This is a genomic window from Nocardioides sp. S-1144, from assembly GCF_005954645.2.
GTDB classification, from domain to species: Bacteria; Actinomycetota; Actinomycetes; order Propionibacteriales; family Nocardioidaceae; genus Nocardioides; species Nocardioides dongxiaopingii.
Map to the genome: position 1 here is coordinate 1,595,267 of NZ_CP040695.2, position 113,106 is coordinate 1,708,372.

Genomic DNA, 113,106 nt, shown 5'->3' on the forward strand with positions numbered 1-113,106 from the left:
GCTGGGCTGCGAGCGGGCCGAGGACGCCGGCATCGACGCCGACCGGATCGTCAACACGTGGCCGAGGCAGCGCCTGCTGGAGTGGGCGCGCAAGTAGATTCGCCCCCATGGGAGCCGGCGAGGTCGAGGTGCGCCGCTCCCCGCGCCGGTTGCGCACCGTGTCGGCCTACCGCGAGGACGACCGGATCGTGGTGCTGATCCCCGCGTCGTTCTCGGCCGCCGACGAGGCCGAGTGGGTCGAGACGATGGTCGCCCGCATCCTGCGCTCGGAGCAGCGGGTCCCGCTGAGCGACGACGAGCTGCGGGTGCGTGCGCTGCGGCTCAGCGACCGGCACCTCGGCGGGCTGGCCGTGCCGGAGTCGGTGCGGTGGGTGTCGAACCAGCACACCCGCTGGGGGTCCTGCTCGCTCGGCGAGCGGGCGATCCGGCTGTCCGAGCGGCTCCAGGCGATGCCGTCGTGGGTGCTCGACTACGTCATCGTGCACGAGCTGGCCCACCTGATCGAGCCCGGGCACGACGAGCGGTTCTGGGCCTGGGTCGACCGCTACCCGCGCGCGGAGAAGGCGAAGGGCTACCTGCTGGGCTGGTCGGAGGCGGCGAAGGTCTCGCTGCCCTCCGAGTTCGACAGCCACGTCGACTGAAGGCGCCGGACCCGGGGGAGCAGCTCCTCGTTCGGGAGCTCCTCGAGCGGCCACCAGCGCACGTCGAGCGACTCCTCGCTGACGGCGTGCACCGCGCCGGGTCGCGCCACCGCGACGTACATGACGTCGAGGTGGGTCACGCCCTCGCCCGACCCGCAGAACGGGACCGCGTGGGCGTCGAGCCACGCCGGGCGGGGGTCGAGCTCGAGGTCGGACGGCGCCAGACCGGACTCCTCGACGGCCTCCCGCAGCGCGGCGTCGGCGAGGGTGGCATCACCCGGCTCGGCGTGACCGCCGAGCTGGAACCAGCGGCCGGCCTTGGCGTGCAGCGTGAGGAGCGCGTGGGTGCGCCCGACGTCGAGGACGAGGGTGCTGGCGGTGAGGTGGTCGGGCCGCGAGGCCCGGGTCATCGCGTCGGGGTGGGACTCCAGGTAGGCGACGTAGCGCTCGCGCAGCGCCGCCTGACCTTCGGCCTCCGGTGGCACCCAGGCCCGCAGGACGCCGAGCGCGTCCGCGTGGAGCGAGCTCACTCCCCGGTCGGCCCGTCGGTCGGCCCATCGGTCGGCCCGTCGGTCGGGCCGTCGGTCGGCTCCTCGCCGTCGAGCAGCTTGCGCAGCTCGGCGTCGAAGTCGCCCTCGGTGAGCTTCTCGGGCGCAGCGGCCTCCTCGCGGAAGCCGAGCGGGTCGTCGAGGTCGGCCGACGTGGGCAGCAGGTGCGGGTGCAGCCAGACGCCGTCGCGGGCCTCGGTGCCCTGGCGGGTGCGCAGCGAGCCCCACAGGGTGGAGGCGTCGCGCAGCCGGCGCGGGCGCAGCTCGAGCCCCACGAGCGAGGCGAAGGTCTGCTCGGCCGGCCCACCCGCGGCGCGGCGACGGCGGACCGCCTCCTGCAGCTTGGCCGCGGCCGGCATCCGCTTCTCGGTGGCCTGGCCGACGACCTCGTCGACCCAGCCCTCGACGAGGGCGAGCGCGATCTCGAGCCGCTCGAGCGCGGCCGCCTGGGCGGGGGACTGCGGCAGCTCGAACAGCCCACCCTCGAGGAGCTGCTGCATCGACTCGGGGTTCATCGGGTCGATCCCGCTCATCTGGTCCTGGATGCGGCGCTGCAGGCTCTCGGCGTTGACCTCGACGCCGCGCGCGAAGTCGGTGACGGCGCCGATGAGGTGGTCGCGCAGCCACGGCACGTGGGCGAAGAGCCGCTGGTGGGCGGCCTCGCGCAGCGCGAGGTAGAGGATCACGTCGTCCTCGGAGACGTCGAGCCCGGCGGCGAACGCCGTGACGTTGGCCGGCACGAGCGCGGCCTTGCCGGCCGGGCCGAGCGGGAGACCGATGTCGGAGGCGGTGAGCACCTCGCCGGCGAGCTCGCCGAACCCGGAGCCGACCTGGGTCGAGAGCATCGCGCCGACGGCCTTGCCGATGATGCCGAGGATCGGCCCGGCCTGCGCCGCGGCCTCGGGCGGCAGGGCGCTGCTGAGCCCCTGCACCGACTGCTCGGCGACGGGCTCAACGAGCACCTTCCACACGTCGAGGGTGTTCACGATCCACTCGGCGCGGCTCCAGGCCGCGGTGGAGGTGATGCCGGAGGGGAACTCGGTGGCCTCGTCGAGCCAGTGGTCGGCGAGCCGCAGCGCGTCGGAGACGGCGTCGGACTGCTTCGCGGTCGGCGTCGGGTCGGGCGTCCTGGCCACGGCCTTGCGGGCGACGTCGACGGCGGCGTCCCAGTTGAGGGCGCCGTCGTAGGGCTGCATCATCGACTGGAGCTGCCCGAACAACTGGCCGAGGTCGGGCATGGAACCGAAGTCCATGCCGCCGAGGTTCATGCCACCGAAGTTCAGCTGGCCGCCCGAGAAGAGGTGCTCGAAGGGCGTGCCCTTGAACGGGTTCGGCTGGTCGTCGCCGGACGGCTTGTCGTCAGGGGTGTCGGGCATGCGACCACGGTACGCCGTCGCCCCAGCCGGCGGCATAGTCTGCGCAGGTGCCCCGAGAGCCCCGTGACGTCGTGCGCCTGGTCGAGATCCGCGACACCCCGCTGCTGGTCGACGACGTCCTCGACCGCCTCGACGAGGCCGTCGACGGCGGGGTCACCCTGTTCGTCGGCAAGGTGCGCGACCACGACGGGGGCCGGGCGGTCAGCGGTCTCGACTACTCCGCCCACCCCTCGGCGCTGGAGCGGCTCCGCGAGGTGTGCCAGGAGGTCGCGGCGCGCCACGACGTCCACGGCGTCGCCGCGCTGCACCGGGTGGGCCGGCTGGCCATCGGGGACCTCGCCGTCGTCGTCGGGACGGCGGCCGCGCACCGCGGGACGGCCTTCGACGCCTCCCGCGACCTGATCGACACCCTCAAGGAGCGGGTCCCGATCTGGAAGCACCAGGTCTTCGCCGACGGCAGCGACGAGTGGGTCGGCACGCCGTAGCGCCTCCCGGGGATCGCCCCGGGCCCGACCTACCCTCGGGAGCATGGTCCTGCTCTGGCTCCTCCCGCCCGTCGTGGTCACGCTGGCCGCGATGGTCTGGGTGGCGTGGCTGGGGCGCGAGGGCCGTGGTGAGGTCGACCGCGACGTCGCCCTGGCCCGGATGGGTGCCGTGCTCGAGGGACGCCGGCGCGGCCTGCTGCGCCGCCGCCCGAGCGTCCCGACCTACGCCGCCCCCGAGGCCCCGCACGACCGGAGCACGGGCGTCGCCGTCCGGCCCTCGCGTCCGGTGCCGCCGCGCGCGGTGCCCTCGGTCGCGACCCGCACCGCGTCGCCCGCACCGACCGCCGCACCGTCGCCCGCACCGTCGCCCGGTCGCGCGGAGGACCGCCCGGCCGAGCGCCGTGCGGGCGAGCAGCGCCGCGCCTCCTGAGCCAGCAGCCCCGGCGCCGGCCCGTCGGCTGCCCAACGGGTGCCGGGCGCATTTGTCGCGGATGAGAGGCTGTGGGCCATGAGCCAGCGCCTGATCGCCGCCTGCATCGCCGTGCCGGCGGTGCTCGGGCTGCTGCTGTTCGCCTCGGTCGTGCGGCTGCCGTACGCGACCTACCAGCCGGGCAGCACCGTCGACGTCCTCGGTGAGGACGACAGCGACGTCGACATCGTCCAGGTCGACGGGCACGAGGTGTTCCGCGACGACGGCGAGCTGCGGATGACCACGGTCCGGGTCTCCCCGGCGCAGGACCCCGACGAGCGCGGCATCGGCCTGACCGCCCTGATGAGCACCTGGTTCGACGGCGACAACGCCGTCTACCCCTACGACGCGGTCCACCAGTCCGACGAGACCGCCGAGAGCAACCGCCAGCAGGGTCAGCTGCAGATGGCCACCTCCCAGGACGTCGCGGTCGACGTCGCCCTCGAGGAGATGGGCATCGAGGTCCCGCAGGTCCTCACCATCACTCAACTCACCCCGGGCCTCCCGGCCGAGGACGTCCTCGAGGTGGGCGACGTGGTGCGCACCATCGGCGGTACCGACGTCACCGACGCCGCCCAGCTGGTGTCCCTCGTCGACGACAGCACGCCCGGCGAGCCGCTCACCGTGGGCGTCACCCGCGACGGCAAGCCGCTCGAGCTCGACGTGACGCCCGTCGACGTCGACGGCAGCACCAAGATCGGCATCCTGCCCGAGGTCTCCGACTACGAGTTCCCGTTCGAGGTGAAGATCAACATCTCCCCGCAGATCGGCGGCCCGAGCGCGGGGCTGATCTTCTCCCTGGCGATCTTCGACACCCTCACCGAGGGCTCGCTCACCGGCGGCCGCACGGTGGCCGGCACCGGCGAGATCTTCCCCGACGGCAGCGTCGGGGCGATCGGTGGCATCCAGCAGAAGATCGCCGGCGCCCGCGACGAGGGCGCCGAGCTCTTCCTGGTCCCGATCGAGAACTGCGACGACGCGCTGGGGGCCGACCCCGGCGACATGAGGCTGATGATGGCGCAGAGCATGCACGACGTCCGCGAGGGCCTGGAGGCGTTCGCCGCCGACCCCGACGCCACCCTGCCGTCGTGCGACGACGCCGACGAGATCCTCTCCGGGGCGGCGTCGTGACCGACGAGCCGGACGACGTCCTCACCGGCGACCCGCGCTGGGGCGACCTCGACGCGGACCCGGCGCTCGCGAGCGCCGTCCTCGAGATCGAGGGCCTGCTGGCCGCCGACGGCTGGGACCAGCCGGCGCGGCTCTACGCGCTCGTCGACACCGCCCAGCTCGTCGTCCAGGAGCCGGCGCTGGCCTCGCTGATGGGCCTCGACGCGGACGCCGAGCGCGGGTCGTTGACCGCGGTCGAGCAGGACGCGCTCGACCCCGCCGTCCCACTCGAGCAGGTGCTGGAGTCGATCCTGTGGCCGCCCGGGGTGGCCGGGGTCGCCGCGATGGTCGAGCGGCTCGTGCTGCCCCCGGGCTCCGACGACGAGCTGCCCGACGACCCGGTCCAGGCCCAGGAGTTCGCCCGCGACCACCCCGACCGCCAGGAGGTCCGGATCGTGGCGGGAGCTACCCGCGCCGGATCCACCTACTGCGCGCTGCGGCTCAAGGCCCACGACGACGACACCTCGGTGGTCGGCGGCGTCGACCTGGTGCCGGGCCTGCTCGCGCTGCTGCAAGCCACGCTGGACGACGCCGAGCCGGATGGCGACGAAGACGAGACGGCCGACCGGCCGGTGGAGGAGAACCCGTGAGCGACCTGTTCGACGACGACCCGAGGGCGGCCCCCGCCCGGAACCGAGCAGGACGTTCGCGGGCGTTGCTGATCACCGCCATCGCCGTGGTGGTCGCCCTGTTCGGCCTGACCGGCTTCGCGTCCATCTACACCGACCGGATCTGGTACAACAACGCCGGCTACGGCCAGGTCTTCAGCACCATGCTGTGGACCCGCATCCTGCTGTTCCTCGCCTTCGGCGCGGTGCTCGGGGGAGCGGTGGCGCTGAACGTCTTCCTCGCCTACCGGTTCCGTCCGCTGTTCCGCCCGACCTCGCGCGAGCAGTCGAACCTCGACCGCTACCGCGACGTCGTCACGCCGATCCGCACCTGGCTGGTCGTCGGCATCGCCGTCGTCGTCGGCGCCTTCGCCGGCGCCTCGGGGATGAGCCACTGGCGCACCTACCTGCTGTGGCGCAACGGCTCCTCGGTCGGCACCGACGACCCGTACTTCCAGAAGGACGTCGGGTTCTACCTCTTCGACCTGCCGTGGTGGCACTTCGTCGTCGACTTCACCATGGCCACGATGGTGCTGGCGATCATCGCCGCCCTCGTCACCCACTACCTCTACGGCGGCGTCCGCCTGCAGGCCACCCAGGACAAGCTCTCCGGCGCGGCCCAGGCCCAGCTCTCGGTGCTCCTCGGGCTGTTCGTGCTGGCCAAGGGCGTCGACTACTACCTCGACCGCTTCGACCTGGTCACGCAGAAGAACAACCTCTTCACCGGCATGAACTACACCGGGGAGAACGCCGTCCTGCCGGCCAAGAACATCCTGATGGCCGTCGCGGTCATCTGCGCGATCCTGTTCTTCCTCAACGTGTGGCGCCGCACCTGGCAGCTGCCCTCGATCGGCCTCGCGCTCCTCGCGCTGTCGGCGGTGCTGATCGGGATGATCTTCCCGGCCGCCGTCCAGCAGTTCCAGGTCAAGCCCTCCGAGGCCGACAAGGAGGAGCCGTACATCCAGAAGAACATCGAGGCCACCCGGATGGCCTACGACCTCGAGGGGGTCGAGAGCGAGCCCTACTCGCCCGACAACGCCCAGCCCGACGGTGGCGTCGCCGAGCTGATCTCGGGCACGAGCTCGGTGCCCTCGGTCGACCCGAAGCTCCTGTCGCCGGCCTTCGAGAACCTGCAGCAGCAGTTCGGCTACTACTCGGTGCCCTCGATCCTGGACGTCGACCGCTACGAGGTCGACGGCAAGCAGCGGGCCCTGGTGCTCGGCGTCCGCGAGCTCGACCAGAGCGGCCTGAACGACGACGCCCGCAACTGGTCGAACCTGCACACCGTCTACACCCACGGCAACGGCATCATCGCCGCCTACGCCAACCAGCGCGACCGTGACGACGCCACCAACGACCCGGAGTCGGCCGACAGCGTCGCCTCCGGGGGGATCGAGTGGGCCCAGGGCCTCGGCATCCAGGACGACCTCACCGAGCAGCTCGGCGACTACGAGAGCCGCGTCTACTACGGCGAGAAGAGCCCGGACTACTCCGTGGTCGGCAAGGCCAAGGCCAGCGACAACGACAACGAGCTCAACCTCCCGGTCCCGGGCTCCGACCTCGGCGAGAACACGACGTACGAGGGCGACGGCGACGCGTCGGTCGGCAGCACGTTCAACCAGCTGATGTTCGCGATCAAGTTCGGCGAGCCGAACTTCCTCCTCTCGGGCCGCGTGAACGAGAACTCGCAGGTGCTCTACGTCCGCGAGCCGCAGGAGCGCGTCGAGAAGGTCGCGCCGTGGCTGACGGTCGACGCGGACGCCTACCCCGCGATCGTCGACGGCCGGATCCAGTGGATCGTCGACGCCTACACGACGACCGACCGGTTCCCGAACGCCCAGCGGGCCTCGTTCGAGACGATGACCCGTGACGCGCTCCAGGACGACACCGGCCTGCAGACGCTGCCGACCGACGAGATCAACTACATGCGCAACGCGGTCAAGGCGACCGTCGACGCCTACTCCGGCGAGGTCAGGCTGTACGCCTGGGACGACGCCGACCCGATGCTGAAGGCCTGGCGCGACGCGTTCCCCGGCACCGTCCTCGACAAGAGCGAGATGTCGGAGGAGCTGCTGGCCCACGTCCGCTACCCCGAGGACCTCTTCAAGGTGCAGCGCTACCAGTTCGCGCGCTACCACGTCACCGCGGCGAAGGACTGGTTCGAGAACAACGACCGCTGGGCCGTGCCCACCGATCCCGAGATCGACAACACCTACCAGGCGCCGTACCGGCTCTTCGTGGGCGGGACGGAGCCCGACAACTTCGCCCTGACCTCGGTCTACGTGCCGTTCAACCGCAACAACCTGGCCTCCTTCGTGTCGGTCAACTCCGACGGGACGAGCGAGGACTACGGGAAGATGACGGTGCTTGAGCTGAGCAACGCCGACAGCGACGAGAGCGACCAGACCTCCGGTCCGAGCCAGGTCGCCAACGAGTTCGCCAACAGCACCGCCATCAACAACGCGCTCACCGACCTGCGGATCAACGCCAAGGTCACCCTCGGCAACATGCTGACCTTCCCGGTGGCCGACTCGATGATGTTCGTCCAGCCGGTCTACGCCCAGAACCAGCAGACCGAGGCCAGCTACCCCGAGCTGCGCTACGTGCTGGTCAAGTACGGCAACGACGACCGCTACATCGGGCTGGGGCAGACCCTGCCCGAGGCCCTGCGCAGCGTCTTCGGGGCCACCGACCCGGGCACCACCCCGGGCGACCCGGACCCGGACCCCGACCCGGGCGCGGGGGAGCAGACGCTCCAGCAGCTGCTCGACCGGGCCGTCGACAGCGCCATCACCGCGTTCGAGAACGCGAACGCTGCCCGCGAGGACGGCGACTTCCAGGGCTACCTCGACCAGGTCGAGGTCGCCGAGGCCGCCCTCGAGCGCGCCGCCGGCTACCGCGACCAGATCTCCGACGGCGCCGACCCCGACGCGCCGCCGCCGACGACGCCGACCGACGGGGCCTCCGACGGGGCCACCGGCGGGGCCACGGACACCCCGACCGAGGACCCCTCGGCCGCCGGGGGGAGCTGAACCGGACCCCCGATTTGGGCCCGCGCGACCCACCCGGTAATGTTCTGTTCACCGACGCGGGGTGGAGCAGCTCGGTAGCTCGCTGGGCTCATAACCCAGAGGTCGCAGGTTCAAATCCTGCCCCCGCTACAAGTACGGAACCGCCGCTGACCTGCACGACCGAGGTCAGCGGCGGTTTCTGTTTTCCGAGCCGGGCCACGAACGTGCCACGCACCTCTGGCGCCGGCGGCAGCTCGTCCGCCGGTGCCACGGGCTCGCCGTGGCCGGTGGTTCGACCACCGCTCCGGCCGCACCCGCTGATCGGGGCAGGGCTCGAGGCAACCCGGTCGGGCGTCCCGTCGTTGTAAGGGGTGTGAGCATGCGACGGTTGGGCGCCGACTTCGACGAGTTCGTGATCGGGCGCTCCTCGGCGTTGCTGCGCACAGCGACCCTCCTGACGGGCGACTCCCACGACGCCGAGGACCTCGTGCAGACGGCGTTGCTGCGCGTGGCGCGGCACTGGTCACGCGCGCTCGACAACCCTGAGGCCTACACGCGGCGAGTCCTGGTGAACCTGGCCCACGACCGCTCACGGCGTCGGAAGCGACGACCCGAGCACCTGGGACCACCGCCGGACAGGGTCGCCCCGGACGACTACGCCGAGGATCGCGACGACCTGCTGCGGCTGCTGCGGCAGCTGCCGGACCGGCAACGCGCGACGGTGGTCCTGCGCTACTGGGAGGACCTGTCGGTCGCCGAGACCGCGCAGCTCCTCGGTTGCACCGAAGGGACCGTGAAGTCCGCCACCAGCAAAGCCCTCACGCACCTGCGCGAGGCACTCAACCTGTCGTTGACTGATTCGATCGGAGCCAAGGATGCCCACTGACGAGATCCGGGACGCGTTTCACAGGTCCTTCGGGCCCCCCATGGAGGAGGTGACGGCCGACCCGACACTGCTCACCGTCGTCCGCCGTCGTCATGCACGCCAGCAACGTCTGTCGGCCCTCGGAGCCTCGCTCGGCGTTGCCGTGGTCACCGCCGGCGCCCTGGTCGGCGGATCGATGACCCTCCAGGGCGGGGACGTCGAGGGCGGCACCGCGGGAGCCACCGAGGGACTCGGCACCGCGGCAGCCACCGGCAGGGCCGGCGCCACGACCAGCGAGCCCACCACCGACCTCCAGACCGTCTCGCTGGTCGGGCACGAGCTGTCCCTCCCGGGCGACTGGCGACTCTCGGGCAACCGCGAGCTCGTCGACCTCGACACGCTCCAGCCGCGCGAGGAGATCGGGGGCAGGACCCAGTCGGTGACCGCCACCAGCCCCGACGGGCCGCAGCAGTTCGAGGCGACGGTCTTCTCGGGACCGATCGCCGCGATCTACCGCTCCTACAACTCCGCCGAGGACCTCCCGACCTTCGACCACGTGGTGGTCGACGGCCGCACGGCCTCGTTGCACATCAGTGGACCCCCCGAGAACTGCCGGTTCGTCGATGGTCAGGGGGACGGGGCGACACCCAGGAGCCTGGCTGGTGCTGAACCGATCGCGACGAACGGCCCGTGCCCCAGGAGCGTCTCCGAGCGCGCGCCGTACGGCGAGGTGCGCTACACGTTCGCGAACGGCGACTTCATGTCGGTCGACACCCGAGGCATGGACGCCGAGGCGCTGACGAGCTTCCTCACCACCGCCCTCTCCCACTAGTGCGGTCGGGGACCAGCCGCGAGCAAGCCCGCTCTCGCCCGTAGGGTGGCGACGCTCGCGGGTGCCGAGCGCGCCACGTCCGCTCGTCAGTGAGGGAAACGCATGTGCCGAGTGCTCGCCTACATCGGGCCCGAGACCCCGCTCAAGAGCCTGCTGCTCACGCCGTCGAACAGCCTGGTCAACCAGGCTCTCGACCCCGAGCACTACCCGGACCTCCAGCTGGCGGGCTGGGGGTTCGCTGCCTGGGGCGAGCACCTGCTGAAGCCGGAGGATCCCTTCCTCTACCGCAGGCCCATGCCTGCCTTCTACGACGACAACGCCAACCGCATCATCCCCAGTCTCCAGGCCAGCACGGTGCTCGCCCACGTGCGAGCCGCGCTCTACAACTCGACGACCGTCATGGTCGACGAGAACTGCCACCCCTTCTCCTTCGACGAGACGCCGTGGATCCTCGCCCAGAACGGCGACATGCCGAGCTGGATGCTCCTGCAGAGGGAGCTGCTCCAGCACTGCGAGGACAGGTACCTGAAGCAGATGCGCGGCTCGACGGACACGGAGTTCCTCTACGTGCTCCTGCTCTCCCTGCTCGAGGGTGACGGTGACGAGGACGTCCAGCGTGCGATCGAGACGATGGTCCACCTCATCTCGGCGGCGATGGAGGCCCTCGACCTCCCTGCCCTGACCAAGATGAAGATGGCCCTGGTGTCGCCGAACCGGATCATCGGAGTCAACGTCGGCCTCGGCCACCAGGGCGAGACCAACCCGGTCGGGGACTGGAAGAAGCTGCGGGAGTCCGGTCCGGGGACGGACGACTTCGCCCTCTCGATGCTCCTGGAGCCGATGTACCTGCTCCTGGGTCGCCACGTCCCGAGCGACAGCACGTCCTACGACTTCGAGGCGTGTGACGAGAACGAGGCGTCGGCCGCCGTGTTCGCCTCCGAGGCACTGACGGACGACGCCGAGGGCTGGTCGCACGTCGAGTTCGGCGAGATCGTGTTCCTCCGGAGGACGGGCGACCGCGTCACCAGGACGGTCACCACGCTGTCCGTCTAGGGGCACCCGCCCGCGACCTGCTCCCGTCCGGGCCCGGCGTCACCGGGTTCGGACGACCACGGCAGCGGGCTCGAAGCGCAGCTCGACCACCGTCCAGCAGTCGTCGCTCAGCGTTGCGACCTCGGCCCGGCAGGCGGAGCACAGGCGGTTGGGACCACTGCACCCGTCGTGGCCGCAGCAGCCCGCGCTGCGGATCCCGTCGGGGTGCGCGACCAGGCCGATCGCGTCACCCGGGTTCAGCACGAGACAACCGACAGCACCCACGGGCTCACCGCTCCCGGTGCGCGCGCGTGGCTCCGGGTCGACGAACCAGGTGCCCGGCGGCGCCGTGGGGAGGAGGCTGACTCGTTCGTGGTCGGCGTAGCGGCGCTCGGGAACCACCGGCGACCGCTCGAGGGGCCGACTCAGCTCAGCGGAGCAGGTGCCGCAGCAGATCGTGTCTTGGGGCACCTGGTCATCGTCCAGGAGGCCGAGGCGTCGGGCCACCGACTTCTGCGACGACCGAGGCGCTCCGGAGCGTCGCCGGCGGGCGACTCGTGGCAAACCCGGGCGAACCGCTAGACCAGTGCGACAGTTTTGCCGACATCCAGGCAAAAGTCGCGCGACAGCGGTGCGCGCGTCCCATAGTTCTGTGACCTCAGTCACGACCTTGGAAGGACGTCCGACGTGTCCTCATCTCCGAACCAGCACGCCTCACCCAGGAGCCGCCTCCGGCGGCTGCTGGCGGGCGGCCTGGTGCTCGCGCTCGGCTCCGGGGTCGTGGCGACCGCGGCTGCCCCCGCCCCTGCCGCCGCCGGCGTCGCCGCCTCGGCCCTCGCGGCCGGCGGCACCACCTACGAGGCGGAGGACCAGGTCCTCACCGGCCTGACGCAGCAGACCGAGCACGCCGGCTACACCGGCACGGGCTACGTCGGCGGCTTCGGCGTGACCGGCAACGCCCTGCGCGCCAGCATCACCTCCGAGACGGGCGGCCCGCACGACCTCGTCGTCCGCTACGCCGCGGGGTCCGGCGGACGCACGCTGACCCTGGACGTCAACGGCGCCACGCGCCAGGTGGCGCTGCCCGGGACCGGTGCCTGGTCGACCTACGCGCTCGTCTGGGTGCCGGTCGACCTGCAGGCGGGAGCCAACCTCGTCGAGCTGCGCCGGGGCGCCGCCGACAGCGGCCAGCTCAACGTCGACCACCTCAGGGTCGCCCCGCAGGTCGGCGTGCGCCACGAGGCCGAGGCCGCCGCCCTCTCGGACGGTGCGTCCACCTCGACCGAGCACAGCGGGTACACCGGCGCCGGCTACGTCGGCGGCTACTTCAACCAGGGCGCGACCACCACGTTCACCGTGCAGGCCGCCGAGACCGGCAACCACCCGGCCACCCTGCGCTACGGCGCCGGGCCCAACCCGTTCAACGGCCCGAAGAAGGTGACCCTGGTCGTCAACGGGGTCTCCCAGCCGGTCATCCTGCCCGGGTTCGGCTCGTGGAAGGACTGGGGTGACTTCGCCCTCGACCTGCCGCTGAACGCCGGCGCCAACGAGGTCGCCGTCCGCTACGCCCCCGGCGACGACGGCAACGTCAACCTCGACCACCTCGACGTCGGCCTGCCCGCGCCGGTCGAGTGCGAGCCGACGATCGAGCCCGACGACACCTTCGACGGCGACGAGCTCGACCGGTGCCGCTGGACGACGGTCCTCAACGAGGACCCGACGGGCTACCGCGTCACCGGCGGGGCGCTCGAGATCGACGCCCGCGCCGGCGACCTCAGCGGCGGGATCGCCAACGCCCGCAACGTCGTCCTGCAGCCCGCCAGGGTCGGCGTCACCTGGATGACGGAGACGACCGTCTCGATCGACGGCACCGACGACTACCTCCAGGGCGGCCTGGTCGTCTGGGGCAACAACGCCAACTTCGGCAAGATCATGGTGATGCGGACGCCGGCCGGCGAGTGGAAGGTCGAGCTCGGCCGCGTCACCGCCAACGACCTGCAGTACACCGGCTCGGCGGTCCTGCCCGCCGGCGCCCAGGGCGACGTGCGCCTGCGCCTGTGGGTCCTCGACGGCACCCTGCGCGGTTCCTACTCCCTCGACGACGGGGACACCTACACCGTCGTCGGGGACGGCTACGGCACCGCCGGGCTCGCCGACCCGCTGGTCGGCCTCGCGGCCTTCAACGGCACCGGCACCGAGACCGCCCGCTTCGACGGCTTCGCCGTCGGAGCTCCGGTGCGCGTCGACCCGACCGTCGCCGTGCAGACCGCCAGCGCGCCGGTGCTGGTGGGCGAGAGCTCGACCGTGACCGTCCAGGTCACGGCTCCGGGCGCCACGCCCACCGGCGAGGTCACCCTCACCGACGACGGCGAGGTCGTCGGCACCGCCACGCTGACCAACGGCAGCGCCACGTTCGAGGTCGGGCCCTACACCGGCACCGGTACCCGCAGCCTGGCCGCCGCGTACGCCGGCGACTCCGCCGTCACCGGCGGCACCGGCACCGGCTCGCTGACCGTCAGCGCGGCGCCGGAACCGGTCGCCTCGACCGTCGCGGTCACCGCCAGCCCGGCGTCGGTCCAGGTCGGGCAGACCTCCACGGTCACCGTGGCGGTCTCCGCCACCGGCACGACCCCGACCGGTGAGGTCACGCTCTCCGACGGCAGCCAGGTCGTCGGGACGGCCACCCTGGCCAACGGCTCGGCGTCGTTCACGGTCGGCCCGTTCACCGCCGCCGGCACCCGGTCGCTGACCGCGGCCTACGCCGGCAGCGCCACCGTCGCGGCGGGCACCGGCACCGGCTCGCTCACCGTCACCGCGGCACCGGACCCCGAGCCGGTCGCCTCGACGCTCACGGTGACCGCGAACCCGGGCTCGGTTCAGGTCGGCCAGACCTCGACCGTCACCGTGGTGGTCTCCGCCACCGGGGCGACCCCGGCTGGTCAGGTCACCCTGCGCGACGGCGGTCAGGTCGTCGGCACCGCGACCCTGGTGAACGGCTCGGCGTCGTTCACGGTCGGCCCGTTCACCGCCGCCGGCACCCGGTCGCTGACGGCGGCCTACGCCGGCAGCCCGACCGTCGCCGCGGGCACCGGCACCGGCTCGCTCACCGTCACCCCGGCACCGGACCCCGAGCCGGTCGCCTCGACGGTCACCGTGACCGCGAACCCGGGCTCGGTCCAGGTCGGGCAGACCTCGACCGTCACCGTGGCGGTCTCCGCGACCGGTGCGACCCCGGCCGGGCAGGTCACCCTGCGCGACGGCGGTCAGGTCGTCGGCACGGCCACCCTCGTGAACGGCTCGGCGTCGTTCACGGTCGGCCCGTTCACCGCCGCCGGCACCCGGTCGCTGACCGCGGCCTACGCCGGCAGCCCGACCGTCGCCGCGGGCACCGGCACCGGCTCGCTCACCGTCACCCCGGCACCGGACCCCGAGCCGGTCGCCTCGACGGTCACCGTGACCGCGAACCCGGGCTCGGTCCAGGTCGGGCAGACCTCGACCGTCACCGTGGCGGTCTCCGCGACCGGTGCGACCCCGGCCGGGCAGGTCACCCTGCGCGACGGCGGTCAGGTCGTCGGCACGGCCACCCTCGTGAACGGCTCGGCGTCGTTCACGGTCGGCCCGTTCACGGCCGCCGGCACCCGGTCGCTGACCGCGGCCTACGCCGGCAGCGCCGCCGTCGCCGCGGGCACCGGCACCGGCTCGCTCATCGTCACCGCGGTGCCGGACCCGGACCCGGTGGCGTCCACCGTCACCGTGACCGCGACCCCCGGCACGGTGCAGGTCGGCCAGACCTCGGTGGTCCGCGTCGCCGTGACCGCGGCGGGTGTCACGCCCACCGGCGCGGTCACGCTGAGCGACGGGGCCGGCCGGGAGTGGTCCGGCACGCTGCTCGACGGCGCCGTCACCTTCCGGGCGGGGCCGTGGACGGCGGCCGGCGAGCGCACGCTGACCGCGTCCTACGCCGGTGACGCCCGGGTCGCCGCGGGCGACGGCACCACGAGGGTCGTCGTCCGGGCCCTGCCGGCCGCGTCCGTGCGGGTCCCCAGGAAGGTCGTCGACGCCACGCGCAACCGCCGCCACGGCGTCGTCCCGATCACCTGCACCCCCGCGGGGGTGCGGTGCGTGGGCACCGTCGAGCTCCGGCTGGACGGGCGACTGCTCGCCGCGGGTCGGGTCTCGATGGCCGGTGGCCGGTCGGCCGACGTCCGGATCAGGCTGACGCCGCTGGCCCGGCGCCTGCTCGCCGATCGCCCGCGGGTGCGCGCCACCCTGGTCGTCGCGCTCGACGGCGGCTCGACGCGGAGGGTCGCGGTCCGGCTGACGCGCTGAGCCCGCACCGACCGGTCCGGGTCCCGGCGTGCGTCGTCACCGTCACGACGCACGCCGGGTACCGCCGGCGCACACGCGCCCCGAACCCGCGCCCCGCAACCGCGGCGCGGCGGTGGCGTCAGCGCGCGAGGTGGCGGCCGATCACGAGCCGCTGGATCTGGTTGGTGCCCTCGAAGATCTGCATGACCTTCGCCTCGCGCATGTAGCGCTCGACGGGGAAGTCGCGGGTGTAGCCCGCGCCGCCGAGCACCTGCACGGCGTCGGTGGTCACCCGCATCGCGTTGTCGGTGGCGACCAGCTTGGCGATCGAGGCCTGGCGCCCGTAGGGCCGACCGAGGTCCTTGAGGCGGGCCGCGGCGAGGTACGTCGCCCGCGCCGACTCGACGGCGGCGGCCATGTCGGCGAGCAGGAAGGCCAGTCCCTGGTGCTCGATGATCGCCCGGCCGAAGGTCTCGCGCTCCTTGGCGTAGGCGACCGCGGTGTCGAGGGCGGCCTGGGCCACACCGGTGGCGGCCGCGGCGATGCCGAGCCGGCCGGCGTCGAGCCCGGCCAGGGCGATCGACAGTCCCTGGCCCTCCTCGCCCAGCCGCCGCTCGACCGGCACACGGACGTCGTTCAGCAGGACCGTGGCCGTGGTCGACCCCATCAGCCCCATCTTCTGCTCGGGGTTGTCGGCGGTGAGTCCGGGGGTGTCGGCCGGGACCAGGAAGCAGGAGATCCCGCGACCGCCGTCGTCGGAGGTGCGGGCCATCACCTTGTAGAAGTCGGCCACCCCGCCGTGGGTCGTCCAGGCCTTGGCGCCGTTGAGGACGTACTCGTCGCCCTCGCGGACCGCGCGGGTGCGCATCGCCGCCGGGTCGGAGCCGGCGTGGGACTCGGACAGGCAGTAGGCGCCGAGCAGCTCGCCGCCCAGCATCTCCGGCAGCCAGCGCTCCTGCTGCTCCGGCGTGCCGACGTGGAACAGCCCGAAGCAGGACAGGGCATGCACGCTCGTGCCGACCCCGACGCTCGCCCACGCGCTCGCGATCTCCTCGATCACCTGGAGGTAGACCTCGTAGGGCTGCCCGCCGCCGCCGACGTCCTCGGGGTAGGGGAGGCCGAGCAGGCCGGTGCGGCCCAGGGTGCGGAACACCTCGCGGGGGAAGGTGCCGGTGCGCTCGGCCTCGTCGACGCGGGGCCGCAGCTCCTTCCCGGCGATGTCGCGGACCAGGTCGATCAGGTCGGCGGACTCGGTGGTCGGCATCAGGCGTTCAGCAGGCACGGCGCGCTCCTCGGGGTCGAGCACCGACTGTACCGAAACGAAGCCGCCAGTACACCCTCCGGTACGGCTAGGGTGACGGCGTGAGCAGACGGGACGTGGTGCTGGCCGAGCTCGTCGGCCTCTTCCTGGCCGAGGGGTTCACGCACTTCAGCCTGGAGGACCTCGCCACCCGGCTGCGCTGCTCGAAGTCGACGCTCTACGGGCTCGCGCCGAGCAAGGAGCAGCTCATCACCGCCGTCGTCCGCGAGTTCTTCCGCGGCGCGACCGAGCGGGTCGAGGCCCGCCTCGCGGGGTCGGAGGATCCCGTGGCCCGCCTCCAGGTCTACCTGCACGCCATCTCCACCGAGCTGGCCCCGGGCTCCCCGGCCTTCTTCGCCGACCTCGAGGCGTTCGCCCCGGCCCGTCAGGTCTACTCGACGAACACCGCGATCGCGGCCCGGCGGGTCGACACCCTCGTGCGCGAGGCCGGCGACGCGGCCGTGCCGCCGCCGTTCCTCGGCGCGGTGGCCGGGCTCGTCATGGAGGCGATCCACGGCGGCGTCCTGGCGAGGTCGGCGGGCCTCACCGACGCCGGCGCCTACGACGCGCTCGCGCGGCTCGTCGTCGCGGGGCTGCGCGCCCCCCGCTGACCGCGGCGCCGACCATCCGTGTGAGAAGTTGACCTCCGTGGGACGCGAACTGGGCGGGGCGGTGCTGCGGCGCCTGCGCGACGCCGGCCCGCAGACCAAGACCCAGCTCGCCGAGGCCCTGGGCGTCTCGCGGACGACGCTGACCTCCGCGGTGCGCGTCCTCCTCGACGAGGGCCACGTCGAGGACGGACCGCTCGCGGCGAGCTCGGGCGGGCGGCGGTCGACCAGCCTGCGCCTGGGTTCCGGCCGCGTCGTGGTGGCGCTGTCACTCGGCGAGCGCCGGGTGCGGGTCGCGGTCATCGACGGCCACCTCACCATCACCGCGGGGGTCAGCATCGACCTGCGCGACCGCGGCGCGGCGCCCGGGACCGTGCCCGAGGTCGTCCAGCAGGCCGTGCGCGAGCTGCTGGCCGACCGGCGTCCGACCGCGTTCGGCTGCGCGGTGGCGGTGCCCGGCTCGACGCTGTACGACGAGGTCCGGGACGGGCTGGCCGACCGGTACCCCGGTGTGGCCGTGGCCGCGCTCCCGGCGGTCCGGGCGATGGCCGTGGGGGAGCGGCACTCGGGTGCGGCGCGCGCCGTCGACGACCTCCTGGCGGTCCGGCTCGGCAACGGGGTGACGACCGCCAGCGTCGCCGGCGGGCAGCTGGCCGCCGGCGACCGCAGCCACGCCGGTCAGGTCGGGCACCTGCGGGTGGAGGAGTTCGGCCCGGCCTGCGCCTGCGGACGCACCGGGTGCCTGGACTCCTACGCCAGCGGGGTCGCCCTCGTGACGCAGGCCGGCGAGCTGGCCAGGCGCGGGCGCTCGGCGGGTCTCGCGGCGGCGCTCGCCGGGACCGGCGAGCTCGACCTCGCCGACGTGGTCGCGGCCGCCCAGGCCGGTGACCCGGCCGTCGTCCAGCTGGCCCGCGACGCCGGTCAGCGGCTGGGCCAGGTCGTCGCCGGGCTGGTCGCCCACACCGACCCGCGCTGCGTCGTCCTCGGAGGGCCGGTCGCGGCGCTGGGCGGGCACCTCCTGGGCGACGTGCGCTCCACGGTGTACCGGCTCGCGCCCGCCGCGCAGACCGAGAGCCTGCAGATCGTGCTGAGCGAGATGGGGGAGCGGGCGGTCCTCGTCGGGGCCGGCGCCGAGGCCTGGGACGCGTGGATCGACGGGCTCTCGACGCTTCCCGCCGCCCACTTCTGACGCAATCGGTCGGAAGGTCGTCCGGTTCGGGATGAAGTGTCGAACTGTCGGGGGTGATTGTTGCCGGGGTGGTTGCCTAGTCGCCAGATGGTCACTTAGTTTGGGCGTCGCCCCAACAAACGCGTGACAGCGGTCACAAGCGGTCGGGGCCCACTGTTCCGTGGCCGCTTCGGGTGCGCCACCACGACCCCGTGCTCGGGGCCCAGCCCCCATGACCACGCCACCCCTGGTTCGCAGTCGAACGTCGTCCGCGCGCCCGTGCACCGCCGGAAGGACCCGCGTGTCGACCTACAACCCGGCCCCGTCGGACCACAGCCTCGCCAACCCCGACGTCCGCCGGTCGAACCTCGGTCTGGCCCTGCGGTTCCTGCGTGACCACGGACCGCGCTCGCGGGCCGCGCTGGCCACCGACCTCGGGGTCACCAGGTCCACGGTGTCCACGCTGGTCGCCGAGCTGGCCGAGCGCGGCCTGGTGACCGACGGGCAGGTCGTGCAGCCCGCCGTCGGTCGGCCCAGCGTCGCCGTCGAGCTCGACGGGCGTGGCGTGTGCGGCATCGGGGCCGAGCTCAACGTCAACCACGTCTCGACGATGGCGCTCGACCTGCGCGGCGAGGTGGTCGCCGAGCGGAAGCTGGCCCTTGACGCCCGGTCGCTCGACGCCGAGCAGGTGCTCGGGCACCTGGTCGACCTGGTCCGCGAGACCGTCCAGCTCCTGGAGCAGCGCGACGCGCTCGTGGTGGGGCTCACGGTCGGGGTGGCCGGTCTCTACGACAGCACCAACGACGTCCTCACCCACGGACCCAACCTCGGCTGGTACGACGTCCCGGTCGGGTCGATCCTGCGTCGCTCCCTCGACGCCGACTACCCCGTCACGGTGGACAACGAGGGCAACCTGGCCGCCGCGGCCGAGGCGACCCCGGGCGACCCGCTCCGCCAGGACATCCTGGTGCTGCACGGCGAGGTCGGTGTCGGTGGCGGCATCGTCGCCGACGGCCGGCTGCTCCGCGGCAGCCACGGCTACGCCGGCGAGTTCGGCCACATGATCGTGGAGCCGCGCGGGCGGCGCTGCGGGTGCGGGCGCCAGGGCTGCTGGGAGACCGTCAGCGGTCTGCGCGCGCTGCTGGAGCGCGCGGCCGACCCCGACGACCCGATCCGCAACCCGGGCATGGCCATCGACGACCGGCTCTGCGAGCTCAACCGGCGCGCCGGCCTCGGCGACGCGCGCACCCTCGACGCCCTCGAGGAGGTCGGCGCGTGGGTCGGCTTCGGCGCCGCCATGCTGGCCAACGCCCTCAACCCGGCGACGATCGTCCTCACCGGCTACTACGCCGCCGTCGGCCACCACATGCAGGCCGCCATCGAGCGCGAGCTGGGCGCCGGCGTGCTCGCCCCCGACGCCGGCGGCACCCGGGTCGTGCTGTCGACCCTGGGATTCAGCGCCGCCGTGCGGGGCGGGGCCACCGCCGCGCTCGACGCCGTCTTCACCGACCCGGGCTGTGTGCCCCGCCGAACCACGACGTCTGGAGCAACAGCATGAGCAGCGAGACCACGGCGCCCGCCGCCGACCCGGCCACCCCCGACGTCGACGGTGATGTGCTGTTGCAGATGAGTGGCATCGTGAAGGTGTTTTCGTCGGTGCGGGCGTTGGGTGGTGTTGATCTGGATGTTCGTCGCGGTGAGGTGCACTGTTTGTTGGGTCAGAATGGTGCGGGTAAGTCGACGATGATCAAGATCTTGTCGGCGTCCTACATCCCTGATGAGGGGTCGATCACGTGGAAGGGTGTGCCGGCGAGGTTCGCGAATCCGCAGGCCGCGATTGATGCTGGTGTGGCCACGATCTACCAGGAGCTTGATCTGGTGGATGGGTTGACGGTGGCGGAGAACATCTTCTTGGGTCATGAGGTTTCCACCGGTGGGTTCTCTCGTCGGGGTGCGGCGAATGCGCGGGCCCGGGAGATCCTGGCTCGTCTGGGTCACAGTGAGATCAGTCCGTCGCGGTTGGTGGGTGATTTGTCCCCGGCTGGGCAGCAGGTGGTCTCGATGGCTCGTGCGTTGTCGCACGAGGTGGATTTGTTGATCTTGGATGAGCCGTCGGCGGTGTTGGACCACGGTGAGGTGGAGAACCTGTTCCGGGTGGTGAAGAGCCTGACCGCCCAGGGGGTGGCGGTGGTCTACATCTCGCACCGGTTGGAGGAGATCCGCCAGATCGGGGATCGGATCACGGTGTTGAAGGACGGGGTGACGGTCGCGACGGGTTTGCCGGCGAAGTCGACCCCGACGGCGGATCTGATCAAGTTGATGACCGGTCGTGCGATCGAGTACGTGTTCCCCGAGCGTGCCGCTGGTGTGGTGGCGGTGGCTGAGCGCGAGGTGGTGCTGCAGGTCGAGGACCTCTGCCTGGCTGGTCATTTCGCTGGGGTGGACCTGGCGGTGCGGGCCGGGGAGATCGTGGGTCTGGCGGGTCTGGTGGGTTCGGGGCGCACGGAGATCTTGGAGACGATCTACGGTGCGCGTCGGGCTTCCTCGGGCACGGTGAGTGTGGATGGCACGCGGTTGCGTCGTGGTGCGGTTGATGCTGCGGTGCGTGCGGGGGTGGGTCTGGCTCCGGAGGAGCGCAAGAGTCAGGGTCTGTTGTTGGACCAGCCGGTCTTTGCCAACATCAGCGTGTCCTCGATGAGGTTGTTCCACCGGTTCGGGTTCATCCAGCGGGCCAAGGAGAAGGCGAAGGCCCGTGAGCTGGTCGATTCCCTCGACGTGCGTCCGCGCAACATCGCCCGTCACGTGCGCACGATGTCGGGGGGCAACCAGCAGAAGGTGGTCCTGGCGCGGTGGCTGCTGCGGGGGTGTCGGGTGTTGTTGCTCGATGAGCCGACTCGTGGTGTCGATGTGGGCGCGCGTGCCGAGATCTACCGGTTGGTGCGTGACCTGGCTGACTCGGGGGTGGCGGTGGTCGTGGTCTCGAGCGAGGTCGAGGAGGTGCTCGGTCTGGCTGATCGGGTGCTGGTGGTGCGTGAAGGACGTGTGGTGCACGAAGCTGCTGCCGCTGAAATCGATGAGTCCCGGGTCCTGGACCTGGTGATGGAAGGAACCCCCGCATGAGCAACTCCACCGAGCGGCCCTCGGCCCTCGACAAGCACGACAAGCACAACACCGGTTCTGCCGGTTCTGGTGGTGCGCACGCTGGTGATCCGGTGGAGGCGTTGCCGGTGATCGAGTCGACTGAGTCCTCGCAGACGATGACGGCCTCGGGTCCCGGCGGTGGTGGTGCTGCGGGTGGTTCCACGATGGCGCGGTTGGCCGACATGGGGTTCTTCCGGATCATCGGTCTGGTCGTGGTGTTGTTGTTGATCGCGGTGGTGGGGACCATCACTGCCGGTGACCGGTTCCTGGCTGCGGACAACTTCCAGTCGATCCTGCGTCAGGGCACGGTGGTGGGGATCGTGGCGATCGGGATGACGTTCGTCATCACCGGTGGTGGCATCGACTTGTCGGTGGGTGCGGTGGTGGCGTTGTCCTCGGTGTGGGCCACGACGTTGGCCACCCAGGAGATGGCGGCTGACACGCACTGGTTGTTGTTGGTGCTGGCCGCGATCGCGGTGGGTGCGGGTGCGGGTCTGGTGAACGGGATCTTGATCGCCTACGGCAAGATCGTGGCGTTCATCGCGACGTTGGCGATGTTGGTCGCGGCGCGGGGGTTGGCTGAGATCATCTCCGAGAAGCGGACCCAGATCGTCAGCAGCAGTGACCTGCCGGGCTTCTACGACTTCTTCAACGCCAAGCCGCTGGGCATCGACATGCAGATCTGGTTGTTCGCGGTGGTCGCGGTGCTGGGGTGGGTGTTGTTGAACCGCACCACCTTCGGGCGGCGGACCTTCGCGGTCGGGGGCAACCCGGAGGCTGCTCGCCTGGCTGGGATCAACGTGCGTCGCCACACCGTGCTGCTCTACGTGCTGGTCGGGGTGTGCGCGGGTCTGGCGGCGTTGATCCTGATCGCCAAGACCACCACCGGGTCGGCCAACCACGCCGAGCTCCTCGAGCTCGACGCGATCGCGGCGGTGGTCATCGGGGGACCCTGCTGGCCGGTGGTCGCGGCACGATCACCGGGACCGTGCTGGGGGTGTTGATCTTCAACACCCTGACCAACGTGTTCACCCTCAACAACCGCCCGCCCTCTGAGCAGGACGTGCTCAAGGGCGCCATCATCGTCGCCGCCGTCCTGCTCCAGCAGTGGTTGGCGTCTCGGAAGAGCACCACCTAGCCCCACCATCCGGGCGCCTCGGGGCCCAACCATCAGATCCAACTCAGGTTTTCAATGCGACAAACCCAAAGGGAGCACGACATGTCTTTGAAGTTCCTCTCCGCCCCGCGCGCCGGTGCGTACAAGTCGGCGAAGTTCACCGCGACCCTCGCGGTGGTCGCTGTGCTGGGTCTCAGTGCCTGCACCAGCAACGACTCCTCCGAGGAGGAGGGCAACCCGAACCTGTCCGGTGGTAACTCCGGTGCCGAGGAGGGCTCCAACGACGAGGCCGGTGACAAGATCACCATCGGTTTCTCCGCCCCCGCAGCCGACCACGGCTGGATGGCCTCGATCACCGAGTCCACCCGTGCGGTGGCCGAGCAGTACGACGACGTCGAGCTGGTGGTCTCGGAGGGCACCAACGACCCCAACGTGCAGATCGAGCAGATCAAGACCTTCATCAGCGACGGGGTCGACGCGATCGTGCTGCTGCCCTTCGACGGTGCCGCGCTGACCCCGGTCGCGCTCGAGGCGATGGAGGCCGGGATCCCGGTGGTCAACGTCGACCGCGAGTTCAGCGACCCCAACGCCGCGCGGGTCACGGTGCTGGGTGACAACTACGGCATGGGTGTCTCGGCCGGGGAGTTCGTGTGTGAGGACGCCGCGGGCAACGAGGACGCCGTGATCGGTGAGATCCAGGGCATCGCCTCGCTGCCGCTGACCCAGGACCGCAGCCAGGGCTTCGCCGACGCGCTGGCCGAGTGTGGCCTGGAGGTCGAGAACCAGGTCGAGGCCGCGTTCTCTGCCGACACCGGCCAGGAGGCCGCTGAGGGTCTGCTGCAGGCGCTGCCGAAGATGGACTACCTGTGGAACCACGACGACGACCAGGGTGTCGGCGTCATCGCTGCGATCGAGGCCGCGGGCCGCGATGAGTTCACCATGATCGGTGGTGCCGGCTCCCAGCAGGCGATGGAGTCCATCAAGGCCGGCAACAGCGTCTTGAAGGCCACCGTCATCTACCCCTCCACCCAGGGCGCCGACGGCCTCAAGCTGGCCCGCCTGCTGGCCCAGGACAAGAACGTCTCCGACCTCGTCGAGGTCGAGGTCCCCCGCACCGTGCAGCTCTTCGCCCCCGTCGTGACCGCCGACAACGTCGACGAGTACCTCCCCACCGCGTTCAAGTCCTGACCCACTGAACACCCGCCCCACCAGGGCGGGTCCGCGACCGGCACGACTCCACCCACAACCCCCACGCCGTGCCACGACACTCCGGTGGCCCTCCAGGGCCACCGGGTGTCGAGGCGCGCCCTCACAAGCCCAGACCAACGCACCCGGCAGGAGCCACCGCATGACCACCGACCGCTACACGCCCGCCCCCGAGGACAAGTTCTCCTTCGGCCTCTGGACCGTGGGATGGGAGGGCGTCGACGTCTTCGGCCCCGCGAGCCGTGCCCCGATCGACCCGGTCGAGAGCGTCCACCGCCTCGCCGAGCTCGGCGCCGCCGCCGTGACCTTCCACGACGACGACCTGCTCCCCGACGAGGGCACCCGCGAGAAGACCCTCGAGCGCTTCGAGCAGGCGCTCTCCGACACCGGCGTGGTCTGCGAGATGGTCACGACCAACCTCTTCAGCCACCCGGTCTTCAAGGAGGGCGGGCTCACCGCCAACAACCGGCAGGTCCGCCGGTACGCCACCGCCAAGGTGCTGCGGAACATCGACCTGGCCGCCCACCTCGGCGCCAAGACGTTCGTCATGTGGGGCGGCCGTGAGGGCGCCGAGCACGGGGCGAGCAAGCACATCCCCGCCGCGCTCGACCGGATGAAGGACTCGCTCGACCTGGTCTGCGAGTACGTCATCGAGCAGGGCTACGACATGCGCTTCGCCCTGGAGCCCAAGCCCAACGAGCCGCGCGGCGACATCCTGCTGCCCACGATCGGTCACGCCCTGGCGCTGATCGGCGAGCTCGAGCACCCCGAGATGGTCGGCCTCAACCCCGAGGTCGGGCACGAGGAGATGGCCGGGCTCAACTTCGCCCACGGCATCGCCCAGGCCATGTGGCACGACAAGCTGTTCCACGTCGACCTCAACGGCCAGCACGGCCCGCGCTTCGACCAGGACCTGCGCTTCGGCGCGGGCAACCTGCGCGGTGCGTTCTGGACCGTCGACACGCTGCTGGGTGGCGGGGCCGGGCCGGCCTACGACGGCTACGTCCACTTCGACTTCAAGCCGCCGCGCGCCGAGGCCGCCGACGGCGTCTGGGAGTCCGCCCGCGGGTGCATGCGCAACTACCTGATCCTGCGCGAGCGCGTCCAGGCGTTCCGCAGCGACCCCGAGGTCCAGGCCGCGTGCGAGGCCTCCGGCGTCCTCGAGCTGCTGACCCCCACCCGTGAGGCGGGGGAGCCCCTCTCGGCGCTGCGCGAGGCCGACTACGACGTCGAGGGGCTCGCCGAGCGCAGCGTCGCCATGGAGGCGCTCGACCAGCTCGCCATGGACCACCTGCTCGCCGCGCGCTGACCACGTCGGCCGGGCCCCCGGGCCCGGCCGACCCCGCGCCGCACGCACACGTCCCACCGAAGACCAGCACCACGCACCGATCACCACGACGCACGACCAGCACCACGCAGCACCAAGCACGACCAGGGGCCGAACGCCCGGGGACCCGCCCCGGACACATGGAGCGCACACCGCTAGACAACGAAGGAGTTCGTGATGAAGCTCATCACGCGGCTACGGACAGGCTCGCGCACCGCGCTGCTCTCGTCCCTGGCCACGATCGTGCTGCTACCCCTGAGCGCCACAGCCGGCCTCGGTCTCACCGCATCCGCTGCCCAGGCAGCGGTTCCCTCCCAGGCCCCGGCTGCTGCCGCCGCCGAGCCCGCCGCCGAGGACGACGGCGCGGGCAAGGCCGGCAGGAAGGCCGCCCCGCCCAGCAACGCCGTGCCGTGGGTCGCCGACCCCGACGCCGACGTCGCGGGCGACGCCTTCAAGGCCCTGGTCTTCTCCAAGACCGCGGCCTTCCGGCACAGCAACATCGACGAGGCCACGACGGCGATCCAGAAGCTCGGCGTCGAGAACAACTTCACCGTCACCGCCACCGAGGACGGCGCGGCCTTCAACGACGAGAACCTCGCCACCTTCGACGTCGTCATCTTCCTCTCCACCACCGGTGACGTGCTGACCCCGAGCCAGCAGAGCGCCTTCGAGCGCTACATCCAGTCCGGCGGCGGCTACGCGGGCATCCACGCGGCCTCGGACACCGAGTACGACTGGCCCTGGTACGGCAACCTGGTCGGCACCTACTTCAACAACCACCCGGCGGGCACCCCCACCGCGACCGTCAAGGTCGAGGACCCCGCGCACCCCTCCACCGCCGGCATCGAGCCGCGCTGGCAGCGCACCGACGAGTGGTACAACTTCCGCACCAACCCGCGCGGCAAGGTGCACGTGCTGGCCTCGATGGACGAGACCTCGTACGCCCCCGGCGGCGGCGCGATGGGTGCCGAGCACCCGATCGCCTGGTGCCAGGACTACGACGGCGGCCGCAGCTGGTACACCGGCATGGGCCACACCGAGGCCTCCTTCCTCGACCCGAAGTTCCTGGGCCACATCCTGGGCGGCATCCAGACCGCCGCCGGCGTGGTGGACTCGGACTGCTCGGCCACGAAGGAGTCGAGCTTCGAGAAGGTCGCCCTCGACGAGAACACCTCCAACCCGATGGAGCTCGCCATCGCCGAGGACGGTCGCGTGTTCTACGTCGACCGCAACGGCGCCGTGCGGATCATCCTGCCCAACGGCACCGTGGTGACCGCGGGCACGATCCCGGTCTACACCGGCCAGGAGTTCGGTCTGCTGGGCATCGCCCTCGACCCCGACTTCGCCACGAACAACTGGGTCTACCTCTACTACGCGCCGACCGGCGCCACCCCCACCGACCGCATCGCGCGGTACACGATGTCGGGCAACACCCTGCAGCTGGGCACCGCGACGACGATCATCGACGTCCCGACCCAGCGCAACGAGTGCTGCCACGCCGGCGGGTCGATGGAGTTCGACAACGACGGCAACCTCTACCTCGCCACCGGTGACAACACGAACCCGTTCGACTCCGGCGGCTACTCGCCGATCGACGAGCGGCCCAACCGTGCCGCCTGGGACGCCCAGCGCACCTCGGCGAACACCAACAGCCTCAACGGCAAGGTCCTGCGCATCAAGCCCCTCGCCGCGGGCGGCTACTCGATCCCGGCCGGCAACCTCTTCGACGAGGCGACCGACACCGGCCAGAAGACCCGGCCCGAGATCTACGCCATGGGCTTCCGCAACCCGTTCCGGATCGGCCTCGACGAGCAGAACAACAACCTCCTCGTCGCCGACTACGGCCCGGACGCCGGCTCGGTGAGCGCCACCCGTGGTCCCAACGGCCGCGTCGAGTGGAACATCCTCGACGAGCCGGGCAACTACGGCTGGCCCTACTGCGTGGGCAACAACACGCCGTACAACGACTACAACTTCGCCAGCAGCACCGCCGGCGCCGCGTTCAACTGCGCCGCCCCGGTCAACGACTCGCCCAACAACACCGGGCTGACGAACCTGCCGCCCGCGAAGGCCGCCGTCATCTGGCAGAGCAACAACGGCACGATCACCAGCACCCCGGAGATCGGCGCCAGCGGCGCCCCGATGACCTCGGGCACCTACTCCTTCGACCCCGACCTGGACTCCGACCGCAAGTGGCCGGCGTACTTCGACAGCAAGGCGATCTGGGCCGACTGGAACAACAGCCGCCTGTTCACCGTGCAGATGAACCAGGACGGCACCAACTACACCGACATCAACCGGTTCCTGCCCAACCTGCAGATGGTGCGTCCGCACGCCCTGCAGTTCGGCCCGGACGGCGCCCTCTACATGATCGAGTGGGGCAGCGGCTTCAACGGCAACAACACCGACTCGGGCATCTACCGGATCGACTACGTGGAGGGCAACCGTGCCCCGGTGGCCCGTGCCACCGCCGACAAGACGTCGGGCCCGGCCCCGCTGACCGTCGCCTTCGACGGCACCGCCTCCTTCGACACCGACACCGGTGACGCCACCGGCCTCACCTACGCCTGGGACTTCAACGGCGACGGCACCACCGACGCCACGACCCCCACCGGCAGCTACACCTACACCGCGGCGGGCGACTACACCGCGCGGCTGACGGTGACCGACGACGGCGGCCGCACCGGCACGACCAACATCGACATCGTGTCCGGCAACACCGCGCCGACCATCAAGCTCGACCTGCCGCTCAACGGCGGGTTCTTCGAGTACGGCGACACCCTGCGCTACGAGGTCACCGTCACCGACCCCGAGGACGGCACCATCGACTGCCAGCGCGTCGTCGTGCAGCCCGGCCTGGGCCACGACGAGCACTCGCACGACTACGAGCAGTACCGGGGCTGCAGCGGCACCCTCGTGCTGCCCGGTGACGCCGGCCACGTGGGCGCGAACATCTTCGGCACCATCAAGGCCACCTACACCGACAGCGGATCCGGCGTCGCCGGCGCGCTGACGAGCGTCGACGGCATCGTCGTGCACACCAAGCGCAAGGAGGCCGAGTACTTCGACGAGACCGGTCGCACCGGCGGCTCGACGACCGGCACCGCCGGGGTCACCGTCCAGACGACCACCGACACCGGCGGCGGCCAGAACGTCACCGGCGTCGAGACCGGCGACTGGTTCCGCTGGGACGTCATGAACCTCACCGGGATCACCGGCATCACCATGCGGGCGGCCTCGACCACCGCGGGTGCGACGTTCGAGGTCCGGCAGGGCTCGGCGACCGGCACCACGATCGGCACCCTCACGGTGCCGAACACCGGTGGCGCGCAGACCTACCAGAACGTGACGACCACCCTCACCGGGGCGACGGCGACCAGCGGACCGCTGTACTTCGTCGCCACGACCGGCGGGGCGAACGTCAACTTCGTCGACTTCGTGGGTCGGGGCATCACCGACAACCAGCCGCCCACGGTCTCGATCAGCGCGAGCACCTCGAACGGCGAGGCGCCGCTGCCGGTGGAGTTCACCAGCACGGTGGCCGACCCCGACGGTGACGAGCCCGTCGCCTACGCCTGGGACTTCGGCGACGACACCACCTCGACCGACGCCAACCCGAGCCACACCTACACGGCGCCGGGCACCTACGTGGTCTCGCTGACCGCGACCGACGCGCGGGGGGCCAAGGCCACCCGCACGCTCGAGGTCATCGTCCGCCCGGCGGTCGACATCTGCTTCAGCGGTCGCTCCGACGACTTCGTCGGGGACACCCTCGACACCGACCGCTGGAACCGCAGCGTCCGGGTGGACCAGACGATGACGGTGGCCGACGGCTCGCTCAACGTGCCCGTCACGGCGACCGACATCTACCAGACCACCAACACCACGCCGAACATCGTCCTGCAGGACCTGCCGGCCGGTGCCTTCGAGGCCACGACCAGGGTGACCCTGCCCGCGACCCGCTCCTACCAGCAGGCCGGCCTCGTCATCTACGGCGACGACAACAACTACCTGAAGCTCGTCTACTCGGGTCGCTCCAGCACCCCGAACAAGGCGAACAACATCATCCAGGTCGCCAAGGAGGTCAACGCCACGGCGTCGGAGACCAACTCGGCCAACCTCGGTGCGAGCTTCCCGGACACCGTGTGGCTGCGGATGTCCAGCACCGACGGCAACGTCGTCAGCTTCTCCTACAGCGTCGACGGGGCCACCTGGACCCAGATGACCGGGACGCGCGACCTCAGCGGCATCACCGCTCCGAAGGTGGGTCTCCTCACCCTCGGCAGCCAGGCCGCGTCGGTCGGCATCACGGCCGAGTTCGACTACTTCACCCTCACCCCCGACGACACGGCCGTGCCGTGCGGCGGTGGCGGTGACACGGGTTGCCTCGAGCCCTTCGACGGCACCTCGCTGAGCGACACCTGGGACGTCGTGCGTCCGACGGGCAACATCGCCGTCGGTGGCGGGACCCTGACCATCCCGATGGCCGCGACCGACCTGTACCAGACCACCAACAACGCCGGTGACCTGGTCGTGCGCGACCTGCCGGCCGGTCCGTTCCAGGTGGTCACCAAGGTGACGGCGCCGATCAACCGGCAGTACCAGCAGGCCGGTCTGCTCATCTACGGCGACGACGACAACTACATCAAGCTCGTCGCCCAGGGGCGTTCCTCCTCCGCCGACGCCGCGAGCAACATCATCCAGCTCACCAAGGAGGTCGGTGCCACGGCCGACGAGGCCAACACCTCCGGTCTGGGTGCGACCTTCCCGTCGACCGTGTGGCTCCGGCTCACCAGCACCGACGGCGCCGCCGTCACCGGTGAGTACAGCGCCGACGGCACGACCTGGGTCGCGATGCCGCGAGGCTTCGACCTCACCGGCATCACCAACCCGCGGGTCGGGGTGACGGCGTTCGCGAACAACATCGAGGCCGCCCAGATCTCGGCTCAGTTCGACTCCTTCGAGCTGGTCTCCGACGGGTGCCAGACCGACCCGGGCTGCGTCGTCGACCAGTTCGACGGCAACGCGCTCAGCACGAGCTGGAGCACCGTCCGGCCCAGCGGGAACCTCACGGTCTCCGGTGGCTCGGTCTCGATCCCGCTCGAGAGCACCGACCTGTACCAGACCACCAACACCGCACGGGACCTGGTCCTCACCGACCTCCCCGACGGCCCGTTCGTGGCCACCACCAAGGTCAGCGCCCCGATCAACCGGTCCTACCAGTCGGCCGGGCTGCTGCTCTACGGCGACGACGACAACTACATCAAGCACGTCTTCCAGGGCCGTAGCGACCAGCCCGACGCCGGGTCCAACATCATCCAGACCGCGAAGGAGGTGGGCGCCACGGCGACCGAGACCAACTCCTCGGGGCTCGGCGCCGACTTCCCGACCACCGTCTGGCTGCGCCTGGCGAGCGAGAACGGCACCGACGTCATCGGGTCCTACAGCTCCGACGGCGAGACCTGGACCGAGATGGCGGCGGGCTACGACCTGACCGGCATCTCGAACCCCCGCATCGGTCTGCTGGCGGCGGCCAACACCACCGCCGGCGCCGGCATCACCGCCACGTTCGACTGGTTCACGCTCGGCTCCGACGCCGCGTGCGAGCCGGGTGGCGAGGAGCCGACCGACACCGCGGCGCCCACGACGACGCTCGACATCGCGGCAGCCACCGGCCAGGCCGGCTGGTACACCACGCGTCCGTCGTTCACCCTGGCCGCCACCGACGGCGCGGACGGGTCGGGCATCGCCTCGACCGAGTACCGCATCGCCGGCGGCGCCTGGACGCCGTACACCGCCGCGGTCTCCGTGACCGGTGAGGGCGAGCGCCTGGTCGAGTTCCGCTCGACCGACACCGCGGGCAACGTCGAGGACACCAAGTCCCAGACGATCAAGGTCGACACCGTCGTCCCGACGGTCACCGCCACCCAGGCGGGGACCGAGACGAAGACCGTGACGCTCGCGGCCACCGACGCCACCTCCGGCGTCGCGCGCATCGAGTACCAGGTCGGCGACGCCACGACGTGGACGGCCTACACCGCCGCCCTGTCCTACGACGAGCCCGGCACCTACGTCGTGCGCTACCGCGCCGTCGACGTGGCCGGCAACGTCTCGGCCACCGGCACCACCACCGTGGTGGTCGAGGGCGAGGACGGCGACGTCACCGCTCCCGAGGTCGGCGTCACCGTGCTCGGCTCCTACGCCGGCACGCTCGTCGACCAGGCCAGCAGCGGCATCGGCGGCGAGGCCACCCTGGTCTCCGACGTCGACGGCGCGGGCTACACCACGACCGTGGAGATGTCGCTCACCGGTCTCGACCCCACGCAGTCCTACGAGTCGCACCTGCACGTCGGTGAGACCTGTGGCGGGTTCGAGGGTCACTACCGTGACGACCCGGACGGCGCCGGCACCCCGCCCAACGAGCTGTGGCCGACCAACCCCGGTTGGGTCGCAGGCTCGGGCGAGCCGCGGATCAAGGCGGCGGCCGACGGCACGTCCTACGCGGAGGCCACCGTCGCGTGGGCACCGCGGGTCGAGGGCGGCCTGCTCGCCCTGCACCGCGAGGGCGCGATCATCGGTTGCATCGACCTCGACCTGACCGGTCCCGGAACCGTGGTGCTCGACGCCACCGACGACGTCGAGGTCACCTCGCTCACCTACACGGTGGACGACGGTGCCGAGACCGAGTACGACGGGCCGTTCGAGATCACCGAGGCCGGCACCCACGTGGTGACCTACACCGCCACCGACGCCGCGGGCAACGAGACGACCGACGAGCTCGTGGTCGTCGTCCCGGAGACCGAGGAGCCGGTGCTGCCCACCGTCACCACGACGACGTCGCCCGCGGCGCCGAACGGACGTGGCGGCTGGTACACCTCCCCGGTGACGGTCACCCTCGCGGGGGCCGGTGGTGACGGTGCGCTGAGCACCGAGTACCGCCTCGGCACCGGCGCCTGGACGACGTACTCGGCTCCGTTCCGCGTGACCGCGGACGGCACCACCCGGGTGCAGGCCAGGACGACCGACGCGGCCGGCACGGTCTCGGAGGTCGTGACCACGACGATCAAGCTCGACGCGACCGCGCCGACCCTGAGCGTCAAGGGCATCACCAACGGGCTCGTGATGAACGTGGCCGCCACCCGCACCGCCCGGACCACCACGTCCGACGCGACCTCGGGCATCGCCCAGCGGGTCATCCGTCTCGACGGCAAGGTCGTCGGGTCCCCGACCCGCATCGACGCCCTGTCGCTGCGGACCGGTACCCACCGACTGGTGGTCACGGTGACCGACAAGGCCGGCAACCAGCAGGCGCGGACGATCACCTTCCGGGTGGTCGCCACGTACGCCGGTGGCAAGCAGCTGGTCAACCGGCTCGACCGCGAGAACAAGGTCAGCGCGCAGCTCGGCAAGAAGCTCAAGAACGAGCTGACCGCCGCGCAGCGTGCCGACAAGCGCGGTGACGTGCGTGAGGCCCGCCAGGCCCTGACGCGCTTCCGGAGCCTCGCGACCGGGGTCGGCAACGCCCCGGCGAAGGCTGCCCTCACCGACCTCGCGCGCCAGCTGAGGAACCAGCTCTAGGCGCCGGGAGACACGAGGAGACGTTCGTCGTCGGGGACCCGGCCGCCCGGCACCGAGAGGTGCCGGAACCGACCGTCCGCAGGTTCGGCCCGGTGGGCCGGCCGGTGGTCGGGTCCCTGGCGGCGACGGGGGAGCGACGCCCTCTGGGGCGTCGCTTCCCGCGGCCCGGCGCCGGGACAGCACGCTCCGTCCCGGCCCGGGTCGCACCGGCCGGTGCACCATCCGGCCGATGCACCACACGAACACCCGACCTGTCCGTTCCAAGAGAGGAACTCTGATGCCCCGTCCGATCACGTTGTTCACCGGCCAGTGGGCCGATCTGCCGTTCGAGGAGGTGGCTCGGCTGGCGTCGGGGTGGGGGTATGAGGGCCTCGAGATCGCGTGTTGGGGTGATCACCTCGATCCGTGGCAGGCGGCTGAGGACGACGCCTACGTGCAGGGCAAGCTCGACCTGCTGGAGAAGTACGGGCTGAAGGTGCATGCGATCTCGAACCACCTGAAGGGTCAGGCGGTCTGTGATGACCCGATCGACGGGCGTCACGAGGCGATCTTGTCGAGCCGGGTGTGGGGTGACGGCGACCCCGAGGGGGTGCGCCAGCGCGCGGCGGAGGAGATGAAGCTGACCGCGCGTACCGCGCAGCGCCTGGGTGTGGACACGGTGGTGGGGTTCACGGGTTCGGCGATCTGGAAGTACGTGGCGATGTTCCCGCCGGCGACCGAGGAGATGGTGGCGGCTGGGTATCGCGACTTCGCGGATCGGTGGAACCCGATCCTGGATGTCTTCGACGAGTGCGGGGTGCGGTTTGCCCACGAGGTGCATCCCTCGGAGATTGCTTATGACTACTGGACGACGGTGGCGACGTTGGAGGCGATCGGTCATCGTCCGGCGTTCGGGTTGAACTGGGACCCGAGTCACTTCGTGTGGCAGGACCTGGATCCGGTGGGGTTCTTGTGGGACTTCCGGGATCGGATCTACCACGTGGACTGCAAGGACGCGAAGCGTCAGGTGGGCAATGGTCGTAATGGTCGGTTGGGGTCGCACCTGCCGTGGGCCGATCCGCGGCGGGGGTGGGACTTCGTCTCGACCGGGCACGGGGACGTGCCGTGGGAGGCGTGTTTCCGGATGTTGAACACGATCGGGTACCAGGGTCCGATCTCGGTGGAGTGGGAGGACGCGGGGATGGACCGGTTGGTGGGGGCTCCGGAGGCGTTGGAGTTCGTGCGTCGGTTGGCCTTCGACCCGCCCTCGGCCGCGTTCGACGCCGCCTTCTCCAGCACGTCCTGAGATGACCGGCCCGGCGGCGACGACCGACCTGCGGACCCGCCGCGCCGAGCTGCGTCTGTCGACGCGCCACGTCGCGCACGTGGTGGGGGTGCACCCCACGACCGTGCTGCGCTGGGAGCGGGGCGAACGCCTGCCGGGCCCGGCCGAGATCACCGGGCTGGCCCGCGTGCTCTCGACCGAGCCCGCGCTGGTGGCGGAGTTCTTCGACGCCCGGCGCCCGGCGCCGGCGCCGGCCGAGCGCACCCGCGCCACCGGGCTCCGGGAGCTGCGGCGCCGCGGCGACCTGGCGGCCAGCCGGGTGGCGAGCGAGCTCGACGTGCCGGTCTCGACGGTCTTCAACTGGGAGGCCGGGCGGGTCGGCATGCCGCTGACGCTGGTGCCGCGCCTGGCCCGGATCCCCGGGCTCGAGGACGTCCCGCGCTCGGCCCTGGTCGACCTGCTGGTCCGGACGCCGGCGACCGCGCCCCGGCCGCGCGGCCCGCTGCGGGCCGCGCGGCACCGGTGCGGCCTCTCCCAACGGCTGCTGGCCGAGTCGGTCGGCGTCTCGCGCCACCTCGTCGGCTGCTGGGAGGCCGGTCGGGCGCCGCGGTGGATCCACCAGCGGCGCCTGGCCGCCGTCCTCGGGGTCGACGTGGCGACCGTGGCCGGGTGGTACGCCGTCCCGGCGCCCGTGGGCCTGCGCCCCGACACCTGGGTCCCGGGCGAGCTGCCCCGCGTGCTGCGCGACCTCAGGGACTGGAGCGGCCTGCGCCAGGCCGACGTCGCCGCCGCCGCCGGGAGGTCGGTGGCCGCGGTCCGCTCCTGGGAGGCCGGCCGGGCCGTGCCGGGGCGGGCCGCGCGCGACCTGCTGACCCGCCTGTACCGGTTGCCGCCCGGCGCGCTCGACGCCGCCGTGCCGCGACGCCCGGGGCCCCGCGCCGAGCGGGGGTGAGCATCGGCGCCGTGTCCCGGCCGGGCGCGGGCGACGTCACAGGAGCAGCGCGAAGGCCAGGATCCCAGCGGCGACGATGAGGAACCGGAGCAGGGTCGCCGGCAGGTGCCGGCCGATGTGCGCCCCGGCGTAGCCGCCGACCACCGACCCGGCGGCGAGCAGGCCGACGGCCAGCCAGTCGAGCTCGGCGACGAGGAGGAAGATCACGGTGGCCACGACGTTGCTCGCCGTCACCGCGAGGGTCTTGAGCCCGTTGAGGACGCGCAGCTCGACGTCGGTGCCGAGGCCGAGCACCGCCAGCATCATCACGCCGGACCCGGCGCCGAAGTAGCCGCCGTACACGCCGGTCGCCGTGCAGAACGCCGTGGTCACCGGCGAGGGGCGGGTGCGGGGCGCGGCGTCGGCACCCTGACGGCTGCGGAGCCAGCGCGAGATCCGCGGCGTCGCGCCGACCAGCAGGCAGGTGGCCAGGATCAGCCAGGGCACGACCGACTCGAAGACGCCGGCCGGCAGGGCCAGCAGCAGCGTCGCCCCGAGTGCGGCGCCCGCCGCGCACGTGGCCGTGACCACGGCGGTCAGGCGGGGGTGCTCGCGCAGCTCGCGGCGGTAGCCGAACGAGCCGCTGAGACCACCCGGTGTCATCCCGACGGTGTTGCTGGCGTTCGCGACCACGGGGGGCAGGCCGACCGCGACCAGCACCGGGAAGGTCAGCAGCGACGCCACCCCGACGGTCGAGGTGAGGATGCCGCCGCCCAGCCCGGCGGCGAGGACCGCGAGGATCTCCAGGGACGACATCGACGGCGTCGAGGGCCTAGGCCGACTCGGCCTCGGGCCGCAGGACGGCGACGTCGCTGACCATCTCGACGTGCTCGTGCATCGCGCGGGCGGCGGCGTCGGGGTCGCCGGCCCGGATCGCTTCGGCGATCGCGCCGTGGCCGACGAGGGACGCGCGCGGCCGGCCGGGCTGCCCGAGCGACTCGATGCGGGTCTCGCGGATCAGGTCGGAGATCTCGGCCATGAGCCGGGCGAGCAGGGGGGAGTGCGCGGCCGCGGTGACGGCGGCGTGGAAGCGCTCGTCGCCCTCGACGCCGCGGCCACCGTGGTCGACGTCGGCGGCCATGAACGCCAGCGCGGCGTCGATGGCGTCCAGGTCGGCCTCGCTGCGACGGCGGGCGGCCAGTGCGGCGAGCTTGGTCTCGAGGGCGTCGCGGGTCTCGATCACCTCGGGCAGGCGGTCGGCGTGGTCGCGGATCGCCTCCCTGATCCGGGCGTGCCCGGTGGCGGCCTCGGTGACCACGGTGCCGTCGCCGTGGCGCACGACCACGACGCCGATGACCTCGAGCGCGACCAGGGCCTGGCTGAGCGTGGCCCGGCTGACCCCGAGCCGCGTCGCGAGGTCGCGCTCGGGCGGCAACCGGTCGCCGGCGCGCAGGCCGTTGTCGCCGATCCACCGAGTGATCTGCTCGGCGACCTGCTCGTAGAGGCGGACCCGGGCCAGGCGCGCCGGGAACTCGGAGGCAGTCACAGGCGCATCCTAGTTCACACAGGGCTATTGACAAGGAGACTCGGTGACCTATTGGCTAGGCCACTGAGCCGGGTGACCGACATCACGCCGATGTCGGGTCGAGCCGGCCGGATGGAGGAACCTGATGGGACCGGAATGGGTGGCGATCCTCGCCCTGGTCGCCCTGTTCGCGATCGGCACCGTGCTGCCGATCAACATGGGCGCGCTCGGCTACGTGGCGGCCTGGCTCGTCGGCATGTACGCGCTCGACCTGACCGAGAAGGAGATCCTCGCCGGGGTCAGCGGTGACCTCATCCTGACGATCATCGGCGTGACGTACCTCTTCGCGATCGCCCGCAACAACGGCACCGTCGACCTCATCGTCGCCAGCGCCGTCCACGTGGTCGGGGGACGGGTCGTGCTCATCCCGTGGGTGATGTTCGCCGTGACGGCCGTCCTCACCGGCGTCGGCGCGGTCAGCCCCGCCGCGTGCGCCATCATCGGTCCGATCGCGCTCGGCTTCGCCGGCCGCTACGGCATCAGCCCGCTGATGATGGGCATGTTCGTCGTCCACGGCGCGCAGGCCGGCGGGTTCTCGCCGATCAGCATCTACGGCTCGCTGACCAACTCGATCATGGCCGACGAGGGCCTCCCCAACGCCGAGATCACCATCTTCCTCTCGAGCCTGCTCATCAACCTCGCCCTGGCCGTCGTGCTGTTCGTCGTGCTCGGCGGTCGCAAGCTGATCGGCCTGCGGATCGACCCGAACGACCCCGACACCCTCAGCGAGGACCTCCACCGCGGCGGCGCCGGCGTGACCGCCCGCGGCACCGGTGCCACCGCGACCGGCACCACCCAGGCCCTCGGGATGCGGACCGACCGCCTGCTGACCCTGGTCGCGTTCGTGGCCGTCGCGGCCATCGCACTCACCTTCGACAAGAACATCGGCTTCGTCGCCATCACCGCCGCCGTGCTCCTCGCGATGCTCTCGCCCGACGAGCACAAGGACGCAATCAAGCAGGTCGCCTGGCCCACCGTCCTCCTCGTCGCCGGCGTGAGCACCTACGCCGCGATCCTCCAGGCGGCCGGGTCGCCCGAGTTCGTCGGCAACTGGGCCGCCGGCCTCGGCGTGGCCGCCGTCGGCGCCCTCGTCCTCTGCTACGTCGGAGGCGTCGTCTCGGCCTTCGCCTCCTCGACCGCGCTGCTGCCGGTGATCATCCCGATCGGTCTGCCGCTCATCGCCGACGGCGGGATCAGCCCGGCGCTCTTCGTCGCGGCCCTCGCGGTGAGCTCGACGATCGTCGACGTCAGCCCGTTCTCGACCAACGGCGCGCTGATGCTGGCCAACAAGCCCGACTCGATCACCGAGCCCGTCTACTACAAGCAGATCCTCACCTACAGCGTGGTGGTGGTCCTCGCCGGACCGCTGCTCGTGTGGGCGATGCTCGTGCTGCCGGGCTGGTGACGGCGATGACGACACCGACACCGGCACCGGGATCGACACCGGGGGCGGGCCACGGGTCCGGCGGACCGCTGCAGGACGTGCTCGTGGTGGACCTCAGCCGGGCCCTCGCCGGCCCGCACGCCACGATGATGCTGGGCGACCAGGGCGCCCGGGTGATCAAGGTCGAGGCGCCGGGCAGCGGCGACGACACCCGCGGGTGGGGGCCGCCGTTCGTGGGGGAGCCCGGCTCGCGCGAGGCGACCTACTTCCTCTCGGCCAACCGCAACAAGGAGTCGATCACCCTCGACCTCAAGGACGAGGGCGACCGCGACCTGCTGCTCCGGCTCGTCGACCGCGCCGACGTGCTCGTCGAGAACTTCCGCACCGGCGTCCTGGAGCGGCTCGGCCTCGGCATCGACGACCTGACCCGGCGCAACCCCCGGCTCGTCGTGCTGTCGATCACCGGCTTCGGCCACGACGGGCCGGAGGGTGGCCGGGCCGGCTACGACCAGATCGCCCAGGGCGAGGCCGGCCTGATGTCGCTCACCGGCTCCTCGCCGGCCGACCCCCAGCGCGTCGGGACGCCGATCGCCGACCTGCTCGCCGGGATGTACGGCGCCTACGGCGTCCTGGCCGCCCTGCACGAGCGCGCCCGCACCGGCCGCGGGCAGGTCGTCCGCACCTCGCTGCTGGCCGCCGTGGTCGGCGTCCACGCCTTCCAGGGGACCCGGTGGACCGTCGCCGGCGAGGTCGGCCGCGCGCAGGGCAACCACCACCCGTCGATCTCGCCGTACGGGCTGTTCCGCTGCCGCGACGGCGCCGTCCAGATCGCGCTGGGCAGCGAGGGCCTGTGGCGGCGCTTCTGCGCCGGCTTCGACCTCGACCCGGACGCCGACGGCCTGGCGACCAACCCCGAGCGGGCCGCGGCGCGCGAGCGCGTCGTGGAGCTCGTCGAGTCGGTCTTCGCCGACTGGGACGCCGAGCCCCTCCTCGTCCGGCTGGCCGAGATCGGCGTGCCGGCCGGCAAGGTCCGCAGCCTCGACGAGGTCTACGAGTGGGACCAGACCCGCAGCCAGGGGCTGCTCGTCGACGTCGAGCACGCCAGCCTCGGCCCGATCACGCTGCCCGGCCCGCCGCTGCGCTTCTTCGCCGGCTCGGAGGGGGAGGACGCCGGGACGGAGACGACCCGTTGCGACCACGCCGCCCCGCCGGTGCTCGACCAGCACGGCGACGCCATCCGGGCCTGGCTCGACGGGGCACCGTGAGCACCGCGACCCGGCACCGCTGGAGCGCCCACGAGCTGCTCGACCTGGTGCTCGACGACGGCTCGTACGAGTCCTGGGACGAGCCGATCGACATCTCCGGCCACCCGCCCGCCTACCAGGACGCGTTGCGGGCCGCGGCGCTCAGGGCGGGCACCGACGAGTCGGTGATCACCGGCCGCGCCCGGATGCGCGGGCGTCCGGTGGCGGTGGTGGTGAACGAGTTCGGCTTCCTCGCCGGCTCGATCGGCCGGGCCGCGGCCCACCGGATCACCGCCGCGGTCCGGCGGGCGACGGCCGAGGGTCTGCCGCTGCTGGCCACCACCGCGTCCGGGGGCACCCGGATGCAGGAGGGCACGCCGGCGTTCGTCGAGATGGCCTCGATCTCGCGGGCGATCATGGAGCACCGGGCCGCGGGGCTGCCCTACCTGGTCTACCTGCGTCACCCCACCACCGGCGGCGTCTACGCCTCGTGGGGCTCCCTCGCCCACGTCACGGTCGCCGAGCCCGGCGCGCTGGTCGGCTTCCTCGGCCCGAAGGTCTACGAGGCGCTGCGCGGTGAGCCGTTCCCGCCCGACGTCCAGACGGCGGAGAACCTGGCCGACAAGGGCGTCATCGACGCCGTCGTGCGGCCCGAGGACCTCCCGGCCCTGGTCGACCTGGCCCTCGGCGTCCTCGTCGACCCGGCGCGGGCGCCCGAGCTGCCTCGGCGGACGGCCGCGCCCGCGCCCGGCGGCAGCGCCTGGGAGTCGATCCGGCGCACCCGCGAGCCCGGTCGCACCGGCGTCCGTGACCTCATCCGGTACGGCGCCGCGGGGACCGTGCGGCTGCGCGGGACCGACGAGGGCGAGCGCGACCACGCCGTGCTGGTGGCCCTCACCCGGCTCGACGGGCAGCCGTGCGTCGTGGTGGGCCAGGACCGCGAGCGGCAGGGCGACTCCACCCCGCTGGGTCCCGGCGCGCTGCGCGAGGCACGCCGCGCGATGCGGCTCGCCGACGAGCTGCGCCTGCCGCTGGTCACGGTGATCGACACCCCGGGCGCCGAGCTGTCGGTGACCGCCGAGGAGCGGGCGATCGCCGGTGAGATCGCGCGCTGCATCGCGACGCTCACCACGATGTCGGTGCCGACGGTGTCGGTGATCCTCGGCCAGGGGTGCGGCGGCGGTGCCCTGGCCCTGCTGCCGGCGGCGACCGTGGTGGCCACCGAGCACGCCTGGCTCTCCCCGCTGCCGCCCGAGGGGGCGAGCGTGATCGTGCACGGCGACACCGAGCACGCCGCCGAGATGGCCACCGCGCAGCGGGTCCGCGCCACCGAGCTCGCCGGGCTGGGCGTGGTCGACGAGATCGTCGCCGAGCCGGACGACGACACCCCGGCCGACCTCGCCCGCGCCGTGGCCGCCGCGGTCGCGCGCGTGCTCGCGACCGCGGGGGACTAGCCCGTCGCTACGGGACGTCGCCCACGACCTCGAGGCGGACGCCGTCGGCCAGCCGGTAGGGCCCGGTCGCGACCAGCGCCCCCACCGCGCGTCGCAGCCGGGACACCTCCGCGCGCGCGGTGACGACGTGCTCGGCGTCGCCGTGCACCAGGACGCTGAGCGCGCACGCGTCGAGCCCGCGCGGCCCCGCGCCGGCCAGGTGGGTGAGGATCTGCGCGTGCCGGCGGGTGAGCGTGGCGCGCCACGACCGGTCGCCCGCGACGACGTCGAGGACGCCGTCGGGGTGCAACCGGGCGGTCACGCGCACGGCGCCGCCGCTCGGGCGCACCAGCCAGCCGCGGCCCAGCCGCTCGGGCACGCAGAGCCCGAGGCCGGGGACGGCGACCGGCCGGTCGGGACTCGGCGCCTCGATCCGGTCGCGTGCCGCGAGCCCCTCGTGGTGGGCCACCCAGCCGTGGTCGTCGACCACGAGCAGCGGACCGCTGCCCACCAGCGGGGCCGCCTCGCGACGCAGCCGGTCGAGCCCGTCGCGGTGGTGGCGGTGCAGCGCGCCCTCCGCGAGGCGCACCGCGCTCTCCACGAGCGAGCCCAGCGCCGGGTGCAGGGTGAGGGCCGGGCCGCTGACGTCGACCACCCCGAGCAGCTCGCCGGTGCGGGGGTCGTGGAGGGGGTGGGCGGTGCAGTACCAGGGGACCTGCTGCCGCTCGAAGTGCTCGGCGGAGAAGAGCTGCACCGGGGCCGCCTCGGCCAGCGCCGTGCCGATCGCGTTCGTGCCGACCCGCTGCTCGGTCCACGTGGCGCCCTCGGCGAAGCCGAGGTGGTCGGCCTGCAGGCGCACCCGGGCCGAGCCCTCGCGCCACAGGATCACGCCGTCGGCGTCGCAGACCACGACGAGGAACACCGAGGCGTCCGCCACGCTGGTCAGCACCCGGCGGAGCTCGTCGACCACCAGCGCGAGCGGCGAGGCCCGACGTCGCCGCTCGACGTCGTCGGCCGGGAGGGGGTCGCGCAGGTTGGCGCGGTCCGGGTCGAGACCCAGGGCCAGCACGCGCGACCACGAGCGGGCGACCACCGGGCGCGGCCGCGCGTCGGGTCGGCTCCCGGCGAGGACGGCGTCGTGGACCCGCTGGAGCTCGCGGGCGCGGACCGACAGGTCGGTGCCCGGCTCGACCGCGCCGTACGCCGTCATGCGACCTCCTGTGGTGGTGCTCACGTCAGTGTGCACCCCCGAGGTTGCGGGGGCGTTGGCCCGCGGACGCCGGTGCAATCGGCTGCAACGCTGTCCGGAGCGGCGCGCACGGTGTGTGCTGGGTCACATGACGCAGACGATCGATGCCGCCAGCGCGACGCGCACCCCCGACGAGCGCGCCACGGCCTGGCTCACCTCGTTCGAGGCCGCCCTCCGCGGGCGGGACGTGGCCGCGGCGGCCGACCACTTCGCCACCACCAGCTTCTGGCGCGACCTGGTCGCCTTCACCTGGAACATCGCCACCGTCGAGGACCGCGAGGGCGTCGCGGCGCGCCTCGAGGAGACCCTCGACCGCACGGACCCGACGGAGCTCGCGCTCGCCGAGCCGGCCGACGAGGCCGACGGCGTGCTGACCGCGTGGTTCGACTTCGAGACCGCGGTCGGCCGTGGCCGCGGGCTGGTCCGGCTGCGCGAGGAGGACGGCCGGGACCGGGCGTGGACCCTCCTGACGACCCTGTACGAGCTCCGCGGCCACGAGGAGCCGCGCGGCACCCGGCGTCCCCCCGGTGCGGTGCACGGCGCGACCCGCGACCGCACGACGTGGCTCGAGCGCCGCCAGGAGGAGGCGGAGTCGCTCGGGTCGACCGAGCAGCCCTACGTCCTCGTGCTCGGCGGCGGCCAGGGCGGCATCGCGCTCGGCGCGCGGCTGCGCCAGCTCGGCGTCCCGAGCCTGGTGATCGACAAGCACCCGCGCCCGGGCGACCAGTGGCGCAACCGCTACAAGAGCCTGTGCCTGCACGACCCGGTCTGGTACGACCACCTGCCGTACCTGAAGTTCCCCGACAACTGGCCGGTCTTCACGCCGAAGGACAAGGTCGGCGACTGGCTCGAGTCCTACGTGAAGGTCATGGAGGTGCCGTACTGGTCCTCCACGACCGCCACGTCGGCCAGCTGGTCGGAGGAGACCCAGGAGTGGACCGTCGAGGTCGAGCGTGAGGGCCGTCCCCTGACGCTGCGCCCGAAGCAGCTGGTGCTCGCGACCGGGATGTCCGGCAAGCCGAACGTGCCGGACCTGCCGGGCCGGGACGTCTTCCGCGGCGACCAGCACCACTCCTCGGCCCACCCCGGGCCGGACGCCTACCGGGGCAAGCGGTGCGTGGTGGTGGGCAGCAACAACAGCGCCTTCGACATCTGCGGTGCGCTCTGGGAGGGCGACGCCGACGTCACGATGGTCCAGCGCTCCTCGACCCACATCGTCAAGAGCGACTCCCTCATGGAGCACGGCCTCGGCGACCTCTACTCGGAGCGGGCCCTGGCCGCCGGTGTCACGACCGAGAAGGCCGACCTCATCTTCGCCTCGCTGCCGTACCGGATCATGCACGAGTTCCAGATCCCGGCCTACGAGGCGATGGCCGCGAAGGACGCCGACTTCTACGCCCGGCTCGAGGCCTCCGGCTTCCGCCACGACTGGGGTGACGACGGCTCGGGACTGTTCATGAAGTACCTGCGGCGCGGCTCCGGCTACTACATCGACGTCGGCGCCGCCGACCTCGTCGCCGACGGTCACGTCAAGCTCGCCCACGGCCAGGTCAGCCACCTCACCGAGGACGCCGTCGTGCTCGAGGACGGCACCGAGCTGCCGGCCGACCTGGTCGTCTACGCCACCGGCTACGGGTCGATGAACGGCTGGGCCGCCGACCTCATCAGCCAGGACGTCGCCGACACCGTGGGCCGGTGCTGGGGCCTCGGCTCCGACACCACGAAGGACCCGGGCCCGTGGGAGGGCGAGCAGCGCAACATGTGGAAGCCCACGCAGCAGGACGGCCTCTGGTTCCACGGCGGCAACCTGCACCAGTCCCGGCACTACTCGCTCTACCTCGCGCTCCAGCTCAAGGCCCGCCAGGTCGGCCTCGACACCCCGGTCGCGGAGCTGCAGGAGGTCCACCACCTGGCCTGAGGGACGGCCCCGCGACAGGGCCGGCGGGCCGCGCTCGTGGCGGCCGGCTCAGCGCCGCACGGCCACGGCGGTCGTGCGGAAGCGCACCCGGTCGTCGAGGGGCGAGCCCTGGCAGGCGAGCGACGTGCCGGTGTCGCAGAGGACCCTGGTCGAGGCGTTGGCCAGGGTGACGGTCACCGTCCGCACCGCCCGGCGGCCGAACGCGACGCGCATCCGCCCGGCCCCGGTGCGGTCCAGCCGGACCTGACGGCGCTGCACGGAGCCGTCGGCGCGCCGGACCGTGACGAGCGCGGCCGGTGACCGGACGGCGTCCGGCCCGTCGATGCGCACCTCGAGCCGCCAGCGCCGGGCCAGCGACCGGCCGGGGCGCAGCACCACCGAGCGCGAGCTGAGGTGGTCGATGCGGGGCGCCAGCCGCACGCGGGGGCGGGACGCCGTCACCCGGCGGGTCGTGACCGGCGCGGCGGCGTAGGCGCTGCCCTCGGGGTAGGTGCGGGCGGGCATGGTGTTGCCGGCGGCGTAGGCCGCGAACCGGCGTCGCAGGCCGCCGTGGTCGGCCAGCACCCGGCGCAGGGCCTGGGTGGAGTAGTCGTCGGGCATCCGGCCGCCGGTCCCGGCGCGCCACCAGACGTCGCGGACGACGTCGGGGCCGAGCCGGGCGGCGAGGAACTCCCAGAACGTCCAGTTCCCGTAGTGGGCGTAGCCGCTGGGCTCGTAGAGGTCGAGGGAGGTGCCGGGTCGGCCGAGCTGCCCGTAGGGCAGGTAGATGCGGTTGTCGTCGACCCGGGCGGCGAAGCGGCCCTCGATCCAGGTCGCCGTCGACTCCATCAGCCACGGGTCCTCACCGAAGTCGTGGGCGAACTGGATCGCGTGGAAGAACTCGTGGGCGGCGGTGACCCGGAGCGTCTCGAGCGGACGGCGTCCGAACTGCTCGCGGGCGAAGTCGTTGTCGAGGACGCAGAAGCCGCTGGCCTGCTTGGACTCGCCGGGCACCTTCCGCTCGGGAGCGCAGTAGCCGTAGACGCCCTTGCTGCCCAGGTCCTTGAGGTAGACGTCGAACAGGGCGTTGCCGCCCCGGCGGCCGTCCGGTGCCGGCGGGCGGTAGCCGAGCGTGCGGACGTGGTGCTTCCACACCTTGCCCATCACCCGCAGCGTCGTGTCGACCCACGCCCGGCTCGCCCGGTCCTCGGTGCGGTTCACCCAGTGCACGCAGACCTTCGCGCCGCAGCGCTGCCGCTGTCGGGCGGAGTAGCCGTCGGCGTACGGGTCGCGGTCGCCGTCGGTCGGCCGGGCGAGCAGCCCGCCGGCGAACCGGTCGCCGACCTCGCCGAGCCGGGCCCGGGCGAGGAAGAGGTCGCGCAGGGCCAGCGTCGCGTCGGGCCGGTCCGCGCGAGTGGCACCGCCACCGCCGAGGGCGTCGGTGGCGCGGACGAGCACGGTGGTGTCCCTCTCCGCGCCTCCGGCTGCGGGGCCGGGGTCGGCCGCGGGGGCAGCGGGGGCGGACGCCACGGCGGTCGTGCCACCGGGCGCCGCCGTGGACGGCGGCGCGGCGAGTGCGGTGGCCAGGGTCGCGACGACGAGCGCGAGCGCGGTGGAGAGGGGACGGTGACGCATCAAGGGGAAGGCTCCGAGTCGGTGGGGGAAGGTCCCGGTCGGGGTACGGGTGGTGCGGGCGGTGCGGGTCAGCTGCCGGCGGAGATCTTCTCGATCAGCGCCGTGGTGGAGATGGCCGGCGTGCGCGGGAGGTAGACGACCTCGCAGATGTCCTCGAACTCGTCGAAGCGCCCGGCCCAGTCGTCGCCCATCACCAGCACGTCGGCGGCGTGCTCGGTGATGTAGTGCCGCTTGAGCTCGAGGCTCTCCTCCACGAACACCGCGTCGACCGGCTTGAGCGCCGCCACGATCGCCAGTCGCTCGGCCTGGCTGAAGACGGGCGCACGGCCCTTCTTGCGCAGGTTGAGCTCGTCGGCCGAGACACCGACGACCAGCCGGTCACCGAGCTCGGCGGCCCGCTGGATGACGCGGAGGTGGCCGACGTGGAAGACGTCGAACGTGCCGAAGGTGATGACGGTGCGGCTCTCGGGCATGGGGGCAAGCCTCCCACGACGGACGCCCAGGACTGCGCAAGGATGGGCCGATGCCGACCACTGCTTTCCGGGACGACGCGCCCGGACCCGCGCCCGGGACGCCGCCCCGGACCGCGCCGGTGCCCGCGCTCGCCGCCGACCCGGCGGCCGACGCCCTCCGGCTGCGGGCCCTGCGCCGGATGCGGGCGGTGGCCCTGTCGCTGCTCGTCCTCGCCGCCGTCGTCTACGCCGTGACGCTCGACCGCGACGGCTTCCTCGGCTTCGTCAACGCCGGCGCCGAGGCCTCGATGGTCGGCGCCATCGCCGACTGGTTCGCCGTGACGGCCCTGTTCCGCCACCCCCTCGGCCTGCCGATCCCGCACACCGCGCTGATCCCGCGCCGCAAGGACGACCTCGGGCGTGGTCTGGAGGACTTCGTCGGGGAGAACTTCCTCCAGGAGGGGATCATCCGCGACCGGATCGGTGCCGCCGGCGTGTCGGCGCGGCTGGGGGAGTGGCTCGGCGAGGAGGCCAACGCGCGGCGGGTGGTCGACGAGGTCGCCGAGGTCGCCTCCATCGCGCTCGGGAAGGTGCGCGACGAGCACGTCGAGGCCCTGGTGACCGAGGCGCTGGTGCCGCGGTTCCGCGACGAGCCGATCGCCCCGCTGCTGGGCGGGCTGCTGGGCGAGGCGGTGCGTGACGACGTCCACCACGGGCTGGTCGACCTGCTCTTCGCCGAGCTGCACGACTGGCTGCGGGAGAACCCCGGCACCGTCCAGGCGGTCATCGAGGAGCGCGCGCCGTGGTGGGCGCCCGACAGCCTCAACGAGAAGGTGTCGGCCCGCGCCCACGTCGAGATGGTGAAGTGGGTCGGCGACATCCGCTCCGACCCCGACCACCGGGCCCGCCGGGCGCTCGACTCGATGCTCGCCCAGCTGGCCACCGACCTGCTCGAGGACCCCTCGACCCAGGAGCGCGCCGAGCGGCTCAAGACCCGGCTGCTGGAGCACCCGGCGGTCGTCACGTCCGGGATCTCGCTGTGGAAGGCGCTGCAGCGGGCGCTGCGCACCTCGCTCGCCGACCCCGACGGGGCGGTGCGCGCCCGCCTGCTGACCGAGGTCTCGAGCTTCTCGGCCCGCCTCGGCGAGGACGCCGCCCTGCGCCGCCGGCTGGACGGGCTGGCCGCCGACGCGGTGGTCTTCGTCGTCGAGCGCTACGGCCGCGACCTCACCGCCGTCATCACCCACACCATCGAGCAGTGGGACGGCCGGGAGGCCGCGAAGAAGATCGAGCTGCACGTCGGGCGCGACCTGCAGTTCATCCGGATCAACGGCACGATCGTCGGTGGACTGGTGGGGGTGCTCATCCACACGATCGCGGTGGTGATTCACTGATCCCATGGCAGACCCCGTGCACGTGGCGATCGAGGACGAGTCGATCAAGCTGGGCCAGTTCCTGAAGCTCGCGAATCTCGTCGAGTCCGGCTCCGAGGCCAAGCACCTCCTGGCCGCCGGCCAGGTCAAGGTGAACGGCGCCGCCGAGACCCGGCGCGGCCGTCAGCTCGTCAATGGCGACCTGGTCTCGGTCGCCGCGCAGTCGGCTCGCGTGAGCGACGGCAGCACCCCTGACGACTTCCCCTGGTGAGCGGCGCCCGCGAGGGCTGAGCCCTCGGGCGAACGCGCGGACCCGGGCCCGCACCGGACGACGTCCACCGGCGGGCGAGCACGCTCGCGCACGGCCGGCGGACGCCTCCGGGTCGGGTCAGCGGACCTCGAGCAGGTCGACGACGAAGATCAGGGTCTCGCCGGGCTTGATGACGCCACCGGCGCCGCGGTCGCCGTAGCCGAGGTGCGGCGGGATGACGAGCTGGCGGCGTCCGCCGACCTTCATGCCCTGCACACCCTGGTCCCAGCCCGAGATGACCTGGCCGATGCCCAGGCGGAACTGGAGCGGCTCACCGCGGTTGTAGGAGGCGTCGAACTCCTCGCCGCTGGAGTGGGCGACGCCGACGTAGTGGACCTTGACGGTCTGTCCGGCGGCGGCCTCGGGGCCGTCGCCCTCGACGACGTCGGTGACGACCAGGTCGGCGGGGGGTTCGAAGTCGGGGAAGTCGATCTCGGGCTTGTCCATGCCACCAGCGTAGAGGGCTGTTTCGGAGCGGTCGTACATGGATGCGGGGTCCCCGGGTACGGCACGCACCGATCGACCTCTCCGTCACCCCCACGGTGACCATCCCCCCAGGAGACCTCCCGTGCGCTCATCGCCGCCCGCCCACCGCCCACCTCGACGAGCCCTGCACGGAGCGGTCGGTCTCGCCACGGCGGTCGCCCTGGCCCTCGCCGTCCCCGCGCCGGCGCAGGCCGACCCGGTCCCGGCCACCTACGCCGCCGAGGCCCGGGGCGGCATCGTCGACCTCCAGGCCTCGCTGCTCGGTGAGAGCGTCGCGGGCGTCACCGTCGGCCACTCCCGCGCGACGACCGACACCACCACGACGCAGCGGGTCTCGGCCCGCAGCGCCAACCTCGACGTGGCCCTCGGGGGCACGGCGCTGCCCAGCGACGCCGAGACCGCCGCGGCGCCGCCGTCCTCCGACCCGGCCCAGCGCACCCTGCTCCCGGTGCGGCTGGGGGTCGCCGGCGTCGGTGCCATCACCGGCGACGTGGCCGCTGCCTACACCGACGACCGGTCCTGCGTCCCGCTCGCGAACGGCGTCCGTCGCCTCGGGTACGCACGGACCCAGCTCGCCGACCTGACGGTGCTCGGCGTGCTCGGCCTGCTCAACACGCTGAAGGTGTCGGCGTCGGAGACCACGAGCACCACCGAGCTCGTCGACCGGCCCAGCGGCGACGACCTCGTGCGCTCCACGACCCGCACCTCCGTCGGCGACGTCTCGGTCCTCAACGGCCTCGCGGTCGTGAAGGTGGCCAGCCCGGTCACGATGACCGCGACCGCCGGTGGGGGCGCCGGTCAGACCACCTACTCGAACCCGGCCGTCACGGTCACCGTCGCCGGCGCGACCACCACGGTGCGTCCCGTCGACGGTCGGGTCGGCTTCACCCTGGGCATCCCGGGCGTGCTGACGGCGCGCCTGGGCGTCACGGCCTTCGCGCCCACGACGTCGACCACCAGCACCACCGCCGACGCCGACCTCGACGCCGTCGTGGGCCTCGACCTGGTCGTGCGCGGTCTCCTCGTCGGCCAGGTCGCCGACGTGCGCCTGGGCGTGGGCGAGATGCACGCCTCGGCCAGCGCGCCCGTCGACGGCGTCGGGTGCGACGCCCCGCCGACCGACGACGCCGACGGCGACGGCCTCACCGACGAGCAGGAGGTCGACGAGACCGGGACCGACCCGGACGACGCCGACAGCGACGACGACGGCGTCTCGGACGCCGGCGAGGACCCGGACGCCGACGGCCTCACGAACCTCGAGGAGGTCGGCCTCGGCACCGACCCGCGCGACGCCGACACCGACGGTGACGGCCTCGACGACGGCAACGAGGTCAACACCACCGAGACCGACCCGCTCGACCCCGACACCGACGACGGCGGCGTGGACGACGGCACCGAGGTCGGCGCCGGCACCGACCCGCTCGACCCCGCCGACGACGACACGCCGGTCGACGTGGACGGCGACGACGACGGGCTGAGCGACGCCGAGGAGCTCGAGCTCGGCACGGACCCGGCCGACCCCGACAGCGACGACGACGGACTCGGCGACGGCGCCGAGGTGAACCTGCACCTGACCGACCCGCTCGACGCCGACAGCGACGACGGCGGCATCGGCGACGGGGTGGAGGTCGCGCGCGGCACCGACCCGAACGACGCCACCGACGACCTCCCGGCCGACCAGGACGGCGACGGCGACGGCCTCACCGACGCCGAGGAGGCCACGGCCGGCACCGACCCGGAGAACCCCGACACCGACGGTGACGGGCTGCTCGACGGGGCCGAGGTCAACACCCACGAGACGGACCCGCTCGACGCCGACACCGACGACGGCGGCGTCAACGACGGCGCCGAGGTCACCCGCGGCACCGACCCGCTCGACGGCAGCGACGACTTCCCGGTCGCCGGCGACGGTGACGGCGACGGGCTGACCGACGCCGAGGAGGCCACGGCCGGCACCGACCCGGAGAACCCCGACACCGACGGTGACGGCCTGCTCGACGGCGAGGAGGTCAAGACCCACGGCACCGACCCGCTGGAGCCGGACACCGACGAGGGCGGCGTCGACGACGGCGCCGAGGTCGCGAACGGCACCGACCCGCTGGACGGCGCCGACGACACCCCCGTCGCCGGCGACGGTGACGGCGACGGGCTCACCGACGCCGAGGAGGCCACGGCCGGCACCGACCCGGAGAACCCCGACACCGACGGTGACGGGCTGCTCGACGGGGCCGAGGTCAACACCCACGAGACCGACCCGCTGGACGCCGACACCGACGACGGCGGCGTGACCGACGGCGCCGAGGTCACCCGCGGCACCGACCCGCTCGACGGCAGCGACGACTTCCCGGCCGTCGAGGACGGTGACGGCGACGGGCTGACCGACGCCGAGGAGACCGCGGCCGGCACCGACCCGGAGAATCCCGACACCGACGGTGACGGGCTGCTCGACGGCGAGGAGGTCAACACCCACGGCACCGACCCGACCAAGGCCGACACCGACGCCGGTGGGGTGGGCGACGGCATCGAGGTCGCGCGCGGCACCGACCCGCTCCTCGCCTCCGACGACGTGGTCGCCCCGGACGACGGCGACGGCGACGGTCTCACCGACGCCGAGGAGGCCGAGGCCGGCACCGACCCCGAGAACCCGGACACCGACGGTGACGGGCTGCTCGACGGCGCCGAGCTCAACACCTACGAGACCGACCCGACCAAGGCCGACACCGACGGCGGCGGGATCGGTGACGGCGTCGAGGTCGGCCGGGGGAGCGACCCGCTCGACCCGGCTGACGACCAGCCGGCGGGTGAGGGCGGCGACGGCGACGGCGACGGGCTGACCGACGCCGAGGAGGCCGAGGCCGGCACCGACCCCGAGAACCCGGACACCGACGGTGACGGGCTGCTCGACGGTGCCGAGGTCAACACCTACGGCACCGACCCGACCAGGGCCGACACCGACGGCGGCGGGATCGGCGACGGCGTCGAGGTCGACCGGGGCACCGACCCGCTCGACGCGGCCGACGACCGGCCGGTCCCCGCCAACCCGGACACCGACGGTGACGGCCTCACCAACGCCCAGGAGCAGGCGCTGGGCACGGATCCCCGCAACCCCGACACCGACGGGGACGGCGTCCGCGACGGCACCGAGGTCAAGGGGCCCCACCCCGCCTACGCCTCGTGCCGCACGTCGCCGCTGCGAGCCGACACCGATCGCGACGGCCTCAGCGACGGGCGCGAGGTCAACGGCGTCCGGCTGACCCAGAAGGTGCGGCTCCGGGGCAGCAACAAGCCGATCGGGCTGGTCCGGCCCAACCCGTGCGCCAAGGACACCGACAAGGACGGGCTGGCCGACCAGCGCGAGGTGCGGGGCTCGAAGATCAAGCAGGTGGTCCGGATCAAGGGCGGGACCTACAAGATCGGCCTCAAGCGCAGCAACCCGGTCGCCAGGGACAGCGACGGCGACGGGCTCAGCGACAAGCAGGAGATCACCGGCAGCAAGAACAAGCGGTACCAGAGGCGCAAGACCAACCCGGTCGACTTCGACACCGACCGCGGAGGCGTCAGCGACGGCTCCGAGGTGCGGCAGAAGTCCGACCCGTCGAACGTCTTCTCCGGGCCGCAGCGCTCACCGTCGGCGCGGAGCGGCGCGACGACGGGCTGAGCGGTCGCCGCGCCGGCTGCCCCGTGTCCGCACGGAGCAGCCGGCGCGGTCGGTCCGCACCGGCGGGCGCCCCCCGGTCCGGGCGGGTCAGGACTGGTGCACGTAGGAGTCGAGCTGGTCGCGCTCGAACTGCAGCTGGCCGATCTTGTGCTTGACGACGTCGCCGATCGAGACGATGCCGACGAGCCGGCCGTCGTCGACCACCGGGACGTGCCGGAAGCGCCGCGAGGTCATCGTCGTCATGACCTGGTCGAGGTCGTCGTCGGGCCCGCACGTCTCGACCTCGGAGGTCATGATCGCCGCGACCGTGTTGTTGACGACCGTGCCGTCGGCGTGGAGGTGGCGCACGACGTCGCGCTCGCTGACGATGCCGTCGAGCGAGGCCCCGTCGGCGCTGACGACCAGGGCCCCGATGTTGTGCTCGGCGAGGAGGGCGAGGAGCTCGCGCACCCCCGCCTGAGGAGTGATGGTGACGATGGCGTGGCTCGCCTTGGCCTCGAGGATCTCGCCGATGCGCATGGGCCGAAGGTAACCGTCACGGGCTCCGGTGACCAGGGTCACTCCCACCCGCCGGTCCCGGCCCCGGCCGGGGCCCGACGGCCCCCGGGCTCAGTCGGCCGGCTCGTCGGAGGTGCGGACCCGCCGCGACCAGAGGTCGCTGACGCTCCCGGGGCCCGACGACGGCCAGTCGGCGTCGCCGTCGTGGTCGTCGGGCAGCCCGCCGAGGAACGACAGCGCCGCCTCGTGCAGGTGCCCGTTGGAGGCCAGGACGTTGCCGCCCCACGGGCCGTCGGAGCCGTCGAGGGAGGTGAACCGGCCCCCGGCCTCGCGGACGATGATGTCGAGCGCGGCCATGTCGTAGACCTCGAGCTCGGGCTCGGCGGCGAGGTCGACGGCCCCCTCGGCGAGGAGCATGTAGGACCAGAAGTCGCCGTAGGCGCGGGTGCGCCAGCAGCGGCGCGCGAGCGACATGAAGTCGTCGAGGCGCCCGCGCTCCTCCCAGCCGTGGAACGAGGCGTACGACAGCGAGGCGTCCTCGAGCCGGCGCACGTCGGAGACCTGCATCGCCGTGGCCTTGAGCAGCGAGCGGCCGGTGTAGGCGCCGCCGCCCTTGGAGGCCCACCAGCGGCGCTGGAGCTGCGGGGCCGACACGACGCCGAGCACGACCTCGTCGTCGACGGCGAGCGCGATCAGCGTGGCCCACACGGGCACGCCGCGGACGAAGTTCTTGGTCCCGTCGATCGGGTCGACGATCCAGCGGCGCTTGGAGTTGCCGCTGCTCCCCTGCTCCTCGCCGGTGATGGCGTCGCGCGAGCGCACCCGCGACAGGGTGCGCCGGATGCCCTCCTCGACGGCCTGGTCGGCGTCGGTGACCGGGGTGAGGTCCGGCTTGCTCATCACGTGCAGGTCGAGCGCCTTGAACCGGGCGCTGGTCAGCGAGTCGGCGTCGTCGGCCAGCACGTGGGCCAGCCGGAGGTCGTCGGTGTAATCGGGGTGCGCCACGCGCCTCACCTTATTCTCATCCGTCTGGTTTAACGTTCATCCATGGAGATCAACGGACTGCCGCTGCACGCCCTCGTCGTGCACGCCGCGGTCGTGTTCGGACCGGTCGCCGCCCTCGCCGGCATCCTGTACGCCGTCGTGCCTCGCTGGCGCGACCGGCTGCGCTGGCCGCTCGTCGCCCTGGCCGCCGTCGCGCTCGTGTCGATCTGGGTGGCCTACCTGTCGGGGGAGAGCCTCGAGGAGGCCAACCCGACCTTCTACACCGACCCCGCCCGGGCCGAGCTGCTCGACACCCACGAGTCCCGCGCCAACCTGCTGCGGTTCTCGATCACCGGCTTCGCGGTGCTCGCCTTCGTCGCCGCCTGGCTGCACACCCGCTCCGGCACGACCCGGATCGCCCTCGGCGTGCTGGTGGCCGGCACCGCCGTGCTCTCGCTGGTCTACACCGTCCTCACCGGCGAGGCCGGCGCCCAGATGAAGTGGGCCGGCTACCAGAGCTGAGCGCACCGCGTCGCGTCAGTAGTCGCTGACGCTACGCGCGGCGAGCAGCCGCCGGAACGACGAGACCCGCTCGGGGTCGGCCCGCCCAGCCGCGAGCGCCTCGTCGAGGCCGCACTCGGGCTCGTCCTCGCCGTGCGTGCACCCGCGCGGGCAGTCCTCGGTCATCTCGTCGAGGTCGGGGAAGGCGCCGATCAGGTCCTCGGGCCGCACGTGGGCCAGCCCGAAGGAGCGGATGCCCGGGGTGTCGATGATCCAGCCGCCGACCACGTCATCGGCCGTGCCGTCGGCCGTGCCGTCGACCGTGCCGTCGACCGTGCCGGGCAGCGCCAGCATGTAGGCCGACGTGGAGGTGTGGCGGCCCCGGCCGGTCACCGCGTTGACGATGCCGACCTCGCGGAAGGCGTCCGGCACGAGGGCGTTGACGAGGGTGGACTTGCCGACGCCGCTCGACCCGACCAGCACGCTGGTGCGGCCCACGAGGTGCTCGCGCACCTCGGCCAGGTCGCCGCCGCGCTGCGTCACCACCCACGGCACCCCCAGCGAGCGGTAGGTCGACAGCAGCGACTCGGGGTCGCGCAGGTCGGCCTTGGTCAGGCACAGCAGCGGCTTCATGCCGGAGTCGTAGGCCGCGACCAGGGCCCGGTCGATCAGCCGGGGCTGCGGGTCCGGGTCGGCCAGCGCGGTGACGACGACGAGCTGCTCGGCGTTCGAGACGATGACCCGCTCGACGGGGTCGTCGTCGTCGGCGGTGCGGCGCAGGGTCGTCGTGCGCGGGACCACCTCGACGATGCGGGCCAGGGTGCCGTCGTCGCCGGAGGAGTCGCCGACGACGCGCACCCGGTCGCCCACGACGACGCCCTTGCGGCCCAGCGGACGCGCCTTGACCGCCAGCACGGTGGTCGCGCCGACCAGCAGGGTGAAGCGGCCGCGGTCCACGGTGACCACGACGCCCTCGACGGCGTCGTCGTAGGAGGGGCGCTCCTTGGTGCGGGGGCGGGTGCGGCGCCGGGGGCGGTCGTAGTGCTCGACGTCGTGGTCGGAGTAGCGGTGGCCCGACATCACACGAGGGCGGACCAGAAGCCGGCGAAGTCGGGGAACGTCTTGCTGGTGGTGGCGACGTCCTCGACCAGCACGCCGTCGACGGCGGCGCCGATGATGACGCCGGCGTGCGCCATCCGGTGGTCGGCGTAGGTGTGGAACACCCCACCCCGCAGGGGCGCGGGCCGGATCGTGAGCCCGTCGGGGTGCTCGTCGACCCCGGCGCCGAGCGCACCGAGCTCGGTGGCGAGCGCGGCGAGCCGGTCGGTCTCGTGTCCGCGGATGTGGGCGACGCCGCGCAGGTGCGACGGCCCGTCGGCCAGGGCACACAGCGCCGCGACGGCCGGCGTCAGCTCGCCGACGTCGTGCAGGTCGAGGTCGACCCCGGTGAGCCGGTCGGGACCGGTGACCCGCAGGCCCTCGGCGGTCCGATCGACCGCGCAGCCCATCAGGGCCAGGATCGAGCGCAGCTCGTCGCCGGGCTGGGTCGTCGAGGTGGGCCAGTCGCGCACGGTGACCGAGCCCCCCGTGACCGCGGCGAGGGCGAGGAACGGTGCGGCGTTCGACAGGTCGGGCTCGATGGTGCGGTCGACGGCCTCGACCCGACCGGGGGCGACGGCCCAGCGGTTGGCCTCGGAGTCGTCGACGTCGACGCCGTTCTCCCGCAGGACGGCGACCGTCATGTCGATGTGGGGCAGTGAGGGCACCGGCTTGCCGTCGTGGCGGACGTCGACGCCCTCGTCGAACCGGGCGCCGGCGAGGAGCAGCGCGGAGACGAACTGCGACGAGGCGGAGGCGTCGATGACCACGGTGCCGCCGCGCACCGAGCCCGTGCCGTGGACGGCGAAGGGCAGCGAGCCCCGTGCGTCGTCGCGCACGTCGACGCCGAGCGCCCGCAGCGCGAGGAGCACCTCGCCGATCGGGCGGCTGCGCATGTGCGGGTCGCCGTCGAACGCGACCGTGCCGGAGGAGAGTCCCGCGACCGGCGGCACGAAGCGCATCACGGTGCCGGCGAGCCCGCAGTCGATGGTGACGTCGGAGGTGAACGCGCCCGGTGTGACGGCCCAGTCGACCCCGGAGGTGTCGATCGTGGCGCCGAGCGCGGTCAGCCCCGCCGCCATGAGCAGGGTGTCGCGCGAGCGGAGGGCCCGCCTCACGACCGAGGGGCCGTCGGAGATCGCGGCCAGCACGAGCGCGCGGTTCGCCAGCGACTTGCTGCCGGGCAGCGACACCACCGCGTCGACCGCGTCGTGGAACCGGGGGGCCGGCCAGGGGTCGGCCGGCGGCGCCGACCGCTGTGCCGACCGCTGTGTCGACTGTTGCACCGGCTGCTGGGCCAAGTCAGGACACCTTGGCCTTGGCGAGCCTGGCCTCGCGCTTGGCGGAGACGGCGAGGTGCTTGGCCTCGCGGCGGGCGTCCTTGGCCGCACGGCGGGCGCGCCAGGCGACGCCCGGCTTGCCGTCGGTGTCGCCGGCCGCGATGATCGCGCCGCCGAGCATCGAGGCGTTCTTGAAGAACTGCAGGCGCTGGGTGTGCTTGCCCTCGGGCGTGGTCTCGGCCCAGAACGCGTGCCCGGCGACCGTGGTCGGGATCATCGACACCGCCAGCGCCGCGGCGCCGAGACGGGGTGCCCGCCCGGTGCCGACGGCCAGCGCACCGACGATCTGCACGCCGGCGTTGATGCGCACCAGGGTCAGGGGGTCGGACGGGACCGGGACCCCCTTGCCCTGGGCGAGCGGGACGACCTTGTCGGTGACCCGCCGGGCCTTGGCGGCGACGACGTCGGCGTTGCGCAGGGCGTTCACGGCGCCGAACACGAAGCCGGAGGCCAGGAGCGGACGGGCGATCAGACGGCTGAGGCTCATGGGTCCAACCTATGCGATCCCCGTCGGCGCCCGTCCATCCCTCCAGGCGTCCCGCGCGGACGACGTCGTCGGCACCGGCCGGCTCCCGGTCGGTCGGGGGGCTCCTGCCCGGCGCGACCCGCCACTAGGGTGAGCGCCATGTGTGGGAGGTACGCGTCGAGCCGGCGACCCGACGACCTCGTCGAGGAGTTCGAGGTCGTCGAGAACCGGGTCGAGAAGCCGCTCGAGCCCGACTTCAACGTCGCGCCCACCAAGGACGTGTACGCCGTCGTCGAGCGGCCGCCGTCGCGGGACGCCGACCAGCCGCCGGCCCGCCAGCTGCGCACGCTGCGGTGGGGTCTGGTCCCGTCGTGGGCCAAGGACCCCTCCATCGGGAGCCGGATGATCAACGCCCGGATGGAGACGGTGGCCGAGAAGCCGTCGTTCCGTCGCGCGTTCGCGAAGCGGCGCTGCCTCCTGCCGGCCGACGGCTACTTCGAGTGGTACGAGTCCGCCGCGACGACCAAGGCCGGCAAGCCCCGCAAGCAGCCCTTCTTCATCCGCCCCCAGGACCACGGCACGCTCGCCATGGCCGGGCTGTACGAGATCTGGCGCGACCCGACCCGCGACGACGACGACCCGGCCCGGTTCCGCTGGACCTGCACCGTCATCACCACCGACGCCGAGGACGACCTCGGACGGATCCACGACCGGATGCCGCTGATGGTCGAGCCGGACCGCTGGGGGCCCTGGCTCGACCCGACGACGCCGTCGGAGACCCTGCTCGACCTGCTCGTCCCGGCGGCGCCCGGGCGGCTCGAGGCCTACCCCGTGTCGACCGCCGTCGGCAACGTGCGCAACAACGGGCCCGAGCTCATCGAGCCGCTGCCCCTCGAGGAGAGCCTGCTGTGACCCGGTCCGACCTCCTCGTCGACACCCCGCACGGGGAGGGCCGGCTGGTCATCGACCGCGCGCGCCGCCCGATCGCCACGGTGCTGCTCGGGCACGGCGCCGGGGCCGGCATCGACACCCGCGACCTCGAGGCGCTGGCCTCCGTGCTCCCGCGCAACGACGTCACCGTCGTCCGGTTCGAGCAGCCGTGGAAGCGCGCCGGCCGCAAGGTCGCGACCGCCCCGGCCACCCTCGACGCCGCGCTCGTCGCGGGCGCCGACCGCCTGCGCACCCGCACGCCGCTCGTGGTCGGCGGCCGGTCGGCCGGCGCCCGGTCGGCCGCCCGGACGGCGAAGCGGCTCGGCGCGGTCGGCTGCCTGGCCCTCGCCTTCCCGCTGCACCCGCCCGGCCGGCCCGAGAAGTCCCGGCTCGACGAGCTGCGCCGCACCCGGGTCGCCACGCTCGTCGTCCAGGGGGAGCGCGACACGATGGGCGCGCCCGACGAGTTCCCCGCCGACGTCGACATGGCCGTCATCCCCGGCGGCGACCACGGCTTCAAGGTGCCCGCCCGCGGCCCGGTGACCCAGGAGGTCGCGCTCGAGATCCTGGTGGAGTCGACGCTGGAGTGGATCGTCCGGGAGATCGCCGGGAATGGCGCCTGGGGGTGAGGCGTTCAGTCTCACGTGATGGCAACCCTGGAGCGTCCCAAGCGCCTCGCGACCAGTGACCTCGGTCCTGGTCTGGGCGGCGTACGCTGGGACCTGATGACTGAGACCGAGCCCGAGGTCGTCGACCTCGACACCGAGACCGACGCAGAGCGGTCGTTGCGCTTCGAGCGTGACGCGCTCCCCTTCCTCGACCAGCTGTACTCCGCGGCGATGCGGATGACGCGCAACCCGGCCGACGCCGAGGACCTGGTGCAGGAGACCTTCGCGAAGGCCTACTCCGCCTTCCACCAGTTCCGTCCCGGGACCAACCTGAAGGCGTGGCTGTACCGCATCCTGACCAACACCTTCATCAACAACTACCGCAAGAAGCAGCGGCAGCCGCAGCAGTCGATGTCCGAGGACGTCGAGGACTGGCAGCTGGCCCGCGCGGAGTCGCACACCTCCACCGGGCTGCGCTCGGCCGAGATGGAGGCCCTCGAGCACCTGCCCGACTCGCAGGTCAAGGACGCCCTCCAGCGGCTCCCCGAGGAGTTCCGGCTCGCGGTGTACCTCGCCGACGTCGAAGGATTCGCCTACAAGGAGATCGCCGAGATCATGGAGACGCCCATCGGGACCGTGATGTCCCGGCTGCACCGGGGTCGCCGGCAGCTGCGCGACATGCTGTCCGACTACGTGCGGGCCAACGACCTGCTCCCGGCCGGCACCGTGGAGGCGAAGCGCTGATGTCGGACCTCCAGCCCTCCGGCTCCCGTCCCGCGGCGACCCCCGCCGCGCACGACGAGGAGTGCGCCGACTACCTCGAGCGCATCGTCTACTTCCTCGACAACGAGCTCGACGACGCCGACTGCTCCGTGGTCCGCGCGCACCTCGACTCGTGCAACCCCTGCCTGGAGAAGTACGACCTCCAGCGGACCGTGAAGTCCGTCGTCGCCCGCTCGTGCTCCGAGCAGGCCCCCTCCGACCTCCGCGAGCGGGTCCGCATCCGGATCCGCGAGGTGCAGGTCCAGATCACCGAGGGCTGAGCCCGGCGTGTGGGTCGGGCCCGACGGGGTAGGTCCCCGTCATGCCCCTCGCCCCCCGCCTCCGCGCGGCCGCCCTGGCCGCCGTCCTCGGTGTCGCCCTGCTGTCCGTGCCGGCCCGCGCCGCCGACCCGCTTCCGAGCGCCGGGACCGGGCTGACGTCGTCGGGTCCCGACGCCGTCGCCGAGCGGGCCGGCCGGCGGTGCGCCAACGGGCGACCCACCCGGATCTTCCGCGACCCGAGGACCGACGGTCCCCGCGGCGTCGAGGCCGACGGTCTCGGTGTCTGGAACAAGGACCGCGACCAGTGCTACTGGTTCACCGTCACCGGGCGGTTCCGCGCCGCCAAGGCCCAGGTCGTCCGCGTCGTCATCGACTCCGACCGCCGCTACCGCGGCTACGAGCACGAGGCCTGGTTCTACAGTCCCAAGGACGGCGACGACCGCCGCGGCGCGTTCCTCATCGAGCACTACGACGACGGCACCTCCCAGTACGTCGACTGCCCGGTCAACGGGTCGTTCCTGCTGCGCGTGGGGCAGATCCGGATCGGGTTCCCGAAGACGTGCCTCGGCTCGCCGGCACACATCCGGGCCCAGGTCTCGGTCATCGACATCACCCGCTACCTGAGCGGGAACCGCTACCGCGGGGTCGCCGACTACGTCCCGGACGGCCGCTACACGCCGCTGTACTGAGCGACCCGCCCCCGCCCGGGCCGCGGGCCGATTTCGTGTCGCCGCGCGTGACCTGAGAGACTGCCTCGTTACCGAACCCAGGAGGTCACCATGGGAAAGACAGGCCGCAAGCGCCGCGCGCGTCGCAAGAAGGCAGCGAACCACGGCAAGCGCCCCAACAGCTGACGCAGCTGCTGCACCGACCCCCGGACCGCCACTCGGCGCCGGGGGTCCTTGCTTCTCCTCGTGGTGCTTCCCCGAGCGGGCCCGCTCAGAGGCGGGAGAGGAACCGCTCGGCGTCGACGACGACCCGCGTCACCTCCCCGGAGGCGACCACCTTGCCGTTCCCACCGAGGTGTCGGGCCGCGACGGTGAAGCGGTGCAGCCGCCCGTCGGCGTAGACCGAGGACGCCGTCACCTCGACCTCCTGCCCGACCGCGGAGGCGAGGAGGTGCTCGACCGAGACGCGGGTGCCGACGCTGGTCGCGCCCTCGGCGAGGACCGGCTCGATCGCCGCGCACGTGGCCGCCTCGCACCACGCGAGCAGCCGGGGCGTGCCGAGCACCGGCAGCGAGCCACTGCCGAGCGCGGCGGCGGTGTCGGCGTCGGTCACGGTGAAGCGCAGGGTCGACTCCATCAGGGGTGCTCCGATCTCAGGTCCAGCTCGTAGGCGATGAGGTCGACGCCGGGCACCGGAGACCAGTCCCGGTGGGCGGCCCGCGTGAAGCCGAGGCGCTCGTAGAGGCGGTGGGCGCCGGCCATCTCGGTCAGGCTCGACAGCACGACGCCGCGGGCGCCCTCGGCGCGGAACCGGTCGACGACCAGGCCGGTGAGGGCGGCGCCGACGCCGCGGCCCTGGGCGGCGGGGGAGACGGCGAGCATGCGGAACTCGCCCTCGCCGTCACCGGCCAGCTCGCACCACGGCGAGCCGGGCGGGCAGAGCGTCACGTTGCCGAGCAGGTCGACGCCGGCGGGCCCGTCCTGCGCCGCGACCCACACCTCGGCGTCGCGGTCGCGGCCGGCGACGTCGGTGAGCCGCAGCCGGTAGGCGTCGTCGGGTCCGAGGAGGAACGGCTCGTAGGCGGCGACGGTGAGCGCGCCGATGGCGTCGTACTCCTCGGGACGCGCCCGGCGCAGGTCCACCACCGCCACCCCGACGCCGTCAGATCCCGAACGTCGCACGCGGGTAGGCCGCCTCGACGTCGGTGATCACGTTGACCAGGTAGGGGACGCCGGAGGCGAACGCGCGGTCCAGGGCGGGCCCGATCTGGCGCGGGTCGGTGACGGTCTCGCCGGCCCCGCCGAGGGCCCGGACCACCTCGTCGTACCGGGTGCGGGGCGCGAGGTCGGCGGCGACGTCGTAGCCGTAGAGCATCTGCATCGGGCCCTTCTCCAGGCCCCAGGCGGAGTTGTTGCCCATCACCATCACGACCGGCAGGTCGTGCCGCACCAGCGTGTCGACGTCCATCAGGGAGAAGCCCGCGGCGCCGTCGCCGAGCAGCAGCACCACCTGGGACGACGGGCGCGCGATCCGGGCCGCGATCGCGGCGCCGAGCCCGGCCCCCAGGCACCCGTACGGGCCGGGGTCGAGCCAGCCGCCGGGGCGCTTCGGCTCGACGAACTTCCCGGCGAAGCTGACGAAGTCGCCGCCGTCGCCGATGACGACGGCGTCCTCGGCCAGCCGGGGGGCCAGCTCGCCGTAGATGCGGGCGGGGTGGATCGGGTCGGCCTCCGCGGTGAGCAGCGCGCGGTCGCGCTCGACGGCGGCCCGCACGGTGTCCTGGAGGTCACCGACCCAGCCGGCCCAGTCGGGCCGGTGGCCGCGCTCGAGCGCGGCCAGCAGGGAGTCGAGGACGCGCGTGAGGTCGCCGGACACCGACGCCGCCAGGGTGGCGTGGGCGGCGACCTGGCCGGGGGAGTCGGCGACGTGGACGACGCGCGCGGGGTGCTCCGGGTCGCCGAAGACGCCGTAGCCGAGCCGGAAGTCGAGCGGCGTGCCGACCACGACCACCAGGTCGGCCTCCTTGAGCGCCTTGCTGCGGGCCTTGGTCACCAGCAGGGGGTGACCCCCGGGCACCAGGCCGCGGCCCATGCCGTTGGTGATCGTCGGGACGCCGGCCCCCTCGACCAGGCGCAGCGCGGCCTCCTCGGCGTGGTCGGCCCACACGTCGGTGCCGAGGATCAGCACCGGGCGGGTCGCCGCGGCGAGCAGCGTGGCGACGGCAGCGACCGCGTCGGCGTCCGGCTCGGCGCCGGCGACGCGCCCACCCGTGGGGACCGGACCGCTGGCCGAGCTGAAGAACTCGTCCATCGGGACGTCGACGAACACCGGTCCGCGGTGGGAGGCGCGGGCGACGCGGAAGGCGTGGTCGACGCCGTCGAGGACCTCGGCGGCGGTCGCGATGGTGGCGGCGTGCTTGGAGACCGAGGCCACGATCGGCGGCTGGTCGAGCTCCTGCAGGCTGCCGGAGCCCCACCGGTTCTGCGGGGCGCGGCCGCCGACGACGACCATCGGCGACCCGGCGAACTGCGCCTGGGCGATCGCGCTGATGCCGTTGGTGACGCCGGGACCCGCGGTGAGCACGGCGAGGCCGGGGACCCGGGTCAGCTTGCCGGTGGCCTCGGCGGCGAACGCGGCGGTCTGCTCGTGGCGCACGTCGAGCAGCCGCATCGGCGGGTCGGCCTTCACCGCGCCGTCGTACATCGGGAACACGTGCGCGCCCGACAGGGTGAACATCGTCTCGACCCCGTGCGCGCGGGCCACCGCCACGGCGAGCTCGCCCGCGTGGCCGGTGAGGTCGGCACCCGCGCCGGCGCCCGCTGCTGTGTCGTGGGTCTCAGTCATGCCCGCAGACTAGGGGACCGTCCCCAGCCGCGACGGCCAGCCCGCGCCCGGCGCGCACCGGGCCGCGTCAGGAGGTGCGGACCTCGAGGTAGTGCTCGTTGGTCGAGCGCAGCGCGCCGACCAGCACCAGCATCAGGTCGGCCCGCGACGCCGGCGGCCGGTTGCCGAGGGCCAGCTGGAGGTAGAGCGCGCGCAGGAACGCCTGGGCGTTGCCGGTGGACAGGTGCGGGTCGCGGCGGTCGCCGCGCGCGGGCCGGCGGGCGTGCTCGGTGATCCGGTTGACCCACGGCTCCAGCACCTCGATCGGCAGCTGGTTGCGGCGCAGGACGTACATCGTGGCCGCGGCGAGCCGGTCGGGCTCACCGTTGCTGAAGAGCCGGTCGACGCGCGCGCAGAGGACGTCGGCGACGACGTCGAGGACCACGGTCAGCTCGGGCGGTCCGAAGTGCGGCGACTGGGCCAGCGTGCCCAGCGCGTCGGCGCCGTGGGCGATGGCGTGGGCCCAGCCCTTGCCAGGGACGTAACCGCGCAGGTCGCGCTCGCGCAGCATCCACGTGGCGATCGCGTCGCCCCACTGCAGCACCTTGCCGCCCAGCACCAGCGGGCGGTTGTTGTCCCTCAGCACGCACTCGGCCAGCACCAGGGCGGAGAAGCTGCGCCGGAAGACGGTGTCGTCCTCGACGAGGCCGAGGCCGGTGCGCAGCCCGGCGGCCATCCCGTCGCCGAGCGCGGGCAGCAGGTCGTCGTACACCCCGCGCTCGACCCAGGTGGCCAGGGTCGGGTACGCCGTCGCGTCGCGCCGGACGGGGTCCGGGTCGCCCAGCATGAGCGTGAGCTCCTCGGTGAGGTCGGCGAGCGGGACGCCGGGGGGTACCTGGAAGCCGGCTGCGTGGACCTGCTTCCAGTCGACCCGGGACACGGGGTTCATCCTGCCAAAGGAACGCCTCCCGGTCCCCATCGTGGCCTCGCCCTAGGCTTGCGGGGTGTCGTCCTTCACCGAGATCGTCCGCACGCACACCGATCTCGACGCCGACGACGTCGCCTGGCTCCAGCTCCTCCAGGCCGACTGGCAGATCATCGCCGACCTGTCCTTCGCCGACCTGGTGCTGTGGCTGCCCGACCGCGAGCGCAGCGGGTACTGGGCGGCCGGGCAGATGCGCCCCACGACCGGGCCGACGGCCTACGTCGACGACATCGTCGGCACCTACGTCGAGCGCGGACGGCGACCGCTGCTGGACGCGGCCTACGAGCAGGGCCGGACCGCGCGGGAGGGCGACCCCGAGTGGCGCGACGAGGTGCCGGTGCGCAACGAGTCGATCCCGGTCGTGCGGGCCGGCCGCGTCATCGGCGTCATCGGCCGCAACACCAACCTGCTCGGCGTACGCACGCCCAGCCGTCTCGAGCTGTCGTACCTGCAGACCGCGGCCGACCTGACCCAGATGATCGCGACCGGGGACTTCCCGTCCTCGGGCCAGCGCAGCGACCACGCCGACTCGCCGCGGGTCGGCGACGGATTCTTGCGCGTGGACGCCGGCGGTCACGTCGTCTACGCCAGCCCCAACGCGCAGTCGGTCTACCGCCGGCTCGGGCTCTCCGGCGACCTGGCCGGCCTGGTGCTGGCCGACCTCGTGCGCGAGCTGGTGCCGCCGCGACGCCGTCCCGACGAGGAGACGCTCAGCGCCGTGCTGGGCGGACGGGCGCACCGCGACGTCGAGATCGGCACCGTGGAGGTCTCGATCATCGTCCGGGCGATCCCGCTGCGCACCGGCGGCGAGCACATCGGTGGGCTGATCCTGGTCCGCGACGTGTCCGACCTGCGCCGCCGCGACCGCGAGCTGGTGACCAAGGACGCGACGATCCGCGAGATCCACCACCGCGTGAAGAACAACCTGCAGACCGTCGCCGCCCTGCTCCGGCTGCAGGCCCGCCGGATCGACAACGAGACCGCCAAGCTGGCGCTCGAGGAGGCCGTGCGCCGGGTGGGGTCGATCGCGATCGTGCACGAGACCCTCAGCCAGGCCGTCGAGGAGACGGTGCAGTTCGACGAGATCGCCGACCGCCTCGGCACGATGGTCACCGACGTCGGCGCGCTGCCGGGCCGGGTCCTGGTCCGCCGGGTCGGCAGCTTCGGCGTGCTGCCCAGCGAGGGCGCGAACGCCCTCGCGATGGTGCTGACCGAGCTGCTCCAGAACGCCGTCGAGCACGGCTACGACGACGACCCCGCCGTGGTCGGCGAGATCGTCGTGACCGTCGACCACCTCGGCGGCCGCACGCACGTCGTGGTCGACGACGACGGCCGGGGGCTGCCGGCCGGCTTCACCCTCGACGGGTCGACCAACCTGGGCCTCTCGATCGTCCGCACCCTCGTCGAGTCCGAGCTCGGCGGTCAGCTCGAGCTGCGCGACCGCCCCGAGGGCGGCACCCGCGTCGCCATCGACGTCCCCTCCGCCACCTGACCTCCGGAGGTCGAGCGACGACGAAACCGCCACCCGGAGGTTGAGCGAGCGAGCGCCAGCGAGCGACGACGAAACCGGTCGCCGCGTCAGGACGCCGCCACGGAGGTTGAGCGAGCGAGCGCCAGCGAGCGACGACGAAACCGCCCACCCGGAGGTTGAGCGAGCGAGCGCCAGCGAGCGACGACGAAACCGCCCACCCGGAGGTTGAGCGAGCGAGCGCCAGCGAGCGACGACGAAACCGGTCGCCGCGTCAGGGCGCCGCCACGGAGGTTGAGCGAGCGAGCGCCAGCGAGCGACGACGAAACCGGCGGACGCCGTCACGGCCACGGTGGGCCAGCAGGTCTCGCCACGCGGGCCGAGGCTTCGTTCCGCACCCGCGCCGCTCGCTCGACCATCAGGACGAGCACGGACTCGCCGCGCCCGCCCGTCTCGTCCTAGGCGGTGCGCACCCGCGCGCGGGCGTTGCGCCGCTTGAGCGCGCGGCGCTCGTCCTCGCTGAGGCCGCCCCAGACTCCGTGGTCCTGTCCGGCCTCCAGCGCCCAGGCGAGGCAGAGCTCGCGCACGTCGCAGCGTCGGCAGACCTGCTTGGCCTCCTCGATCTGGAGGATGGCCGGACCGGTGTTGCCGATCGGGAAGAACAGCTCCGGGTCCTCGTCGAGGCATGCGGAACGGTGGCGCCAGTCCATGGGTGGGTGGATCCTTGATCTCTCGTTCGTGCAGGCAGGGGTTGCTCAGGCCTGCGGGCGCGCGAAATCCTCGGTGTGTGAACGATTTCACGAACGCATGACAACCATCGCAACTATCGACGGCGGTATCAAGCGTTTCGCGCAGCGATGTGAGTCTTGTCCGTCACAGCCTCCCGAGAACCGACGACCGGCCGGCGCGCCGTAGGCTCGAGGTCGTGCGAGAGAGCAGTCGGGCGCGGCCCTTCCCCCTGACCCTCTCAGCGGTGCTCGTGGGAGTGCAAGGGTTTGCCATGATCGTCCTGGCGCTGCTCGCGATCCTCGACGTCGGCGGCGACCAGGTCGAGATCGGTCTCTCGGTCGCGATCTTCTTCGGCGCCTACGGCGGCGCGCTGGTCGCGGCGGCCGTCGGGCTGACCCGGCAGCAGGGCTGGGCGCGGGGCCCGGTGCTGATCACGCAGCTGATCCAGGTCGGCCTGGCCTGGAACGTGCGCGACGTGCCGCTGCTCGCGGTCCCGCTCGCCGTGATGGGCGTGGCCACGATCGTGCTGATGGTGCAGCCGTCCAGCATCGCCGCCCTGGAGCGCGACGGCGCCTGAGGGCTCGGGTGCTACTCGGGGTCGGGCGCCTCGAGCGAGGTGCGCAGCTGCTCGAGGGTCCGGTTGAGCAGCCGGGAGACGTGCATCTGCGAGACACCGATCTCCTCGGCGATCTGGGACTGCGTCATGTTCTTGAAGAACCGGAGCAGCAGGATCCGCTTCTCGCGCGGCGCGAGCTGCTCGAGCAGCGGCTTGATCGACTCGCGGATCTCGACGTGCTCGAGGCCCTCGTCCTCGACGCCGATCGCGTCGAGCATGCTCGACCCGCCCTCGTCGGAGTCGTCGCTGGCGTCGAGGGAGAGCGTCGAGTAGGCGTTGCTCGACTCGATGCCCTCCACGATCTCCTCGACCGTGCAGCCGATGGTCTCGGCCAGCTCGCGCGGGGTGGGGGAGCGCCCCAGGCTCTGGGTCAGCTCGGCCGAGGCCGCGCTGATCTGCATCCGCAGCTCCTGCAGGCGCCGAGGGACCCGGATCGCCCAGCCCTTGTCGCGGAAGTACCGCTTGATCTCGCCGATGATGGTCGGCGTCGCGTAGGTCGAGAACTCCACGCCGCGCTCGGTGTCGAACCGGTCGACCGACTTGATCAGGCCGATCGTGCCGACCTGGACGAGGTCCTCGAAGGGCTCGCCGCGGTTGCGGAAGCGCCGCGCGCAGTGCTCGACGAGCGGCAGGTGCAGGTGCACGAGGTCGTCGCGGGCCTGGGCGCGGGAGGCCTCGGAGCCGAGGTCGTCGCGCAGCTCGACGAACAGCTCGGCGCTGCGCCTGCGGGTGGCCTCGACGCGGGTGAGCCGGGCCTCGGCGGGCGTCGGCTGGACGACGTCCTCGGTCTCGACCGACGGGTCGGGCCGGTCGGGGGCGGGCCGGGGAGGGTCGGGCGGTGAGGTGCTGCCGTCCCGAGGAGCAGACGAGTCCATGTCAGCTGCCGGCCCCGAACGCGGACGACGTCATCGTCATCACGATCGCCAGGTGGCCGCCGCGCGACTCGATGTCGGCGGACGTCGCCAGGGTCGTGAGGACCTGCCAGGCGAAGCTGTCGAGGTCGGGGACCGGGTTGCCCTCGGTGCGGGCGCTGACGGAGATGGTCATCCGGCCCGGCGCGAGGTGGAAGCCGGTGACCAGGTCGGTACCGCTCGCGGCGTGCTCCAGCACCATCGCGTTGGCCTCGCCGACCGCGATCCGCAGGTCCTCGATGTCGTCGATGGTGAAGTCGAGCCTCGCGGCCAGGCCGGCGGTCGTCGTGCGCAGGACCGAGGCGTAGGCGCTGTCGGCCGGCAGCCGCAGCTCGACGTCGGGACGACCGTCGGGGTGGGACGTGTCTGACATGGGGCCGGTCCTTCGCTCGTCTGGGTTCAACGCACCGACCCTAGCGCCCGCGGCGGGCCGGGTCGGCGTCCGTCGGTGGCTACCCGCGTCGTCCGGGACCGAAACGTGGGGAGCGACGTCGCGGACGACCGCTCGCACGGGCCCGGCGCCCCGGGGCGGGCCACTCGGTCGCCGCCTACGCTCGGCACATGCGCGTCCTCCTCACCGGCTCGGCCGGGTTCATCGGCACCGCGATCGGCCACGCGCTCGAGGACGGCGGCCACGACGTGGTGCGGGTCGACCTGATGCTCGAGCAGGCGCACGGCGCGACCGAGGTGCCCGGCGGCACGCACCGCCTCGACGTCCGCGAGGCGGGCGGCTGGCCGGGCGGGCTCCTCGAGGGCGTGGACGCCGTCTGCCACCAGGCCGCCGTCGTGGGCGCCGGGGTCACCGTCGCCGACCTGCCGGCCTACGCCGGGCACAACGACCTCGGCACCGCGGCCCTGCTGGCGGCGATGCACGCCCACGGCGTCTCGCGGCTGGTGCTGGCGTCGTCGATGGTGGTCTACGGCGAGGGGCGCTACACCTGCCCGACCCACGGCGACCAGGTCCCACCGCCGCGCGCCGTGGCGGCGCTCGAGGCCGGCGACGTCGAGAACCACTGCGGCGTGTGCGGTGCCGACCTCGACTGGGCGCTGGTCGACGAGGACGCGCGGCTCGACCCGCGCAGCAGCTACGCCGCCAGCAAGCTCGCCCAGGAGCACTACACCTCGGCGTGGGTCCGTCAGGCGGCGGAGTCGGGGGCCGCCGCGGTCGCGCTGCGCTACCACAACGTCTACGGGCCGGGGATGCCCCGCGACACGCCCTACTCGGGGGTCGCGGCGATGTTCCGGTCCTCGCTCGAGCGGGGGGAGCGTCCCCAGGTCTACGAGGACGGCGGCCAGGTGCGCGACTTCGTCCACGTCGCCGACGTCGCGCGCGCCAACGTGCTCGCGCTGGAGGCGGTCGTGGCCGCCGACGCCGGTCGCTTCGAGGCCCTCAACGTGGCCTCGGGCCACCCCGTCTCGATCCTCGACGTCGCGCGGCTGGTCGGCGAGGGCACCGACGCCGGCGTGGAGCCGGAGGTCACCGGCGGCTACCGGCTGGGCGACGTGCGGCACGTCGTGGCGTCGCCGGCACGGGCCGAGGCCTCGCTCGGCTTCCGCGCCGAGATCCTCCCGGGGACGGGGCTGCCGGCGTTCGCGACCACGCCGCTGCGCGCCTGAGTTCTCACCACTGGGTGAAGACGAGCTGCTGCAGGACGACGGCGCCCGCCACCTGCACGGCCAGGGCCGGGCGGTGCCAGCGCGGGGGGAGCAGGGCAGCGCTCAGCAGCAGCCACGGCACCCAGGGCAGCCAGATCCGCTCGACCTCGGACTTGCTCATGCCGGACAGGTCGGCCACCAGCACCGCGGCCGCGGCCGAGAGCGAGAGGAGCACCGCGGTGCGGCGCTCGTCGACGGCGCCCGTCACCGTCGCCCGCACCCGGGTCAGGGCGCACGCGAGGCCGGCGCCGAGCACGGGGCCGGCGCTGACGACCAGGGCGGCGAGGTTGCCCCACACCCAGTAGGACTGGGGGCGGCGACCACCGAGGCCGGCGAGGTATCGCTCGCGCAGCGGTCCGTAGGCCTCCCACCACCAGAAGCCGAGGGCCCCGAAGCCGGCCACGACGACCAGGGCGCCGCCGATCGCCCACGGCAGCGGCCGCCAGGACCTCGCGGCGGCCAGCACGGCGAGGGCGACCGGGCCGATCAGGAGCAGCCCGTAGGAGAGGAAGACGCCCAGTCCGAGCACCACCCCGGCCAGCACGGACCAGCCCACCGCGCGGCGCCGGGTGGACGCCGTCGCGGCGAGGGCGAGGGCGGCCAGGCCCCAGGCGCTCACCGTCACGAAGACGGCGTCCGCCGAGACCGCCGTGAGCACCGCGGCCGGGCTCAGGACGAGGAACGGGAGGACGCGGCGCGCGAGCGGCTCGGCACCGAGCGCCCGCAGCGTGACCAGCACCCCGGGCACGGCCGCGGCGGCCAGGAGCGTGACCGCCATGCCGACGCCGAAGGAGGTGTCGACGCCCACCCGGACGAGCAGCACGAAGAAGAGCAGGGCGGCCGGGGGGTGCCCCGAGACGTGGGTCGCCCAGCTGTCGGGCTCGCCGTAGGTGATCCGGCCGACGAACCCGTCGAGCGTCGCGGGGACGTCGGTGATCCCCCGGGCCGTGGTCAGGTACTCGCCGGGCATGTCCTCGACCCGCGAGATGCCCTCCGCGCCGTCGACGTAGGCGAGGGCCAGCAGCCAGGCCAGTCCCGCGGCGTACGACACCAGGAGCAGCGCCGGCCACGGCGTGAGGCGCGCCAGGCGGGGCAGCACGAGCCAGGCCACCACGCCGACCAGCACGACCCGGACCGTCGTGAACCCGACCGCCTTCACCTCGAGGTAGCCCCGCAGCGGGGGCACCGGCTCCTCGCCGGGGTAGCGCGTGCGCGAGAACGTCTCGAACGACATCAGGTGTGGCAGCCAGAACGCCAGGACGACGAGCACGACGCCCACCAGCGCCCCCGACCACGCCGACCTGGCCAGCCGACGTCCCGAGGGAGGCGTCGCCGTCACGGTGCTCATCACGCCCCACCCTAGGGACGGGCCTGGAGACGGCGGCGGGACCGCCCGGCCGGCGTCCTGGACGCAGGGCTTTGGGGTGGGGTGCGACGACCACTGCTGGCCTAGGTTCGGTGCACGATGCCTGACTGCGACCTGATCCTTCCCTGCCGGGACGAGGCGGCCGCGTTGCGCGGCCTGCTGCCCCGGATCCCCGACGGGTTCGAGGTGATCGTCGTCGACAACGGTTCGAGCGACGGGACCGCGGACGTCGCCCGCGAGCTCGGTGCCCGCGTGGTGCACGAGCCGACCCCGGGCTACGGCGCCGCGATCCAAGCCGGGCTGCTTGCGGCGACGAATCCCTACGTGTCGTTCATGGACGGAGACGGGTCGTTCGACCCCGACGAGCTGCTGCCACTCCTCGACGAGGTGCGCAGCGGCCGCGCCGACGTCGCGGTCGGACGCCGGCGTCCGGTGTCGCGCGGGGTGTGGCCGTGGCACGCCCGGGCCGGCAACGCGCTCATCGTCGCCTGGCTGAGGCGCCGGATCGAGCTCGACGCCCACGACATCGCGCCGATGCGGGTCTGCCGCCGCGAGGACCTGCTCGCCCTCGACGTCCGCGACCGCCGCTTCGGCTACCCCGTCGAGCTGCTGCAGAAGGCCACCGCCGCCGGCTGGCGCTTCGCCGAGCGCGACGTCGCCTACCACCCGCGGGCCGAGGGCACCCGGTCCAAGGTCTCCGGATCGGTGCGGGGGACCGTGCGCACCGCCCGCGACTTCGCAAAGGTGCTGTCCCGGTGACCCGCCCCACCGGGTACACCGTGCTCGTCGTCGCCAAGGCCCCGGTGGCCGGGCGGGCGAAGACCCGCCTGGGCGCCGTCGTCGGTGACGACGCGGCCGCGGACGTCGCCGCCGCCGCCCTCCTGGACACCCTGGCCGCGGCCCGGGCCGCCGTCGGCGCCGACCGCTGCGTCGTCGCCCTCACCGGCGACCTCGACCGCGCCGCCCGGGGCGAGGAGGTCGCGGCCGCCCTCGCGGGCTGCGTGGTCGTGCCGCAGCGCGGCGACGGCTTCGACGCGCGGCTCGCCCACGCCCACGCCGACGCCGGCGCGGTTGCGGCCCGCCCCGTCGTCCAGGTCGGGATGGACACCCCGCAGGTCACCGCCGAGCACCTCGACGCCGTCGCCGGCGCGCTCGCCGACCACGACGCGGTGCTCGGCGCGGCCGGGGACGGCGGCTGGTGGGTCCTCGGGCTGCGCGACTCGGCGCGGGGAGCGGCCCTGCGCGGCGTCCCGATGTCGACCCCGACGACCCTCGACGACACCGCGGCCGCCCTGCGCTCCGCCGGGCTCACGGTGGGGGAGACCGCCGTCCTGCGCGACGTCGACACCGCCGAGGACGCCGACGCCGTGGCGCTCGAGGCACCCGGGACCCGCTTCGCGGCCGCCTGGGCCGGACTCGGGGCGGTGCGCCGATGATCGAGCAGTCCTTCTCCACGGTCTTCACCCACGCCCTGCGGGGCCAGCCCACCGACGTCGTCGGCCTCGACGACACCCCCGGCGCGCTGCCCGTCGACACCTGGCGCCGCGCGGCCGACGAGCACGACCAACGGATGCTGGACCTGTGCCACGGCCCGACCATCGACGTCGGCTGCGGCCCGGGGCGGATGGTCGCCGCGCTGGTCGAGCGCGGCGTCCCGGCGCTCGGCATCGACGTCGTCCCGGAGGCGGTCCGGCTGACCCGCGCGCGCGGCGTCCCGGCGCTCGAGGCCGACGTCTTCGGCTCGGTGCCCGACGAGGGGACCTGGGGGACCGCGCTGCTCGCCGACGGCAACGTCGGCATCGGCGGTGACCCCGTCGCGCTCCTCGCCCGGTTGCGGGACCTCGTCGCGCCCGGCGGACGCATCGTCGCCGAGCTCGCCGCGCCCGGCGTCCGGACCAGGACCATGTGGGCGACGATCGAGGCCGCCGACACCCGCAGCCGCCGCTTCCGGTGGGCGATCCAGGGCGTCGACGACGTCGACGTCCTGGCGCGCCGGACCGGCCTCCAGCTCGACTCGGCCGCGAGCTTCGGCGGTCGCTGGTGCGCGGTGCTGACGAGGACCTCGGCGCGCCCGGTCCGCTGAGCCGGTCCCCGGTCCGGGCTGGCTAGTCCCGGCCGCGGCGGCGCACGAGCACGACGACCACGACGGCCACGGCAGTCCCCGCGATCAGGGCGACGACGGGCGCCCGGCCCGGACCGCCGGTGACCGCGCCGGCAGCCGGCGCGGGGGCCGGCGCCGGGGCGGGATTTCCCCGGTCGACCGGGGATCCCTGAACTTGTCGGCCGAAATATCGCCCCCCAAGTTCAGACTTCCCCGGCCGACCGGGGAAATCCCCGCCGGGCGACCGACCCGATGAGGGAGGCGCGGTCGCGACGGGACGCCGGGTCGGCGGCTCGGGCGGCGCGGGCTCGGACGTCGTCCGGCGCGCCGCGCGGACGCGGGCGAGGCCGTAGGCGGCCAGGCCCAGGAGCAGGAACGCGGAGCACAGCAGGGCCCAGCGCAGCAGGAAGGGGTCCTGGGTCTGGCCGGTGGCGCGCTGGTAGGTGTCGGCACCGTGGCGGATGATCCCGGGGAGGAACAGCGCGGTCACCAGGGCACAGGCCAGGAGCGGGACGCGCACGAAGTTCACGACCGGGACCGAGCCGCGCCGGCGGCCTGGGCGGCGTCGGGTGACGCGGGTGATGACCGTGTCGACGGCCGCGGTCGCCGGGTACAGGACCAGGTCGTGCACGACGGCCGCGCCGATGAACCAGACGGCGATCGACTGCCACCAGACCTCCGGGTCCCACAGCGCGTCGAGCCCGAGGGTCCGCACCGTGTGGACGGCGAGGGCGAGCGCGGCGAGGAGCAGCACCAGGTGCGCCGGGCCGGCGCCGTAGCCGCGCCGGAACCGGGCGACGAGAGGGGTGGGGGTCGGCACCGTCAGCCCGCCTCGAAGTCGATGGTGCCGACCCACTTGGTGCAGTGGACGCCGGGGATGGCCGGCACCATGATCCGGGCGGGGTAGCCGTGGTCGAGGGTGAGGTCGGCGCCGTCGACCTGGAGCGCGAGCATCGAGTCGGCGTGGGCGACCTGGTTGGCCTGCAGGCTGGCGGCGCGGAACAGCCCGGACTCCTGGATCGAGTCGACGCGCGCCGACGACGGGTCGGTGACGCCGGCGAGCCGGGCCAGGTCGCGCAGCCGGACGCCGGTCCAGGTCTGGGTCGTCGACCACCCCTCGACGCAGGCGATCGGGAGGGTGGCGGTGTGCTGGGGCAGCGCGAGCAGCTGCTCACGGGTCAGCGACACCTCGGCGGCCCCGCCGGTCAGGGTCAGCCGCCAGCCCGCGACGGCCTCGCGGCTGATCCCGGCCGCCTCGGCGGTCTTGTTGACCGGGAAGGTCCCGGCGGGCTGGCGTCCCCGGGGCATCAGCACGGCCGCGTACCGGGCGACGCCGCCGACGGTCTGGCCGGCGGTGAGGACCAGGACCAGGAGGCTCCCGCCCCCGACCAGGCCCAGCGCCCCGCGCCGGCTCAGGGTCGGCGGGTCGGGGTCGGCGGGGATCAGCCCGTGACCGGGCCCGGTCTCGGGCCGGGTGTCCTCACGGCCGGTGCGCATCACCTCGCGCAGGGAGGTCCCGCGCAGCGCGCGGACCATCGTGGGCAGCTTGAGGGGGACGTGGACGACGAACCCCGCGATGAAGACCCACGCGCCGTAGTAGTGGGCGGTGTAGAAGCTGAAGCCGAAGACGTAGTCGTACTGGATGTTCAGCACCCCGGTGACGATCTCGAACAGCAGGCCGCCGACCAGCATGAGCAGCGAGACCCGTTCGAGGACCTGGGCGAGCGAGCGCGCGGGCGGCCACTGGAACAGCTTGGGGATGACCGACCACAGCTTCGCGAGCACCACGGGGACGACGACCAGGCCGAGGCCGACGTGCAGGCCCTGGTTGAGGCGGTACAGCCAGGGCGGGTCGGTCGGCCAGTCGAAGTCCGGCAGCCGCAGGAACCCGACGTCGCCGGGGTAGGCCTGGTCGAATCGGGGGCCGTAGGCGGCGTAGGACAGCAGCCCGGTGACCGTGACGACCGGGAGGACGACGAGCAGCACCAGGCCGAAGGCCGACGTGAGCCACGGGCCGCGCAGCGGGCTGCGCCACCGGACGTCGGTCCCGGGTGGACGACGGCGCGCGACCGCCCGCCAGAGCGGGGCGGGGGACCCGAACCCCGACCCGTCGTCGGGGTCCGTGGAGGGGTCCGTCGAGGGGTCCGTCGAAGAGTCCGGTGCGGGGTGCGGTGCCGGGTCGCGCATCGCGGGGACCAGCCTTCCCGTGGCGGTGGACCCCCGTCGTCGTCGTCGAGGGGTGGTGCGGTGGGGTGGCGGTGCCGCCCCTGACGAGCACCACCCGCCGACCAGGGTGCCCCGAGCGGGCGGACGGCGGGTGGTGGGCCGGGACGAACCCGGGTGCGTCAGGCCTTCTTGGTCTCCCAGAAGATCTCGGCGATCTCGTCGATCTTGGCCAGCAGCTGGTCGGCGACGTCGGCGTCCATGGTGCCCTTGGTGCCGGAGGCGCCGGCGAGCTTGGTGGCCTCGTTGACCAGCGAGTGCAGCTGGGGGTACTTCTCGAAGTGCGGGGGCTTGAAGTAGTCGGTCCACAGCACCCAGAGGTGGTGCTTGACCAACTCGGAGCGCTGCTCCTTGATGATCACGGCACGGGTGCGGAAGTCGGGGTCGTCGTTGTCGGCGAGCTTGCCGATGACGGCCTTGATCGACTCGGCCTCGATGCGGGCCTGGGCGGGGTCGTAGACGCCGCAGGGCAGGTCGCAGTGGGCCTGGACCTCGAGGGTCGGGGCGAAGAAACGGGGGAGCAGGCGGGAGAGCATGCGGGTCCTCTCGATCAGGAGTCGTTGCGGTTCTTGCGACACTACTCCGCGTGGACCCCGTCGAATCCAGACCCCTGAGGGTGCCCACCCTGCGGATGGTCCGGGTGCGGGGCCGCTCGATGCTGCCGGCCCTGCGCCCCGGCGACCGGCTGCTGGTGCTCGGACGCCGCGCGCCGCGGGTGGGCGACGTCGTCGTGGCGCGCTTCGCCGACGGGACGGCGGTGGTCAAGCGGGTCGCCGAGCGGCGCGGGAGCGGCTGGTGGCTGCTCAGCGACAACGCCGCCGAGGGGCTCGCCGACTCGCGAGCCCGGGGGGCCGTCGGCGACGACGCCGTGCTCGGTGTCGTGGCCTGGCGGATCTGGCCGCGGCCGGGACGGGTGGCCCGCCGAGTGTGATCCGGGTCTCCTCCGACGCACCCGACCGGTACCGGTCGTTGTGGAAGTATCCCAAAGGTGGCTGACACCGAGCAGGGCACCGACGAGGGAACCGTGACCGGCAGGGCCCCGCACCCGCGGGCCGGGGACCCGGTCTTCGACCTGCACGTCGGCGGCAAGATGCAGACGGTCTCGACGGTCGCCCTGGCCGGGCGCGACGACCTCTCGCTGGCCTACACCCCGGGGGTGGCCCTGGTGTGCGAGGCGATCGCGGCCGACCCGTCGCTGACCCAGCACTACACGTGGGTCCCCAACGTGGTGGCCATCGTCTCCGACGGCACCGCCGTGCTCGGCCTCGGCGACATCGGCCCGGCCGCCGCGATGCCGGTGATGGAGGGCAAGGCGGTGCTGTTCAAGCAGTTCGGCGGCGTCGACGCCGTCCCGATCTGCCTCGACACCACCGACACCGAGGAGATCATCGAGACCGTCGCGCGGCTCGCGCCGAGCTTCGGCGGCGTCAACCTCGAGGACATCTCCGCCCCGCGCTGCTTCGAGATCGAGGACCGCCTCAAGGAGCGCCTCGACATCCCCGTCTTCCACGACGACCAGCACGGCACCGCCGTGGTCGCGCTCGCCGCGCTCACCAACGCGCTCCGCCTCACCGGCCGGACGGCGTCCGCGACCCGCGTGGTCATCTCCGGGGCCGGTGCGGCCGGCGTCGCGATCGCCAAGATCCTGCTCGAGGCCGGCATCGAGGACCTCGCCGTCACCGACCGCAAGGGCGTCGTGCACTCCGGGCGCGGCGACCTCACGCCGGTGAAGAAGGCGCTCGCCGAGATCACCGCCGACCGGTCCGGCCGCACCGGCAGCCTCGCCGACGTGCTCGACGGCGCCGACGTCTACCTCGGTGTCTCCGGCGGCACGATCCCGGAGGAGGACGTCGCCCGGATGGCGCCCGAGGCGATCATCTTCGCGATGGCCAACCCGACGCCCGAGGTGCACCCGGAGGTGGCGCACCGCTACGCCCGCGTCGTCGCGACCGGCCGCTCGGACTTCCCGAACCAGATCAACAACGTGCTGGCCTTCCCGGGCATCTTCCGCGGCGCCTTCGAGGTGCACGCCAGCGCGATCACCGAGGGCATGAAGGTCGCCGCCGCCACCGCGCTGGCCGACCTCGTGGGCGACGACCTCGCCGAGGACTACGTCATCCCCTCGCCGTTCGACCCCCGCGTGGGGCCGGCCGTCGCCGCCGCGGTGTCGGCGGCCGCCCGGGCCGACGGCGTCGCGCGGGCCTGACCGGCCCGCTCAGCCGCCGGTGGCGTTGGGGTCGCGCCAGGTGCGCTCGAACGGCAGCCGCCACGCGTGCGGGGCGATGAGCTGGTGGATGGCGTTGGGACCCCACGAGCCGGGGATGTAGCCCCGGACCGGCACCGGGTTGTTGAGCAGCGCCTCGGACTTCTCCCACAGCGTCTCGATGCCCGCCGCGGAGGTGAACAGCGTGTGGTCGCCACGCATGGCGTCGTGGATGAGCCGCTCGTAGGCCTCCAGCACCGACCCCGACGCGGTGGTGTCGACGGTCGCGAACTGCATCGACAGCTTCTCCAGCTTCATCCCCGGTCCGGGGCGCTTGCCGTAGAACGACAGCGACATCCGCGACTGGTCGGCCAGGTCGAAGGTCAGGTGGTCGGGGCCCTGGGTGCCGGCGTTCGAGCCGGCGGGGAACATCGAGAGCGGGGGCTCCTTGAAGGCGATCGAGATGATCCGAGCGCCCTCGGCGAGCTTCTTCCCGGTGCGCAGGTAGAACGGGACGCCGGCCCAGCGCCAGTTGTCGATCTCGACCTTGAGGGCGATGAAGGTCTCGGTGTCGGAGTCGTCGGCGACCTGCTCCTTGCCGCGGTACCCGCCGTACTGCCCGCGGACGACGTTGTGCGGCTCGATCGGGCGCATCGAGCGGAAGACCTTCAGCTTCTCCTCGCCGATCGGGCCATCCGCCAGCGTGGTCGGCGGCTCCATCGCCATGAAGGCCAGCACCTGCATGAGGTGGGTGACCACCATGTCGCGGTAGGCGCCGGTCGTCTCGTAGAACTTGGTGCGGCCCTCCAGCCCGAGGGTCTCCGGGACGTCGATCTGCACGTGGTCGATGAAGTTGCGGTTCCAGATCGGCTCGAAGAGGCCGTTGGCGAAGCGGAAGGCCAGGATGTTCTGAGCGGCCTCCTTGCCCAGGAAGTGGTCGATGCGGAAGACCTGGTCCTCGTCGAAGACCTGGTGCACCTCGTCGTTGAGCGCCTTCGCCGAGGCCAGGTCGGTGCCGAAGGGCTTCTCCATGATGACCTTGGCCCGGTCGACGAGGTCGGCGTCGGCGAGCTCGTGGATGACGTCGAGCGCGGCCTTGGGCGGCACGCTCAGGTAGTGCAGGCGGCCGACCTCGACCGGTCCGATCTCGGCGGTCAGCTCGGCCTCGCACTCCTTGACCACCGAGGTCAGGGCGCTCGGTCCGGCCGCGGTGGGGAGGTAGCGCAGCCGCGCCGAGAACGGCGCCCAGCGCTCGTCGGTGATGTCGCCCTTGCCGAACTCCTCGCACGCCGCGCGGGCCAGGGCGTCGAACTGGGCGGTGTCCAGCTCCTCGAGGGAGGTCCCGATGATCCGGCAGTCGGGCATCAGGTTGGCCTCGACGAGGCGCAGCAGGGCCGGCAGCAGCTTGCGCTTGGCCAGGTCCCCGGTCGCGCCGAAGATGACGATGACGTAGGGCTGCTCCATGTCGACCACGGTAGACCTCGAAGGTTGCGGAGAGGTGACGCGGCTACCCTCGCAGGATGTTCGCCGTCTACGCAGAGTCCTTCTCGCCCGACGCGCCGCTCGACGGGCTCGTCCTCGGCGATCGACCCGAGCCCGTCGCCCCCGAGGGCTGGACCACCGTGGAGGTCAGGGCCGCCTCGCTGAACCACCACGACGTCTGGTCGCTGCGCGGCGTGGGGCTCAAGCAGGAGCAGCTCCCGATGATCCTGGGCTGCGACGCCGCTGGCCTCGACGAGGACGGCAACGAGGTCGTCGTCCACGCCGTGATCAGCGACCCCGCGTGGACCGGCGACGAGACCTTCGACCCGCGCCGCTCGCTGCTCTCCGAGCGGCACCAGGGCACGCTGGCCGAGCGGGTCGTCGTCCCGCGGCGCAACGTCGTCCCGAAGCCGGCGTCGCTGTCGTTCGCCGAGGCCGCCTGCCTCCCGACCGCCTGGCTCACCGCCTACCGGATGCTCTTCACCCGCGGCGGGCTCACCGCCGGCGACACCGTGCTCGTGCAGGGCGCGGGCGGCGGCGTCGCGACGGCCTGCATCATCCTGGCGCGCGCCGCCGGGCTGCGGGTGCTGGCCACCAGCCGCGACGACGCCAAGCGGGCGCGGGCGCTCGAGATCGGCGCCCACGACGTCTTCGAGTCCGGCGCCCGGTTGCCGGTGAAGGTGGACGCCGTCATGGAGACCGTCGGCCGCGCGACCTGGTCGCACTCCATCCGGGCGCTGCGTCCCGGCGGCACCCTGGTCACCAGCGGGACGACGTCCGGGCCGAAGCTCGACGACGCCGAGCTGACCCGCATCTTCTTCCTCCAGCTCAGCGTCGTGGGCTCGACGATGGGCACCCGCGACGAGCTCGCCGCGCTGGTCAACCTGCTGGACGCGACCGGCACCAAGCCGCTCATCGACCGCGAGGTCCCGCTGTCGGAGGCGCGCGACGGGTTCGCCGCGATGGCCGGCGGCGACGTCTTCGGCAAGATCGTCTTCACCCGCTGATGGGCACCCACCTGGTGACCGGCGCCAGGTCGGGCATCGGCGCCGCGCTCGCGCAGGCCCTGATGACCCGCGACGAGCAGCTCGTGCTGCCGGCCCGGACCGCGCAGCGCGCGGAGGAGCTCGCCGCGCGCTACCCCGGCGCACGGACGTTCGTCGCCGACCTGGCCGACCCGGCGTCCCTGACCGTGCCCGAGCTCGAGCGGCTCGACTCCCTGCACCACGTCGCCGGCGTGGTCGACCTCGCGCCGGTGGCGGAGGTGACGGCGGCGTCGCTGCGCGAGCACCTCGACGTCAACCTGGTCGCGCCGGTCGTGCTGACCCGGCTCCTGCTTCCCGCCCTGCGTGCGGCGCACGGGTTGGTGGTCTTCGTGAACTCCTCGGCCGGGCTGGTGGCCAACCCCGACTGGGCCGCCTACGCCGCGTCGAAGTTCGGGCTGCGCGCCGTCGCCGACGCGCTGCGCGGGGAGGAGGCGGGCAACGGCGTCCGCGTCACCACGGTCTTCCCCAGCCGCACCGCGACGCCGATGCAGGAGAAGGTCCACGAGCAGGAGGGGCGCACCTACGACGCCGCGCGGTGGATCAGCCCGGAGACCGTGGCCGACACCATCCTGCACGTGCTCGACCTCTCCGACGACGCGACCATCCCGGAGGTCACCGTGCGTCCGGTCGTGCCCTTCACCGGGCGCTGACGACGCCGGGGCCGCCCGGTGCGACCTGGCCTCAGAGCGCGGGACGCCGGTGGGCCCAGGGCTGGGCGTCCTCGAGCTGGCCGGCCAGGCTGAGCAGCTGCGCGTCGGCGCCGAGCCGGCCGACGAGCTGGACGCCGATCGGCAGCCCGGCCGCCGTCCAGTGCAGCGGCACCGTCATCGCCGGGCGCCCGGTCAGGTTCGCCAGCTGCGTGTAGGGGACCCAGCCGAGGTTCTGGCTGATCATCTGGTCCACGATCGGCGTCAGGCGCAGGATGCTGGCCGAGCGCGCGGTCAGCAGCGCCTTCTGGGCCAGGCGCACGGGCAGCGGCGCGTCGAAGGCGCCGATCCGCGGGGGAGCGGTGGCGGTGGTGGGCGTGAGCAGCAGGTCGTGGGTCTCGTGGAACTCGGCGAGGCGGCGCACGTGGGTGTGCCGGTTCTCGATCGAGCGCACGAAGTCGACCGGGCTGGTGGCGCGACCCAGCGCGGCCATGGTGAGCGTGTCGGCCTCGAACCCGCCGTCGCCGCTGCCGGTGAGCCGCTTGGCCTCGTCGACGGAGAAGGCGCAGTAGACGAACCAGCTGGTGAGGAAGTCCTTGGCCAGGGTGGCGTCGTCGAAGGGCTGGGCGTCGAGCACCTCGACGTCGTGCCCGAGCCGCTCGAGGAGCTCGGCGGCCGCGGTGGTCGCGGCGATCGCCTCGGGGTCGGGGTCGGGGTTGATGGCGCTCGCCGTGCAGACCGCGATCCGCAGCCGGCCGGGCTCGCGCAGCGCGGCGTCGGCGTAGCTGCCCTCGGCCACCTGCGGCAGGTAGGGCGAGCTCGGGATCGCCCCGGCGAGGACGTCGAGCATCGCGGCGCTGTCGCGGACGCTGCGGGAGATGACGCCGTGGGTCGCCGTCCCGCCGAGCGGCTCGCCCTGGGCCGGGCCGGCGGGCACCAGGCCGCGGGTGGCCTTGAGCCCGAACAGGCCGCACGCGGAGGCGGGGATCCGGATCGAGCCGCCGCCGTCGCTGGCCCCCGCGCACGGGACGATGCCGGCCGCGACGGCCGCGGCGGAGCCGCCGGAGGAGCCGCCGGGCGTGTGGTCGGTGTTCCACGGGTTGCGCGCCGGCCCGTAGAGCTCGGGCTCGGTGATGCCCTTCGCGCCGAACTCGGGGGTGTTGGTCTTGCCGAAGACCACCAGGCCGGCGTCCAGCCAGCGCTGCACGACCGTCGCGTGCTCGGCGGCCGGCAGCGTCGACAGCGAGCGGGAGCCGCCGCTGGTGGGGTAGTGCCGCACGTCCTGGCCGAGGTCCTTGACGAGGAACGGGACGCCGGCGAACGGGCCGTCGGTGCTGGTGTCGTCGGGCGGGTCGACGTCGACGACGATCGCGTTGACCCGGTCGTTCACCTCCGCCATCCGCTCCCGGGCCGCGCGCAGCAGCTCGGCGGGCGTGGTCTGCCCGGTGCGGACCAGCTCGGCCAGGCCGACGGCGTCGTGCTGTGCGTACTCCTCGTGCTCCATGGCGCCAGCCTAGGAGCCCGGCGGCGCCGGGGACGGGGACGCGCTCAGGCCCGGGAGGTCCAGTTCAGCGCGCCGACGAGCACCATCCGCAGCTGGGTGCGGGCGGTCTCGGCGACCTCCTTCTCGAGGTCGAGCCGGCCGGCGGCGACCAGGATCGCCTCGGCGGTGCTCACCATCGCGCCGACGATCAGGCTCGACAGGACGCGCAGGTCGGACGCCGACCACGGCTCGGTGCCCGGCATCCGGGCCAGGTCGGTGGCCAGCTCGCGCTCGGCGAGCTCGACCTGGTGACGGATCGCCTCGCGGACCGACAACGGGCCGGCCGCGCGCTCGCGGACGATGAACTCGAAGTGCTGGCGCTGCTGGTGCACGTGGGTCACCAGGATGTCGACCGAGCCGTCGACGATGTCGCGGAACGTCGGGTCGCTGCTGCGGACCTCGCGCAGCATCGCCCGCAGCGACACGAAGGACTCGTCGACCAGGGCCAGGCCGAGGTCCTCGAGGGAGTCGAAGTGCCGGTAGAACGCCGTCGGCACGATGCCGACCTCCTTGGCGACCTGGCGCAGCGACAGCGCGACCAGGCTGCTGTCCTCGCAGAGCGCGAGGGTGGCGTCGAGGAGGGCGCGGCGGGTCCGCTCCTTGCGCTCGACCCGGGTCTCGGTCATCGGATGATCCTAGCCAGTGCACGTGTGTCCACGCTCACCGTGCGCGGGTCTCGACCGCGTCCACCGCCTCCGGGATGGTTTCGGTGTACATACGTGCACCGAAACGGAGGCGACATGAGCACCACGACCGCCCCTTCGCCCGCCCCCTCGCCCGGCCCGGCCCCGGCACCGTCGTGGGGCGCGCGCCTGCTGCGCTCCCGGGTCCTGGCCGCCCTCACCTCGCCGCACGGCGTCGACCGCTACCTCGAGCTGGTGAACCCCATGTGGGCCGCCGAGGAGGTCCGCGCGCGGACGAGTCCCGCGGGCACTGGTACCACCGCCAGCTGCTCGGGTCGGCCAACATCACCGGCAGGCCGCTGTTCCACCTGATGACCGGCAACCTCTCGCACCAGATCGAGCACCACCTCTTCCCCGACCTGCCCGCCCGGCGCTACCCGCAGGTCGCCGAGGAGGTCCGCGAGATCTGCCAGCGCCACGGCCTCACCTACAGCACCGGTCCGCTGGGCAAGCAGCTGCTGAGCGTCGCGAGGAAGATCTGCCGGATGGCGCTGCCCCCGCGGGCCTCCGCCGTACCCGGCTGAGGGGCACACTGGAGCCATGAACGACCACCTGTCGAAGTCCGAGATCACCAAGGACTCCCTCCAGGCGGCCGCCGAGGCCGCGGCCACCACGGTCGGTGAGGTCACCACGATCATCACCGCCGCGGTCAGGGACGTCGCCGGCGTGCTCGGCGGCTTCGCCACCGAGGTGTTCGAGATCCGCGACTCCGCCCGCCGGGCCGGCGCCGAGCACGGCGCGGACGACGCCGGCGCCGCGGGCGACGCGGGCGACGGCTGAGCCGGAGGGCTCAGCGGCGTCCGTCGAGCCGCCGGACGAGCACCTGCGGGGCCATCACCCGGTAGCTCTCGGTGACCAGCTCGGCGACCTCGTCCCAGTCGGTGGCGTCGTCGAGCAGCAGCGCGACCACGCCCGGCGCCCACGGCGGCCGGAGGTAGGGCGGCCCGGCGCTGCTCAGCGCGAGGAGCTCCTCGCCGGCGGACCGGAACACGACCGCCGGCGCCGGCTCGACGACCGTGCCGGGCGCGTACTCCTCGACGTGGTGCGGCGTCAGCACCAGCACGTGCGCGAACGTCCGCCTCCGCACCCGCCACCGCACGCCGGTCCACGCCTCCTCCTCGTAGGCGTCGGGCAGCGTGGTCGCCGTCCGCGCGACCCGCTCGACCAGCTTCGAGTCGGGCTCCGGACGCCCCCTGACCACGTGCGGGCCTATCCGAAGGTCATGCGGAACGACGCCATCCGCGACGACGACAGGGGGCGCGCCCGGCGCAGGAACGCGAGCGGCCCGTCGTCGGCGAAGTCCCAGCGGGCGCGGGCGGGCAGGATCTTGGCGCTGCCGCCGAAGGTGGTGCTGCGGTCGCCGCCCCCCTCGGGCAGGCCCGGCTGCCAGAGCCCCATGCGGAACGGGAGCCGCGGCGCCACCCGTGAGACGTCGCGGAACGTCGCGCTCGCGATCGGACGTCGGCCCAGCGACGCCGACCAGTCGGTCGTCGTGAGCGGCCCGCGGTGGGCGGAGTCGAGGTCGAAGTCGCACAGGCCCTTGGGGATCGCCCACAGCTCGCGGCCGCCCGCGACCGAGGCGGGGGAGTCGACCCAGATGTGGTGATCGAGCCCCGCCGGCCCCGGCCCTCGCGCCGCGGGGAGCGCCCGCGCCACCAGCAGCTCGGAGTAGGTCAGGGGGCTGCCCTCGTCGTAGGAGACGAACGCGGCGCCGTACAGGCCCCGGGGGCGGTCGCCGACGTCGGCGCCGAGCCGGAACAGGGTCAGCCACAGCGACCCGACCATCCGCCACGGGGGGTCCGGGTAGGCGACCCGGTCGTGCGGGAGCTCCGGGTGCTCGGCGGGCGAGGTCATGGCCCGACCCTAGTGAAACGGCGACTACCCTCGCGAGCGTGATCGTCGTCAACCGCTTCCGCGTGCCCGAGGACGACGGCGCCACGTTCCGCGCCGACCTGCAGCGGGCCCACGCCGCGCTCGCCGAGCGGCCCGGCTACCTGACCGGCACGATCGGGCGCAACGTCGACGACCCCGAGCTGTGGGTGCTCTCCACGACGTGGGAGCACGTCGGGGCCTACCGGCGCGCGCTGTCGGCCTACGACGTGAAGCTGCACGCCGTCCCGACGCTCCTGCGGGCGATCGACGAGCCCAGCGCCTACGAGGTCGCCGACCCCGGGACCGACCTGAACATCCGGCAGACGCGCTCGTTAGGCTGAAAGCTCCACGATCGACAGCCAGTCGACCGCACCAGCACCAGGAGCACCACCGTGGCGAAGCCGCCCCCGTCCGCCGTCGACAACGTCGTCTCCCTCGCCAAGCGCCGGGGTTTCGTCTACCCGTGCGGGGAGATCTACGGAGGCACGCGCTCGGCCTGGGACTACGGCCCGCTCGGCGTCGAGCTCAAGGACAACATCAAGCGCCAGTGGTGGAAGTCCATGGTGCAGATGCGCGACGACGTCGTCGGCCTCGACTCCAGCGTGATCCTGCCGCGCCAGACGTGGGAGGCCAGCGGCCACGTCGCGACCTTCGCCGACCCGCTCACCGAGTGCCAGAGCTGCCACAAGCGCTTCCGCGCCGACCACCTGCAGGAGGCCGCGGCCGAGAAGAAGGGCGGCGACACCGACCCCGACGACATCGACCTGGCCACGCTCGCCTGCCCCAACTGCGGCACCCGCGGCGCGTGGACCGAGCCGCGCGCGTTCTCGGGCCTGCTCAAGACCTACCTCGGCGTCGTCGACGACGAGTCCGGCCTGCACTACCTGCGCCCCGAGACCGCGCAGGGCATCTTCCTGAACTTCCAGAACGTCGTCACCAGCAGCCGCACCAAGCCGCCCTTCGGCATCGCCCAGGTCGGCAAGAGCTTCCGCAACGAGATCACCCCCGGCAACTTCATCTTCCGCACCCGTGAGTTCGAGCAGATGGAGATGGAGTTCTTCGTCAAGCCGGGCGAGGACGAGGAGTGGCACCAGTACTGGATCGACGAGCGCACCCGCTGGTACGTCGACCTCGGCGTCGACCCCGACAACCTGCGCCACTACGAGCACGCGCAGGAGAAGCTGAGCCACTACTCCAAGCGCACCGTCGACATCGAGTACCGCTTCCGGTTCCAGGGCTCGGAGTGGGGCGAGCTCGAGGGCATCGCCAACCGCACCGACTTCGACCTCAAGACCCACAGCGAGGCCTCCGGCAAGGACCTCAGCTACTTCGACCAGGCCAACAACGAGCGCTACGTGCCGTACGTCATCGAGCCGGCGGCCGGGCTGAGCCGCAGCCTGATGACGTTCCTGGTCGACGCCTTCCACGAGGACGAGGCGCCCAACACCAAGGGCGGCGTCGACAAGCGCACCGTGCTGCGCCTCGACCCGCGGCTGGCGCCGGTCAAGGTCGCCGTCCTGCCGCTGAGCCGCAACGCCGACCTGTCGCCCAAGGCCCGCGACCTCGCCGCCGAGCTGCGCCGCGGCTGGAACGTCGACTTCGACGACGCCGGTGCCATCGGCAAGCGCTACCGCCGCCAGGACGAGATCGGCACGCCCTACTGCGTGACCGTCGACTTCGACACCCTCGACGACCACGCCGTCACCGTGCGCGAGCGCGACTCGATGGCCCAGGAGCGGGTCTCCCTCGACCGGATCTCCGCCTACTTCGCCGAGCGGTTCGTCGGCTGCTGACCGACCCACCACGCCGACCCGTCAGTGATCACTGACGGGTCGGCGTGCTTTTCGTGCGGGGTGCGGGCACCACGCATCATGGAGGGGTGACCTCCCCCCTCCAGCTCGGCCCGCTGCGGGTCGAGACCCCCGTGGTGCTGGCCCCGATGGCCGGCATCACCAACGCGGCCTACCGCCGGCTCTGCGCCGAGCAGGGCGCCGGGCTCTACGTCTGCGAGATGATCACCTCGCGCGGCCTCGTCGAGCGCGACGAGACCACGATGAGCATGCTCGTCTTCGACGAGCTGGAGACGACCCGCTCGGTGCAGCTCTACGGCACCGACCCGGTCTACGTCGCCAAGGCCACCGAGATCCTGTGCGGGGAGTACGGCGTCGCGCACGTCGACCTGAACTTCGGCTGCCCGGTCCCGAAGGTGACCCGCAAGGGCGGCGGCGGCGCGCTGCCCTGGAAGCGCAACCTGCTCGGCCAGATCCTCGAGCACGCGGTCGCGGCCGCGGCGCCCTACGACGTCCCGGTGACGATGAAGACCCGCAAGGGCCTCGACGAGGACCACCTCACCTACCTCGACGCCGGCCGGATCGCCGAGGACGCCGGCTGCGCGGCGATCGCGCTGCACGGACGCACCGTCGCGCAGGCCTACAGCGGCGCGGCCGACTGGGACGCGATCGCCGCCCTGGTCGCCCACGTCGACCGCATCCCCGTGCTCGGCAACGGCGACATCTGGGAGGCGGCCGACGCGCTGCGGATGGTCGAGCAGACCGGTGCCGCGGGCGTGGTCGTCGGGCGCGGCTGCCTGGGCCGGCCGTGGCTGTTCCGCGACCTCGCCGCCGCCTTCGCCGGTGACGACGTCAAGACCCTCCCGACGCTGGGCGAGGTGGCCGCGATGATGCGCCGTCACGCCGAGCTGCTCTGCGAGCACATGGGGGAGGAGCGCGGCTGCAAGGAGTTCCGCAAGCACGTCACGTGGTACCTCAAGGGCTTCGCCGCGGGTGGCCCGATGCGCCGCTCGCTCGGGCTCGTCGACAGCCTCGCCGCCCTCGACGGGCTGCTGGCCGAGCTGGACGCCGACGAGCCGTTCCCGGTCTCCGAGCTGGGCTCGCCGCGCGGGCGGCAGGGTTCGCCGCGCGACCGGGTCGTGCTCCCCGAGGGGTGGCTCGACGACACCGACGGCACCGGCGTCGTGCTGCGCGAGGACGCCGCCGAGACCACCGGCGGGTGACCGCGGGGTGGACGGCGGGTGACCCGGCTCACTGTCCACAGGTTCGGTCGAGATTGACCACGGCCACGCCGCCTGTGCTTCACTCGTGACTTCGTGCCCGCCGCCGGCCTCCGGTGACGGGCACCGCCCTGACATCGATCGCAAAGGATCAGCGCTGTGGCTCAGCATCGCCACAAGCGGGAAACCAATGCCCGCACCCAGCTCGTCGCGCGGCTCCCGCGCCCCCGGGCCGGCTTCCTCGCCGCCCCCCTGGCCGTCATCGCGACCGCCGGTGCCGTGTCGATCGGCGTCCTGGGCGCCGAGCTCCCGGCCAGCCCCGTGGCCGCCGGCCCCGTCGTCGGCGACCCGACCGCGACCACTGCCGGCGACGTCGTCGGACGGCGCACCACCCTGTCGCGCGGTGGCGACTCCGGGCGCGGCGACGCCGCCCGTGGCACCGACTCCGCCTCGCAGACCACCGCGAAGAACGCGGCCCGGGCCCCGGTGGCGCTGAGCCCGCAGGAGCTGGAGATCCAGGCGCTGCTGAAGCCGGCCGCCGTCGAGCGCGCGATCGCGCGGGCCGACAGCACGCTGTGGACCTCGGAGTCCCTCAACCTCTGGACCGAGCCCGGTGACGACGCCGCCCAGACCGGCGAGATCGCCGCGGGCGAGAAGGTCGTGGCGACCGGGCGCACCATGCTCGACCGCGTCGAGATCGTGTGGGAGAAGGACGAGACCCGCTGGGTGACCAGCGGCTACCTCACCGAGGAGGAGCCGTTCACCCTCGGCGGCGAGTGCACCAACGGCACCTCGGTCGCCTCGGGCGTCAGCCCCAACATCGTCAAGGTGCACCAGGCCGTGTGCGCGCAGTTCCCCGACATCACCGTCTACGGCACCTTCCGCGGCGACGGCGAGCACGCCCAGGGCATCGCCGTCGACATCATGGTCTCCGGTGCCGAGGGCCAGGCCGTGGCCGACTTCCTGCGCGAGTACCACGCCGACCTTGGCATCAGCTACCTGATCTACGCCCAGCGCATCTGGTCGGTCCAGCGCTCCGGCGAGGGCTGGCGGGGCATGGAGAACCGCGGCTCCACCACCGCGAACCACTACGACCACGTGCACGTCACCACCTACTGACGCCGCACCGCCCCCCGACGCCGGCACGCCACGCGACCGGGGGAGACTGCGCGCCCGCGCCGTCGCCCTCCCGTCTAGGCTCACGCCAGTGACCGCCGACCCGAGCGACCGCTACGACGCCCACGCCCGCGAGCGCGTCGTCGAGGAGCCGCCGAAGCGCGTCGACGCGCCGGTGCGGACGCCGTTCGAGCGCGACCGGGCCCGGGTCGTGCACGCGGCGTCGTCGCGGCGGCTGGCCGCCAAGACCCAGGTGGTGGGGCCGCAGTCCGACGACTTCGTGCGCAACCGGCTGACGCACTCCCTCGAGGTCGCCCAGGTCGCGCGCGACCTGTCCCGGGCGCTGGGGAGCCAGCCCGACATCGCCGAGACCGCCGCGCTCGCGCACGACCTCGGGCACCCGCCGTTCGGGCACAACGGTGAGCGGGCCCTGGCCGAGGTGAGCGAGGCGTGCGGCGGGTTCGAGGGCAACGCCCAGACGCTGCGGCTGCTGACCCGGCTCGAGGCGAAGACCTTCGACGGCGACCGGTCGGTCGGCCTCAACCTGACCCGGGCGACGCTCGACGCCTGCACGAAGTACCCGTGGGCGCGCGGCGAGGGGCTGCACCCGGTGAAGTTCGGGGTCTACGACGACGACCGGCCGGTCTTCGACTGGCTGCGCGCCCCGGGCCCGCACCAGCCTGCGCCGGTCCACCGGCAGTGCCTCGAGGCCCAGGTCATGGACCTCGCCGACGACGTCGCCTACTCGGTGCACGACGTCGAGGACGGCGTCGTCGCCGGCCGGCTCGACCTCACCCGGCTCGACCGCGCGGCGGTGTGGGACACCACCCGCGCCTGGTACCTGCCCGACGCCCACGACGACGACCTCGACGGCGCCCTGGACGCGCTGCTGGCCGTCGACAGCTGGCCGGGCGCGTCGTACGACGGCAGCCGGCGCCACCTGGCCGCGCTCAAGAACCTCACCAGCGACCTCATCGGCCGGTTCTGCGGCGACGTCCAGCAGGCGACGTTCGCGGCCGGCGACGGGCCGTTCGTCCGGTTCGAGGCCGACCTGGTGCTGCCGGACCGGACCCTGCTGGAGATCGCGGTGCTCAAGGGGATCGCGGCGCACTACGTCATGCAGGCCGCCGACCGGATGGCGGTGATGGAGCGCCAGCGCGAGATCCTCACCGACCTCGTCGCCCTGCTCTGCGACCGCGGGCCCGACGCTCTCGACCGGCAGTACGCCGACGACTGGCGTGCCGCGGCCGACGACGCCGCCCGGCTGCGGGTCGTCGTCGACCAGGTCGCCGCGCTCACCGACGCCAGCGCGGTGGCCCGGCACACCCGTCTGACCGGCTCCTGACCGGCCCCTGACCGGCCCCTGACCGGCCCCTGACCGGCCCCGACCGGTCGCGACGGGCCACCGGGTCACAACTAGCCTCGACGGCGTGAGCGAACCCCTCGTCTGGCTGCCCTTCGACCCCGCCGACCTGGGGGAGGTGCCGGCCGGGCTGCGCTACGAGGTCGTCGACCCGGTCGACGGCGACGTCCCCGGCTCGGTCGGTGACGTCGCCTTCTACGTGCCGCCCTACCGCCTCGGGTCCGAGGTCGCCGACGTGCTCCCGAGGATGTCGTCGCTGGAGGTCCTCCAGACGCTCACCGCCGGCGTCGACAACGTGCGCGGGGCCGTCCCGGACGGCGTCACGCTGTGCAGCGGCCGCGGGATCCACGACACCTCGACCGCCGAGCTCGCCCTGACCCTCACCCTGGCCTCGCTGCGCGGCGTCCCCGACCTGGTGCGCGCCCAGGAGCGGCACGCGTGGGCGGGGCAGTGGCGGACCTCGCTGGCCGACCGCCGCGTGCTGCTGGTCGGCCACGGCGCGATCGGGCAGGCCATCGAGACCCGCCTGACGGCGTTCGAGGCCAGCGTGACCCGGGTCGCGCGCACCGCCCGCGACGGCGTCCACGCCCTCGACGAGCTGCCCGCGCTGCTCCCGGACGCCGACGTCGTCATCCTCGTCGTGCCGCTCACCGACGAGACCCGCGGCCTCGTCGACGCCGCGTTCCTCGACCGGATGAAGCACGGCGCGCTGCTCGTGAACGTCGCCCGTGGGCCGGTCGTCGTCACCGACGACCTGCTCGCCGCGCTGCACTCCGGCCGGGTCACCGCGGCCCTCGACGTCACCGACCCCGAGCCGCTGCCGGCCGACCACCCGCTGTGGGAGGCGCCCGGCGTCCTGGTCTCCCCGCACGTCGGCGGCCTCAGCTCCGCGATGTGGCCGCGGGCCCACCGCGTCGTGCGCGAGCAGCTGCGCCGCTACGCCGCGGGTGTGCCCCTCCACAACGTGATGACGGGCGCGTACTGAGGTCGCGACCGCGCCCGTAGGATCGCCCCGTGGCCGGCCGGATCCGAGAGGACGACATCGCAGCGGTGCGGGAGAAGGTCCGCATCGACGAGGTGATCGGCGACTACGTCACCCTCCGCAGCGCCGGCGGCGGCTCGTTCAAGGGGCTGTGCCCCTTCCACGACGAGAAGTCGCCGTCGTTCAACGTCAACCCCTCGCGCGGCTTCTTCCACTGCTTCGGCTGCCAGAAGGGCGGCGACGTCCTCACCTTCCTGATGGACATCGACGGGCTCTCGTTCTCCGAGGCGATCGAGCGGCTGGCCGACAAGGTCGGCATCCAGCTGCGCCGGGAGGACGGCGACGGCCGCGACGACCGGCCCAAGGGTCCGCCGCGCCAGCGGCTCGTCGAGGCCAACCGCGTCGCGCAGGAGTACTACGCCGACCAGCTCAACGGTCCCGACGCCGAGGCGGGCCGCACCTTCCTGCAGGAGCGCGGCTTCGACCAGGCCGCGGCCGAGCACTTCGGGATGGGCTTCGCCCCGCGCGAGGGCGAGGCGCTCTGGAAGCACCTGCGGGGGCGCGGCTTCAGCCAGGACGAGGCGGTCGCCGCCGGCGTCGTCGCGGTCGGCCGGTCGGCCTACGACCGGTTCCGCGGCAGACTGCTGTGGCCGATCCGCGACCCCAGCGGCGCCACGATCGGCTTCGGGGCACGCCGGATCTTCGACGACGACAAGATCGAGGCCAAGTACCTCAACACCCCCGAGACCACGCTCTACAAGAAGAGTCAGGTGCTCTACGGGATCGACCTGGCCCGGTCCTCGATCGGCAAGGTCTCGCAGGCCGTCGTGGTCGAGGGCTACACCGACGTGATGGCCTGCCACCTCGCCGGCATCACCACCGCCGTCGCGAGCTGCGGCACGGCGTTCGGCGACGACCACACCCGCGTCCTGCGCCGGTTCATGATGGACCACGACGAGTTCCGCGGCGAGGTGATCTTCACCTTCGACGGCGACGCCGCCGGCCAGAACGCCGCCCTGAAGGCCTTCGCCGGCGACCAGAAGTTCGTGTCCCAGACCTACGTGGCCGTCCAGCCAGAGGGGCTCGACCCGTGCGACCTGCGGATCCGCGACGGCGACGCGGCCGTTCGCGACCTGGTCGCGCGCCGCCAGCCGCTGTACCGCTTCGTGCTGGGCAACATCGTCGGCAAGTACGACCTCGACCGCGCCGACGGGCGGGTCGACGCGATGCGTGAGAGCGCCCGGCTGGTGGCCTCCATCCGCGACCAGTCGAAGGTGACCGCCTTCGCGCAGGAGATCAGCAAGATGATCGGCTCCGACATCGACACCAACGTCGTCCTCTCCGAGGTGCAGCGCGCCGCGCGCCGCAAGCCGGGCGAGGAGCCGCAGCGCAGCGAGCCGGCGCCGGCGCGGCCGCGCAACGCCGTCCCCCCGCTGAGCGACCCGCGGTTCACGATCGAGCGCGAGACGCTCAAGCTGGTGCTGCAGCACCCGATGGCGATCGGCCGCACGACCGCCGACATCGGGCCCAACGACTTCACCCACCCCACCTACCGCGGCGTGTGGGAGCTCGTGGCCGCCGCCGGCGGCACGGTGGCCGGCTCCGACGACCCCGGCTGGGTGTCGCGGCTGCGCGACTCCGCCACCGACCCGGCCGTCTCGTCGGTCCTCAGCGCGCTCGCCGTCGAGCCGCTGATGAAGGAGCCCCCGGACGCCGCCTACGTCACCCTGTACGTCGTCCGGCTGCTCGAGCTCACCGCGCTGCGCCGGATCGCGGCGGTCAAGGGCCGGATGCAGCGCACCAACCCCGAGCAGGTCGACGAGTACCGCCGGATGTTCGGCGAGCTCGCCGCCCTGGAGCAGTACCGCCGCAACCTGCGCGACCGGATCGTCGGGGGACCGGTGTGAGGGGTGGACGCCGGGAGGCCCGACCCGAGCTGCCCGTCGCCAGGGGCGAGCGGCTGCTGGCGTGGGCGACGACCACCGAGGGACAGGCCTTCGGCGGCACCCGCGACGCCTTCTACGCCCCGGAGCGGGTGCCGTGGGAGCAGGTCGAGGCCGCCGACTGGGACCGCGACACCACCACGCTGCGGGTCAGCGAGGTCGGCAGCTGGGGTGACCACCGCGCCGAGCACGTGTTCGTCGTCGAGGAGCCGGGCCGGCTGCTCGAGCTGGTGCGCGAGAGGGTCACCGCCTCCGTCGTCCTCCAGCGTCACGTGCCGCTCGCCGGGCGTCGAGGGGTGCGCGTGATCGCCCGTCGCGCCCCCGGTGGCGGGGGCGAGGTGTCCTGGGTCTTCGAGTACGACGAGGGCATCGACCCCGACGACCCCGTCGTCCGGCTCGCCGCCGCCGAGGCCCTGCAGGCCGCGCGCGACGAGGTCGGCATCGGCTGAGCCGCCGGGTGGGTGGCCCGATTCTGCGTCCGCCACGGACCTTGCTAACGTATCCCCGCACGATCCCCTGTAGCTCAGCTGGCAGAGCGCTTGACTGTTAATCAGGATGTCGTTGGTTCGAGTCCAACCGGGGGAGCCGCAGACCTGAGGCACCATCCAGGTCACCTGCACCCGGGCCCCGCCCCCAGTCTCCTGGGGGCGGGGCCCGGGTGTTTCTCGTGGTTCTCACCGACCAGGTGTTGGCTGCTCTCGTGGAGCCGGGTCTCGTCCGCCTGGCCGTGGTCACGTGTCTCGAGCTCGTGGTGCGCAGGTCGTTGGTGAGACGGATCGCGACGGCGCGACGGCCCTGGCGCGTCGGTGCTACGGAAGGACCACCGCCGCCACCTCGGGGGTCAGGTCGCTGACCTCCGCGCCTCGGGCGAGGTAGATCGCCCGAGCGTTGACGGGGGAGACAACCGCAACCCGGGGATCGACCCCGTCGACGTCGTGCATCGCCATCTCGGAGGTGTACGGGCCCCCGTCCCCGCAGCCCGTCTCGGTCCCTGACCCCAGCGCGTCCCGGGGCGTGACCTCCGCCGTCGTCTCGTGCGCGACGTAGGTCCGCCCGTCGAACTCGTAGGTGCTGGGGCAGGGATCCTCGCCGCGAGGATCAGGCGCCACCAGGGCGACGGCACCCAGGACCACCGCGCTTCCGAGGACGACGACGCGCTTCATGGGCGGACGATAGCGTCCCGGCCCGACCACGCAGGCTCGCTCGAGCCGAGTCGTCGGCACGCGCCGCGGTGCTGGCTCCGCCAGCCGGGCCGCGGGGACCGTCCGTGCGTCGGGTCCACCCCGGAGTGGCGTGGCGTGACCGTGCCGGCTGGTCGAGAACTTGCGACACGAGCCCGATCGTCTGGTGGACTGTGCGGATGCGTTCCCGGTGGGTCATCGTCGTGCTGTCCCTCTGCTCGGGCCTCCTGGGGTACGCGCTCAACGACGGCGGCGCCCGCTTGGACGCGTGTCAGGACGAGGTGCGCTGGTGGCGCGACTCCGTTGCGACGACCTCCGCCGTGGGTGATGGGCTCGTCGGCCGGGGAACCGCCGACGGCGAGGACGAGTGTCTCCCCGAGTAGGCGCCCCCGAGCTGTCCCGGCGCGAGCCTCGTCCGGTCACCCGGCTCAGGGGCCGACGGTCGAGGGCCGGGGCATACTCCTGTCATGACGACGGCTCTCGTGCTCGGTGCCACCTCCGCGGTCCTGGCGTTGGTCCTCCTGACCGCCGTCGGGGCGCACGAGCGCGGGACGCGGTGGCCCGTTGCCGTCCTGGTCGGCATCGCCTTCCCAGCGACCTGGGTGGTCTGGTACCTCCGGGACGACTCGCACGGGGACCGTCGTCACGTCGTCCGCGCGCGATCCGCACGAGCGGGGGACGCAGGAGGAGCGGGCGTCAGCCGCGCTTGATCGTGGCGCCCAACCGGAACTGGTCGGGCAGCTTGCGGGCGCCGTCGCGATGGGCGTCGTCGAAGACGACGGCAGCCTGATCCTCGGGAGCAGCGAGAGCACGGGCGACTCCGAAGCCGAACCGTGCCTCCGGCGGCGACCCGAAGCAGTCGACCGGAATCACGAACCTGTACGACTGGGTTCGCCGGACCGTTCGCGCCGACCCTCCCACGCACCTGCTGAGCGAGCCCTTGACGAGAACCCGCACCCCACCGTCCCGCGTCGACTGGGCGTCGTACCGATGACCGCCGGCGCCGATCCCGACAGCCGCGCGAGCGCGCGGGTCGAGGTGTCGGACCCTCCCGACCACGACCAGGTGGTGGCGGGTGAAGCTGAACCAGACGCGAACGATGTCGGCACCCGTCTCGCCCGCGGCATCCGCGACGGACCCCTCTCCCGTGAAGATGTCGTAGACGAAGGCGGTGGCGTCCCCGACGGCGTCGACCCGGACGGCCTGGTCGGCCCGAGCCGGCGTCACGGCCAGTCCCAGGGAAGCGGAGACCACGAGCGCAGCGAGTCCGGTCCGGCGCAACTTCTTCATGACCCGAACCCTGGCATCCTGCCCACGTTCCCGCATGAGGTTGCGCACTCAGACGTTCTGGGCCGACCCGACGACTCCACGACCGGGCCCAGGGTTCGACTTCTCGATCGGTGTCGACACGGGAACGGGCCGGCGTCCTCGGTGAGGACGCCGGCCCGGCCCGGGAGGTGGGGGATCAGCGGGTGGTGCGGACCGTGCGGGTGTCGGAGGCGGTGCCACCGGCGCCGACGGCCTTGACGTTCCAGATGTTCTTGAGCGGACGCTGCCCGAAGCGCCAGGGATCTGTACCAAGACCGGACTCTCCGGAGCCATCCTGGTCGAGTTGGAAGCGTCCCTGGGCATCCCTCCCGTCGAGGTGACCTGACGGGCGACGGCCGACCTTGACGCAACCAGCTCGATCTGGCTGGAGAGCGCTGTGGTCAGACGCCGGACGGTGGTGAGATAGGACGGTCCGAGCCGGCTCAGGGTCGTGACCTACCAGTTCCGTCGCTGTCCGAGGTGAGCGATATCCACCTCCCTCAGGCCACTGCCGGCTCACCCTAGGGCGGTCTCCAGCGCCTCCTCGGCACGGCCCTCGATGTCCGGCACAACGCCGGTACCTTCCCAGTTGCTCCCGGTTACAGCGTTGACGGAGCGCGCCGTGGGCACGTGCAGCTGGAGGTGAGGAGTCAGGTCGAACGCCTCACGCGGGTGGGCACCGCCGCGTGTCGTCTCGCCGACGACCCCTGCCCGGCCAAGGGCCTGCAGGTCGTAGGCAACTTCCTCGCCGCCACTGAACGTCCGAGCGCTGGTGAGCACGACCACCGGCACCTCGGCGGGGACCCGAGGGGAGACCGTCGGGGTCGTGTACGACGAGTCGATGATGCCGTCGCGCCGGACCAGGTCCTGCAGGTGCACCGGCTCGTCACCGCACAGGTGGCTGACCAGCAGGGCAACCGATTCCGGTACGCCGCCCACGCAGCTGCGCACGTCCAGGACTAGCCGGGTGGCTCCACCCAGGAGCGTGAAGGCCGCAGCGGCGGCCGGAGCGAGATGCTCCGGGGGTGGGATGACAGGTCCGATGACGACGAGACCTGCGTTGCCCTCCAGGCGACGCACCTCGCTGATGCCCGGCCCCTGCTCCCGCACCATCGCGGCAAACCAGGTCCGGACCGCGGCGTCGTCGTCCTCGGGCGGGACGCCTTGGGGGTAGTGCCTCACCCGCAGGTGCCGGTCGCCGTTCATCATCTGCAACGCGACGGTCAGCGTCTCGGCGTCAGCCGCATCGTCATCGCACAGCGAGATCCCGACGAGTCCGGCGGCGATCTGATCAGCGACATCTGGGAACACGTAATGGGCGCGGACCAGGTCCTGCACGCGAGAGATGATCATGTCCGCAGTGTCGATGGGCCCTTGACGAAGCGTCCACATCTCTTGACGCTTGATTGGTGACCGAGCCGATCGAGACCACCAACGCGACCCAGCTGAGTGCCTTCGCCCATCCGATGCGGCACCGCATCTGGCGCGAGGTGCCTCCGGACGGAATTACTGTCAGTCAGCTCACCCACCGGCTGGCCACCAACAAGGGCAACGTCGCCCACCACGTGAAGGTGCTGGTCGCCGCAGGTCTCCTGGCTCCCGCCCACACCCGCACCGTCCGCGGGGGCACCGAGCAGTACTACGTCCGCACAGCTCGGAGGCTCCGGCTCGCTGGCGGGTCCCGGGCCGCGACGCGGGCGATGTTCTACTCGATTGCCGAGGAGGTGGAGGCGGCACCTGATCCGATGATCAACCACCGCACGATCCGGCTCACCCGTCCGCAGGCCGACGCCGTGGCCAAGCACCTCGACCGCGTTGTCAACGAGTTGGAGCCCGCGGGCGAGCGCGAGGCGACGTACAGCGTGCTCGTCAGCGTCTATCGGCGGTGAAGCGGACCACGAGACCGGTCGCGCTCCACCACACCTTCCGGATCAGGCCGCCAAACGTTCGTTTCTACCGCGTGACGGGTTGCACCTGCCGTGCCGCCAACGGGGGGTTATCGCCGAACACCGGGTTCGGCCCCTCCCCGCCCCCGCCTGAGCGCTCGGCGGAGAGCTGGTTGCGGGGCTGGTGATTCTCGTCAACGCCGGGTGTTCCAACGACACCAGCGACGACGACATCGCGGGCGCCGAGAACGGGACGGTGACGAACCTCGTCGTCGTGGACGACGACTACGAGAACTGGTTCGTTGCAGCCGCGGAGCTGCCCGAGGAACCCGACCCGGCCAGCGAGATCATCCGAGTCCTGGGTTAAGCGGCTCAGTGCGCCGAACACGGAGCGGTCGGCTACGCCGTCGAGGAGAGCCGTTCAGAAGTGCGGATAACGCTGGTGCTCGGCGAGAGCGGCACCGGCTGCAACGACGCCGCCGAGGCCGCAAGCCTGGACGTGCCGCCAGCACGGGCCGTTGGCTCTCGACGAGTCGCGCTGGTCCAGCCGGTACCAGCGTCTTGAGCACCGCCCCGGCAGGCCGCGCTGCATGCCCGCCCAGCCATGCCCGCGCTGCGGCCGGTGTGACCCGGCTGCAGTACGGCCCGTGGATCGCCGAGCCATGTGACCGATGACTTTCACGACGGATGCAAGTCCGAGCTCTCGTGTCACACCACCTGGATCGCGGCGACCGGTTCGACGGCGTCAAGATCGGACGACCCGCTACTGGCGCACTGATCGACGCCGGCTACCTGTCGATCAGCGACCTCCCGTCAGACCTGCACGACCTGGCGAGCCTCCACGGGGTCGGGCCCGCCGCTCTCGAACGCCTCGCAGACGCTCGAGGCTAGTTCCGCCCACCATGCCGCGCACCGGGCTCCACCCGACCACCCCGCACAGCGGGCGCCGCCCCGACCGCGCAAACCGGAGATGATCGCGCATGGAGTTCTTCTGCTACCACCGCGATCGCCCCGGCTCGACTCCGCTGCGGACCCGGATGGTGGAGGAGCACTGGTCCTACATGGACCAGTTCGCCGCAGGGATGATTGCCCGCGGGCCCACCTTCACCAGCGACGGAACCCTGACCGGCAGCGTGCACATCCTCAATCTGCCAGACCCGACCGCAGCTCGAGCCTTCGCCTTCGACGAGCCCGGCTACCAGGCCGGCGCCTACCGCGACGTGCTGCTGCGGCGGTGGCACAACGCCCTGGGTCGCACCATGTGGGACGTCGGTGGCGGTCGGCCTGACGCCAACCGCTACCTCGTCCTCGGGTTCACCCCGGACCCGGCAGTGGACGGCCCGGACCTGCCGGTCGGCGACGACCTGATCGCCTGCGGGCCGCTCCTGTCCGACGACGGGTCCCTGGTCCTGGGAGCAGCCGTCCTCCTGGGGGCATCCGACCCAGACGAGGCGCGGGGGATCCTCGCCGCCGATTGCTACACCGAGGTCGAGGTGCATCAGTGGCGCCCCGGTGGCCGGCCGAGCTGAGTCGCTCCGCGGAGCTCGCCCTGCAACGGCCAGACGAACACACGGTCGTGCGCCCGACCGGTGAGCAGACTCTGCACCTGGGCTGAGTCTCGGGCTCCGTCAGCACCGCTGACCCGCGACGCGGTTCAGGTCGGCTCGCAGGACCCCGCTCCCAACCGAGGTCCTGACGCCCGGGTTTCGTGGCCCGCGCCGCTAGACACCCGGGGTAGTTCGCCCTGCTACGGCCCGCCGGCTCACACGGCTGCGCCGCCTCGGGACCAGCGGCACCTGTCGACCAGGCGAGCGGCTACCGGCGCCGCCGAGAGTGCAGACAGGAACAGCAGCCCCAGCGCGGCCCCGACAGCGTTGAAGATCAGGTCGTTGACGTCGGCGATGTGACCTCCTCCCAGGAGAATCGCGGTCACGAACTGGCTCGCCTCGATGAAGAGGCTGCACACGGTCGCCACAGCCAGCGCTCGCCACCACGGCCAGGAGGGCGCCACCAGCGACACCAGCACCCCCACGGGGACGAAGACGCACACGTTGATCACCGCGTCGCCGAGCTCGTAGCCGGTCACCGGAGTGACGTTGAGGAACCGACCCCATCCGGCACTGCCTGCCGGTTTGTCCAAGAAGACGGGGAAGACCGTGTTCGCGACGACCCCAGCGGCGTACACGCTGAGGGTCAGGGCCACTGCGGCTCGCGGTGCCGTGAGCAGACCGCGCCGTCGCAAGTGCTCCAGGCAGACGACGAGGACCACCCCACCGAGGGGCACCACCACCGGAAGCGCCGGTACCTCACCGAACACCCTGCTCCACCCCATCCCCGCGCACACGTGACCTGGCCGACCGGCCGACGAGGTGCCGGTCAGGAGGACCCTGCCCTGCAGGTCAGGCCCAGCTCCTCCGTCTCAGGTGCCCGATCAGCGGCCCCAGGTACCACGAGCGGGTGTTGAGGTTGCGTCGCCCTTCCTCACGACCGAGGGCCGTTGCGTTCCATCCCGTCGCACGGCAACGCGGTGGACGTGACCTGGTGCGGTTCGGGATCCGCCCGACCACGTCGTCGTCAGTGCGTCGCCACGCAGACGTGACGCACGCCCGCCAGGGGTCGGACTAGCGTTCCGCCATGCCCATCGTCGAGGTCACCCACGACCCCCACCTCCCCACGGATCGGATCCGCGACCTGGCCGCCGCCCTGCCGCAAGCCGTGTCCGTTGCGGTGGAGTGCCCGGAGGAGCTGTACGACGGCGTGCTCCGAGCGGGCGACGTGGAGGTCCGCTTCCGCCCGAGGGGTGCCCACGACTCCGGCGGCCTCGAGGTGGTGGTGGAGGTTCGCTCGAAGTGGTTCGCGAGTCGTGCCGAGACGCGCCAGGAGCGGTGCGAGCGGCTCTGCGACGACGTCGTCGAAGCGGCTGGAACGGCGAGCGTCGGGGTCTACCTGTCCTTGCCCGTCGCCGCCTGGGCACAGGGGGAGTAGGCAGGCCGCGCGCGGGTGCGACCGGCCAGGCTGCGCCCGGCCGGTGGTCGACCGGCGCGCCTCGACAACCGCCTCGCCGGAGACGCCCGACGACGACCGGACACAGATGTAGCATTCCTGCTACATTCCGTTCCATGGCTGACCGACACGGGACCGACCCGGTGATCTCGGTGCAGAACCTGCGGATGAGCTACGGCGACAGCGTGGTGCTCGACGACGTCACGTTCGACGCCCACCAGGGCGAGGTCCTCGCCCTGCTCGGTCCCAACGGAGCGGGCAAGAGCACGACCATCGAGATTCTCGAGGGGTTCCGTCACCGCTCCGACGGTGAGGTCGACGTGCTCGGTCTCGACCCGGCCAGGGCCGACGAGACGTGGCGGGCCCGTCTCGGCATCGTCCAGCAGTCGTGGCGCGACCACGGGCGGTGGGGGGTGCGCCAGCTGCTGGTGCACCTGGGCGCGTACTACGAGCCCTTCTCCACCGCCCACCGGCCGCGCCCCATGGACGTGGACGAGCTGCTCGAGACCGTCGGCCTCGCCGGGCACGCCCGCCAGAAGGCCGGGTCCTTGTCAGGCGGGCAGCGGCGACGTCTCGACGTCGCGATCGGCATCGTGGGTCGCCCCGACGTGCTCTTCCTCGACGAGCCCACCACGGGCTTCGACCCGCAGGCGCGGCGCGACTTCCACGACGTGGTGCACCGGCTCGCCGACCTCGAGGGCACCACGATCCTGCTCACGACACACGACCTCGACGAGGCCGAGAAGCTCGCCGACCGCATCCTGATCCTCGCCGGCGGTCGGATCGTCGCCGACGGCAGCGCCGCCGAGCTGTCCCGCGCGGTGGAGGGCCAGACCGAGGTGCGGTGGAGCCGGGGCGGGGAGCACTTCGTCCACGCTGCCGCCGACGCCACCCGCTTCGTGCGCGAGCTCTTCGAGCAGCACGGCAGCGAGATCGGCGACCTCGAGGTCCGTCGCAGCACCCTGGAGGACAGCTACATGACCCTGGTCCAGCGGTTCGAGAGCGACCCCGCAGCCGGACGGCAGCCCCTGGAGGTCGTGCGATGAGCGGCACCTCGAGCCTGCTGCCGTCGCGCGCGGTCCTGCACGCGACCCGCCTCGGCGTGCGCCGCGGCGGCATCGAGATGGCCCACAGCCTGACCAACCGCGCCGACCAGATCTGGATCGTCGTGATGAACGGCATCTTCATCGGCGTCCTGGTGCTCCAGCGCGACTCCGACCTCGCCGACACCGGCTACTCGCTGGCGGTCGCGACGCTGCCCGGGCTGATCGGCATGAACGTCGTCATGGGCGGGTGGATGGGCACCGCGCAGATGCTCGCCGTCGAGCGTGAGGACGGCACGCTCCTGCGAGCCAAGTCGACCCCGCACGGCATGCTCGCCTACCTCGTCGCCCGCGTGACCCTCGCCGTGCTCAACACGGCGCTCGGCCTCGTGATCTTCCTCGTGGCGGGCCTGTTCCTGCTTCCCGGGCTCACCGACGTCCCGCTCACCGGCTGGCTGATGCTGCTGGCGGTCTTCCTGCTCGGCATGCTCGCGACCATGCCTTGGGGAGCGGTCGTCGGAGCCTGCGTCAAGTCGGCCGGCGCCGGGTTCGGCCTGACGTTCCTGCCGATGATCGGGCTCATCGCGATCTCGGGCATCTTCTACCCGATCACCGGGATGCCGGACTGGCTCCACCCGGTCGCCCAGGCGTTCCCGGTCTACTGGCTCGGGGCCGGCATGCGCGACGCCCTGCTCCCCGAGGCCGCCGCGGCGGCCGAGCTGGGAGGGCAGTTCCACACCCTGACGACGTTCGGCGTGCTCGGCGCGTACGCCGCCCTCGGGCTGCTGGTCGCGCCCAGGGTGCTGCGGGCGATGGCGCGCAAGGAGTCCGGCTCGGCGGTCGAGAGCCGCAAGGCCAAGGCCATGCAGGGGTGGAGCTGAGTGGCGCCCCGCAGCGAGTTCGTGCACCAGCGCATCGCGATGCTTCGCGCCGAACGAGGAGTGTCGAGGCGCGAGCTCGCCGACGGCGTCGGGGTGCACTACCAGACGATCGGCTACCTCGAACGGGGCGAGTTCAGCCCCAGCCTCCACCTCGCGCTCAGCATCGCGGCGTTCTTCGACGTGCCGGCCGAGGTCATCTTCTCCCTCGAGCCCTTTCCCCGTCTGGGGGAGCAGACCGGCTGAACCGAGGAGTCGTCCGCCCGTCCAGCCGGACCGCCGGGGGCCGTCCCGGTCGCGACGAGGCCTCCGACGTCGGCGCCACGGGGCGTGGCCGACCTCGGGTCAGGGTCGGGGGTGGGCGCTGCGCCAGGCGCGCAGCATGCGAGCGGTCAGCTCGGACTCGGCACCGGGAGCGACGTCGCCGCTCCGGTTCGCGGAGCCGGGCAGGCGGATCCCGCGGACGATGCCCGAGGCCAGCGGTTCGCCGGTGCGCGGCGAGATGGCGACCCAGACGACCTTGCGGAACTCGACGCGGCGGGTCTCGCTGCTGCGGGGGGCGAGGCCGACCCTCCCGTAGGGCGGCTCCTGCCCGGGCCCTGCGTACAGCACCACTGCCCGGTTCGCCCGGGGGTTGGTGAAGCGGAGCCTGCCGGGCCGGTCGGCCTTCCGGACGGTCACCTGGGGAGTCCTGGTGACGGTGACGGTGACGGTGGCGGGTGTGAGGTGCTCGGTGTCGCAGGCCCAGTAGGTGAAGGTGAACGTGCCCGCGCGGTTGGCCCACGGCAGCACCGCGATGCTCTCGCGGGCACCCTCCTCGACGGAACCGTCGCTCCCGACGCTCCCGCCGCCGACGCTCACGCCGCCGGCGGGCGACTGGATCTCGAAGCTGCCGCCCACCCCGACCTCGGCCACGGACAGGCCCCGCCGGGGAGCCCGTACCCGGCAGATCTCGAGGTCGTCGTCGTTCACGGAGCGGTCGTTGGCGAGGACGTCGACGAACGAGACGCCGCCGAACTCGACGGTGCGGGCCTCGATGGTGGTGGTGTCGTCGGCCGTGACGGGTGCGGGACTCTCGTCGGCCTGGGCGGCCGCGAGCGATCCCAGGCTCAACGCGGTGAGGGCGACCGTGACCGCGGCGGTGCGGGCGGCGGGGGCGTGGGCCCGACGAGGCATGAGGACTCCAGGTGAGTGCGGCGGCCGGGACGGCGGCGAGGGTGGACGAGCGCACGCTACGGCGCCGCACCACCAGCCGTCCGGCGAAGCCTCACATCCGTGCTCGCGACACCACGACGGGCTCAGCCGTGCGCCCAGGACGTCGCGAGGTGGGCCCGCGAATACCCTCGGGTCGTGGAGTCGCTCGTGGACGTGATGCGTGTCGTCGTCGAGCCCGCCGTCCGGGCCGTCCTCACCGACCGGGAGCTCACGTCGATGCACCTCACCCGCGACCAGCTCGGCGGTTACTCGTTGAGCCTGGTGGCCGTGGGGGAGACGTTCCAGGACTGGGTCGTCCAGGACGGCGTGCCCCACCTGACGCTCGCCGACTGGCGCGAGCGGCTGCGCTCGAACCTCGTCGACTTCGTCGCCGAGAGTGGTTTCGGGTGGGGTCAGGACCGCGAGCACGGGCCACTGGGCTGACCGCGGGTTCGTCCCCCCCCCCCCCCCCCCCCCCCCCCCCCCCCCCCCGGTGTCCGCGCTCGCCACCAGGTCCGGGCTCACGGTGGTAGAACCGCTCGCATGAGCAGCGATGCGCGATTCTGGATGGTCCGGGCCGCATACGCGAACGCTGACACGTGGACGTGCTCGAATCGAGCGGCGCGACCGGGTGGCGGACGGTGCCGGCGCTCGTGAGGTTCAAGGACGGCGAGGAGCTGCCCGGTTACCGGGTCCTGGTGGTGACCGGGTCCTGCGACAACTTCTTCGAGGGAACGCTGGACGACGTTGGAGATCGCATCCCAGGCGCCGTCTTCGACCCCGCCAGGGGATGGGACGGCTCCGACATCTTCTGGATCGAGGCCCGGCCCCACTTCACGTTCCTCGCGACCGACCGCGTGCGTCGGGCACTCGGCTCCTCAGGCATCACCGGTGTCGTCTACGAGGACGCCGTCGACTAACACGGCACCCTCTCGGGGCGCCGGCCCAGCCCTGGCCGCGGCGGGGGCTCCGTCCGAGCGCGCTCCGCGAGATTGCCGCGCCCGACGACGTCCGTGCGGCACCTATCGTTCGTCGCGGTCGGTCTGGAAGACGTCGGGGACGCCGTCGCCGTCCGCGTCGAGGGACTCGGCGTCGTGGAGACGCCGGTAGACGCGGTTGCGCGCCCGGAGCAGCGCCGAGGCGAGCAGCGCGGCGGCCAGCGACCCGAGCAGCACGCCGACCTTCACGTGGTCGTCGCGCTCGCTCCCGGTCCCGAAGGCCAGCTCGCCGATGAGCAGGGAGACCGTGAAGCCGATGCCGGCGAGCATCGAGATCCCGATGACGTCGAGCCAGGTGAGGTCGTCGTCGAGGTCGGCCCGGGTGAAGGTGGACAACAGCCAGGTGGAGCCGGCGATGCCCACGGTCTTGCCGACCAGCAGCCCGGTGGCGATGCCGAGGGCGACGGGGTCCTGCAGCGACTCGGCCAGGCCGCTGAGGCCGCCGACGGTGACGCCGGCGGCGAAGAAGGCAAAGACGGGGACGGCGATCCCGGCACTGATCGGGCGGACGAGGTGCTCGAGGTGCTCGGCGAGTCCGGGCCCGGCGTCGGGTCCACCCGCGGCCCTGCTCCGCATCACCGGGACGGTGAACCCGAGCAGCACGCCGGCCACCGTGGCGTGGACGCCGGACTCGTGCACCAGCGCCCAGGCGACCAGGGCCAGCGGGATCAGGAGCCACCCGGAGCGGATCCGTCGCTGGACGAGGAGCGCGAAGAGGCCGATGGGCACCAGCGCGAGCGCCAGATAGCCCAGCCGCAGCTCGTCGGTGTAGAAGATCGCGATGATCGTGATCGCCAGGAGGTCGTCGACGACGGCGAGCGTGAGCAGGAAGGTCCGCAGGCCGCTGGGGAGGTGGGTGCTGATCACGGCCAGGACGGCTACAGCGAAGGCGATGTCGGTGGCGGTCGGGATCGCCCACCCGGTGAGGGCTCCGTCGGGCCCGAGGTTCCAGAGCACGAAGATCAGCGCGGGCGCGGCCATCCCGCCCAGGGCCGCCGCCACGGGCAGCGCGGCGCGGCGGGGGTCGCGGAGGTCACCGGCGACGAACTCGCGCTTGAGCTCCAGGCCGACCACGAAGAAGAAGATGGCGAGCAGCCCGTCGGCGGCCCAGGTCCCCAGCGAGAGGTCCAGGTGCAGCGACGACGGTCCGACGGTCAGGTCGCGGAGGTCCTCGTAGGTCCCGCTCCACGGGGTGTTGGCCCAGACGATGGCGAGGGCGGCGCCGGCGATCAGCAGCAGCCCCCCGGTCGTCTCGGCGCGCAGGACCTCCGCGGTGCGGGAGTGCTCGAGGAACGAGCCGCGCGCGAAGAGACGCGGCGAGCGGGGTGACGAGGGCGGTGGCGTGGACACGAGGCTCCTGGGGGGTCGACGAGATCATGCCGACCAGACTTCCCGGCGCACCGGACCCCACTCTAGGGCCTCCGCTCAGGGGCCGCCCACCACCGCCTCGACGAACGTGAGCAGGTTGCCGTCCAGGTCGAGGACGGCGACCTCGCGGGTGCCGTGCGACGTGGCGGCCGGTCGACCGGCGTCGGTCGGGTGGAGCGCCCCGGTCGGGGCGAGCTCGGCGTGCAGCGCGTCGACGTCGGAGCAGGCGATCCGGCAGCTCGCGGTGCCGGCCAGGAAGTCCTCGGCCCCCGAGCGGACGGGGGACTCGGCCAACTCGCCGGGGGTGCGCTGCCGCCACCCGTCGTCGGCGGCCTGCCACAGGTGCAGCTCGGCGTCGTCGCGGACGACGATCGCGAAGCCGCCCGGGTCGAGGTGCGCGGCGTGGAAGCCGAGCGTGCGCTCGTACGCCTCGACGGCGCGGACGACGTCGCGCACCGGCAGGGCCGGGACCGTGGTCGTGAGCCGCACCGCCGGCGCCTACTCGCCCCAGCCCATCGGGAACACCTCGAAGGGTGCCCCGAAGCCCACACCGAGCCGCTGCCCGGTCTGGCGGCCCATGCCCTCGAGGAACTCGCGGGCGTCGAAGTGCTCCCACCCGAGGCCCTCGATGTAGGCGCCGTGGGCCTCGAGCGAGGCCACCCCGGCGTCGAAGGTGTCGGTGGTGTCGACGCCGTGCGTCGACTGCGGCGAGCCGAACGCCCACACCTCGCGGACGCCGCCCCACGGCTCCAACCCGGTGGCCCCCGCCTGGTCGCCGACCTGGTCGCCGAGCTGGTCGGCGAAGACCCAGCGGTTGCCGGCGTCGCGCACGGCGTCGAGGACGGCGCGGCCCACGGCGATGTGGTCGGCCTGGTTGAGGTTGCGCCCGCCCCAGGTGTCGCGGAAGTTGCCCGTGACCACCACGTCGGGCCGGAACGCCCGCACGGACCGCGCGATCGCGGCCCGCAGCGCGACGCCGTACTCGAGGACGCCGTCGGGCAGCCCGAGGAACTCGACGTGGTCGACCCCGACGATGCGGGCGGACTCCACCTGCTCGGCCTCCCGCACCGCGCGGCACTCCTGCGGCGCGAGCGCGTCGATGCCGGCCTCGCCGCTGGTGACCATGCAGTACCCGACGCTCTTGCCCTGCCCGGTCCAGCGGGCGACCGCCGCGGCGGCGCCGAACTCCATGTCGTCGGGGTGGGCGACGACGCACAGCGCCCGCTCCCAGGTCTCGTCCAGCGGCTCGAGCGGCTCGGGGTCCATGCCCGCCAGGATGACACCACGCTCAGGGGTGCGGTGTTATTTTCCTCGCGCCGGTCCTCCCGGCACTCCAACCTGCCCCCGGCCCGAGGACGACATGTCGCACGAGGTGCTCGACGAGACGGACCCGCCGAGGCCCGGCGGGAGCCGGCGCGCCCCGCGGTCGTCGCGTCGTCCGGTGCGCACGCGACCCACCGGCGGTGCGCGACGGGCCCGACGCGAGCGCCGCCGGGCCGACGGCCTGCCCGGCACCATCGGCCTCACGGCGCTCGGCGCGTTCGTGCCCGGCTCGGGCTACCTGTTCGCGGGGCGCCGCTTCCTCGGCGTCCTCGTGCTCGGGGTGTGGCTGGCCAGCATCGGCGTCCTGGTCTGGTACTTCGGTCGCGGCGTCTCCGCGGCCCTCGACCTCGCCTTCGACCCGACGCTGGTCCGCGTGGCGGCGGCCGCGCTCGGCGCGGTGCTCCTCGTCTGGGCGTTCATCGTCTACACGTCGTACCGGTTGGTGCGTCCCCGGGAGCGGTCGCGGGCCCACACGGTGATCGGCCACGTCCTGGTCGTGGCGCTGGTCCTCGTGGGCGCGGCCCCCGTGCTGCGCGCCGCGCAGTACGCGCTGGTCACCGCCGACGGCGTCGAGGACGTCTTCCCGGACAACGTCCGGAGCGGAACCACGCCCGACAACGTCTCGAAGGACAACCCGTGGGCGGGCCAGGACTACGTCAACGTGCTGCTCCTGGGCGGCGACGGCGGCGACGACCGCACCGGCGTGCGGACCGACACGGTGATCCTCGTCAGCATCGACACCGCCACCGGCCGGACGATCATGTTCAGCCTGCCGCGCAACATGATGTACGCCGAGTTCCCGGAGGACTCCCCGCTCCACGACCTCTACCCCGACGGCTACCAGACCGGCCTCGGTGACCCCGGCTTCGACATGCTCAACGCGATCTACGGGCAGGTGCCGGCCGCGCACCCCGGCGTCCTCGGCGACAGCGACAACGAGGGTGCCGACGCCCTCAAGCTGGCCGTCGAGGGCAGCCTCGGGATCCCGGTCAACTACTACCTGATGGTCAACCTCAAGGGCTTCCAGACGATCGTCGACGCCATGGGTGGCATCACCGTCAACATCAACGAGCCGGTCGCGATCAACGGCAACACCGACGCCGGCATCCCGCCGACCGACTACCTCGACCCCGGGCCCGACCAGCACCTCGACGGCTTCGACGCGCTCTGGTTCGCGCGCGGCCGGTACGGCTCCGACGACTACGCGCGGATGGACCGCCAGCGCTGCACGATCGACGCCATCATCGAGGCGGCCGACCCCACCACGATGCTGACCCGCTACGTCGACATCGTGAACGCCGGCAAGGAGATCGTCCTCACCGACATCCCGCGCAGGATCGCCCCCGACTTCGTCGAGCTGCTGCTCAAGGTGAAGGAGGGCAAGACCCGCTCGGTCGTCTTCCGGTCCTCCGACCAGTTCAGCTCGGCCGACCCGGACTTCGACTACGTGCGCGAGACCGTGGCCAACGCGCTGAACCCGCCGCCGCGGCCCGCCGGCGCCCCCAAGGTCAGGCGCGCGGAGAACCCCGTCGACGTCTGCGCCTACAACCCCGTCTCCGACGAGGTGCCCGAGGACGCCGCCGCGTCCGACTGACCGGCCCCGCGCACCCCTCGACGTCCGTCCCGCCCACGGCGTGCCGCGCGCCGATGATTCCGCGGCAGCGGTCGGGTCTGGGTGTCGTGGACGAATCTGGATCGAGAAGGACGCGGCGCCCGTGCTGACCGAGGTCGCCGACGGGGTGCTGGTGCACCAGAGCGAGCTGCTGCGCAACAACACCGTCGTGGTCGTCGGTCGCGACGGCGTGCTGCTGGTCGACCCAGGCATCACCAGCGCGGAGATGCGGTGTCTCGCCGACGACCTGCGGTCCGCGGGCCTGCGCGTGGTCGCCGGTTTCGCCACCCACCCCGACTGGGACCACGCGCTCTGGCACGAGTCCCTCGGCGACGTGCCCCGTCACGGCACGCAGCGCTGTGCGGCCGCCGCGCGGGAGGTGCGGCTCCAGGAGGACTGGGCGGCCCGCGCCGCGGAGGTGCTGCCTCCGGAGGTGGCCGACGACGTGCCGCTGCACCTCTACGGCCTGCTCACGGGTCTGCCGCCGGGCTGCACGGAGCTCGCGTGGGACGGCCCCCGGGTGCGCGTCGTCGAGCACCCGGCGCACTCGCCGGGGCACGCCGCCCTGGTCGTCGAGGACAGCGGCGTGCTCGTCGCCGGCGACATGCTCTCCGACGTGTTCGTCCCGATGCTCGACGACTTCGGGCCCGCCAACGACCCGGTCGAGGAGTACCTCGTCGGGCTGCGGACGCTGCAGGACGCCGCCGAGCACGTCGACGTCGTCGTGCCCGGCCACGGGTCCGTCGGTCGGGGACGGGAGGTGCTGGCCCGGGTCGAGCTGGACCGCGCCTACCTCCACGCCCTGCGCGAGGGTCGACCCCCGGACGACCCGCGGATCGGGCCGGACGCCGAGCCCGGCTGGGCGTGGGTGAGCGACATCCACGCCGGTCAGGCGAGCAGCGTCGCGGCGGCACGATAGGGTCGGGCGCCTGGGGAGTGCCCTCGCCAGCGAGCAGGAAGACGCCCCTTGACCTGCGAGGACGCGACCTGCGGGGCGGTAGCTCAGTCGGTCAGAGCAGAGGACTCATAAGTTCGGGCTCCGTGGGTCGAGAACGCGGCACGTTGGTTCCCGACGAGAGGAATCCCCGTGTCCGACAAGAGACTGTCCGTGTGGCTCCCCGAGACCACCGAGCTGCTGGACCTCAAGCCCAGCTCCCGAGCGTCCTACGGCTCGCTCACGCGCTTCCTGGCGAACGGCCGGATGGACGCCAAGATCCGGGCGGCCGTCTCCGAGGTCGTCCTCGACGAGCACCTCGACCCGAGGATGCGCGAGCAGGTCGCGCGGAACATGGTCAGGCGCGACGAGCACTGAGTGGGCCGGACGGGGCTCGAACCCGTGCGTGGAACATTATGAGTGTTCTGCTCTACCAGCTGAGCTACCGGCCCGAGGTGCGCCCAAAGCCTAGTGGGCGCTTGAATACGGGAGGAGCCCCGCTCGGCCCGAGGCGATTAGAGCGCTTCGGTACGGGCGGGGCTCCCTAGGCGCCGCGGCATTCCCCGCCGCCACGGCGTCGTGGTGCTACTTCTTCTTGACGGTCTCGGTGACGGTCGTCTTCGGGTGGGTCTTCGCCCTCGACGGCTTCACGATCCGGCCGGTCCCCGCGTCGCGGGTGATGGTCCTGGTGCTCGACTTCTTCGCCATGTCTCTCCTCCTTCCTTCGGTAAGTGTGACTCCATGTTGACCGAGGGCACCGACAAATCCGTGCCCGACACGCCGGGCGGCGTGTGAGGTCTCAGGGTCGACCTGCGCGAGGATGTCCGGTTTGTGCACCGTCAGCGGGGGAGAAACGCGACACGATACGGGGACCAACCATCCACCGTGTCGCTGCGAGCGCGGGCCTCATAATCCTTGGGTCGTGGGTTCGAGCCCCACCCGCCCTACTCCTGCGGCGCAGCGACGACGTGGCGCTCCAGCACCTAGGTCCGGGCCGCGAGGCGGGCTCAGGCGGTGTAGGTCGCCTGGTAGGCCAGCAGCCGGACGCGGCCCTCGGCCATTGCGTCGGCCAGCTCCTCCAGGAGCGGTCGGGCCGGGTCGACGCTGCCGGTGTCGGCGGCGAGCTCGACGGCCCGGGCGGCCTCGCCTGCCCGCGGGACGCCGAGGTTGAGCGCGCTGCCGGCGATCTTGTGGGCGCGCGCCTTCACCGTCGCGACGTCCTCGGCCTCCACGGCGTCCCGGATCACGGCGACGGCCTCGGCGGAGTTGACCTGGAAGTTGCCGATCGCCCGGTCGAGGTAGGTCGTGTCGCCGGGGTCGAGGTCGCGCAGCGAGTCCAGGCGCTCCACGTCCAGGCCGGCCATCGGCGGCGTCGCGGGCAGCAGCTCGTCGCCCATCTCAGGACGCCCCGTCGATGAGGAGCGCGCCGGTGTCGTCCTGCACGAGCTGGAGCCGCACCTGCTCGGTCTTCGTGCCGGCGCCCCGCAGGTTGTAGGTGTAGGTGTAGGTCGCGACCAGGGTCTCGGGGTCCGCGCTGAACGCATCGACCCGCGGGTTGGAGACGCTGCCCCAGAAGCTGTCGTACTCCGGGCTCTCGGCCTGGTACTTCGGTGTGAGCATCTCGAATCCGGCCTCGGGGTCCTTGCTCGCGGTGCGGAGGTAGCCGACCACGAAGGTGCGGATCTCCTCCTCGGAGGGCGCCGTCGACGGCGACGAGGTCGCGCTCGTCGGCTCCGACGACGGTGCCGTCGAGGGCGGGTCCGACGAGGTGGCCACGCCGGGCGGTGTGGCCTCGTCCTGCGGGTCGTCGGTCAGGATCAGGGCGCCGATCACACCGACGAGCAGCACGACGAGCGCGGCCACCAGGAGCGGCAGCACCGGACGGCGGCGCCGGGCCGCGCGAGCCGGCGGCGCGACGCCCCGGTCCGGCGCCGGTGGCTCGACCGGTGCCGGCACCGGCTCGGCCGCCGGCTCGGGTGCGGGGCGCAGGGCACGTGTGCCGCCCACCGGCGTCGCGCGGTGCAGGGCCGTCACGTCGGGCGTCGCGGGGCCGGGGTCCGGAAGGGGGGAGGCGTCGGGGTCGGAGTGGGCCAGCAGCTCCAGGACGCGCGCGACGTCCTCCATCGCCCACCGGCGCTGGGGGTCGTGCGCCATCGTCGCGAGCAGCACGGGTGCCATCTCGCCGGGATTCGGCAGCCGCGGCGGCGGCTCGTTGACGATCTGGTAGAGCGCCCCGAGGACGTTGTCGCCGACGTCGTACGGCGGCGCGCCCGACAGGGCGTGGAACAGCGTGGCGCCGAGCGACCAGACGTCGCTGGCGGGGGTCGCCTGCGTGCCCGAGGCCACCTCGGGCGCCAGGTAGGCGGGGGAGCCGGTCACCAGACCGGTCTGGGTCAGCGACGGGTCCGCCGTCATCCGGGCGATGCCGAAGTCGGACAGCTTCACCTCGCCGTCGGAGCGGACCAGGATGTTCGACGGCTTCACGTCGCGGTGCACGATCTGGCTGGCGTGCGCCGCTGCCAGCGCGGACGCCGCCTGGCTCAGGATCCGCGCCGCCTCACGCGTCGGCAGCGGTCCGCGCTCGCGGACCAGCTCGGCCAGGGTGCTGCCCTCGACGTACTCCATGACCAGGTACTGCTGGTCGGCGTCGTGGGCGAGGTCGTAGATCCCGACGATGTTCGGGTGGTTGAGGCTCGCCGCGATGCGGGCCTCGCGCTCGGCGCGCATCAGGTCGGGGCTCGAGCCGCCCGGCATCACCCCGACGCGCTTGATCGCCACGGGTCGCCCGAGGAGCTCGTCGCGGCCCAGCCAGACCGCTCCCATGCCGCCGCGACCGATCTCCCGGTCGAGCGAGTACCTGTCGCCGATCACGTCTCGTCTCTCCTCCTGACGGCAAAACCTACTGTGAGGAGCCGGATGACCTGGCACGCTCCCTCATGAGGCAGGCTTGTCCCGACTCCTCCGTCCCGCCCGTGAACCCCGGAAGGCCCTCCGTGCCCGTCGACCCGACACTCCTCGACGACCTGCAGTGGCGTGGTCTCCTCGCCCACTCGACCGACCCCGACGCGTTGCGTGCGGCCCTCGGCGAGCGGAGCGTCCGGTTCTACGTGGGCTTCGACCCGACGGCACCCAGCCTGCACATGGGCCACCTCGTGCAGGTGATGACCGCACGCCGCCTGCAGGACGGCGGCCACACGCCGTACCTCCTGGTCGGGGGCGCCACCGGCATGATCGGCGACCCGCGCGACTCGGGGGAGCGCACGCTCAACACCGCCGACACCGTCGGGGAGTGGACCGCGCGGGTCCGGGGCCAGCTCGAGCCGTTCCTGTCCTTCGCCGGCGACAACGCCGCCACCATGGTCAACAACCTCGACTGGACCGACGGGCTCTCGGTCATCGACTTCCTCCGCGACGTCGGCAAGCACTTCCCGGTCAACCGGATGCTGGCGCGCGACACGGTGAAGCGCCGCCTCGAGTCCGGCATCAGCTACACCGAGTTCAGCTACGTGCTCCTGCAGTCGCTCGACTTCCTCACCCTGCACCGCGAGCACGGCGTCGACCTCCAGTTCGGCGGCTCCGACCAGTGGGGCAACCTGACCGCCGGCGCCGAGCTGGTCCGCCGCACGACCGGCGACACGGTGCACGCCTTCGCGACGCCGCTGATGACCAAGGCCGACGGCACCAAGTACGGCAAGACCGAGGGGGGCGCGCTCTGGCTCGACCCCGAGATGCTCTCGCCCTACGCCTTCCACCAGTTCTGGCTGAACGTCGAGGACGAGAAG

The 113,106-nt window shown here is 72.9% G+C and carries 111 protein-coding genes and 3 tRNA genes (2 of these 114 only partly in view); 71 read left to right on the forward strand and 43 right to left on the reverse strand.

Annotated features, from left to right (window positions below; genetic code table 11):
• Together FE634_RS07525 and FE634_RS07530 are read left to right on the forward strand one after the other, a co-directional pair.
• A protein-coding gene (locus FE634_RS07525; protein ID WP_138875527.1) for a PHP domain-containing protein crosses the window boundary here: on the forward strand, window positions 1–97 show its final stretch. The gene continues 980 nt to the left of window position 1, outside the view; 97 of the gene's 1,077 nt are visible here — the last part of the coding sequence; its start codon lies off the left edge, out of view; its stop codon occupies window positions 95–97.
• Between the two features lie 10 nt (window positions 98–107).
• Entirely contained in the window at window positions 108–641 is a 534-nt protein-coding gene (locus FE634_RS07530; RefSeq protein WP_137295436.1) for a M48 metallopeptidase family protein, read from the forward strand.
• Here the strand turns inward: FE634_RS07530 and FE634_RS07535 are convergent.
• Window positions 572–1,171 (reverse strand): NUDIX hydrolase, encoded by a 600-nt coding sequence (locus FE634_RS07535; protein ID WP_148240485.1) that lies wholly within the window; start codon window positions 1,169–1,171, stop codon window positions 572–574. The genes FE634_RS07530 and FE634_RS07535 overlap by 70 nt on opposite strands.
• Window positions 1,168–2,565, reverse strand: a complete 1,398-nt coding sequence (locus FE634_RS07540) for a zinc-dependent metalloprotease (RefSeq protein ID WP_138875528.1) — start codon at window positions 2,563–2,565, stop codon at window positions 1,168–1,170. Before FE634_RS07540 ends, FE634_RS07535 begins: the two co-directional genes overlap by 4 nt.
• Before the next feature lie 47 nt (window positions 2,566–2,612).
• Here FE634_RS07540 and FE634_RS07545 point away from each other — a divergent pair, with 47 nt between their 5' ends.
• The 9 genes from FE634_RS07545 to FE634_RS07585 all read left to right on the forward strand — a co-directional run bounded on the left by FE634_RS07545 (window position 2,613) and on the right by FE634_RS07585 (window position 11,058).
• Window positions 2,613–3,050, forward strand: a complete 438-nt coding sequence (locus FE634_RS07545) for a molybdenum cofactor biosynthesis protein MoaE (protein WP_137295439.1) — start codon at window positions 2,613–2,615, stop codon at window positions 3,048–3,050.
• A gap of 43 nt (window positions 3,051–3,093) precedes the next feature.
• The gene (locus tag FE634_RS20955; protein WP_187366852.1) at window positions 3,094–3,480 is read left to right on the forward strand and encodes a hypothetical protein; all 387 of its coding nucleotides are present in this window, start codon (window positions 3,094–3,096) and stop codon (window positions 3,478–3,480) included.
• Window positions 3,481–3,558: 78 nt separating this feature from the next.
• Window positions 3,559–4,650: a YlbL family protein gene (locus FE634_RS07555; RefSeq protein ID WP_138875529.1), complete on the forward strand. Its 1,092-nt coding sequence runs from the start codon at window positions 3,559–3,561 to the stop codon at window positions 4,648–4,650.
• A complete protein-coding gene (locus FE634_RS07560; RefSeq protein ID WP_137295355.1) occupies window positions 4,647–5,279 on the forward strand; it encodes a PPA1309 family protein in 633 nt (210 codons plus the stop codon). The genes FE634_RS07555 and FE634_RS07560 overlap by 4 nt, the downstream gene beginning before the upstream one ends.
• Window positions 5,276–8,329, forward strand: a complete 3,054-nt coding sequence (locus tag FE634_RS07565; protein WP_137295356.1) for a UPF0182 family membrane protein — start codon at window positions 5,276–5,278, stop codon at window positions 8,327–8,329. The genes FE634_RS07560 and FE634_RS07565 overlap by 4 nt, the downstream gene beginning before the upstream one ends.
• 55 nt (window positions 8,330–8,384) lie before the next feature.
• A tRNA-Met gene (locus tag FE634_RS07570) sits at window positions 8,385–8,458 on the forward strand.
• 238 nt (window positions 8,459–8,696) lie between these two features.
• Complete coding sequence (locus FE634_RS07575) at window positions 8,697–9,194, forward strand: SigE family RNA polymerase sigma factor (protein ID WP_458351848.1); 498 nt, start codon at window positions 8,697–8,699, stop codon at window positions 9,192–9,194.
• Window positions 9,195–9,234: 40 nt separating this feature from the next.
• Window positions 9,235–10,005, forward strand: coding sequence for a hypothetical protein (locus FE634_RS07580; RefSeq protein WP_138875531.1), 771 nt, complete (start codon window positions 9,235–9,237; stop codon window positions 10,003–10,005).
• A 102-nt stretch (window positions 10,006–10,107) separates the two neighbouring features.
• Window positions 10,108–11,058, forward strand: a complete 951-nt coding sequence (locus FE634_RS07585; protein ID WP_138875532.1) for a class II glutamine amidotransferase — start codon at window positions 10,108–10,110, stop codon at window positions 11,056–11,058.
• Window positions 11,059–11,097: 39 nt separating this feature from the next.
• Here the strand turns inward: FE634_RS07585 and FE634_RS07590 are convergent, their stop codons facing one another.
• Window positions 11,098–11,439 carry a hypothetical protein gene (locus tag FE634_RS07590; RefSeq protein WP_148240486.1) on the reverse strand — a complete coding sequence of 114 codons (342 nt, stop codon included), beginning with the start codon at window positions 11,437–11,439 and terminating at the stop codon, window positions 11,098–11,100.
• A 285-nt stretch (window positions 11,440–11,724) separates the two neighbouring features.
• On the opposite strand from FE634_RS07590, the gene FE634_RS07595 reads away from it, so the two are divergent.
• The gene (locus FE634_RS07595; protein ID WP_148240487.1) at window positions 11,725–15,366 is read left to right on the forward strand and encodes an Ig-like domain repeat protein; all 3,642 of its coding nucleotides are present in this window, start codon (window positions 11,725–11,727) and stop codon (window positions 15,364–15,366) included.
• 118 nt (window positions 15,367–15,484) lie between these two features.
• Here the strand turns inward: FE634_RS07595 and FE634_RS07600 are convergent, their stop codons facing one another.
• Window positions 15,485–16,627 carry an acyl-CoA dehydrogenase family protein gene (locus FE634_RS07600; protein WP_138875535.1) on the reverse strand — a complete coding sequence of 381 codons (1,143 nt, stop codon included), beginning with the start codon at window positions 16,625–16,627 and terminating at the stop codon, window positions 15,485–15,487.
• 80 nt (window positions 16,628–16,707) lie between these two features.
• Here FE634_RS07600 and FE634_RS07605 point away from each other — a divergent pair, with 80 nt between their 5' ends.
• From FE634_RS07605 to FE634_RS07650, 11 genes are all read left to right on the forward strand, one after another.
• Window positions 16,708–17,256 (forward strand): TetR/AcrR family transcriptional regulator, encoded by a 549-nt coding sequence (locus tag FE634_RS07605; protein ID WP_212721980.1) that lies wholly within the window; start codon window positions 16,708–16,710, stop codon window positions 17,254–17,256.
• Window positions 17,257–17,293: 37 nt separating this feature from the next.
• Entirely contained in the window at window positions 17,294–18,442 is a 1,149-nt protein-coding gene (locus FE634_RS07610; protein ID WP_187366853.1) for an ROK family transcriptional regulator, read from the forward strand.
• A 280-nt stretch (window positions 18,443–18,722) separates the two neighbouring features.
• Entirely contained in the window at window positions 18,723–19,979 is a 1,257-nt protein-coding gene (locus tag FE634_RS07615; protein ID WP_262347614.1) for an ROK family transcriptional regulator, read from the forward strand.
• A complete protein-coding gene (locus tag FE634_RS07620; protein ID WP_222847687.1) occupies window positions 19,976–21,541 on the forward strand; it encodes a sugar ABC transporter ATP-binding protein in 1,566 nt (521 codons plus the stop codon). The genes FE634_RS07615 and FE634_RS07620 overlap by 4 nt, the downstream gene beginning before the upstream one ends.
• On the forward strand, window positions 21,538–22,566 hold the full coding sequence (locus FE634_RS07625) for an ABC transporter permease (protein ID WP_262347615.1): 1,029 nt from the start codon (window positions 21,538–21,540) through the stop codon (window positions 22,564–22,566). The genes FE634_RS07620 and FE634_RS07625 overlap by 4 nt, the downstream gene beginning before the upstream one ends.
• A complete protein-coding gene (locus tag FE634_RS21575; protein WP_262347616.1) occupies window positions 22,560–22,700 on the forward strand; it encodes a hypothetical protein in 141 nt (46 codons plus the stop codon). Before FE634_RS07625 ends, FE634_RS21575 begins: the two co-directional genes overlap by 7 nt.
• A gap of 81 nt (window positions 22,701–22,781) precedes the next feature.
• Complete coding sequence (locus tag FE634_RS07630) at window positions 22,782–23,867, forward strand: substrate-binding domain-containing protein (RefSeq protein WP_137295372.1); 1,086 nt, start codon at window positions 22,782–22,784, stop codon at window positions 23,865–23,867.
• Window positions 23,868–24,027: 160 nt separating this feature from the next.
• Entirely contained in the window at window positions 24,028–25,194 is a 1,167-nt protein-coding gene (gene xylA / locus FE634_RS07635) for a xylose isomerase (protein WP_137295373.1), read from the forward strand.
• Between the two features lie 195 nt (window positions 25,195–25,389).
• Window positions 25,390–32,790: a ThuA domain-containing protein gene (locus FE634_RS07640; RefSeq protein ID WP_148240489.1), complete on the forward strand. Its 7,401-nt coding sequence runs from the start codon at window positions 25,390–25,392 to the stop codon at window positions 32,788–32,790.
• Window positions 32,791–33,067: 277 nt separating this feature from the next.
• Entirely contained in the window at window positions 33,068–34,075 is a 1,008-nt protein-coding gene (locus FE634_RS07645) for a sugar phosphate isomerase/epimerase family protein (RefSeq protein WP_138875539.1), read from the forward strand.
• 1 nt (window position 34,076) lies between these two features.
• Complete coding sequence (locus FE634_RS07650; RefSeq protein ID WP_148240490.1) at window positions 34,077–35,006, forward strand: helix-turn-helix domain-containing protein; 930 nt, start codon at window positions 34,077–34,079, stop codon at window positions 35,004–35,006.
• 36 nt (window positions 35,007–35,042) lie between these two features.
• Here the strand turns inward: FE634_RS07650 and FE634_RS07655 are convergent, their stop codons facing one another.
• Both FE634_RS07655 and FE634_RS07660 read right to left on the reverse strand, forming a co-directional pair.
• On the reverse strand, window positions 35,043–35,801 hold the full coding sequence (locus FE634_RS07655) for a sulfite exporter TauE/SafE family protein (RefSeq protein ID WP_137294684.1): 759 nt from the start codon (window positions 35,799–35,801) through the stop codon (window positions 35,043–35,045).
• A gap of 16 nt (window positions 35,802–35,817) precedes the next feature.
• Window positions 35,818–36,531, reverse strand: coding sequence for a FadR/GntR family transcriptional regulator (locus FE634_RS07660; protein WP_137294683.1), 714 nt, complete (start codon window positions 36,529–36,531; stop codon window positions 35,818–35,820).
• 124 nt (window positions 36,532–36,655) lie between these two features.
• Here FE634_RS07660 and FE634_RS07665 point away from each other — a divergent pair, with 124 nt between their 5' ends.
• From FE634_RS07665 to FE634_RS07675, 3 genes are read left to right on the forward strand one after another with little or no spacing between them, the layout of a single operon-like run.
• Complete coding sequence (locus FE634_RS07665; protein WP_137294682.1) at window positions 36,656–37,975, forward strand: SLC13 family permease; 1,320 nt, start codon at window positions 36,656–36,658, stop codon at window positions 37,973–37,975.
• A 5-nt stretch (window positions 37,976–37,980) separates the two neighbouring features.
• Window positions 37,981–39,219: a CaiB/BaiF CoA transferase family protein gene (locus FE634_RS07670; protein ID WP_138875541.1), complete on the forward strand. Its 1,239-nt coding sequence runs from the start codon at window positions 37,981–37,983 to the stop codon at window positions 39,217–39,219.
• The gene (locus FE634_RS07675) at window positions 39,216–40,652 is read left to right on the forward strand and encodes a carboxyl transferase domain-containing protein (protein ID WP_138875542.1); all 1,437 of its coding nucleotides are present in this window, start codon (window positions 39,216–39,218) and stop codon (window positions 40,650–40,652) included. Before FE634_RS07670 ends, FE634_RS07675 begins: the two co-directional genes overlap by 4 nt.
• A 7-nt stretch (window positions 40,653–40,659) precedes the next feature.
• Here FE634_RS07675 and FE634_RS07680 read toward each other — a convergent pair whose 3' ends face one another.
• Entirely contained in the window at window positions 40,660–41,841 is a 1,182-nt protein-coding gene (locus tag FE634_RS07680; protein WP_138875543.1) for a GAF domain-containing protein, read from the reverse strand.
• A gap of 127 nt (window positions 41,842–41,968) precedes the next feature.
• Between FE634_RS07680 and FE634_RS07685 the strand changes: the two genes are divergently transcribed.
• Window positions 41,969–43,798, forward strand: coding sequence for a flavin-containing monooxygenase (locus FE634_RS07685; RefSeq protein ID WP_138875544.1), 1,830 nt, complete (start codon window positions 41,969–41,971; stop codon window positions 43,796–43,798).
• 48 nt (window positions 43,799–43,846) lie between these two features.
• Here the strand turns inward: FE634_RS07685 and FE634_RS07690 are convergent, their stop codons facing one another.
• Together FE634_RS07690 and FE634_RS07695 are read right to left on the reverse strand one after the other, a co-directional pair.
• Window positions 43,847–45,412, reverse strand: a complete 1,566-nt coding sequence (locus FE634_RS07690; protein WP_148240491.1) for an MXAN_6640 family putative metalloprotease — start codon at window positions 45,410–45,412, stop codon at window positions 43,847–43,849.
• Between the two features lie 68 nt (window positions 45,413–45,480).
• Complete coding sequence (locus FE634_RS07695) at window positions 45,481–45,885, reverse strand: adenylyltransferase/cytidyltransferase family protein (protein ID WP_137294676.1); 405 nt, start codon at window positions 45,883–45,885, stop codon at window positions 45,481–45,483.
• Between the two features lie 50 nt (window positions 45,886–45,935).
• Here FE634_RS07695 and FE634_RS07700 point away from each other — a divergent pair, with 50 nt between their 5' ends.
• Both FE634_RS07700 and FE634_RS07705 read left to right on the forward strand, forming a co-directional pair.
• The gene (locus tag FE634_RS07700; RefSeq protein WP_212721853.1) at window positions 45,936–47,258 is read left to right on the forward strand and encodes a DUF445 domain-containing protein; all 1,323 of its coding nucleotides are present in this window, start codon (window positions 45,936–45,938) and stop codon (window positions 47,256–47,258) included.
• Window positions 47,259–47,262: 4 nt separating this feature from the next.
• On the forward strand, window positions 47,263–47,508 hold the full coding sequence (locus tag FE634_RS07705; RefSeq protein WP_134768645.1) for an RNA-binding S4 domain-containing protein: 246 nt from the start codon (window positions 47,263–47,265) through the stop codon (window positions 47,506–47,508).
• Between the two features lie 117 nt (window positions 47,509–47,625).
• Here FE634_RS07705 and FE634_RS07710 read toward each other — a convergent pair whose 3' ends face one another.
• Window positions 47,626–47,994 (reverse strand): FKBP-type peptidyl-prolyl cis-trans isomerase, encoded by a 369-nt coding sequence (locus FE634_RS07710; RefSeq protein WP_137294675.1) that lies wholly within the window; start codon window positions 47,992–47,994, stop codon window positions 47,626–47,628.
• Window positions 47,995–48,115: 121 nt separating this feature from the next.
• On the opposite strand from FE634_RS07710, the gene FE634_RS20960 reads away from it, so the two are divergent.
• Window positions 48,116–51,691: a hypothetical protein gene (locus FE634_RS20960; protein ID WP_187366854.1), complete on the forward strand. Its 3,576-nt coding sequence runs from the start codon at window positions 48,116–48,118 to the stop codon at window positions 51,689–51,691.
• Between the two features lie 87 nt (window positions 51,692–51,778).
• Here FE634_RS20960 and FE634_RS07725 read toward each other — a convergent pair whose 3' ends face one another.
• A complete protein-coding gene (locus tag FE634_RS07725) occupies window positions 51,779–52,210 on the reverse strand; it encodes a CBS domain-containing protein (protein ID WP_138875547.1) in 432 nt (143 codons plus the stop codon).
• Window positions 52,211–52,300: 90 nt separating this feature from the next.
• Complete coding sequence (locus tag FE634_RS07730; RefSeq protein ID WP_148240492.1) at window positions 52,301–53,194, reverse strand: inositol monophosphatase family protein; 894 nt, start codon at window positions 53,192–53,194, stop codon at window positions 52,301–52,303.
• Window positions 53,195–53,236: 42 nt separating this feature from the next.
• Between FE634_RS07730 and FE634_RS07735 the strand changes: the two genes are divergently transcribed.
• Window positions 53,237–53,695 (forward strand): DUF2231 domain-containing protein, encoded by a 459-nt coding sequence (locus FE634_RS07735; protein WP_138875549.1) that lies wholly within the window; start codon window positions 53,237–53,239, stop codon window positions 53,693–53,695.
• Between the two features lie 15 nt (window positions 53,696–53,710).
• On the opposite strand, the gene rsgA is transcribed toward FE634_RS07735, so the two are convergent.
• Genes rsgA through FE634_RS07750 form a run of 3 tightly spaced genes read right to left on the reverse strand, consistent with a single transcriptional unit; the run spans window position 53,711 to window position 56,599 of the window.
• Window positions 53,711–54,754: a ribosome small subunit-dependent GTPase A gene (gene rsgA, locus FE634_RS07740; RefSeq protein ID WP_138875550.1), complete on the reverse strand. Its 1,044-nt coding sequence runs from the start codon at window positions 54,752–54,754 to the stop codon at window positions 53,711–53,713.
• Window positions 54,754–56,073: a 3-phosphoshikimate 1-carboxyvinyltransferase gene (gene aroA, locus FE634_RS07745; protein WP_262347617.1), complete on the reverse strand. Its 1,320-nt coding sequence runs from the start codon at window positions 56,071–56,073 to the stop codon at window positions 54,754–54,756. Before aroA ends, rsgA begins: the two co-directional genes overlap by 1 nt.
• A 1-nt stretch (window position 56,074) precedes the next feature.
• Complete coding sequence (locus tag FE634_RS07750) at window positions 56,075–56,599, reverse strand: DoxX family protein (RefSeq protein WP_137294670.1); 525 nt, start codon at window positions 56,597–56,599, stop codon at window positions 56,075–56,077.
• Window positions 56,600–56,737: 138 nt separating this feature from the next.
• Between FE634_RS07750 and FE634_RS07755 the strand changes: the two genes are divergently transcribed.
• From FE634_RS07755 to FE634_RS21855, 6 genes are all read left to right on the forward strand, one after another.
• Window positions 56,738–57,490 (forward strand): SOS response-associated peptidase, encoded by a 753-nt coding sequence (locus FE634_RS07755; protein ID WP_138875552.1) that lies wholly within the window; start codon window positions 56,738–56,740, stop codon window positions 57,488–57,490.
• Window positions 57,487–58,137: an alpha/beta hydrolase family protein gene (locus FE634_RS07760; RefSeq protein ID WP_138875553.1), complete on the forward strand. Its 651-nt coding sequence runs from the start codon at window positions 57,487–57,489 to the stop codon at window positions 58,135–58,137. The genes FE634_RS07755 and FE634_RS07760 overlap by 4 nt, the downstream gene beginning before the upstream one ends.
• A gap of 96 nt (window positions 58,138–58,233) precedes the next feature.
• Window positions 58,234–58,860 carry a sigma-70 family RNA polymerase sigma factor gene (locus tag FE634_RS07765; protein ID WP_137294667.1) on the forward strand — a complete coding sequence of 209 codons (627 nt, stop codon included), beginning with the start codon at window positions 58,234–58,236 and terminating at the stop codon, window positions 58,858–58,860.
• A complete protein-coding gene (gene rsrA, locus FE634_RS07770; RefSeq protein WP_138875554.1) occupies window positions 58,860–59,159 on the forward strand; it encodes a mycothiol system anti-sigma-R factor in 300 nt (99 codons plus the stop codon). Before FE634_RS07765 ends, rsrA begins: the two co-directional genes overlap by 1 nt.
• 41 nt (window positions 59,160–59,200) lie before the next feature.
• Window positions 59,201–59,848 (forward strand): hypothetical protein, encoded by a 648-nt coding sequence (locus FE634_RS07775; RefSeq protein ID WP_138875555.1) that lies wholly within the window; start codon window positions 59,201–59,203, stop codon window positions 59,846–59,848.
• A gap of 90 nt (window positions 59,849–59,938) precedes the next feature.
• Window positions 59,939–60,013 (forward strand): 50S ribosomal protein bL37, encoded by a 75-nt coding sequence (locus FE634_RS21855; RefSeq protein ID WP_370692322.1) that lies wholly within the window; start codon window positions 59,939–59,941, stop codon window positions 60,011–60,013.
• Window positions 60,014–60,098: 85 nt separating this feature from the next.
• On the opposite strand, the gene FE634_RS07780 is transcribed toward FE634_RS21855, so the two are convergent.
• The 4 genes from FE634_RS07780 to FE634_RS07795 all read right to left on the reverse strand — a co-directional run bounded on the left by FE634_RS07780 (window position 60,099) and on the right by FE634_RS07795 (window position 63,591).
• Window positions 60,099–60,464: a thioesterase family protein gene (locus tag FE634_RS07780; RefSeq protein WP_170981642.1), complete on the reverse strand. Its 366-nt coding sequence runs from the start codon at window positions 60,462–60,464 to the stop codon at window positions 60,099–60,101.
• Entirely contained in the window at window positions 60,464–60,979 is a 516-nt protein-coding gene (locus tag FE634_RS07785; protein WP_138875556.1) for a GNAT family N-acetyltransferase, read from the reverse strand. The genes FE634_RS07780 and FE634_RS07785 overlap by 1 nt, the downstream gene beginning before the upstream one ends.
• A gap of 10 nt (window positions 60,980–60,989) precedes the next feature.
• Window positions 60,990–62,672, reverse strand: coding sequence for an acetolactate synthase (locus tag FE634_RS07790; RefSeq protein WP_138875557.1), 1,683 nt, complete (start codon window positions 62,670–62,672; stop codon window positions 60,990–60,992).
• Between the two features lie 67 nt (window positions 62,673–62,739).
• Window positions 62,740–63,591: a DUF2785 domain-containing protein gene (locus tag FE634_RS07795; RefSeq protein ID WP_137294662.1), complete on the reverse strand. Its 852-nt coding sequence runs from the start codon at window positions 63,589–63,591 to the stop codon at window positions 62,740–62,742.
• 64 nt (window positions 63,592–63,655) lie between these two features.
• On the opposite strand from FE634_RS07795, the gene FE634_RS07800 reads away from it, so the two are divergent.
• Entirely contained in the window at window positions 63,656–65,128 is a 1,473-nt protein-coding gene (locus FE634_RS07800; RefSeq protein WP_138875558.1) for a PAS domain-containing sensor histidine kinase, read from the forward strand.
• 434 nt (window positions 65,129–65,562) lie between these two features.
• On the opposite strand, the gene FE634_RS07805 is transcribed toward FE634_RS07800, so the two are convergent.
• Window positions 65,563–65,814, reverse strand: coding sequence for a WhiB family transcriptional regulator (locus FE634_RS07805; protein ID WP_110241912.1), 252 nt, complete (start codon window positions 65,812–65,814; stop codon window positions 65,563–65,565).
• 290 nt (window positions 65,815–66,104) lie between these two features.
• Here FE634_RS07805 and FE634_RS07810 point away from each other — a divergent pair, with 290 nt between their 5' ends.
• On the forward strand, window positions 66,105–66,410 hold the full coding sequence (locus FE634_RS07810; protein WP_137294660.1) for a hypothetical protein: 306 nt from the start codon (window positions 66,105–66,107) through the stop codon (window positions 66,408–66,410).
• A gap of 11 nt (window positions 66,411–66,421) precedes the next feature.
• Here the strand turns inward: FE634_RS07810 and FE634_RS07815 are convergent, their stop codons facing one another.
• Together FE634_RS07815 and FE634_RS07820 are read right to left on the reverse strand one after the other, a co-directional pair.
• Window positions 66,422–67,324, reverse strand: a complete 903-nt coding sequence (locus FE634_RS07815) for an RNA polymerase sigma factor SigF (RefSeq protein WP_148240493.1) — start codon at window positions 67,322–67,324, stop codon at window positions 66,422–66,424.
• Window position 67,325: 1 nt separating this feature from the next.
• Complete coding sequence (locus tag FE634_RS07820) at window positions 67,326–67,733, reverse strand: ATP-binding protein (protein ID WP_137294658.1); 408 nt, start codon at window positions 67,731–67,733, stop codon at window positions 67,326–67,328.
• A 188-nt stretch (window positions 67,734–67,921) separates the two neighbouring features.
• On the opposite strand from FE634_RS07820, the gene FE634_RS07825 reads away from it, so the two are divergent.
• Complete coding sequence (locus FE634_RS07825; protein WP_137294657.1) at window positions 67,922–68,977, forward strand: NAD-dependent epimerase/dehydratase family protein; 1,056 nt, start codon at window positions 67,922–67,924, stop codon at window positions 68,975–68,977.
• A gap of 4 nt (window positions 68,978–68,981) precedes the next feature.
• Here the strand turns inward: FE634_RS07825 and FE634_RS07830 are convergent, their stop codons facing one another.
• A complete protein-coding gene (locus FE634_RS07830) occupies window positions 68,982–70,364 on the reverse strand; it encodes a hypothetical protein (protein ID WP_148240494.1) in 1,383 nt (460 codons plus the stop codon).
• Between the two features lie 117 nt (window positions 70,365–70,481).
• On the opposite strand from FE634_RS07830, the gene FE634_RS07835 reads away from it, so the two are divergent.
• From FE634_RS07835 to FE634_RS07845, 3 genes are read left to right on the forward strand one after another with little or no spacing between them, the layout of a single operon-like run.
• Window positions 70,482–71,141, forward strand: coding sequence for a glycosyltransferase family 2 protein (locus FE634_RS07835; RefSeq protein WP_137294655.1), 660 nt, complete (start codon window positions 70,482–70,484; stop codon window positions 71,139–71,141).
• On the forward strand, window positions 71,138–71,818 hold the full coding sequence (locus FE634_RS07840; protein WP_138875562.1) for a TIGR04282 family arsenosugar biosynthesis glycosyltransferase: 681 nt from the start codon (window positions 71,138–71,140) through the stop codon (window positions 71,816–71,818). The genes FE634_RS07835 and FE634_RS07840 overlap by 4 nt, the downstream gene beginning before the upstream one ends.
• A complete protein-coding gene (locus FE634_RS07845; RefSeq protein WP_138875563.1) occupies window positions 71,815–72,465 on the forward strand; it encodes a methyltransferase domain-containing protein in 651 nt (216 codons plus the stop codon). The genes FE634_RS07840 and FE634_RS07845 overlap by 4 nt, the downstream gene beginning before the upstream one ends.
• Before the next feature lie 22 nt (window positions 72,466–72,487).
• Here the strand turns inward: FE634_RS07845 and FE634_RS21315 are convergent, their stop codons facing one another.
• The 3 genes from FE634_RS21315 to sodN all read right to left on the reverse strand — a co-directional run bounded on the left by FE634_RS21315 (window position 72,488) and on the right by sodN (window position 75,242).
• Window positions 72,488–73,303: a hypothetical protein gene (locus FE634_RS21315; protein ID WP_222847688.1), complete on the reverse strand. Its 816-nt coding sequence runs from the start codon at window positions 73,301–73,303 to the stop codon at window positions 72,488–72,490.
• Between the two features lie 2 nt (window positions 73,304–73,305).
• Window positions 73,306–74,469 carry a molybdopterin-dependent oxidoreductase gene (locus FE634_RS07855; RefSeq protein ID WP_222847689.1) on the reverse strand — a complete coding sequence of 388 codons (1,164 nt, stop codon included), beginning with the start codon at window positions 74,467–74,469 and terminating at the stop codon, window positions 73,306–73,308.
• A 359-nt stretch (window positions 74,470–74,828) separates the two neighbouring features.
• Complete coding sequence (sodN, locus tag FE634_RS07860) at window positions 74,829–75,242, reverse strand: superoxide dismutase, Ni (RefSeq protein WP_137294652.1); 414 nt, start codon at window positions 75,240–75,242, stop codon at window positions 74,829–74,831.
• An 80-nt stretch (window positions 75,243–75,322) separates the two neighbouring features.
• On the opposite strand from sodN, the gene FE634_RS07865 reads away from it, so the two are divergent.
• Window positions 75,323–75,637, forward strand: coding sequence for a S24/S26 family peptidase (locus FE634_RS07865; RefSeq protein ID WP_262347619.1), 315 nt, complete (start codon window positions 75,323–75,325; stop codon window positions 75,635–75,637).
• Between the two features lie 159 nt (window positions 75,638–75,796).
• On the forward strand, window positions 75,797–76,912 hold the full coding sequence (locus FE634_RS07870; protein ID WP_138877104.1) for an NAD(P)-dependent malic enzyme: 1,116 nt from the start codon (window positions 75,797–75,799) through the stop codon (window positions 76,910–76,912).
• Between the two features lie 9 nt (window positions 76,913–76,921).
• Here FE634_RS07870 and zwf read toward each other — a convergent pair whose 3' ends face one another.
• Window positions 76,922–78,373 carry a glucose-6-phosphate dehydrogenase gene (zwf, locus tag FE634_RS07875; RefSeq protein WP_137294651.1) on the reverse strand — a complete coding sequence of 484 codons (1,452 nt, stop codon included), beginning with the start codon at window positions 78,371–78,373 and terminating at the stop codon, window positions 76,922–76,924.
• Window positions 78,374–78,429: 56 nt separating this feature from the next.
• Here zwf and FE634_RS07880 point away from each other — a divergent pair, with 56 nt between their 5' ends.
• Together FE634_RS07880 and FE634_RS07885 are read left to right on the forward strand one after the other, a co-directional pair.
• Window positions 78,430–79,398, forward strand: coding sequence for a zinc-binding dehydrogenase (locus tag FE634_RS07880; RefSeq protein WP_137294650.1), 969 nt, complete (start codon window positions 78,430–78,432; stop codon window positions 79,396–79,398).
• Window positions 79,398–80,087, forward strand: a complete 690-nt coding sequence (locus tag FE634_RS07885) for an SDR family oxidoreductase (RefSeq protein WP_137294649.1) — start codon at window positions 79,398–79,400, stop codon at window positions 80,085–80,087. The genes FE634_RS07880 and FE634_RS07885 overlap by 1 nt, the downstream gene beginning before the upstream one ends.
• Before the next feature lie 31 nt (window positions 80,088–80,118).
• On the opposite strand, the gene FE634_RS07890 is transcribed toward FE634_RS07885, so the two are convergent.
• The gene (locus FE634_RS07890) at window positions 80,119–81,588 is read right to left on the reverse strand and encodes an amidase (protein ID WP_137294648.1); all 1,470 of its coding nucleotides are present in this window, start codon (window positions 81,586–81,588) and stop codon (window positions 80,119–80,121) included.
• Between the two features lie 44 nt (window positions 81,589–81,632).
• Window positions 81,633–82,253: a TetR family transcriptional regulator gene (locus FE634_RS07895; RefSeq protein ID WP_137294647.1), complete on the reverse strand. Its 621-nt coding sequence runs from the start codon at window positions 82,251–82,253 to the stop codon at window positions 81,633–81,635.
• 263 nt (window positions 82,254–82,516) lie between these two features.
• Here FE634_RS07895 and FE634_RS21580 point away from each other — a divergent pair, with 263 nt between their 5' ends.
• Window positions 82,517–82,834: a fatty acid desaturase family protein gene (locus tag FE634_RS21580; RefSeq protein ID WP_316043825.1), complete on the forward strand. Its 318-nt coding sequence runs from the start codon at window positions 82,517–82,519 to the stop codon at window positions 82,832–82,834.
• 16 nt (window positions 82,835–82,850) lie between these two features.
• Window positions 82,851–83,090 (forward strand): hypothetical protein, encoded by a 240-nt coding sequence (locus tag FE634_RS07905; protein WP_138875564.1) that lies wholly within the window; start codon window positions 82,851–82,853, stop codon window positions 83,088–83,090.
• Window positions 83,091–83,100: 10 nt separating this feature from the next.
• Here FE634_RS07905 and FE634_RS07910 read toward each other — a convergent pair whose 3' ends face one another.
• Together FE634_RS07910 and FE634_RS07915 are read right to left on the reverse strand one after the other, a co-directional pair.
• The gene (locus FE634_RS07910; protein ID WP_262347620.1) at window positions 83,101–83,511 is read right to left on the reverse strand and encodes an MmcQ/YjbR family DNA-binding protein; all 411 of its coding nucleotides are present in this window, start codon (window positions 83,509–83,511) and stop codon (window positions 83,101–83,103) included.
• A gap of 8 nt (window positions 83,512–83,519) precedes the next feature.
• Window positions 83,520–84,164: an acetoacetate decarboxylase family protein gene (locus tag FE634_RS07915; protein ID WP_148240496.1), complete on the reverse strand. Its 645-nt coding sequence runs from the start codon at window positions 84,162–84,164 to the stop codon at window positions 83,520–83,522.
• A gap of 38 nt (window positions 84,165–84,202) precedes the next feature.
• Between FE634_RS07915 and FE634_RS07920 the strand changes: the two genes are divergently transcribed.
• The 9 genes from FE634_RS07920 (at window position 84,203) to FE634_RS07960 (ending at window position 93,181) form a co-directional block, all read left to right on the forward strand.
• Window positions 84,203–84,523, forward strand: a complete 321-nt coding sequence (locus FE634_RS07920) for an antibiotic biosynthesis monooxygenase family protein (RefSeq protein ID WP_137294644.1) — start codon at window positions 84,203–84,205, stop codon at window positions 84,521–84,523.
• Between the two features lie 51 nt (window positions 84,524–84,574).
• Window positions 84,575–85,975 carry a glycine--tRNA ligase gene (locus tag FE634_RS07925; RefSeq protein ID WP_137294643.1) on the forward strand — a complete coding sequence of 467 codons (1,401 nt, stop codon included), beginning with the start codon at window positions 84,575–84,577 and terminating at the stop codon, window positions 85,973–85,975.
• Between the two features lie 146 nt (window positions 85,976–86,121).
• The gene (gene dusB, locus FE634_RS07930) at window positions 86,122–87,195 is read left to right on the forward strand and encodes a tRNA dihydrouridine synthase DusB (RefSeq protein WP_137294689.1); all 1,074 of its coding nucleotides are present in this window, start codon (window positions 86,122–86,124) and stop codon (window positions 87,193–87,195) included.
• Window positions 87,196–87,351: 156 nt separating this feature from the next.
• Window positions 87,352–88,311, forward strand: coding sequence for an SH3 domain-containing protein (locus FE634_RS07935; RefSeq protein ID WP_138875566.1), 960 nt, complete (start codon window positions 87,352–87,354; stop codon window positions 88,309–88,311).
• A gap of 88 nt (window positions 88,312–88,399) precedes the next feature.
• Window positions 88,400–89,653 carry a deoxyguanosinetriphosphate triphosphohydrolase gene (locus FE634_RS07940; RefSeq protein ID WP_138875567.1) on the forward strand — a complete coding sequence of 418 codons (1,254 nt, stop codon included), beginning with the start codon at window positions 88,400–88,402 and terminating at the stop codon, window positions 89,651–89,653.
• Window positions 89,654–89,738: 85 nt separating this feature from the next.
• Window positions 89,739–90,656, forward strand: a complete 918-nt coding sequence (locus FE634_RS07945) for a 2-hydroxyacid dehydrogenase (RefSeq protein ID WP_138875568.1) — start codon at window positions 89,739–89,741, stop codon at window positions 90,654–90,656.
• A gap of 29 nt (window positions 90,657–90,685) precedes the next feature.
• Window positions 90,686–92,560 (forward strand): DNA primase, encoded by a 1,875-nt coding sequence (dnaG, locus tag FE634_RS07950; protein ID WP_138875569.1) that lies wholly within the window; start codon window positions 90,686–90,688, stop codon window positions 92,558–92,560.
• Window positions 92,557–93,045, forward strand: a complete 489-nt coding sequence (locus tag FE634_RS20965) for a hypothetical protein (RefSeq protein WP_222847690.1) — start codon at window positions 92,557–92,559, stop codon at window positions 93,043–93,045. Before dnaG ends, FE634_RS20965 begins: the two co-directional genes overlap by 4 nt.
• Before the next feature lie 63 nt (window positions 93,046–93,108).
• Window positions 93,109–93,181, forward strand: a tRNA-Asn gene (locus FE634_RS07960).
• A gap of 224 nt (window positions 93,182–93,405) precedes the next feature.
• Here FE634_RS07960 and FE634_RS07965 read toward each other — a convergent pair.
• The 3 genes from FE634_RS07965 to FE634_RS07975 all read right to left on the reverse strand — a co-directional run bounded on the left by FE634_RS07965 (window position 93,406) and on the right by FE634_RS07975 (window position 96,438).
• On the reverse strand, window positions 93,406–93,759 hold the full coding sequence (locus tag FE634_RS07965) for a DUF6281 family protein (RefSeq protein WP_148240497.1): 354 nt from the start codon (window positions 93,757–93,759) through the stop codon (window positions 93,406–93,408).
• A gap of 714 nt (window positions 93,760–94,473) precedes the next feature.
• Window positions 94,474–95,067, reverse strand: a complete 594-nt coding sequence (locus FE634_RS07970; protein ID WP_138875571.1) for a hypothetical protein — start codon at window positions 95,065–95,067, stop codon at window positions 94,474–94,476.
• Between the two features lie 534 nt (window positions 95,068–95,601).
• Window positions 95,602–96,438 (reverse strand): S41 family peptidase, encoded by an 837-nt coding sequence (locus FE634_RS07975; protein ID WP_187366855.1) that lies wholly within the window; start codon window positions 96,436–96,438, stop codon window positions 95,602–95,604.
• A 56-nt stretch (window positions 96,439–96,494) separates the two neighbouring features.
• On the opposite strand from FE634_RS07975, the gene FE634_RS07980 reads away from it, so the two are divergent.
• The 3 genes from FE634_RS07980 to FE634_RS07995 all read left to right on the forward strand — a co-directional run bounded on the left by FE634_RS07980 (window position 96,495) and on the right by FE634_RS07995 (window position 98,500).
• On the forward strand, window positions 96,495–96,974 hold the full coding sequence (locus tag FE634_RS07980; RefSeq protein ID WP_138875573.1) for a winged helix-turn-helix domain-containing protein: 480 nt from the start codon (window positions 96,495–96,497) through the stop codon (window positions 96,972–96,974).
• A 181-nt stretch (window positions 96,975–97,155) separates the two neighbouring features.
• Window positions 97,156–97,338: a hypothetical protein gene (locus FE634_RS07985; protein ID WP_138875574.1), complete on the forward strand. Its 183-nt coding sequence runs from the start codon at window positions 97,156–97,158 to the stop codon at window positions 97,336–97,338.
• A gap of 613 nt (window positions 97,339–97,951) precedes the next feature.
• On the forward strand, window positions 97,952–98,500 hold the full coding sequence (locus FE634_RS07995) for a YciI family protein (protein WP_138875576.1): 549 nt from the start codon (window positions 97,952–97,954) through the stop codon (window positions 98,498–98,500).
• A gap of 233 nt (window positions 98,501–98,733) precedes the next feature.
• On the opposite strand, the gene FE634_RS08000 is transcribed toward FE634_RS07995, so the two are convergent.
• Window positions 98,734–99,240, reverse strand: a complete 507-nt coding sequence (locus FE634_RS08000; protein ID WP_222847691.1) for a VanZ family protein — start codon at window positions 99,238–99,240, stop codon at window positions 98,734–98,736.
• A gap of 365 nt (window positions 99,241–99,605) precedes the next feature.
• Between FE634_RS08000 and FE634_RS08005 the strand changes: the two genes are divergently transcribed.
• From FE634_RS08005 to FE634_RS08020, 4 genes are all read left to right on the forward strand, one after another.
• A complete protein-coding gene (locus FE634_RS08005; RefSeq protein WP_138875578.1) occupies window positions 99,606–99,956 on the forward strand; it encodes a hypothetical protein in 351 nt (116 codons plus the stop codon).
• Between the two features lie 134 nt (window positions 99,957–100,090).
• Window positions 100,091–101,020: an ABC transporter ATP-binding protein gene (locus FE634_RS08010; protein WP_148240498.1), complete on the forward strand. Its 930-nt coding sequence runs from the start codon at window positions 100,091–100,093 to the stop codon at window positions 101,018–101,020.
• Window positions 101,017–101,898: an ABC transporter permease gene (locus tag FE634_RS08015; protein WP_137294628.1), complete on the forward strand. Its 882-nt coding sequence runs from the start codon at window positions 101,017–101,019 to the stop codon at window positions 101,896–101,898. The genes FE634_RS08010 and FE634_RS08015 overlap by 4 nt, the downstream gene beginning before the upstream one ends.
• Complete coding sequence (locus FE634_RS08020) at window positions 101,899–102,141, forward strand: helix-turn-helix transcriptional regulator (RefSeq protein WP_212721834.1); 243 nt, start codon at window positions 101,899–101,901, stop codon at window positions 102,139–102,141.
• A gap of 99 nt (window positions 102,142–102,240) precedes the next feature.
• Here the strand turns inward: FE634_RS08020 and FE634_RS08025 are convergent, their stop codons facing one another.
• Entirely contained in the window at window positions 102,241–103,071 is an 831-nt protein-coding gene (locus tag FE634_RS08025; protein WP_148240499.1) for a hypothetical protein, read from the reverse strand.
• Window positions 103,072–103,245: 174 nt separating this feature from the next.
• Between FE634_RS08025 and FE634_RS08030 the strand changes: the two genes are divergently transcribed.
• Window positions 103,246–103,533 carry a vWA domain-containing protein gene (locus FE634_RS08030; RefSeq protein ID WP_138875581.1) on the forward strand — a complete coding sequence of 96 codons (288 nt, stop codon included), beginning with the start codon at window positions 103,246–103,248 and terminating at the stop codon, window positions 103,531–103,533.
• 155 nt (window positions 103,534–103,688) lie between these two features.
• Window positions 103,689–104,009: a hypothetical protein gene (locus tag FE634_RS08035; RefSeq protein WP_148240500.1), complete on the forward strand. Its 321-nt coding sequence runs from the start codon at window positions 103,689–103,691 to the stop codon at window positions 104,007–104,009.
• A gap of 102 nt (window positions 104,010–104,111) precedes the next feature.
• On the opposite strand, the gene nhaA is transcribed toward FE634_RS08035, so the two are convergent.
• From nhaA to FE634_RS08050, 3 genes are all read right to left on the reverse strand, one after another.
• The gene (gene nhaA, locus FE634_RS08040) at window positions 104,112–105,437 is read right to left on the reverse strand and encodes a Na+/H+ antiporter NhaA (protein WP_148240501.1); all 1,326 of its coding nucleotides are present in this window, start codon (window positions 105,435–105,437) and stop codon (window positions 104,112–104,114) included.
• Between the two features lie 75 nt (window positions 105,438–105,512).
• Window positions 105,513–105,944, reverse strand: coding sequence for a bleomycin resistance protein (locus tag FE634_RS08045; protein WP_138875582.1), 432 nt, complete (start codon window positions 105,942–105,944; stop codon window positions 105,513–105,515).
• A gap of 9 nt (window positions 105,945–105,953) precedes the next feature.
• Window positions 105,954–106,721: a PIG-L deacetylase family protein gene (locus FE634_RS08050; RefSeq protein ID WP_137294623.1), complete on the reverse strand. Its 768-nt coding sequence runs from the start codon at window positions 106,719–106,721 to the stop codon at window positions 105,954–105,956.
• Between the two features lie 175 nt (window positions 106,722–106,896).
• Here FE634_RS08050 and FE634_RS08055 point away from each other — a divergent pair, with 175 nt between their 5' ends.
• The 3 genes from FE634_RS08055 to FE634_RS08065 all read left to right on the forward strand — a co-directional run bounded on the left by FE634_RS08055 (window position 106,897) and on the right by FE634_RS08065 (window position 109,702).
• A complete protein-coding gene (locus tag FE634_RS08055; RefSeq protein ID WP_137294622.1) occupies window positions 106,897–108,372 on the forward strand; it encodes an LCP family protein in 1,476 nt (491 codons plus the stop codon).
• 121 nt (window positions 108,373–108,493) lie between these two features.
• Window positions 108,494–109,309, forward strand: coding sequence for an MBL fold metallo-hydrolase (locus FE634_RS08060; RefSeq protein WP_138875584.1), 816 nt, complete (start codon window positions 108,494–108,496; stop codon window positions 109,307–109,309).
• 168 nt (window positions 109,310–109,477) lie between these two features.
• A complete protein-coding gene (locus tag FE634_RS08065; RefSeq protein ID WP_137294620.1) occupies window positions 109,478–109,702 on the forward strand; it encodes a hypothetical protein in 225 nt (74 codons plus the stop codon).
• Window position 109,703: 1 nt separating this feature from the next.
• Here FE634_RS08065 and FE634_RS08070 read toward each other — a convergent pair.
• From FE634_RS08070 to FE634_RS08080, 4 genes are all read right to left on the reverse strand, one after another.
• A tRNA-Ile gene (locus FE634_RS08070) sits at window positions 109,704–109,776 on the reverse strand.
• A 133-nt stretch (window positions 109,777–109,909) separates the two neighbouring features.
• Window positions 109,910–110,032 (reverse strand): hypothetical protein, encoded by a 123-nt coding sequence (locus FE634_RS21585; protein WP_262347621.1) that lies wholly within the window; start codon window positions 110,030–110,032, stop codon window positions 109,910–109,912.
• A gap of 299 nt (window positions 110,033–110,331) precedes the next feature.
• Complete coding sequence (locus FE634_RS08075) at window positions 110,332–110,721, reverse strand: Hpt domain-containing protein (RefSeq protein ID WP_187366856.1); 390 nt, start codon at window positions 110,719–110,721, stop codon at window positions 110,332–110,334.
• 1 nt (window position 110,722) lies between these two features.
• Window positions 110,723–112,195, reverse strand: coding sequence for a serine/threonine-protein kinase (locus tag FE634_RS08080; RefSeq protein WP_138875586.1), 1,473 nt, complete (start codon window positions 112,193–112,195; stop codon window positions 110,723–110,725).
• A 122-nt stretch (window positions 112,196–112,317) separates the two neighbouring features.
• Between FE634_RS08080 and tyrS the strand changes: the two genes are divergently transcribed.
• On the forward strand, window positions 112,318–113,106 hold the 5' portion of the coding sequence (gene tyrS, locus FE634_RS08085; RefSeq protein ID WP_246060852.1) for a tyrosine--tRNA ligase. It continues 483 nt past the right edge of the window; 789 of the gene's 1,272 nt are visible here — the first part of the coding sequence; it begins with the start codon at window positions 112,318–112,320; its stop codon lies beyond the right edge, outside the window.

What these genes read in the sequence shown, in the direction of transcription:
- FE634_RS07995 (WP_138875576.1), top strand. Translation starts at nt 97,952, where the DNA reads ATGGAGTTCTTCTGCTACCACCGCGATCGCCCCGGCTCGACTCCGCTG.
- rsrA (WP_138875554.1), top strand. Translation starts at nt 58,860, where the DNA reads ATGTCGGACCTCCAGCCCTCCGGCTCCCGTCCCGCGGCGACCCCCGCC.
- FE634_RS07650 (WP_148240490.1), top strand. Translation starts at nt 34,077, where the DNA reads ATGACCGGCCCGGCGGCGACGACCGACCTGCGGACCCGCCGCGCCGAG.
- sodN (WP_137294652.1), bottom strand. Translation starts at nt 75,242, where the DNA reads ATGCTCTCCCGCCTGCTCCCCCGTTTCTTCGCCCCGACCCTCGAGGTC.
- FE634_RS07835 (WP_137294655.1), top strand. Translation starts at nt 70,482, where the DNA reads ATGCCTGACTGCGACCTGATCCTTCCCTGCCGGGACGAGGCGGCCGCG.
- FE634_RS07845 (WP_138875563.1), top strand. Translation starts at nt 71,815, where the DNA reads ATGATCGAGCAGTCCTTCTCCACGGTCTTCACCCACGCCCTGCGGGGC.
- FE634_RS08005 (WP_138875578.1), top strand. Translation starts at nt 99,606, where the DNA reads ATGCCCATCGTCGAGGTCACCCACGACCCCCACCTCCCCACGGATCGG.
- FE634_RS07630 (WP_137295372.1), top strand. Translation starts at nt 22,782, where the DNA reads ATGTCTTTGAAGTTCCTCTCCGCCCCGCGCGCCGGTGCGTACAAGTCG.
- FE634_RS07700 (WP_212721853.1), top strand. Translation starts at nt 45,936, where the DNA reads ATGCCGACCACTGCTTTCCGGGACGACGCGCCCGGACCCGCGCCCGGG.
- FE634_RS07970 (WP_138875571.1), bottom strand. Translation starts at nt 95,067, where the DNA reads ATGAAGAAGTTGCGCCGGACCGGACTCGCTGCGCTCGTGGTCTCCGCT.
- FE634_RS07975 (WP_187366855.1), bottom strand. Translation starts at nt 96,438, where the DNA reads ATGATCATCTCTCGCGTGCAGGACCTGGTCCGCGCCCATTACGTGTTC.
- FE634_RS07530 (WP_137295436.1), top strand. Translation starts at nt 108, where the DNA reads ATGGGAGCCGGCGAGGTCGAGGTGCGCCGCTCCCCGCGCCGGTTGCGC.
- FE634_RS07540 (WP_138875528.1), bottom strand. Translation starts at nt 2,565, where the DNA reads ATGCCCGACACCCCTGACGACAAGCCGTCCGGCGACGACCAGCCGAAC.
- FE634_RS07880 (WP_137294650.1), top strand. Translation starts at nt 78,430, where the DNA reads ATGTTCGCCGTCTACGCAGAGTCCTTCTCGCCCGACGCGCCGCTCGAC.
- FE634_RS07815 (WP_148240493.1), bottom strand. Translation starts at nt 67,324, where the DNA reads ATGGACTCGTCTGCTCCTCGGGACGGCAGCACCTCACCGCCCGACCCT.
- FE634_RS07680 (WP_138875543.1), bottom strand. Translation starts at nt 41,841, where the DNA reads ATGACGGCGTACGGCGCGGTCGAGCCGGGCACCGACCTGTCGGTCCGC.
- FE634_RS07790 (WP_138875557.1), bottom strand. Translation starts at nt 62,672, where the DNA reads ATGACTGAGACCCACGACACAGCAGCGGGCGCCGGCGCGGGTGCCGAC.
- FE634_RS07685 (WP_138875544.1), top strand. Translation starts at nt 41,969, where the DNA reads ATGACGCAGACGATCGATGCCGCCAGCGCGACGCGCACCCCCGACGAG.
- zwf (WP_137294651.1), bottom strand. Translation starts at nt 78,373, where the DNA reads ATGGAGCAGCCCTACGTCATCGTCATCTTCGGCGCGACCGGGGACCTG.
- FE634_RS07620 (WP_222847687.1), top strand. Translation starts at nt 19,976, where the DNA reads ATGAGCAGCGAGACCACGGCGCCCGCCGCCGACCCGGCCACCCCCGAC.
- FE634_RS07555 (WP_138875529.1), top strand. Translation starts at nt 3,559, where the DNA reads ATGAGCCAGCGCCTGATCGCCGCCTGCATCGCCGTGCCGGCGGTGCTC.
- FE634_RS07890 (WP_137294648.1), bottom strand. Translation starts at nt 81,588, where the DNA reads ATGGAGCACGAGGAGTACGCACAGCACGACGCCGTCGGCCTGGCCGAG.
- FE634_RS07640 (WP_148240489.1), top strand. Translation starts at nt 25,390, where the DNA reads ATGAAGCTCATCACGCGGCTACGGACAGGCTCGCGCACCGCGCTGCTC.
- FE634_RS07710 (WP_137294675.1), bottom strand. Translation starts at nt 47,994, where the DNA reads ATGGACAAGCCCGAGATCGACTTCCCCGACTTCGAACCCCCCGCCGAC.
- FE634_RS07775 (WP_138875555.1), top strand. Translation starts at nt 59,201, where the DNA reads ATGCCCCTCGCCCCCCGCCTCCGCGCGGCCGCCCTGGCCGCCGTCCTC.
- FE634_RS07690 (WP_148240491.1), bottom strand. Translation starts at nt 45,412, where the DNA reads ATGCGTCACCGTCCCCTCTCCACCGCGCTCGCGCTCGTCGTCGCGACC.
- FE634_RS07670 (WP_138875541.1), top strand. Translation starts at nt 37,981, where the DNA reads ATGACGACACCGACACCGGCACCGGGATCGACACCGGGGGCGGGCCAC.
- FE634_RS08050 (WP_137294623.1), bottom strand. Translation starts at nt 106,721, where the DNA reads ATGGACCCCGAGCCGCTCGAGCCGCTGGACGAGACCTGGGAGCGGGCG.
- FE634_RS08025 (WP_148240499.1), bottom strand. Translation starts at nt 103,071, where the DNA reads ATGCCTCGTCGGGCCCACGCCCCCGCCGCCCGCACCGCCGCGGTCACG.
- FE634_RS07805 (WP_110241912.1), bottom strand. Translation starts at nt 65,814, where the DNA reads ATGGACTGGCGCCACCGTTCCGCATGCCTCGACGAGGACCCGGAGCTG.
- FE634_RS07645 (WP_138875539.1), top strand. Translation starts at nt 33,068, where the DNA reads ATGCCCCGTCCGATCACGTTGTTCACCGGCCAGTGGGCCGATCTGCCG.
- FE634_RS07830 (WP_148240494.1), bottom strand. Translation starts at nt 70,364, where the DNA reads ATGAGCACCGTGACGGCGACGCCTCCCTCGGGACGTCGGCTGGCCAGG.
- FE634_RS07905 (WP_138875564.1), top strand. Translation starts at nt 82,851, where the DNA reads ATGAACGACCACCTGTCGAAGTCCGAGATCACCAAGGACTCCCTCCAG.
- FE634_RS07725 (WP_138875547.1), bottom strand. Translation starts at nt 52,210, where the DNA reads ATGCGCATCGGCGAGATCCTCGAGGCCAAGGCGAGCCACGCCATCGTC.
- FE634_RS07580 (WP_138875531.1), top strand. Translation starts at nt 9,235, where the DNA reads ATGGAGGAGGTGACGGCCGACCCGACACTGCTCACCGTCGTCCGCCGT.
- FE634_RS07780 (WP_170981642.1), bottom strand. Translation starts at nt 60,464, where the DNA reads ATGGAGTCGACCCTGCGCTTCACCGTGACCGACGCCGACACCGCCGCC.
- FE634_RS07810 (WP_137294660.1), top strand. Translation starts at nt 66,105, where the DNA reads ATGATCGTCCTGGCGCTGCTCGCGATCCTCGACGTCGGCGGCGACCAG.
- FE634_RS08075 (WP_187366856.1), bottom strand. Translation starts at nt 110,721, where the DNA reads ATGGGCGACGAGCTGCTGCCCGCGACGCCGCCGATGGCCGGCCTGGAC.
- FE634_RS07705 (WP_134768645.1), top strand. Translation starts at nt 47,263, where the DNA reads ATGGCAGACCCCGTGCACGTGGCGATCGAGGACGAGTCGATCAAGCTG.
- FE634_RS07665 (WP_137294682.1), top strand. Translation starts at nt 36,656, where the DNA reads ATGGGACCGGAATGGGTGGCGATCCTCGCCCTGGTCGCCCTGTTCGCG.
- FE634_RS07695 (WP_137294676.1), bottom strand. Translation starts at nt 45,885, where the DNA reads ATGCCCGAGAGCCGCACCGTCATCACCTTCGGCACGTTCGACGTCTTC.
- FE634_RS07735 (WP_138875549.1), top strand. Translation starts at nt 53,237, where the DNA reads ATGGAGATCAACGGACTGCCGCTGCACGCCCTCGTCGTGCACGCCGCG.
- FE634_RS07765 (WP_137294667.1), top strand. Translation starts at nt 58,234, where the DNA reads ATGACTGAGACCGAGCCCGAGGTCGTCGACCTCGACACCGAGACCGAC.
- FE634_RS07655 (WP_137294684.1), bottom strand. Translation starts at nt 35,801, where the DNA reads ATGTCGTCCCTGGAGATCCTCGCGGTCCTCGCCGCCGGGCTGGGCGGC.
- FE634_RS20955 (WP_187366852.1), top strand. Translation starts at nt 3,094, where the DNA reads ATGGTCCTGCTCTGGCTCCTCCCGCCCGTCGTGGTCACGCTGGCCGCG.
- xylA (WP_137295373.1), top strand. Translation starts at nt 24,028, where the DNA reads ATGACCACCGACCGCTACACGCCCGCCCCCGAGGACAAGTTCTCCTTC.
- FE634_RS07885 (WP_137294649.1), top strand. Translation starts at nt 79,398, where the DNA reads ATGGGCACCCACCTGGTGACCGGCGCCAGGTCGGGCATCGGCGCCGCG.
- FE634_RS07755 (WP_138875552.1), top strand. Translation starts at nt 56,738, where the DNA reads ATGTGTGGGAGGTACGCGTCGAGCCGGCGACCCGACGACCTCGTCGAG.
- FE634_RS07895 (WP_137294647.1), bottom strand. Translation starts at nt 82,253, where the DNA reads ATGACCGAGACCCGGGTCGAGCGCAAGGAGCGGACCCGCCGCGCCCTC.
- FE634_RS08015 (WP_137294628.1), top strand. Translation starts at nt 101,017, where the DNA reads ATGAGCGGCACCTCGAGCCTGCTGCCGTCGCGCGCGGTCCTGCACGCG.
- FE634_RS07820 (WP_137294658.1), bottom strand. Translation starts at nt 67,733, where the DNA reads ATGTCAGACACGTCCCACCCCGACGGTCGTCCCGACGTCGAGCTGCGG.
- dusB (WP_137294689.1), top strand. Translation starts at nt 86,122, where the DNA reads ATGGCCGGCATCACCAACGCGGCCTACCGCCGGCTCTGCGCCGAGCAG.
- FE634_RS07870 (WP_138877104.1), top strand. Translation starts at nt 75,797, where the DNA reads ATGCAGACGGTCTCGACGGTCGCCCTGGCCGGGCGCGACGACCTCTCG.
- FE634_RS21585 (WP_262347621.1), bottom strand. Translation starts at nt 110,032, where the DNA reads ATGGCGAAGAAGTCGAGCACCAGGACCATCACCCGCGACGCGGGGACC.
- FE634_RS07965 (WP_148240497.1), bottom strand. Translation starts at nt 93,759, where the DNA reads ATGAAGCGCGTCGTCGTCCTCGGAAGCGCGGTGGTCCTGGGTGCCGTC.
- FE634_RS07585 (WP_138875532.1), top strand. Translation starts at nt 10,108, where the DNA reads ATGTGCCGAGTGCTCGCCTACATCGGGCCCGAGACCCCGCTCAAGAGC.
- FE634_RS08010 (WP_148240498.1), top strand. Translation starts at nt 100,091, where the DNA reads ATGGCTGACCGACACGGGACCGACCCGGTGATCTCGGTGCAGAACCTG.
- FE634_RS07915 (WP_148240496.1), bottom strand. Translation starts at nt 84,164, where the DNA reads ATGACCTCGCCCGCCGAGCACCCGGAGCTCCCGCACGACCGGGTCGCC.
- FE634_RS07825 (WP_137294657.1), top strand. Translation starts at nt 67,922, where the DNA reads ATGCGCGTCCTCCTCACCGGCTCGGCCGGGTTCATCGGCACCGCGATC.
- FE634_RS07625 (WP_262347615.1), top strand. Translation starts at nt 21,538, where the DNA reads ATGAGCAACTCCACCGAGCGGCCCTCGGCCCTCGACAAGCACGACAAG.
- rsgA (WP_138875550.1), bottom strand. Translation starts at nt 54,754, where the DNA reads ATGTCGGGCCACCGCTACTCCGACCACGACGTCGAGCACTACGACCGC.
- FE634_RS07750 (WP_137294670.1), bottom strand. Translation starts at nt 56,599, where the DNA reads ATGAGCCTCAGCCGTCTGATCGCCCGTCCGCTCCTGGCCTCCGGCTTC.